Source organism: Xanthomonas sp. DAR 35659 (genome assembly GCF_041242975.1).
Classification (GTDB): domain Bacteria; phylum Pseudomonadota; class Gammaproteobacteria; order Xanthomonadales; family Xanthomonadaceae; genus Xanthomonas_A; species Xanthomonas_A medicagonis.
Genome location: NZ_CP162488.1, coordinates 4,081,715 through 4,194,043 on the forward strand (window position 1 = coordinate 4,081,715; position 112,329 = coordinate 4,194,043).

103 protein-coding genes, 10 tRNA genes, 1 other RNA gene and 1 pseudogene (2 of these 115 only partly in view) are annotated in these 112,329 nt (G+C 66.2%); 40 read left to right on the forward strand and 75 right to left on the reverse strand.

Annotated elements, in window-relative coordinates:
* Positions 1–589: the 5' end (the start) of a glycosyltransferase family 39 protein gene (locus AB3X07_RS17060; protein ID WP_369939872.1), read on the reverse strand. The gene continues 1,259 nt to the left of window position 1, outside the view; only the first 589 of its 1,848 coding nucleotides appear in the window; its start codon is at positions 587–589; its stop codon lies off the left edge, out of view.
* 37 nt (positions 590–626) lie between these two features.
* Here AB3X07_RS17060 and AB3X07_RS17065 point away from each other — a divergent pair, with 37 nt between their 5' ends.
* From AB3X07_RS17065 to AB3X07_RS17080, 4 genes are read left to right on the forward strand one after another with little or no spacing between them, the layout of a single operon-like run.
* Entirely contained in the window at positions 627–1,580 is a 954-nt protein-coding gene (locus AB3X07_RS17065; protein ID WP_369939874.1) for an AAA family ATPase, read from the forward strand.
* A gap of 5 nt (positions 1,581–1,585) precedes the next feature.
* The gene (locus tag AB3X07_RS17070; RefSeq protein ID WP_369939875.1) at positions 1,586–2,542 is read left to right on the forward strand and encodes a DUF58 domain-containing protein; all 957 of its coding nucleotides are present in this window, start codon (positions 1,586–1,588) and stop codon (positions 2,540–2,542) included.
* Positions 2,535–4,484 (forward strand): transglutaminaseTgpA domain-containing protein, encoded by a 1,950-nt coding sequence (locus tag AB3X07_RS17075; protein WP_369939876.1) that lies wholly within the window; start codon positions 2,535–2,537, stop codon positions 4,482–4,484. Before AB3X07_RS17070 ends, AB3X07_RS17075 begins: the two co-directional genes overlap by 8 nt.
* The gene (locus AB3X07_RS17080; protein WP_369939878.1) at positions 4,481–5,008 is read left to right on the forward strand and encodes a Slp family lipoprotein; all 528 of its coding nucleotides are present in this window, start codon (positions 4,481–4,483) and stop codon (positions 5,006–5,008) included. The genes AB3X07_RS17075 and AB3X07_RS17080 overlap by 4 nt, the downstream gene beginning before the upstream one ends.
* Before the next feature lie 104 nt (positions 5,009–5,112).
* Here the strand turns inward: AB3X07_RS17080 and AB3X07_RS17085 are convergent, their stop codons facing one another.
* From AB3X07_RS17085 to dnaX, 4 genes are all read right to left on the reverse strand, one after another.
* Positions 5,113–5,460, reverse strand: a complete 348-nt coding sequence (locus tag AB3X07_RS17085; RefSeq protein WP_369939879.1) for a histidine triad nucleotide-binding protein — start codon at positions 5,458–5,460, stop codon at positions 5,113–5,115.
* A gap of 67 nt (positions 5,461–5,527) precedes the next feature.
* A complete protein-coding gene (gene recR / locus AB3X07_RS17090; protein WP_369939880.1) occupies positions 5,528–6,142 on the reverse strand; it encodes a recombination mediator RecR in 615 nt (204 codons plus the stop codon).
* Between the two features lie 97 nt (positions 6,143–6,239).
* Positions 6,240–6,560 (reverse strand): YbaB/EbfC family nucleoid-associated protein, encoded by a 321-nt coding sequence (locus AB3X07_RS17095; protein ID WP_003479775.1) that lies wholly within the window; start codon positions 6,558–6,560, stop codon positions 6,240–6,242.
* 5 nt (positions 6,561–6,565) lie between these two features.
* Positions 6,566–8,476, reverse strand: coding sequence for a DNA polymerase III subunit gamma/tau (dnaX, locus tag AB3X07_RS17100; RefSeq protein WP_369939882.1), 1,911 nt, complete (start codon positions 8,474–8,476; stop codon positions 6,566–6,568).
* A 256-nt stretch (positions 8,477–8,732) separates the two neighbouring features.
* Between dnaX and AB3X07_RS17105 the strand changes: the two genes are divergently transcribed.
* From AB3X07_RS17105 to AB3X07_RS17120, 4 genes are all read left to right on the forward strand, one after another.
* Positions 8,733–8,825: transfer RNA gene (locus AB3X07_RS17105), tRNA-Ser, on the forward strand.
* A gap of 85 nt (positions 8,826–8,910) precedes the next feature.
* Positions 8,911–10,443 (forward strand): DUF6538 domain-containing protein, encoded by a 1,533-nt coding sequence (locus AB3X07_RS17110; RefSeq protein ID WP_369939883.1) that lies wholly within the window; start codon positions 8,911–8,913, stop codon positions 10,441–10,443.
* A gap of 2 nt (positions 10,444–10,445) precedes the next feature.
* The gene (locus AB3X07_RS17115; protein WP_369944796.1) at positions 10,446–11,207 is read left to right on the forward strand and encodes an NYN domain-containing protein; all 762 of its coding nucleotides are present in this window, start codon (positions 10,446–10,448) and stop codon (positions 11,205–11,207) included.
* Positions 11,208–11,974: 767 nt separating this feature from the next.
* Positions 11,975–13,129 (forward strand): hypothetical protein, encoded by a 1,155-nt coding sequence (locus AB3X07_RS17120; RefSeq protein ID WP_369939885.1) that lies wholly within the window; start codon positions 11,975–11,977, stop codon positions 13,127–13,129.
* A gap of 108 nt (positions 13,130–13,237) precedes the next feature.
* On the opposite strand, the gene AB3X07_RS17125 is transcribed toward AB3X07_RS17120, so the two are convergent.
* Positions 13,238–14,767: a MobA/MobL family protein gene (locus tag AB3X07_RS17125; RefSeq protein WP_369939887.1), complete on the reverse strand. Its 1,530-nt coding sequence runs from the start codon at positions 14,765–14,767 to the stop codon at positions 13,238–13,240.
* 278 nt (positions 14,768–15,045) lie between these two features.
* Between AB3X07_RS17125 and AB3X07_RS17130 the strand changes: the two are divergent.
* Positions 15,046–15,330: pseudogene (locus AB3X07_RS17130) on the forward strand (hypothetical protein).
* A 17-nt stretch (positions 15,331–15,347) separates the two neighbouring features.
* On the opposite strand, the gene AB3X07_RS17135 reads toward AB3X07_RS17130, so the two are convergent.
* From AB3X07_RS17135 to AB3X07_RS17175, 9 genes are all read right to left on the reverse strand, one after another.
* Positions 15,348–16,478, reverse strand: a complete 1,131-nt coding sequence (locus tag AB3X07_RS17135) for a ParB N-terminal domain-containing protein (protein WP_369939889.1) — start codon at positions 16,476–16,478, stop codon at positions 15,348–15,350.
* A 14-nt stretch (positions 16,479–16,492) separates the two neighbouring features.
* Positions 16,493–17,746 (reverse strand): DGQHR domain-containing protein, encoded by a 1,254-nt coding sequence (locus AB3X07_RS17140; RefSeq protein ID WP_369939890.1) that lies wholly within the window; start codon positions 17,744–17,746, stop codon positions 16,493–16,495.
* Positions 17,743–18,252 (reverse strand): hypothetical protein, encoded by a 510-nt coding sequence (locus tag AB3X07_RS17145; protein ID WP_184411623.1) that lies wholly within the window; start codon positions 18,250–18,252, stop codon positions 17,743–17,745. Before AB3X07_RS17145 ends, AB3X07_RS17140 begins: the two co-directional genes overlap by 4 nt.
* Before the next feature lie 96 nt (positions 18,253–18,348).
* Positions 18,349–20,922, reverse strand: coding sequence for an XVIPCD domain-containing protein (locus tag AB3X07_RS17150; protein ID WP_369939892.1), 2,574 nt, complete (start codon positions 20,920–20,922; stop codon positions 18,349–18,351).
* A gap of 33 nt (positions 20,923–20,955) precedes the next feature.
* Positions 20,956–21,615, reverse strand: a complete 660-nt coding sequence (locus tag AB3X07_RS17155; protein ID WP_369939893.1) for a DUF1629 domain-containing protein — start codon at positions 21,613–21,615, stop codon at positions 20,956–20,958.
* A 117-nt stretch (positions 21,616–21,732) separates the two neighbouring features.
* Positions 21,733–22,416, reverse strand: a complete 684-nt coding sequence (locus AB3X07_RS17160; protein WP_369939894.1) for a thermonuclease family protein — start codon at positions 22,414–22,416, stop codon at positions 21,733–21,735.
* A gap of 107 nt (positions 22,417–22,523) precedes the next feature.
* Positions 22,524–22,724, reverse strand: coding sequence for a hypothetical protein (locus tag AB3X07_RS17165; protein ID WP_369939896.1), 201 nt, complete (start codon positions 22,722–22,724; stop codon positions 22,524–22,526).
* 406 nt (positions 22,725–23,130) lie between these two features.
* Entirely contained in the window at positions 23,131–24,081 is a 951-nt protein-coding gene (locus AB3X07_RS17170) for a hypothetical protein (protein WP_369939897.1), read from the reverse strand.
* Positions 24,082–24,310: 229 nt separating this feature from the next.
* Positions 24,311–24,793: a JAB domain-containing protein gene (locus AB3X07_RS17175; protein WP_369939898.1), complete on the reverse strand. Its 483-nt coding sequence runs from the start codon at positions 24,791–24,793 to the stop codon at positions 24,311–24,313.
* Positions 24,794–25,144: 351 nt separating this feature from the next.
* Between AB3X07_RS17175 and AB3X07_RS17180 the strand changes: the two genes are divergently transcribed.
* The 3 genes from AB3X07_RS17180 (at position 25,145) to AB3X07_RS17190 (ending at position 28,069) form a co-directional block, all read left to right on the forward strand.
* On the forward strand, positions 25,145–25,672 hold the full coding sequence (locus tag AB3X07_RS17180; RefSeq protein WP_369939899.1) for a GNAT family N-acetyltransferase: 528 nt from the start codon (positions 25,145–25,147) through the stop codon (positions 25,670–25,672).
* 387 nt (positions 25,673–26,059) lie between these two features.
* Complete coding sequence (locus AB3X07_RS17185) at positions 26,060–27,451, forward strand: site-specific integrase (RefSeq protein ID WP_184411862.1); 1,392 nt, start codon at positions 26,060–26,062, stop codon at positions 27,449–27,451.
* A 132-nt stretch (positions 27,452–27,583) separates the two neighbouring features.
* Complete coding sequence (locus AB3X07_RS17190; protein WP_184411628.1) at positions 27,584–28,069, forward strand: hypothetical protein; 486 nt, start codon at positions 27,584–27,586, stop codon at positions 28,067–28,069.
* A 182-nt stretch (positions 28,070–28,251) separates the two neighbouring features.
* Here AB3X07_RS17190 and AB3X07_RS17195 read toward each other — a convergent pair whose 3' ends face one another.
* The 5 genes from AB3X07_RS17195 to AB3X07_RS17215 all read right to left on the reverse strand — a co-directional run bounded on the left by AB3X07_RS17195 (position 28,252) and on the right by AB3X07_RS17215 (position 33,615).
* The gene (locus tag AB3X07_RS17195) at positions 28,252–29,781 is read right to left on the reverse strand and encodes a DndE family protein (RefSeq protein WP_369939901.1); all 1,530 of its coding nucleotides are present in this window, start codon (positions 29,779–29,781) and stop codon (positions 28,252–28,254) included.
* 1 nt (position 29,782) lies between these two features.
* Positions 29,783–31,861, reverse strand: a complete 2,079-nt coding sequence (dndD, locus tag AB3X07_RS17200) for a DNA sulfur modification protein DndD (RefSeq protein ID WP_184411630.1) — start codon at positions 31,859–31,861, stop codon at positions 29,783–29,785.
* Entirely contained in the window at positions 31,851–32,066 is a 216-nt protein-coding gene (locus AB3X07_RS17205) for a DNA modification system-associated small protein (RefSeq protein ID WP_082346685.1), read from the reverse strand. The genes dndD and AB3X07_RS17205 overlap by 11 nt, the downstream gene beginning before the upstream one ends.
* A gap of 20 nt (positions 32,067–32,086) precedes the next feature.
* Positions 32,087–33,217, reverse strand: coding sequence for a DNA phosphorothioation system sulfurtransferase DndC (gene dndC / locus AB3X07_RS17210; protein WP_369939902.1), 1,131 nt, complete (start codon positions 33,215–33,217; stop codon positions 32,087–32,089).
* A 101-nt stretch (positions 33,218–33,318) separates the two neighbouring features.
* Positions 33,319–33,615: a helix-turn-helix domain-containing protein gene (locus AB3X07_RS17215; RefSeq protein WP_184411863.1), complete on the reverse strand. Its 297-nt coding sequence runs from the start codon at positions 33,613–33,615 to the stop codon at positions 33,319–33,321.
* A gap of 129 nt (positions 33,616–33,744) precedes the next feature.
* Between AB3X07_RS17215 and AB3X07_RS17220 the strand changes: the two genes are divergently transcribed.
* The 3 genes from AB3X07_RS17220 to AB3X07_RS17230 are packed head-to-tail and all read left to right on the forward strand — an operon-like array spanning position 33,745 to position 35,249.
* Entirely contained in the window at positions 33,745–34,509 is a 765-nt protein-coding gene (locus tag AB3X07_RS17220; protein ID WP_369939903.1) for a hypothetical protein, read from the forward strand.
* Positions 34,510–34,557: 48 nt separating this feature from the next.
* On the forward strand, positions 34,558–34,872 hold the full coding sequence (locus AB3X07_RS17225; protein WP_369939904.1) for a hypothetical protein: 315 nt from the start codon (positions 34,558–34,560) through the stop codon (positions 34,870–34,872).
* Positions 34,869–35,249: a hypothetical protein gene (locus AB3X07_RS17230; RefSeq protein ID WP_369939906.1), complete on the forward strand. Its 381-nt coding sequence runs from the start codon at positions 34,869–34,871 to the stop codon at positions 35,247–35,249. Before AB3X07_RS17225 ends, AB3X07_RS17230 begins: the two co-directional genes overlap by 4 nt.
* 64 nt (positions 35,250–35,313) lie before the next feature.
* Here the strand turns inward: AB3X07_RS17230 and AB3X07_RS17235 are convergent, their stop codons facing one another.
* Entirely contained in the window at positions 35,314–35,985 is a 672-nt protein-coding gene (locus AB3X07_RS17235) for a hypothetical protein (protein WP_369939907.1), read from the reverse strand.
* Positions 35,986–36,669: 684 nt separating this feature from the next.
* Here AB3X07_RS17235 and AB3X07_RS17240 point away from each other — a divergent pair.
* Entirely contained in the window at positions 36,670–37,410 is a 741-nt protein-coding gene (locus AB3X07_RS17240; RefSeq protein WP_369939908.1) for a DNA/RNA non-specific endonuclease, read from the forward strand.
* A 115-nt stretch (positions 37,411–37,525) separates the two neighbouring features.
* Here AB3X07_RS17240 and AB3X07_RS17245 read toward each other — a convergent pair whose 3' ends face one another.
* The 4 genes from AB3X07_RS17245 to AB3X07_RS17260 all read right to left on the reverse strand — a co-directional run bounded on the left by AB3X07_RS17245 (position 37,526) and on the right by AB3X07_RS17260 (position 40,598).
* The gene (locus tag AB3X07_RS17245; protein WP_369939909.1) at positions 37,526–37,858 is read right to left on the reverse strand and encodes a hypothetical protein; all 333 of its coding nucleotides are present in this window, start codon (positions 37,856–37,858) and stop codon (positions 37,526–37,528) included.
* Positions 37,859–38,285: 427 nt separating this feature from the next.
* On the reverse strand, positions 38,286–38,942 hold the full coding sequence (locus tag AB3X07_RS17250; RefSeq protein WP_369939910.1) for a hypothetical protein: 657 nt from the start codon (positions 38,940–38,942) through the stop codon (positions 38,286–38,288).
* Between the two features lie 189 nt (positions 38,943–39,131).
* Entirely contained in the window at positions 39,132–39,536 is a 405-nt protein-coding gene (locus tag AB3X07_RS17255) for an H-NS histone family protein (protein WP_369939911.1), read from the reverse strand.
* Positions 39,537–39,665: 129 nt separating this feature from the next.
* On the reverse strand, positions 39,666–40,598 hold the full coding sequence (locus AB3X07_RS17260; protein WP_369939913.1) for a hypothetical protein: 933 nt from the start codon (positions 40,596–40,598) through the stop codon (positions 39,666–39,668).
* 1,156 nt (positions 40,599–41,754) lie between these two features.
* Between AB3X07_RS17260 and ffs the strand changes: the two genes are divergently transcribed.
* Positions 41,755–41,851, forward strand: an RNA gene (gene ffs, locus AB3X07_RS17265) — signal recognition particle sRNA small type.
* Positions 41,852–41,970: 119 nt separating this feature from the next.
* On the opposite strand, the gene AB3X07_RS17270 is transcribed toward ffs, so the two are convergent.
* The 7 genes from AB3X07_RS17270 to AB3X07_RS17300 are packed head-to-tail and all read right to left on the reverse strand — an operon-like array spanning position 41,971 to position 46,100.
* A complete protein-coding gene (locus tag AB3X07_RS17270) occupies positions 41,971–42,399 on the reverse strand; it encodes a molybdenum cofactor biosynthesis protein MoaE (RefSeq protein ID WP_369939914.1) in 429 nt (142 codons plus the stop codon).
* Between the two features lie 3 nt (positions 42,400–42,402).
* Entirely contained in the window at positions 42,403–42,648 is a 246-nt protein-coding gene (locus tag AB3X07_RS17275) for a MoaD/ThiS family protein (RefSeq protein WP_369939915.1), read from the reverse strand.
* A complete protein-coding gene (gene moaC / locus AB3X07_RS17280) occupies positions 42,645–43,160 on the reverse strand; it encodes a cyclic pyranopterin monophosphate synthase MoaC (RefSeq protein ID WP_369939916.1) in 516 nt (171 codons plus the stop codon). Before moaC ends, AB3X07_RS17275 begins: the two co-directional genes overlap by 4 nt.
* Before the next feature lie 28 nt (positions 43,161–43,188).
* Positions 43,189–43,566 carry a DUF4440 domain-containing protein gene (locus AB3X07_RS17285; protein WP_369939918.1) on the reverse strand — a complete coding sequence of 126 codons (378 nt, stop codon included), beginning with the start codon at positions 43,564–43,566 and terminating at the stop codon, positions 43,189–43,191.
* A 4-nt stretch (positions 43,567–43,570) separates the two neighbouring features.
* Entirely contained in the window at positions 43,571–44,599 is a 1,029-nt protein-coding gene (gene moaA, locus AB3X07_RS17290; protein WP_369939919.1) for a GTP 3',8-cyclase MoaA, read from the reverse strand.
* Positions 44,596–45,351: an MBL fold metallo-hydrolase gene (locus AB3X07_RS17295; RefSeq protein ID WP_369939921.1), complete on the reverse strand. Its 756-nt coding sequence runs from the start codon at positions 45,349–45,351 to the stop codon at positions 44,596–44,598. The genes moaA and AB3X07_RS17295 overlap by 4 nt, the downstream gene beginning before the upstream one ends.
* Positions 45,351–46,100, reverse strand: a complete 750-nt coding sequence (locus AB3X07_RS17300) for a 3-deoxy-D-manno-octulosonic acid kinase (RefSeq protein WP_369939923.1) — start codon at positions 46,098–46,100, stop codon at positions 45,351–45,353. The genes AB3X07_RS17295 and AB3X07_RS17300 overlap by 1 nt, the downstream gene beginning before the upstream one ends.
* Positions 46,101–46,120: 20 nt before the next feature.
* On the opposite strand from AB3X07_RS17300, the gene AB3X07_RS17305 reads away from it, so the two are divergent.
* The gene (locus AB3X07_RS17305; protein WP_369939924.1) at positions 46,121–47,170 is read left to right on the forward strand and encodes a glycosyltransferase family 9 protein; all 1,050 of its coding nucleotides are present in this window, start codon (positions 46,121–46,123) and stop codon (positions 47,168–47,170) included.
* A 194-nt stretch (positions 47,171–47,364) separates the two neighbouring features.
* Positions 47,365–47,622 (forward strand): DUF2798 domain-containing protein, encoded by a 258-nt coding sequence (locus AB3X07_RS17310; RefSeq protein ID WP_369939925.1) that lies wholly within the window; start codon positions 47,365–47,367, stop codon positions 47,620–47,622.
* A 48-nt stretch (positions 47,623–47,670) separates the two neighbouring features.
* On the opposite strand, the gene AB3X07_RS17315 is transcribed toward AB3X07_RS17310, so the two are convergent.
* Together AB3X07_RS17315 and AB3X07_RS17320 are read right to left on the reverse strand one after the other, a co-directional pair.
* Entirely contained in the window at positions 47,671–48,075 is a 405-nt protein-coding gene (locus tag AB3X07_RS17315; protein WP_369939926.1) for a DUF6165 family protein, read from the reverse strand.
* Positions 48,076–48,192: 117 nt separating this feature from the next.
* Positions 48,193–48,283 (reverse strand) — tRNA-Ser (locus AB3X07_RS17320).
* Positions 48,284–48,478: 195 nt separating this feature from the next.
* On the opposite strand from AB3X07_RS17320, the gene AB3X07_RS17325 reads away from it, so the two are divergent.
* Positions 48,479–49,183, forward strand: a complete 705-nt coding sequence (locus AB3X07_RS17325; RefSeq protein WP_145701570.1) for a PP2C family protein-serine/threonine phosphatase — start codon at positions 48,479–48,481, stop codon at positions 49,181–49,183.
* A gap of 137 nt (positions 49,184–49,320) precedes the next feature.
* Here AB3X07_RS17325 and dnaQ read toward each other — a convergent pair whose 3' ends face one another.
* From dnaQ to AB3X07_RS17340, 3 genes are read right to left on the reverse strand one after another with little or no spacing between them, the layout of a single operon-like run.
* Positions 49,321–50,058, reverse strand: coding sequence for a DNA polymerase III subunit epsilon (dnaQ, locus tag AB3X07_RS17330; protein ID WP_369939928.1), 738 nt, complete (start codon positions 50,056–50,058; stop codon positions 49,321–49,323).
* A gap of 32 nt (positions 50,059–50,090) precedes the next feature.
* Entirely contained in the window at positions 50,091–50,549 is a 459-nt protein-coding gene (rnhA, locus tag AB3X07_RS17335; protein ID WP_369939929.1) for a ribonuclease HI, read from the reverse strand.
* A 12-nt stretch (positions 50,550–50,561) separates the two neighbouring features.
* Positions 50,562–51,221, reverse strand: coding sequence for a methyltransferase domain-containing protein (locus AB3X07_RS17340; protein WP_369939930.1), 660 nt, complete (start codon positions 51,219–51,221; stop codon positions 50,562–50,564).
* A 12-nt stretch (positions 51,222–51,233) separates the two neighbouring features.
* On the opposite strand from AB3X07_RS17340, the gene gloB reads away from it, so the two are divergent.
* The gene (gloB, locus tag AB3X07_RS17345) at positions 51,234–52,001 is read left to right on the forward strand and encodes a hydroxyacylglutathione hydrolase (RefSeq protein ID WP_369939932.1); all 768 of its coding nucleotides are present in this window, start codon (positions 51,234–51,236) and stop codon (positions 51,999–52,001) included.
* Complete coding sequence (locus AB3X07_RS17350; RefSeq protein WP_369939933.1) at positions 51,998–53,212, forward strand: lytic transglycosylase domain-containing protein; 1,215 nt, start codon at positions 51,998–52,000, stop codon at positions 53,210–53,212. Before gloB ends, AB3X07_RS17350 begins: the two co-directional genes overlap by 4 nt.
* Positions 53,213–54,125: 913 nt before the next feature.
* On the opposite strand, the gene AB3X07_RS17355 is transcribed toward AB3X07_RS17350, so the two are convergent.
* From AB3X07_RS17355 to AB3X07_RS17420, 14 genes are all read right to left on the reverse strand, one after another.
* Positions 54,126–56,117: a peptidylprolyl isomerase gene (locus AB3X07_RS17355; protein ID WP_369939934.1), complete on the reverse strand. Its 1,992-nt coding sequence runs from the start codon at positions 56,115–56,117 to the stop codon at positions 54,126–54,128.
* Positions 56,118–56,307: 190 nt separating this feature from the next.
* Positions 56,308–56,384: transfer RNA gene (locus tag AB3X07_RS17360), tRNA-Asp, on the reverse strand.
* A gap of 109 nt (positions 56,385–56,493) precedes the next feature.
* Positions 56,494–56,570, reverse strand: a tRNA-Asp gene (locus AB3X07_RS17365).
* A gap of 27 nt (positions 56,571–56,597) precedes the next feature.
* Positions 56,598–56,672: transfer RNA gene (locus AB3X07_RS17370), tRNA-Val, on the reverse strand.
* 11 nt (positions 56,673–56,683) lie between these two features.
* Positions 56,684–56,956 carry an HU family DNA-binding protein gene (locus AB3X07_RS17375; RefSeq protein WP_009607753.1) on the reverse strand — a complete coding sequence of 91 codons (273 nt, stop codon included), beginning with the start codon at positions 56,954–56,956 and terminating at the stop codon, positions 56,684–56,686.
* 227 nt (positions 56,957–57,183) lie between these two features.
* Positions 57,184–59,661 (reverse strand): endopeptidase La, encoded by a 2,478-nt coding sequence (lon, locus tag AB3X07_RS17380; RefSeq protein ID WP_369939936.1) that lies wholly within the window; start codon positions 59,659–59,661, stop codon positions 57,184–57,186.
* Positions 59,662–59,837: 176 nt separating this feature from the next.
* A complete protein-coding gene (clpX, locus tag AB3X07_RS17385; protein WP_369939937.1) occupies positions 59,838–61,124 on the reverse strand; it encodes an ATP-dependent Clp protease ATP-binding subunit ClpX in 1,287 nt (428 codons plus the stop codon).
* 128 nt (positions 61,125–61,252) lie between these two features.
* On the reverse strand, positions 61,253–61,879 hold the full coding sequence (gene clpP, locus AB3X07_RS17390; RefSeq protein WP_369939938.1) for an ATP-dependent Clp endopeptidase proteolytic subunit ClpP: 627 nt from the start codon (positions 61,877–61,879) through the stop codon (positions 61,253–61,255).
* Positions 61,880–62,014: 135 nt separating this feature from the next.
* Entirely contained in the window at positions 62,015–63,310 is a 1,296-nt protein-coding gene (gene tig / locus AB3X07_RS17395) for a trigger factor (protein WP_369939940.1), read from the reverse strand.
* 213 nt (positions 63,311–63,523) lie between these two features.
* Positions 63,524–63,608 (reverse strand) — tRNA-Leu (locus AB3X07_RS17400).
* 89 nt (positions 63,609–63,697) lie between these two features.
* Positions 63,698–63,773, reverse strand: a tRNA-Lys gene (locus AB3X07_RS17405).
* Positions 63,774–63,849: 76 nt separating this feature from the next.
* Positions 63,850–63,926 (reverse strand) — tRNA-His (locus AB3X07_RS17410).
* A 36-nt stretch (positions 63,927–63,962) separates the two neighbouring features.
* A tRNA-Arg gene (locus AB3X07_RS17415) sits at positions 63,963–64,039 on the reverse strand.
* A 44-nt stretch (positions 64,040–64,083) separates the two neighbouring features.
* Positions 64,084–64,160, reverse strand: a tRNA-Pro gene (locus tag AB3X07_RS17420).
* 157 nt (positions 64,161–64,317) lie between these two features.
* Between AB3X07_RS17420 and AB3X07_RS17425 the strand changes: the two genes are divergently transcribed.
* Positions 64,318–65,091, forward strand: coding sequence for a Bax inhibitor-1/YccA family membrane protein (locus AB3X07_RS17425; RefSeq protein ID WP_369944797.1), 774 nt, complete (start codon positions 64,318–64,320; stop codon positions 65,089–65,091).
* 138 nt (positions 65,092–65,229) lie between these two features.
* On the opposite strand, the gene AB3X07_RS17430 is transcribed toward AB3X07_RS17425, so the two are convergent.
* From AB3X07_RS17430 to grxC, 3 genes are all read right to left on the reverse strand, one after another.
* Positions 65,230–66,237 (reverse strand): isocitrate dehydrogenase, encoded by a 1,008-nt coding sequence (locus AB3X07_RS17430; RefSeq protein ID WP_184411663.1) that lies wholly within the window; start codon positions 66,235–66,237, stop codon positions 65,230–65,232.
* A gap of 179 nt (positions 66,238–66,416) precedes the next feature.
* Complete coding sequence (locus AB3X07_RS17435) at positions 66,417–66,824, reverse strand: carboxymuconolactone decarboxylase family protein (protein ID WP_369939941.1); 408 nt, start codon at positions 66,822–66,824, stop codon at positions 66,417–66,419.
* Positions 66,821–67,132, reverse strand: coding sequence for a glutaredoxin 3 (gene grxC, locus AB3X07_RS17440; protein ID WP_369939942.1), 312 nt, complete (start codon positions 67,130–67,132; stop codon positions 66,821–66,823). Before grxC ends, AB3X07_RS17435 begins: the two co-directional genes overlap by 4 nt.
* Positions 67,133–67,282: 150 nt before the next feature.
* On the opposite strand from grxC, the gene AB3X07_RS17445 reads away from it, so the two are divergent.
* From AB3X07_RS17445 to lpxH, 8 genes are all read left to right on the forward strand, one after another.
* Complete coding sequence (locus AB3X07_RS17445) at positions 67,283–68,932, forward strand: M48 family metalloprotease (RefSeq protein ID WP_369939944.1); 1,650 nt, start codon at positions 67,283–67,285, stop codon at positions 68,930–68,932.
* An 84-nt stretch (positions 68,933–69,016) separates the two neighbouring features.
* Positions 69,017–69,706, forward strand: a complete 690-nt coding sequence (gene phoB / locus AB3X07_RS17450; protein ID WP_369939946.1) for a phosphate regulon transcriptional regulator PhoB — start codon at positions 69,017–69,019, stop codon at positions 69,704–69,706.
* Positions 69,707–69,769: 63 nt separating this feature from the next.
* A complete protein-coding gene (gene phoR, locus AB3X07_RS17455) occupies positions 69,770–71,095 on the forward strand; it encodes a phosphate regulon sensor histidine kinase PhoR (protein ID WP_369939948.1) in 1,326 nt (441 codons plus the stop codon).
* 11 nt (positions 71,096–71,106) lie between these two features.
* Entirely contained in the window at positions 71,107–73,203 is a 2,097-nt protein-coding gene (gene ppk1, locus AB3X07_RS17460) for a polyphosphate kinase 1 (protein ID WP_369939950.1), read from the forward strand.
* Positions 73,204–73,261: 58 nt separating this feature from the next.
* Positions 73,262–74,785 carry an exopolyphosphatase gene (ppx, locus tag AB3X07_RS17465; RefSeq protein WP_369939952.1) on the forward strand — a complete coding sequence of 508 codons (1,524 nt, stop codon included), beginning with the start codon at positions 73,262–73,264 and terminating at the stop codon, positions 74,783–74,785.
* Between the two features lie 213 nt (positions 74,786–74,998).
* Positions 74,999–76,132, forward strand: coding sequence for a glycosyltransferase family 4 protein (locus AB3X07_RS17470; RefSeq protein ID WP_369939954.1), 1,134 nt, complete (start codon positions 74,999–75,001; stop codon positions 76,130–76,132).
* The gene (locus tag AB3X07_RS17475) at positions 76,116–76,640 is read left to right on the forward strand and encodes a phosphatase PAP2 family protein (protein ID WP_369939956.1); all 525 of its coding nucleotides are present in this window, start codon (positions 76,116–76,118) and stop codon (positions 76,638–76,640) included. Before AB3X07_RS17470 ends, AB3X07_RS17475 begins: the two co-directional genes overlap by 17 nt.
* 250 nt (positions 76,641–76,890) lie before the next feature.
* Positions 76,891–77,628 carry a UDP-2,3-diacylglucosamine diphosphatase gene (lpxH, locus tag AB3X07_RS17480; RefSeq protein WP_369939958.1) on the forward strand — a complete coding sequence of 246 codons (738 nt, stop codon included), beginning with the start codon at positions 76,891–76,893 and terminating at the stop codon, positions 77,626–77,628.
* A 114-nt stretch (positions 77,629–77,742) separates the two neighbouring features.
* Here the strand turns inward: lpxH and AB3X07_RS17485 are convergent, their stop codons facing one another.
* The 9 genes from AB3X07_RS17485 to AB3X07_RS17525 form a co-directional block, all read right to left on the reverse strand.
* Positions 77,743–78,201 carry a hypothetical protein gene (locus AB3X07_RS17485; RefSeq protein WP_369939959.1) on the reverse strand — a complete coding sequence of 153 codons (459 nt, stop codon included), beginning with the start codon at positions 78,199–78,201 and terminating at the stop codon, positions 77,743–77,745.
* A gap of 139 nt (positions 78,202–78,340) precedes the next feature.
* Entirely contained in the window at positions 78,341–79,585 is a 1,245-nt protein-coding gene (locus AB3X07_RS17490) for a zinc-dependent metalloprotease (protein WP_369939961.1), read from the reverse strand.
* A 306-nt stretch (positions 79,586–79,891) separates the two neighbouring features.
* A complete protein-coding gene (locus AB3X07_RS17495; RefSeq protein WP_369939963.1) occupies positions 79,892–80,716 on the reverse strand; it encodes a ferritin-like domain-containing protein in 825 nt (274 codons plus the stop codon).
* Between the two features lie 22 nt (positions 80,717–80,738).
* Entirely contained in the window at positions 80,739–82,205 is a 1,467-nt protein-coding gene (purF, locus tag AB3X07_RS17500; RefSeq protein ID WP_369939964.1) for an amidophosphoribosyltransferase, read from the reverse strand.
* A 28-nt stretch (positions 82,206–82,233) separates the two neighbouring features.
* The gene (locus AB3X07_RS17505; RefSeq protein ID WP_369939966.1) at positions 82,234–82,989 is read right to left on the reverse strand and encodes a CvpA family protein; all 756 of its coding nucleotides are present in this window, start codon (positions 82,987–82,989) and stop codon (positions 82,234–82,236) included.
* 96 nt (positions 82,990–83,085) lie between these two features.
* The gene (locus AB3X07_RS17510; protein WP_369939967.1) at positions 83,086–84,135 is read right to left on the reverse strand and encodes an SPOR domain-containing protein; all 1,050 of its coding nucleotides are present in this window, start codon (positions 84,133–84,135) and stop codon (positions 83,086–83,088) included.
* A gap of 69 nt (positions 84,136–84,204) precedes the next feature.
* Entirely contained in the window at positions 84,205–85,467 is a 1,263-nt protein-coding gene (folC, locus tag AB3X07_RS17515) for a bifunctional tetrahydrofolate synthase/dihydrofolate synthase (protein ID WP_369939968.1), read from the reverse strand.
* Between the two features lie 382 nt (positions 85,468–85,849).
* Entirely contained in the window at positions 85,850–86,494 is a 645-nt protein-coding gene (locus tag AB3X07_RS17520) for a histidine phosphatase family protein (protein ID WP_369939969.1), read from the reverse strand.
* Between the two features lie 180 nt (positions 86,495–86,674).
* A complete protein-coding gene (locus AB3X07_RS17525; RefSeq protein ID WP_369939971.1) occupies positions 86,675–88,828 on the reverse strand; it encodes a S46 family peptidase in 2,154 nt (717 codons plus the stop codon).
* Positions 88,829–88,990: 162 nt separating this feature from the next.
* On the opposite strand from AB3X07_RS17525, the gene tdh reads away from it, so the two are divergent.
* Positions 88,991–90,022, forward strand: a complete 1,032-nt coding sequence (gene tdh / locus AB3X07_RS17530; RefSeq protein ID WP_369939972.1) for an L-threonine 3-dehydrogenase — start codon at positions 88,991–88,993, stop codon at positions 90,020–90,022.
* Between the two features lie 139 nt (positions 90,023–90,161).
* Here the strand turns inward: tdh and AB3X07_RS17535 are convergent, their stop codons facing one another.
* From AB3X07_RS17535 to AB3X07_RS17560, 6 genes are all read right to left on the reverse strand, one after another.
* Complete coding sequence (locus AB3X07_RS17535) at positions 90,162–90,539, reverse strand: VOC family protein (protein ID WP_369939973.1); 378 nt, start codon at positions 90,537–90,539, stop codon at positions 90,162–90,164.
* Positions 90,540–90,701: 162 nt separating this feature from the next.
* Complete coding sequence (locus AB3X07_RS17540; RefSeq protein WP_369939974.1) at positions 90,702–91,409, reverse strand: TorF family putative porin; 708 nt, start codon at positions 91,407–91,409, stop codon at positions 90,702–90,704.
* A gap of 254 nt (positions 91,410–91,663) precedes the next feature.
* Positions 91,664–92,710: a sulfate/molybdate ABC transporter ATP-binding protein gene (locus tag AB3X07_RS17545; protein ID WP_369939976.1), complete on the reverse strand. Its 1,047-nt coding sequence runs from the start codon at positions 92,708–92,710 to the stop codon at positions 91,664–91,666.
* A 7-nt stretch (positions 92,711–92,717) separates the two neighbouring features.
* Positions 92,718–93,677 (reverse strand): sulfate ABC transporter permease subunit CysW, encoded by a 960-nt coding sequence (gene cysW, locus AB3X07_RS17550; RefSeq protein WP_369939977.1) that lies wholly within the window; start codon positions 93,675–93,677, stop codon positions 92,718–92,720.
* Between the two features lies 1 nt (position 93,678).
* Entirely contained in the window at positions 93,679–94,539 is an 861-nt protein-coding gene (cysT, locus tag AB3X07_RS17555; protein WP_369939978.1) for a sulfate ABC transporter permease subunit CysT, read from the reverse strand.
* A gap of 4 nt (positions 94,540–94,543) precedes the next feature.
* Positions 94,544–95,566 (reverse strand): sulfate ABC transporter substrate-binding protein, encoded by a 1,023-nt coding sequence (locus tag AB3X07_RS17560; RefSeq protein WP_369939979.1) that lies wholly within the window; start codon positions 95,564–95,566, stop codon positions 94,544–94,546.
* 197 nt (positions 95,567–95,763) lie between these two features.
* Between AB3X07_RS17560 and kbl the strand changes: the two genes are divergently transcribed.
* Complete coding sequence (gene kbl / locus AB3X07_RS17565) at positions 95,764–96,966, forward strand: glycine C-acetyltransferase (protein WP_369939980.1); 1,203 nt, start codon at positions 95,764–95,766, stop codon at positions 96,964–96,966.
* Positions 96,967–96,968: 2 nt separating this feature from the next.
* Positions 96,969–97,361: an HNH endonuclease gene (locus AB3X07_RS17570; protein ID WP_369939981.1), complete on the forward strand. Its 393-nt coding sequence runs from the start codon at positions 96,969–96,971 to the stop codon at positions 97,359–97,361.
* Here AB3X07_RS17570 and AB3X07_RS17575 read toward each other — a convergent pair.
* From AB3X07_RS17575 to AB3X07_RS17595, 5 genes are all read right to left on the reverse strand, one after another.
* Positions 97,312–98,244 (reverse strand): pseudouridine synthase, encoded by a 933-nt coding sequence (locus AB3X07_RS17575; protein WP_369939982.1) that lies wholly within the window; start codon positions 98,242–98,244, stop codon positions 97,312–97,314. The genes AB3X07_RS17570 and AB3X07_RS17575 overlap by 50 nt on opposite strands.
* On the reverse strand, positions 98,165–98,662 hold the full coding sequence (locus AB3X07_RS17580; protein ID WP_369939984.1) for a hypothetical protein: 498 nt from the start codon (positions 98,660–98,662) through the stop codon (positions 98,165–98,167). The genes AB3X07_RS17575 and AB3X07_RS17580 overlap by 80 nt, the downstream gene beginning before the upstream one ends.
* A gap of 167 nt (positions 98,663–98,829) precedes the next feature.
* Positions 98,830–99,753, reverse strand: a complete 924-nt coding sequence (locus AB3X07_RS17585) for an IS110 family transposase (protein ID WP_369939985.1) — start codon at positions 99,751–99,753, stop codon at positions 98,830–98,832.
* A 511-nt stretch (positions 99,754–100,264) separates the two neighbouring features.
* Positions 100,265–101,359 carry an OmpA family protein gene (locus AB3X07_RS17590; RefSeq protein ID WP_369939986.1) on the reverse strand — a complete coding sequence of 365 codons (1,095 nt, stop codon included), beginning with the start codon at positions 101,357–101,359 and terminating at the stop codon, positions 100,265–100,267.
* A gap of 280 nt (positions 101,360–101,639) precedes the next feature.
* Positions 101,640–102,542 carry a LysR family transcriptional regulator gene (locus AB3X07_RS17595; RefSeq protein WP_369939987.1) on the reverse strand — a complete coding sequence of 301 codons (903 nt, stop codon included), beginning with the start codon at positions 102,540–102,542 and terminating at the stop codon, positions 101,640–101,642.
* A gap of 97 nt (positions 102,543–102,639) precedes the next feature.
* Here AB3X07_RS17595 and AB3X07_RS17600 point away from each other — a divergent pair, with 97 nt between their 5' ends.
* Genes AB3X07_RS17600 through AB3X07_RS17615 form a run of 4 tightly spaced genes read left to right on the forward strand, consistent with a single transcriptional unit; the run spans position 102,640 to position 107,281 of the window.
* Positions 102,640–103,872 carry an MFS transporter gene (locus tag AB3X07_RS17600; RefSeq protein WP_369939988.1) on the forward strand — a complete coding sequence of 411 codons (1,233 nt, stop codon included), beginning with the start codon at positions 102,640–102,642 and terminating at the stop codon, positions 103,870–103,872.
* Complete coding sequence (locus tag AB3X07_RS17605; protein WP_369939989.1) at positions 103,869–105,143, forward strand: SGNH/GDSL hydrolase family protein; 1,275 nt, start codon at positions 103,869–103,871, stop codon at positions 105,141–105,143. Before AB3X07_RS17600 ends, AB3X07_RS17605 begins: the two co-directional genes overlap by 4 nt.
* 33 nt (positions 105,144–105,176) lie before the next feature.
* The gene (locus tag AB3X07_RS17610) at positions 105,177–106,211 is read left to right on the forward strand and encodes an aldo/keto reductase (RefSeq protein WP_369939990.1); all 1,035 of its coding nucleotides are present in this window, start codon (positions 105,177–105,179) and stop codon (positions 106,209–106,211) included.
* A gap of 44 nt (positions 106,212–106,255) precedes the next feature.
* Entirely contained in the window at positions 106,256–107,281 is a 1,026-nt protein-coding gene (locus tag AB3X07_RS17615) for a zinc-binding alcohol dehydrogenase family protein (protein WP_369939992.1), read from the forward strand.
* Positions 107,282–107,477: 196 nt separating this feature from the next.
* Here AB3X07_RS17615 and AB3X07_RS17620 read toward each other — a convergent pair whose 3' ends face one another.
* Entirely contained in the window at positions 107,478–108,533 is a 1,056-nt protein-coding gene (locus AB3X07_RS17620; protein ID WP_369939993.1) for a hypothetical protein, read from the reverse strand.
* Between the two features lie 246 nt (positions 108,534–108,779).
* Between AB3X07_RS17620 and AB3X07_RS17625 the strand changes: the two genes are divergently transcribed.
* Complete coding sequence (locus AB3X07_RS17625) at positions 108,780–110,828, forward strand: FAD-dependent oxidoreductase (RefSeq protein ID WP_369939994.1); 2,049 nt, start codon at positions 108,780–108,782, stop codon at positions 110,826–110,828.
* A gap of 215 nt (positions 110,829–111,043) precedes the next feature.
* On the forward strand, positions 111,044–112,329 hold the 5' portion of the coding sequence (locus AB3X07_RS17630; protein WP_369939996.1) for an MFS transporter. The gene runs 37 nt beyond the window's last position; only the first 1,286 of its 1,323 coding nucleotides appear in the window; its start codon is at positions 111,044–111,046; its stop codon lies beyond the right edge, outside the window.

A 112,329-nucleotide genomic window follows, 5' to 3' on the forward strand; every position in this document is an offset into this window, starting at 1 on the left:
CGACCCACACCTGCGGATCGCGCAGCATGCGCCGGCCCTGCGGGATCAGCAGCAGGGCGATCGCACCGACCCCGATCACCCCGGCGAAGCGGTAGTGGCTCAGCGCGCCCAGGGCCAGGCCCAACGCCAGTTCCACCGCGCTCATCGCCTCGACCTGGCGCAACAGCCGCGCGCTGGCGTCCATGCACAAGATGGTCGCCAGCGCCATCGGCACGTCCGGCAGCGCGAGGATGCCGAGCGTGCCCGACAGCGGCATCAGCAGGGTCAGGCTGCCGGCGCGCCAGCCGGCGACCGCGCCGAACCAGCGCGTGGCGATGCGCGCGATCAGCCACGGCATCGCCGCCGACAACAGCAGGAACGGCGCGCGCAGCGCCAGCAGATGGTCGCCGCCGAGCGCCACGCCCAGCCGCGCCAGCCAGGCGGTCAGCCCGGGCAGGTCCGAATAGGCGGCGGCCAGGTGCTGGCCTTCCTGCCAATAGAACGCCTCGTCGACGAACAACGGCAGACGTGCGGCCACCAGCAGCTTGGCCGCGGTGACCAGCGTCCACAGCACCAGGAAGGTACTGCGTGCACGTTGTTCGCCTTGCATTGCCTTTAGACTCCCCTAAACCCGTTGCGAGAATGCGATGCCTACTCCGCCCCGCTTGCCGGAAATGCTAACCGATACGCTGCGCGAGGCGCTCGCGCAGGCCCAGCACCAGGTCAATGCGCTGGTATTGGGCAAGCCGCAACAGGTGCGCATGGCGTTTGTCGCGCTGTTGTCCGGTGGACATCTGCTGATCGAGGATCTGCCGGGATTGGGCAAGACCACGCTGGCGCATGCGCTGGCGGCGAGCCTGGGCCTGGGCTTCCAGCGCGTGCAGTTCACCTCCGACCTGCTGCCGGCCGACGTGCTCGGCGTGTCGGTGTACGACGCGCAGTCGCGCCAGTTCCAGTTCCATCCCGGCCCGGTCTTCACCCACGTGCTGCTCGCCGACGAGATCAACCGCGCGCCGCCGCGCACGCAGAGCGCGCTGCTGGAAGCGATGGCCGAGCAACAGGTGACGCTGGACGGCACCACCCATGCGCTGCCGTCGCCGTTCTTCGTCATCGCCACGCAGAACCCGGTGGACCTGTCCGGCACCTTCCCGCTACCGGACTCGCAATTGGATCGGTTCCTGTTGCGGCTGGCGCTGGGCTATCCCGGCGCCGACGCCGAACGCGCGCTGCTCAGCGGCAGCGATCGGCGCGACCTGATCGCGCAGGCGCGGCCGCAGCTCGGCGATGCCGACATGGCCACGCTGCGGCAAGCGGTGGAGCGCATCCATGCCAGCGAGGCGCTGGTAGGCTACGTGCAGGCCCTGCTCGCGCGCAGCCGCCAGCATCCGGGCGTGCGCGTGGGCCTGTCGCCGCGCGCCGGCATCGCGCTGCTGCGCGCGGCCAAGGCGCATGCGCTGCTGCTCGGCCGCGGACATGCGCTACCCGAGGACGTGCAGGCGCTGTTCGTGGCGGTGGCCGAGCACCGGCTGGTGGCCGAACAGGAATCGGCGTCCGGGCAGGCACTGGCCAAGGCGATCCTGCACAGCGTGGCGGTGGACTGAGGCCGGTGCGCGCGCGGCTGCGCGAGGGGCGGCAGGCGCTGGCACGGCTGGCGCGACCGCGCGATCCGGAAACCCTGCCGGTGCGCCTGGACCGGCGCCGGATCTACATCCTGCCGACCCCGTTCGGCGGCTTCCTGGCGCTGCTGCTCGGCGCGATGCTGCTGGGCGCGCTGAACTACAACAACAATCCCGCGCTGCTGCTGGCGATGCTGCTGGGCGCGGCCGCCATCGCCAGCGCGATCATGGCCCACCTGCAACTGTCCGGGCTGCGCCTGGAGGCCTTGTCGGCCGAACCGGTACCGGCCGGCACGCCGCTGCGCTTGCGCCTGGCGCTGGGCGCCGACGACGCGCGCCCACGCCGCGGCCTGCGCGTGGCGCATGGCGACCACCACACCTGGCTGGACCTGCGCGGCGACGGCCTCGGCGAAGCCGACCTGGAGGTGCCGACCGAACGTCGCGGTTGGCTCGATCTGTCCCGCGTCCGCATCTCCACCACGCAACCGCTGGGCCTGCTGCGCGCCTGGGCCTGGATCTGGCCGGACACGCCGCTGCTGGTCTACCCGCAACCGGAAAGCGACGGCCCGCCGCTGCCGGCCGGCGACGGCGCTCCCACCCAGACCCGCCTGCACGCGCTGGGCGAGGAACTGCACCAGTTGCGTCCGTACCGCGCCGGCGATGCGCCGCGCGCGATCGCCTGGAAGCACTCGGCACGGCGCGACAGTCTGTTGGTACGCGAATACGAACGCCCGATCGGCGTGGACGTGGTGCTGGACTGGCGCACCCTGCCGAGCCTGCCCTACGAGCGCCGCATCGCGCGGCTGGCGCGCTGGGTCAATGCGGCCGAACGCGACGGCCGCCGCTATCGCCTGCTGCTGCCCGGGCAGCCGCCGCTGGGGCCGGGCCGCGGCCCGCAGCACCGTCATCTGTGCCTGCGCGCACTGGCCTTGCTGCCGCATGGCTGAGCCGCGCTCGCCCGCGCTGAGCACCGCCAGCCGTCGCTGGGCACTCGCCGCCGGCCTGCTGGCGCTGCTGCCGCTGCTGCTGCAGTTGCCCGACGCGCTGGCGCTGCTGTTCGCCGCGACCGCGCTGCTGATCGGCGCCAGTTCGGCGTGGCGGCCGCTGCCGGCGGTATTGCGCCTGCTGCTGGTGGCGGCGATGCTGGCGGCGATCTACTGGCAGGTCGGCATGCGGTTCGGCCGCGACACCGGCTGCGCGATGCTCGCGGCGATGCTGGCGATCAAGCCGTCGGAACTGAAGACCCTGCGCGACGCGCGCAGCCTGCTCGGCTTCGCCCTGTTCGCGCCGTTCGCCGCGTTCCTGCTCGACCAGGGACCGCTGACGATGGCGCTGGCGCTGGCCGCGGTGATCGCCGCGCTGCTGTGCATGCAACGCCTGGCCGACCAGGAAGGGCGCAGCGCGGCGCCACCGCTGCGCTGGCAACTGCGCGGCGTCGGCCACCTGCTGGCGCTCGGCCTGCCGCTGGCGTTGGCCGCGTTCTGGCTGTTCCCGCGATTGGGTTCGCCGCTGTGGGGCGTGCCCGAACGCGCGCTGAGCCGGCCCGGCCTGGCGGACAGCATGTCGCCCGGGCAATGGCTGGACCTGATGGCCGACGACACCCCGGCGCTGCGCGTGCAGTTCTTCGGGCCGGTGCCGGCGCCGGCGCAGCGCTACTGGCGCGGGCCGGTGCTATGGGACTTCGACGGCAGCACCTGGCGCGCGCAGCGCGGCAACGAGGCCCTGCCGGCACCGGCGGTGCAGACCGCTGCCGCCGGCTGGGACTACGAAGTCGAGGTCGAACCCACCGACCGTCGCCAACTGGTCGCGCTGGACCTGCCGCTGCAGGCCCCACCGGGCACCCGCGCTTCGGCCGACTACGTGCTCACCAGCGAGCGCCCGCTCAGCGCGCTGAGCCGCTGGCGCCTGCGCTCGGCACCGCCGCTGCGCTTCGAGACCGAGCTGAGCCCGGCGCAGCGGCAGCGCGCGCTGGCGCTGCCGCCGGGCTACAACCCGCGCAGCGTGGCGCTGGCCCGACAGTGGCGGCAGCAGGCCGGCAACGACGACGCGGCGATCGTGGCCCGCGCGCTGCAATGGATCCGCCGCGACTTCGCCTACACCCTGGAAACGCCGCTGCCGGGCCGCGACGGCGTCGACGAATTCCTGTTCCAGTACAAGGCCGGCTTCTGCCAGCACTTCAGCTCCGCCTTCGTGGTGCTGATGCGCGGCGCGGGGATTCCCGCGCGCGTGGCCACCGGCTATGCCGGCGGCACCCGCAATCCGTTCGGCGGCTACTGGGTGGTGCGGCGCATGGATGCCCACGCCTGGGCCGAGGTGTGGCTGCCGGAGCGCGGCTGGGTGCGCGTGGACCCGACCGCGGCGGTCGCCCCGGAACGCATCTACGACACCCTGGAGGATCGCCTCGGCGCCAGCGCCGGCGCGCAGGGCGGCGGCGTCGACTGGCGACTGCGCGACGTCGGCGACTGGCTGCGCCGCGGCTGGAACGACCTGGTGCTGTCCTTCGATGCCAACCGCCAGCAGCGCCTGTTGAGCGGCATCGGCATCGCCAAGTTGGAGCCGGCGCAACTGGTCGCGTTGTTCGCCGGCTTCGCCGCGCTGGTGCTGGGCTGGATGGCCTGGCTGCTGGCCCGCGGCGAACGCGAGCGCGACCCGTTGCTGCGCGCCTGGCGGCAGTTGGGACGGCGCTACGCGCGGCTCGGCCTGGGCCGCGCGGCGCACGAACCGGCGCTGCAGTGGGCGGCGCGTGTACAGCAGGTGATGGAGGCGACTGCGTTGCTTTCGCTCAGCCAACGTTTCGCCGATTCGCGCTACGCTGGCGCTGATTCGGACAGCGCTTCATTGTTGCGCGACCTGCGCAGGCACCGTCCGCATACCGGAGCATCTCGATGAAGATCCGACTGCTGTTCCCCATGGTGGCCATCCTCGCCCTGGGCGCCTGCGCCACCGCGCCCAAGCCGTTGCAAGGCCAGTTCGCCACCGTCACCCCGCGCGACTCGGTCGCCGGCCAGCAGGTCGGCGCCTCGGTGCGCTGGGGCGGCAAGATCATCCAGACCAAGCCCGGGCAGGGCGCGACCTGCTTCCAGATGCTGGGCCGGCCGTTGAACGCCAGTGGCCGTCCGGACAGCGACTCGGCCGATGCCAGCGACGGCCGCTTCATCGCCTGCCGCTCCGGCTTCTACGACCCGGCGGTGTTCGAACCCGGCCGCGAGGTGACCTTCATCGGCCACGTCTCCGGCTACGAGAGCACCCGCATCGGCGAATACGACTACCGCCTGCCCAAGCTCGACGCCGACGTGGTCTACCTGTGGCCGGTGGTGCGCCAGGTCGAGGTGGTGCCCGCCTACCCGTACGGCCCCTGGGGCCCGTGGGACCCGTGGGGCCCGCGCTGGGGCTGGGGCCGCGGCTGGTGGTAAGCGCGGTTGAATGACGAGCAGAAAAAACGCCGCTGAAAAGCGGCGTTTTTTTGTCGCTGGATGGCGTTGCGTGTCGCCCCTTGCGAAAGCCGCGACGCCCGCGATCAGGGCGTGCCGAAACGGCCCAGCGGCGCACCGGCCAGCAGGTGCAGGTGCAGATGGAACACGGTCTGCCCGGCGTGCTCGCGGCAGTTCATCACCACGCGGTAGCCATCCTGCGCCAGGCCCTGTTCGCGCGCATAGGTCGCCGCGGCCAGCACCAGCCTGCCGACCAGGGTCGCCTGCTCCGGCGCCAGATCGTCGAGGGTGGGGATTTCCACCTGCTTGGGAATGAACAGCACGTGCACTGGCGCCTGCGGCGCGATGTCCTTGAAGCCGAGCACGGCATCGTCCTCGTAGACGATGCTGGCGGGAATTTCGCGACGGATGATCTTGCCGAAGATGGTGTCCATGGGATCGATGCGCAGAGCGGAAGGAAGCCGCCGTTATAGCCGATTCCCGGCAATGCAGGCGCCGTCGCTACTCGCCGGAGGCGGCGCCGGGCGGCACTTCGTTGCGGCTGCCGAAGGCATGCGACAGCGTGCCGCGATCCACGTACTCCAGTTCCCCGCCCAGCGGCAGGCCCTGCGCCAACCGGCTCGGGCGCACCCCGTGCCGGCGCGCCAGCTGCGCCAGGTAGTGCGCGGTGGCCTCGCCCTCGACGGTGGAATTGGTGGCGATGATCAACTCGGCGATCTCGCCCTGCGCCAGCCGCGCGCCCAGCCGATCCAGGCCCAGTTCGCGCGGGCCGACCCCGTCCAACGGCGACAGCCGGCCCTGCAGGATGAAGTACAGCCCGCGGTAGCCGGTGGCGTGCTCGATCGCCAGGCGGTCGGCCGGCGATTCCACCGCGCACAACTGCTGGCGGTCGCGGCTGGCGCTGGCGCAGATCGCGCAGGTCTCGGTCTCGCTGAAATCGCGGCACTGCACGCAGTGGCCGACCTTCTCCACCGCCTCGGCCAGCGCGCCCGCCAGCCGGCGGCCGCCGTCGCGCTCGCGTTCGAGCACGTGATAGGCCATGCGTTGCGCCGACTTCTGGCCCACGCCCGGCAGGACCCGGAAGGCCTCGATCAGTTGTTCGAGCAGAGCAGACATGAATTCGGAATTCGCGAATCGGGATGCGGAGTGAGCAGGTCGAGGCTTCGCTCTTGCCTCGGCGAATCCCCAGTCCCCATTCCCGAATCCCGACCCCTCAGAACGGCAGCTTCATGCCCGGCGGGATCGGCATGCCGGCCGTGGCCGCGCCCATCCGCGACTTGGACTCGGCGTCGATCTTGTTGGAGGCGTCGTTGAAGGCGGCGGCGATCAGATCCTCGGCCATCTCCTGGTCGGAGAGGATGCTTGGATCGATCCGCACCTTGCGGCATTCCTTGGCGCCGGTGAGGGTCACGCTGACCATGCCACCGCCGGCGCTGCCGGTGACTTCCAGCTGGGCCAGCTCTTCCTGCGCGCGCTGCAGGTTTTCCTGCATTTTCTGCGCCTGTTGCATCAATTGGGCGATGTTGCCACGCATACGATCTACTCTTGGTAAGGGCGGATGGAATCGGGAACGACCCGCGCGCCTTGCTGCTGCAGCAGCGCCTGCACCGCCGGGTCGTTCATGAACGCGGCCTCGGCCGCATTCTGGCGCTCGCCGCGTTGCCGGTGCGAGCGCTCGTGCAGGGTCTCGGCATCGACCGCGATGCCGCTTTCGATGACGATCTTCGGTGTGCTGCCCAGCGCCGCGGCCAGGGCCGTGGCCAGTTCGCCGAGCGAGCGCTCGGACTGCAGGTATTCGAAACCCGGCGACAGCGACAGCCGCAGCACGCCTTCGGCATGGCTGACGAAGGCGGAGTTGGCGGCCAGTTGCCGCGAGGGTCCGGTCAGGCCGCAGGTGGCGACCAGTTCCAGCCAGTCCTCGGCCGCATGCAGCACGCGCGGTGCGGCGTAGTCGGGCGGCGTGCGCTCGGCGACGGCCAGCGGCGGCACCATCGCCATTTCCGGCTCGGCCAGGGCAGCAGGCGCCTCGGCATTCGCCATCGACGGCCTGGCTTGCTGCGTGGGCGCTGCTTCTGCGGTATCCCATGGCGGATCGAGCACGGCCGGCGCCGCAACTGGCGCAGGCGCAGGCGCAGGCGCGGGGCGGGACGCAGGAGTAGCCGCCACCGGGGTCGGCGTCGGCGTCGGCGTCGGCGTCGGCGCCATCATCGGGGCAGCGGGCGGCGCGGTGCGCGCAAGCTCCACGGCATCTGGGGCCACGGCCCCGGTCGCCGACGCGGCGGCAGGCGCCGACGCCGCCACCGGCGCGCCGGACGCGCGACCTTCCGCGGTCGCACCCGACGCGGCGCCAGCCGGCAGCGACGCCGCGCCGGCCGGGCGGAACGCCAGCATGCGCAGCACCGCCATCTCGAACCCGGCGCGCGGGCTCGGCGCCAGATACAGGTCGCGACGGCCGTTCAAGGCCATCTGATACCACAGCTGCACGACCTCCGGACGCAGCCGCTCGGCGAACGGCGCCGGGTCCAGGCCATCCACCGCGGCGGCCGCCGCGCCCGGCACCAGTTGCCGCACCTGGATGCGGTGTAGCGCCTCGGCCAGCGCCTCCAGCACCCCGCTCCAGTCCGGCGAGAACTCGGCCAACGTGGCGACCACCTGCAGCAGGCGCTGCCCGTCGCCATCGGCCAGCGCCTCCAGCATCGCCCCGACCTGGGTACGGTCGACCGTGCCCAGCATCGCCCGCACCACCTCGTCGCGCAGCGCGCCGCCGGCGTAGGCGATGGCCTGGTCGAGCAGCGACAGCCCGTCGCGCAGGCTACCGTCGGCCGCCTTGGCCAGCTGCACGATCGCCGAGGCATCGACCTCGATCTGCTCGGCGGCCAGGATCCTGGTCATCTGCCCCTGGATCTGCTCCTCGTCCAGACGCTTGAGGTTGAACTGCAGGCAGCGCGACAGCACCGTCACCGGCAGCTTCTGCGGGTCGGTGGTGGCGAGCAGGAACTTCACGTGCTCCGGCGGCTCTTCCAGCGTCTTCAGCAGCGCGTTGAACGCCGCCTTGGACAGCATATGCACCTCGTCGATCAGGTAGACCTTGAACTTGCCGCGCGAGGGCATGTACTGCGCGTTCTCGATCACCTCGCGCACGTCGTCCACACCGGTGTTGGACGCGGCGTCGATCTCCAGCAGGTCGATGTAGCGGCCGGCGTCGATGTCCAGGCACGCCGGGCACTGTCCGCACGGGTCGGCGCTGGTGCCCTGCTCGCAGTTCAGCGACTTGGCGAAGATGCGCGCGATGGTGGTCTTGCCGACGCCCCGGGTGCCGGTGAACAGGAACGCGTGGTGCACGCGCCCGCTGTCCAGCGCATTGGTGAGCGCGCGGACCACGTGCTCCTGCCCCACCAACTCGGCAAAACGCTTGGGGCGCCACTTGCGGGCGAGAACGAGATAGGACATCAGGCAACCGTCTTCATCTGAACCGCCATTGTGCCATGCCAGGCCAGCGCGATCGTTCAGCCGTCCGCCGTCGGGCCCCGCGAGCGCACCGCCCAACCGCCGCGCGACGCGGGGATGCGAAACCGCGCTCGCGGCCCATCATGAACGACGCCGTGAACGCCAACCGCGGCGCCCGCCGACGGCTCAGCTTGTGGACGACGCCCATGACGGCTAGAATTCCCGCCCTTGTCCGGACCGTATGGCCCGTGCAAGACCCGGAGAGGTGTCCGAGTGGTTGAAGGAGCACGCCTGGAAAGTGTGTAAGCGTCTAAACCGCGCTTCGGGGGTTCGAATCCCCCTCTCTCCGCCAGATTACGCAAACCCCTGAGAAATCAGGGGTTTTTTGTTAGCGTAAAACTGGGCTGCAGACGCGCAAGTCGGGACACACGACGCCCATGCGCATTCCTCACCATCTCGTTCGAGCCCCCTCCGGCCTCTGGTCGTATCGCCAGCGTGTCCCGGTCGATGTGCAACCCATCTTGGGCCGCCAAACCTTCAAACGCACTCTGCACACCTACGACATGCGGGAAGCACGGCTGCGCGCGCTGACCCTGGCCGCCCGGTATGCTCAAGTCTTCCGTGTGTTGAGGGAACGACGCATGCAGACCCGGGACGACGACTTGGATGCGCTACTCGCGCGCCTGACCGGCGCCGAATGCCCGCAGGAACTGACGCTGAAGAGGACACGCTCGGCGGACGGGTCGATCACCGAGCAATGGCAGATCGACACCCCCGAGGACGTCACCCTCTACCAGCAACTCATGACGCTCACGGCTCCCCAACCCAGCGCCTTGGGAGAGCTGATTCATCAGCACGTGCCGCCCCTCCCGACGCCGGGGCGAACGACGAAGCCCGCCATCGAGACGATCACCCTGGGCAAGGCCAGGGATGCTTGGCTGGATAGCATCAAGACCAGCACGCTGCCCAAGACCTGGACCATCAAGCGGACTGCCATCGACCTGCTGACCCGCTTCCTCGGAGAAAAGACCAAGCTGCACACCATCACCCGCTCGGACCTGGCCCGGTGGTATCAGCACATGCGCGACAACAAGGCCTCAACCCCGACCCTGACCAACAAGCAGTCCTACATCGGCGGCAAGGGCGGGTTCTTCGAATGGGCCCAGGCATCCGGTCACTACCCGAAAGGCGACAACCCTGCATCCGGCCATGTCAGCTACTCAACTCGGGAGAAGCGGACCCGGCGCAAGTTCGGCTTCAAAGCCTACGACGCCCATCAGGTCCAGGCGTTGTTTGCCCCGGCCGCCTTCGAGGCCCTGTCCCTGGCCGCCCGGTGGGCTGCGCTTATTGGGCTCTATACAGGGGCCCGCGCCTCGGAGGTCGGCCAACTGCTGACCGCCGACGTATTGGAGGACGGCGGCCTCCCCTGTATCCAGATTTCGGACGAGGGCGAGCATCAGAAGGTGAAGACGGACGTAAGCTTAAGGACCGTGCCGATCCACCCTGACCTACTTGCCCTGGGCTTCCTGGATTGGGTCGAGCAGGCGCGCGCCGAGGGGCAAGAACGCTTGTTCCCAGCGGCCAAAGCCGATGCCAAGAACGGCCAGGGCAACTGGATCTCCAAAGCGTTTAGCCGGCACCTGGCCGAGGTGGGCAAGAACTGGCCCACCGCCAAGCGCGGCTTCCACTCGTTGCGCAAGACCCTGATCCAAGAATTGCAGGGCGCCGGCGTGGTGTCCGAACTCAGGGCTCAGTTGGTCGGCCATGAACTGGATGACGAACACCATGCCACTTACAGCCGCGACTTCACCGCCAAAGAAAAGCTGGAAGGACTGGGGGCTCACTCCCCTGGCCTTCGGACGCTGGACTACGGACTCAACCTTCAAACGCTGCGCCCTTTGGTCAATCCGAACCTGTTGCCCGAAGGCAGCCGTCCCACGAAGCGTCACAAAGCAAGGAGCAACGCGTGAGCATGCACCCGGTCGATACACGGGTCGCCGTCCTTCTGGATTGCGACAACGTTCCACCCGAGGTCGTGGACCACGCTCTCCTCATGGCCGCCCAGTTCGGGCGGATTGTGGTGCGCCGTGGCTATGGCAACCACTCCACGCTGGCCAAGCGCTGGCAGGAGACCTTGGTCCGACAGGCCTTCACTCCATGCCTCCAATACCAATATGCCGCCGGAAAAAACACCGCTGACATGGCATTGGCCTTGGACGCCTTGGAGGCAATGTTCGATCAACGAGCGGACACCTTTTGCCTAGTGACCAGCGACTCTGACTTTGCCTACCTTTGCCGCAAGCTTCGAGAACGAGGAGCCACCGTCTGCATCGTGGGGGAAGAAAAAACACCCGAGGCATTGCGCAATGCCTGCGACCAGTTCTTCGAGTGGAGACCTTCAGACCAGAAACCCGAAATGGAGGAGCAGGTGCCGGTCCTGAAAGAACAATCACAAACAAAGGTTGACCCACAAAAACCGCTACCAAAGCGCCGCCCCCGCTTCCTGGTTGATGCCGTTGCCCTTCTAGCCGACGGCAGCGCGGATGGAAAAGTCGTCGTCAGTGCGCTTGGCAGCTACTTGAAACGAACAGACCCCTCATTCTCACCAAATGCCTATGGACACTCCGGCCTGCTGAGCATGATCAAGACTTACGACCTCCTGACAGCCTCCCAGGCCCCCGGCGGGCATTGGCTGGTCAAGCTGGCACCGCAAACCGAATCGATAGATACGTGACCGTCTTGCCAGCGCAGGTCTCCAAATCCTAGGCATTGAAGGCAACTTCCAGGATCTGTGAACCAGCGCAGACTCGGTGTCTTGCCAATCTTTTGCTTAGTGCTTCGATGTGAAAATCTTTCACACTTAGAGCTTCAGAAATCCTATGCCCGCAAATGTTGAGCTTCGTATCGCCAGCCGTCTATTGCCGACCCTCATAGCCCAGAGCAATACGCGTGATGTCGATGCAAGGGAAATCGACGTGCAGCACGCCATCGATGTGGCCGCGCTAGTCATGCGAAAGTTTGCCAGCTCATCCCAAGGTCAGACGCAGCATGCCTACACGCTCAGGCCCACCAGTCGGCCGCCTTCCTACACGCTCAGGCCCACCAGTCGGCCGCCTTCCCGCGCCTCGACCGTTGACCGCGAGCAACTACCGCCCACGTTCCCCTCAGTGGAGGACTGGCGAGAGTCACGTGGACTCCAGCCTGCAGAACCTCATCTGCCATTGCCAAAGCGATCGAAAGGTCCATCCCTTCGGTGAACTCTCCTCGCGAGAATCTTGCAGCAGCATGATTGGCCTAGTGGCGACATGATCCAATCAAATCACGACGGCGCCCCATCAACCAGTAGAACTACTAGCTTGAGGCCGACAGGGTGCTGCTCAACCGGGCCAGCATCTAGACCTTGAAACTTCAAACGGCTCAACGGGAGAAATTCTCTCGCTACACAGCGCAGCGGCAAGAGGACATCGACATGACACTGCGAGATACCTACAAAGGGAAAACATGGAACTTTTTCTACACAAGAGCAATGAAAAAAGTTTGCTCGACTATTACTATGCCAAGGCCTTCCGAGAAGCGACAGAGTTGTATGTGGTCTCCGCATACCTGACCGAGTGGGACGACACACTAAAACTGTCGCCTAAATGCAAGCGATTCCGTTTCATTGTTGGAAAAGACTTCGGCATCACCCGAAAGGATGCTTGTCGGAAAGTCTTGAAGTGGCTCCCCCCGATGCGAAAGGCCGAGTTCTTGGTCGCCGACGGCATCGGAGGCTTCCATCCAAAGTCGGTCATCTGGAAGGACGTGAACGGGGACGCGTTCATGATCATCGGGTCTTCGAACCTGAGCAAAGCAGCCTTCAACAGCAATGTAGAAGCGAACATCCTCGTATCCATTTCCGCCAGCGAGTTCGATGAGGTCCGAGCATGGATGGACTGGATCGAAGAATTTTCGATCCCCGTATCAGAGGACTGGCTGGAGCTTTACAAGGAAGCAGTGCGGCCGCCCAAAGTCGGCGGCAAGAAGGACAAGGCATCCTCCGGCGAGGAGGCTCCAACCGTAACATTCAAGCTCCCTCGGCCGGCCAGCGCTGCAAAGCTTATTGCGAATCGCCGTAAGCAACTGAAAGCCTATGACAAGCACCGAAAAGGACTCATTGACCTTCTTAGGCGGACTGCGGCTGGCGAAATAACGAACAAGAAATTTTACGAAAAACTACCCAGCCATTGGAGCATGGAGTTGGGCAATCGTCTGCAAGGAAAGGGCTGGGAGCGGCTAGGAATGGCGGCAAACTTTAGGGAAGTAGCAAATGCATTCATTACAATTGAAAAGACCCCCAAGCGAGACCGCGACGATGTCGTCAGGCGCGCAATGGACTACCTTCACAAGCGGGCTAATCCAGCACGCCGAGCCTTCCTGTCGGAAATGCTTTGTCTTCGATTCCCCGAATCTTACCCCGTCCTCAACAAGCCAGTTCATGCTTTTTTACTCAAACATCGGTTGAGCGGCCCTCGTGGATCCAGCGAAGGTGCGAAGTACATAGATCTCGCGAAAAAGCTGAGGATGGCTCTCCGCGCGAATCCAAACTACCTCGCGAAAAACCTCGCCGAGCTTGATCTGCTTATCTGGGCCTCGTCGGATTACAACCCCAAACCATGATTGAAACCCGAGATGACCTGCCCTATAAATCATGCGGTGACTCGCCCAGACACACTTCCCTGCGCAGCCAGCAAGAGAGGCAGCCCCGCGTCAGCGGGGCTCTTCATTTCAATGGACGGTTGGCCGCTTAGGTCTGAAGACTGGCGCAGGGGAGTCCACAGCAACTGACGGCATCGCAAGGCGCTCAAGAACGAACTGTGACGGCATCGGCATCGCTTCCAGCTCGACCGCCTTGCGAAGAATATCCGCATCCACCTCGGCTAGTGCCGCAGCCGACCCACGAAGCCTAGCCTTCTCCAACTCATTGCTCCGCTGCTCCAACACCGACAGGCGGCGCTCCCGCCGCTGGGTCCACTCGGGGCGAGAGTAGTCATTGGTCCCCATGGGATAGTCGGTGTTGAAGCGCTCCCATTCGTGCTGTGCGAGGTGATGCAGGCGTTCGGCCCGCCCCAGCGAGAGCAAGCGCAAGGCGCGCCCGAGGATTGCGGCTTGCAATGCCCGAACCTGAAGAACCGCCTTGGTGATCCATTGCCGCAATGGGACGGTCTCTCCTGCCCGTTCCAGTTCAGCCTGAGCCCATTCCAGGCCGGCACGGATGCGCTCAGTCGACAGGTCCGCCCTGACGCACACAATATCCTGCAAGTCGCGCAGTGCCTGAACAATCCGCTCGGCGAGACTGACTGAGCGCTGCACCTCTGTCGCTTCGTGCTGGCGCCCCAGGACCTGAGGCAGCCGCATCCCGGACACGCCTCGAATCTCCAGGCCAGGAACCAAGCCTCGCACGGAAGGCGTTCGGCCTCCTCGAGCATGACCGTCGGATGCAGGCGTTGGAACCACCCTGCGCTTCCAGCCGGCGTCGAGAGCCAGATGGTCTAAGTTTTCAGCATTGCCTGCCTCGATGGCGTCGTTCTCTGCCACCAACCGGCTGTCCATGCCCTTGCGGGCCATCGCAGTCGCTGCCTTACCTAGATGCTTGGTGGGCTCTCTGGACAGGGCCATGGCCTGGAGTTCGTTCCCGCGGTCGGAGGCTGCCCGAGCCTGCTCCACCAAGCTGCGGTGGTCAATCGTGACCGTCAAGCCAGCGGCTTCAAGGTATGCGTTGGTCGTCTCGGCCACCATTTCCCGGATCCACTGGACTTGTACTTTTCCGAACGCACCGCCGTCCAGCTCCCGCGTTTTCTCGCCAAAGCCATCCAGCCCAATACGCCGAGTGCTCGCCAGCAAGTGGACATGGTGGTTGAGCCCATCCGGCGTTCCCGGGGAGTGGATGCTCGCCTGGATAGCAAACTGGTATCGGTCGACCAAGGCCTCGGCGATGGCAAACGCCAGATGGGCTCGCTGCTCGTCCGAGAGCTCGTGGGGCAACGACAGTTCGAACTCACGAGCTACTGTGGCGTCTTTGCGACGCTCGGCGGCTTCCGCGACAGCCCAGAGCTCATCGGGCACCAAGGCCCAATCCGGGGCATCCGGGGGAGCGAGGCAGAAGGTCTCAACGACCCCGCTCCGGCGGCGGTAGTCGTGTTGTTGTCCGGTGACGACATCGGACAGCAGCAAGCCGCCCCGGTAGGCGGCTGCTGCGACGGCGGATTGACCTTTGCCTCGGCTAAAGGTTTTGATTGAGGTGTGAAAGATGGCCATAAAGACTCCTGTGAAAACAGGTTCTTTATGAACCATCTTTTGCTGTTGGCAAGCCTCGCAGAGGCTTGGGGTTCCAGGGGCGCAGCCCTTGGCGCACGCATCCGCTAGGATGCCTAAGTGCGCCCTTGCTTCTTTCTTTTAAGCCTTGTTTTTCAGATATTTTTTGATCTTGAGGGAGCGCAAATTTCCAAGCATGCGCGAGCTTGACGAGAGCCATTTCTCTGGTTGACTCGTAAGCACCCATAGGAGAAAAGCATGACTGAGCCTACCACCAGAAAATCCAGCGCGCCACCGAGAGACTGGCGCAGTTGCAAGCCAAAGAAGTTCTAGCCAACCAACGTCGCCAAGCGAAGGCATAGGAAACGGCGAAGCGCGAGGAGATGAAACGACGGCAGCGCGTGACGGATATGGTCTTCTTGGCTGGAGTTCATCAGCTGGATGATGCAGAACTGGTAGACGCTTTGCTGATCCATGCCGAACGCCGGCATGCTCATGAGGTCAGAACAGAAGCCAGCATGCGTGGCAGCATCAAGATAGGAGTCCAGACTGATCACCAACGGTGAATGATGCCGAGTTCGGATCAGACGTCATCGGATTCACGCTCCGCAATCACCACCTCAACCATCTTGATGCGCGTCGCGACCACTTTTTCTAAGAGCTGTAACGATTCAAGGAAATCCTCTGGGTCATCGGCCATGGCAGACTGGGGCAGCTCCGCCAATGTGTTCTCGCAAGTGCGCATAGCTAAACGCCAGTCCTGGGACTTCGGTTCCCCAGCACTGGCTGCTAAGCGAGCTTCGCCAATAGGGAGGATGAACGCCTCCATCTGGCTGAGCAGGGTCTTGTGATCGTTTTCGATGAGGAAGGCCACATCTTTCAGCTGTTTAGGGTCATGGACGCGGCGGCGGTTTTGATTCTCCTCGTCCGGAGTAATCCAAGAATAGAATCGCTTCAGATTTTCTGCATTTTCGAAGTTGTTGTCCTGCTCGCTCCAACCCAGCCAACCACGAATCGTCGTGTTGCGATAGGCCTCCTCGAAGAGTGAGAAATAGTCGTTTCGCACCTTTCCGGAAAATTCTTCATCACGGGCCATCTGACTGAGGGCACGATGAGTCCGATAAAGCCTCCCAGCACGGATCGCTGAAAGACCAAAATGCTGCCCGGCCTCAGTCAGTGTCTTGCCATGTGTATCAATTTGGTCAGCCACCAGCTTCGCGCGTTGCGCCGGTTCCCAATCCCTGATGCCACTGATATGCCGAATTCCTTGGAACATCCAAGAGATGTCTTCAGCCTCGTCACCTGCATAGACCAACACCTCTAGGCTATTGGTGCTTTTCAACAAGCCGGCGAGGTCATCCGGCGAGACATTAGCCTCTTGAACTCGTTCATTGGCGATATCAGCACGGAGCTTACACAAGGAACGGAAACGGCGATTGCCCTCCACTACCACATACTTACCAGAAGCATCCTTTAGCTGCCTTACGACGATACGGTCCATAAGCAGAAATCCGTTACGCAGGATGCTGTGATATAGATCCTCGATACCATGTTTATCGATCTCCTGCACCGTGCGCTTTTGGACTCCGGCCTCTCTAATGCGACCATCCTTCACAGGGGCGCGCGCCGATTCCATCCAAAAGCGGGGATTATTCGGATCCAAAAAAATATCATTAATATTGACTTTCTGAGTCTTAAGCTGGTCGGTATACACTGGATATCCTAATCTCAGTTAAGGCCATCGTGGATTTTCAATCTGGGCGGAAGCGCGCGAGGCTTTCCTAATGCCAAATCATACCGCTCCTTCACGCCCGTGGACGGTATGAGCCTTGCCATGTAGCGAAGCAGGTCTTTGACCAGAGGCTTTCCTTTGCTAATGACCGTCTTTTTGTCGGGGTCCCACAAGACATCTCTGTAAGGACGTGCCGCAAGATCCGTTGGAATTTCCTTAAGAACAGAAACTGCTTCGAATAGCGAGCAGTGATGCTTCAATGCATATTCCACGGCAATCTGAGTAAAAGCTTCCAGACCAGCAGGCCTAAATAAAAGGTGTCCCCCATGCGGGCCACGGTGCTTTTGTGTTACCGGGCCCGCTTCCTTCGCCCGGAAAAGCTCTTTGATAGGGGGGAAGGCATCCTGAAGAGAAGTAAAGTAGTCCTCAGCATATTTTGCCATCTCAGCAAGCTTGCTGTCTTTAGGACGATAGAATCGAAGGGCGCGATCTGACTTCTTCCCCTCCTTGAACTTGAATATGAGCCTGAGAATATCGTAGAGATTGGCGATCGTCGTAAGTGCTGATCGATTTGTAACGGGCAGCGATACACTGGAAATCACAGCTATCTTCGGACTCTTGAACCAAGCATGGGCCTCTACTAAACGACGCGTGATGATTGCCATGCTGTCGTCCTCATCGAGGGCAATGATGTCGAGCTTGCCGACAGGACGAGCTGTTTTGTTCAAGGTAGTGAACAAGCGACGCGTTCTCTCTCGATGCGCTTCGTTGTGCGCGACGAAGAGGACGGAAATTCTCTCGACACCAAAGTCGGTGCCCTCAGAGACAGCGCGTTTTACGCCGGCAAGGCGGTGCTGACCATCAACAGCGAAGATCTTTTCTCGGCCGGACAGCGCCAAGTATCCGAAGACATCCCGTTCTTGCGGGTCAATTCGGCCAAGTATTCCGGTTTCTGATTGCTCATGAAAGTTTCCAATCTCTAGCCACTTCGGTCTTTCACCATAAGTCGCAACAACGAGCGAGTTAAAAAAGCGCTGCTCAGTTCTCTCCAGATATTCAGATATATGGGCGGCTCGTGTGCCTTCCAATGATCGCTGAATAAGCCTCGAAAGTGCTTTGTCCTGATGAATTTCTTCAGCGTAGCTTACCCGAGAAGCCAATTCAGAAAGAGGCATTAAGCAGGAGTAGTAAATCCAATCACCAAAGGCCGCCCTTAGAGCTGGAACAAAAAGTTCACCATGACCTATCATGACCAAGCATCCTTAAGTATCGAATTTAGTCCCGCCTTGATATAGAAGTCATTCACAGGCGGCAACACTGCTGCCAATAGCTCATCCTCGATAGCTGTCAAACTGACATTTTTATCAGGGACCGGAACGAAATTGAAAAACAGGTCGCCATCCCACCGTGAAAGCATCCCATAGACCTTTGGCCTCCCATTGCCGCGGCGCAGATTGGCCAAATATTGGCTATATCTCGTCCTCAAGGTCGCATTAGATGTGTCGCCAGTAATTCCTATATACATGATAAATCCATGGCTCGGGAATCCAGACGGTTCATGGGCAAGGGTAAACGCATACAGCCCTCGCTCTTTTGGTATATTTGAACGGTTAGCCTCGGAGAATCGCAGCTTTGACCAAGTCAACGTGATCGGGGAGCGGAAAGTCTTCCAGCGCGCGGTGTCCACGTTGAATTTGCGCTGATAGGCCGCAACACGATCTGTATCAGCGATCAAATCTTTGTATTTACCCTTCAAAGCCCCCTCCTCCTGGAACATTTTTAGCGTGACGAAACACCATTTCACAAAGGTAACGGCATAGACTCATTTGGCAGGGCTTACGATGCCTATTTCTTACAGTGTCATTCGCGGCCCTTGCTCCTGCTGCTGAGTCTGTCGCTGGGTTTGCTCCAGCGCCTGCTGGCGGACCTGATCCTGCTTGATGACCTCCGCCTGCTGCAGACTCTGCTCCGCCGGCTGCTGAGCCGCCTCTCTGCCATCCACCCGAGCGTGGAAGATCGGCAGCTTGTCACCGAACGGCGCGTAGACCGCCAGCACGTTCTCCGCTCCGTCCTTGCCCAGCGCACCCGTCACCCGGTCCACCCGTTTCACCAGCGGATCCTCAACCTGTTGCTTGTAGAGCGCCGCCGTGACGTTGCGGCTTTCCTCTTCGTTCCAGTTACCCGTGCCGCTGACCCAGGAGTGGATCGTCTGGTAGGTCGAGTGGTCTGGATGCGCGGGGTTGTCGGCCAGGATCGGACCGTTTGCGTCCTTCTCCTGCGCCGGTTCGGCCTCAGGCTCTTTGCTGCGGCTCGGCGCGGTCACAGAGACCGTCGCCAACGTCGGCACGTGCGCCACAGCGGGCTGGCCCAACTCGGCCTTCGCTTGGCGCAGCTCCTCGGAGGTGGTCACCGCGACTTGATGGGCCACGCCGTCCTGGCCGACCTTGAAGTGTGCGATCGGACTGTCGTAGCCGTATTGGCCCTGCTCGTTGGGCTTCAACTTCTGAATCGTCGGACCGGCGAGGCCTTCAGCGTCCTTTGTCCGCTGCGTGGCGAGTTCCACTGCCTGCAGATTGTGCTCCTGCGCGTTGAGGTCGACGCCAGCGGCTCGATACCGATGCAGGAGCTCGTTGTGCTCCATCTGCGCCGCCGTGGGCACTGGGCGAGCCTCAATGGCCGCCAGGGTTTCCTGGGCGCGCTCCAGGGACGGCTGGCGCATCTGGTTCGTGAGCTCCAGCTCCGCCGCCAGGTTGCCGGTCGCCACTCCGTCCTTGCCGAGCCACTGCCCGGCCTCGTTGCGCTGGTAGGTCTGACCATCGTGGCCCTGCACCCGGTCTTGCTGGGCACGAGCACTTTCCACCGCCGCCGGCACCGCCACCCCATAGTCCTGCCCTCGCTGGGCAGCGTGACTCTCCAGGTAGGCCTGGGCAATGGCCTCGCGGCCAGTGGCGATGTTGCCCTCGATCCGGGACAGAGCCTCCTGATTCAGGCGCTGCGTCTGCTCTGCGTTCGCGATCTGCGGCTCGTAGACGCCGCGATCATCCGCCCCCGTCACGCCGGTTTTGACCTGGCGCTCCCACTTCTCCGTGTCTGGATTGCGGTGCCAGTTCTGGTTGTCTAACCCAATCCGATCGCCAGGCTGGGCCGGCAAATTGAACGGGTCCTGCGGCGGGGGCGCTTTGCCCAAAGCAAATTCAACAGCCTTGGCATTGGCCATCGCGCCCAGTTCCTGGGATTTCGCGTAGCTGGCCACCACGTCCTGCTCGACCGCCTTGCCCTGCCCTTCTTGCAGCTGGCCTTGGCGCTCCCAGTTGCGGCCGTTGAATTGCCAGTCCACCCCCGCCTTGTCGGTCTGGTGGAAGATGTCTCGGTTTTCTTTCAGGTCCACGGCCTTGTCGAAGGCCTTGCTCATCAAGATCGCATCGCCCACCACCAGCGCCGCAGGCACAAACCCGCTGCTGCTGCCCAGCGCGGCCGAGGTGGCCGCGCCGCCGGCCCAGCCACCCGCGTTGCGAGCAATGGCGTGCTGAACTTCCGACTGCGCCGCCGTGGTGTTGCCCTGCTCCATCAGCGCCGAAGCCGTGCGGGCGGTCATCACCGCATCGGCCCCCGTCGCCAGGAGTCCGCCGGCACGGGTCAGGCCGCGCGCGGACGCCTCGCCCATCAGCAACTGCATGGCAACTTCGCCACGTTGGCCGCGGGGCACGCGAAGATTCTGTGCGGCTTCCTCACCTAGGGTCTGCTCGACCTTGAGGATGCCCTGCTCAGACAAGACCACGCGCCCATCGTGGTGGGCATTGGCGATCGCGAGCGACAACCCGCTGCGCTGAAGTTCGATGTCCCCGCCTCGAATGATGGCGGTGTTGCTGAGCTGAATCTGACTGAGCGTAGTGACGATGCGAGATTCAGAGTTCGTCACACCGGCCCAACCACGATCAACTCCGGTGAGCCCTTTAAGAACACCAAGCTGTTGAGTATGCGCTTGGTGATAGTCTGAGCTGTTTTGCAGAAAGCTCTGAGTTTTCAGGCTGGCCTGAGCAGGGGTAAGACCAAGCGGTGTGTTGGTGTTCAAGTCATTGTTAATCAGGCCAACTGCAAGAGTGTCGCGCAACTGCTCCACACGCTGGGCCACGCGATTCAACGCTTCAGGGTCACCTCGCAAAGCCGCTCGACCATCTCGAGTTGCCTGAATTTCTTCCAATTGCTTAATTACGCCATACTGATAGGCGCCAAGCGGACCACCGCTGTGCGGCGAAATACCTAGAGATTGAGCGAACTTCGGATCGGACGGCAGGAAGATGCGGTTTTCCTGCGCATGAATATCAAACCGACCGGTCTCTTGCAGCTTCGCAAGCAACTTACTGTTTTTAAGCGTTTGTTGCTCGATCTCGTGATGATCTTGAAAAAGCGTCCGATATTTCGACATAAACTAAGCTCTTCCCTGCTCGTATTCGGCGCATCAACGATTCACAACGTCGTAGAACCATAGCCCGTCGGAATTCCCATTGGCGCCAATTCCGGCGGCCTCAACCGCCTCCTTGAATACCCGATCGCAAAATACGCCATCATTGAACGGAAGCTTAAATACATGCGCATTTCCGAGCACGTCACGCCTGAAAGCCAATCGGCTACCGCCTGCAAGGCTGTAATACTTTCCAGCTTCGTAATCGTCGCCGATTTTTATATCAAGCTCCGAGGCTTCCTCATCCAAAGCATCTAACGTGCGAACAACATCGCATAGAAAGACAGTCGGCCCCTTGGAACCATCGGCCAAGCGATAGTCGGTATCAGCAAAAGCAAAGGCATCCGCATCCACAGATTCCATCACATTGCGGAGTCGCTCGGAGACCAGCCAATAGCCACTGAAGCCCCCCTCAAGATCCTGAGGCAACGCTCCTTCCTTTGGGTCGTAGATCAATCGTGGCGTCTCTCTCAACGGAGGAAATCCACCTTCGTCCGGCTGCAAAATAAGCCGGGGCGGCGTCAACAGAGCCTGCTCATTTTCGAAGATCACCCCGTGGCCCTTTCCCCCACGCCTGGCGTCCGGCAGCAACTCGAAAAACTCTCCCTTTTTGGGCTGATTGGTCATCTTGGTTTCCATGCGTTGCACCCCGTCCATAGGCTCACGTCCATCGACTACTGTGACCGGAGTCTAGCGCTATCGTCCGCACCTTGGGCAGACAAATCGGCAAGGGTCGTGACACGCCTACCGCCACCCGTGCTGTGTCCCAGGGACTCAGCGCTTTGCCGGCTCCCACCCTGTCCGCACGGCCTCCTCAGGGCTGCAGAACATCCGCTCGCCGCGGCTCAGGTCGATGCTCGTGCGCTTGTAGTCCCGCTGCCCGGGCACGTGGTAGATCTTCTTGCCCTGACGGGAGATGTTGCCCTTGATGCGGCATCCGCTGCGCATGGGTGGCGTGGCCACCTGGGCCTGGCGGGCTGCCTGATCCCGCTTGCCGCGCCGGTAGTCGGCGGGCAGCTGGAAGGTCCCTTGCCAGAGGTTGCGCCGCTGCTGGCGCGCGCCGACTTCGTCAGCGATGAACGCCGTGGCGTATTGGCGATACGCGACCGCCCAACCGGAGCTCACCATCCAGCGATTGACCGACTGCCCTTGGACGAAGCACTCCGCGACCACCCGCCCATAGCGGTCGGTGTCCTTGGGCTGGCAACGAACGGTCTTGTCCAGCACATAGCCGTCCAGCGCGGCGGCGGACCGCCGGCCACAGGGCCAGGAGCGCCCGTTCTTGGTGTTGCATTGCTGGGCGCTTTCCGGGGCATCAATGCCCCACAAGCGGATGCGTTGCTTGGCCACGGTGAGGGTATCGCCGTCCGTGACGGTCGCGCGACCAACCAGCTCTCCTGCCACGCCAGGAACCGAAGCAAAAACCAAAAGCAGAATCACCCGACCTTTCAACACCATCAAAAATGACTTCCTCTAAGCGCACGCTCGGGTCGCGAGCGCCCGTTCAAACAGGATCCGACACTTTAGCGGAAGTGGCAAAGGCGCGCCGACCAGACGAAAATCTTTCAACCCAGACTTGCATTCCTGGTGTGGTCGCCGTCGGTCCCTTCTACGACAACGAAGGTGCTCACCAGCCAGCCGTATGTATCGCTCAGGGCATCGGCGATACCCTCTTCGCTCTCGCATCCTACCGTGGCTTCACTCGGCAATGCGGGACGCTTGCCGTCTGCTGCCCATACCATCCCGCGCACGTGAAACGCCTTCATTCCTGTTCCATGGACGGCCCACACCTAAAAGATGTTCTTGCGTCAGATCAGCCTTTCGTAATCCTTCTCACTGATCCCGAGGAAAGCGCAGACGCTCCGTCGATCAAGAATCTTCGAGAACTCCCTTACCTGTGCTTTAACCAAGTATCGAGATGGCGCCAATGGGTTCACGAGCAACCCAATAATTAAGCGACCGAGGCTACTTCTATCCAACTTCTGCTGAGCTCTCCAAAGCGCATTTCTCTGGTCTGGAGGAAAGCCTACCCCTAACGTATGGTCAACCATCAAATCGAGTTCAGCACGTCTCAATTTGTCACGATCAGCCCGCGCAGGAATCGGCGCCTGCTCTTCATGAAGCGATATCGCTCGCAGGTCGTATTCCTGGCGGCTCAATCGCCGCCCGTATTCAGGGCCCCCTGCTTCCGGGTCCCCTTGGTCTTGACTCTGGTCCATAGATGTTTTCAACGATATCTGGGTCGGATAGCACCATGCGGTGATCGGAAGAAATGTCAAGTAGAGCTTCATATTCCTGACCCGACAAGATCGCGGAAAGACTTGCTTGGAACTCTTGTGTTAATTGATCAAAATTCCTAACAAACCGGTACCAGCCGCCCTGTCCACTTTCGACGAACTCTCGCTCGATCGCCTCCCGCGAGCTCTCGAATTGCTCGCGAATTTTCATCACCTCATGATACTGCGCAACTGCGAACCGCTTGCCAGTGACGATTGCACGATGCCGAACCAATAGTCTGAAGCTTTCAATCTGGAATTTTGCAGCCCTCTCCGCTTCATAGCTGCTCCACGGCTCCCCAGCTGCCTGCTGACTCGCGCCCCAAATGGCATCAGTATCAAGCACGAGTTCGGGATAAATCTCTCGAGCCAGGCTGACACTTTCATCTATGAAACTGCGCTCAGCAAACGCTCGCGACTGCGAGGAGGTTTGTATGCCTTGGTATAGACATACATCCAAGTCACCAAACACCCCTGCTCGCGTGTAAAGAGGCGCTTTGAACATGCCAAACCCAGCTGACGGGCGACCGAAAAGGCCGTAGATAGAAACCGACAAAAGGTGGCCGCGAACTCCGTTCGCAGTGATAAGTGCTGGCATGAGAATCCGGTTAGCCGATTGGTGGCAGACCCCATTGATAAGGTAGTGAGTGACGCCTGCCCGCTCATCGGGCTCGCCTATTGCATCTGCGCGTTTCGTGCTGCCGTGGGCGGAGCGAACAGTGGTTCCGCCACTTTTTCCTCCCCAACATCCCCAACCGTAGCTCCCGCCTCCACACTCGATGTAGGCATGATCGGCAGCATGAAGCGCCAGCTTTGTTGGATAGCAACAGACGTTCAGCACACCCATACAATCCTCCTTGATTACACCGCTGAGTAGATAGCTGATTTCACCAGATTATCCGAATTTACGCCGCCCCGCCTATCGCGCAGACCGTGGCTACAGCACCTGCACCAGGCTGTTTGTCATCTTCATCCTACCAACAGGTTCCGCGCAAAACACGCTGATCTCTTGCTTCAGGTGGTGCTCCTGACGCTCGCAGTCTAGCCTTGGCAGACCACATAGGTGAAGGGGCGGGCTATGCCCACCCCCTGCTGGCCAGGCTGACGTGCTGCCGGCCGCCGATGACCAGGTGGTCGAGGACCCGGATGTCGAGAAGCGCCAACGCCTGCTTCAGTCGCTCGGTGACTTGGCGGTCGGCTTGGCTGGGCTCCGGGTTCCCGCTTGGGTGGTTGTGGAAGAGGATGACCGCGGCAGCGTTGAGGTCCAAGGCGCGCTTGGCGACGACTCGGTTGTGGACTTCGCAGGCGTCGGTCGTGCCGCTGAAGAGGTGCTCGGTCGCCAGGATGTGGTGCTTGGTGTCGAGGAAGACGACGCCGAAGACTTCGTGAGGCAGGTGGGCGCAGCGGGCGACCAGGTAGCTGCCGGCCTGCTCGGGGCTGTCGATGCGGCCCAGCCGCTGGAGGCGTTGCTCTAGGATGGTGGCGGCGGCGAGCAGGATGCCTTCTTCGTCCATCTGGAGCTGGTATTGGGCCGTGCGGTCCTTGGTGCTGCGCTTCATCGGTTCTTCTCCACCAGCGCGTTGTGCGCCTCGTGGGAACCGGCAGGCGGAGCGCCAGGCTCGACCGCACCCGGGAGTGAGCACCGTTAGGCGCGCAGCGGAGGGCCGGAACAACGTGGAGGAGGCCTGCCCTTGCGGTCGGGACAGCGAAGCTATGGTCCCTTTAAGAGGCCCAGCGTTGGTGGAGATGAAATGCGTTGAAACCCAGCCCAAGTGGCAAATACCGACCTGAGTGGGCAGGAGGACAGCAGGCGTTCTCGGCCAGTGGACTTGATGGGTCAGCGCCCTGAGGATCTGGCCTTTGCGCATTGCCTTTGCGAGGCGCTTGCGTGTCTGAGGCAAACTGGAGGCATGGATACGATTCGAAACTACAGCCCTGAACACTTTGGTGCCTGCCTGGCGCTGTTCGATGGCAACGTGCCGGCGTTCTTCAGCGCTGAGGAACGCCCTGACTTCATGCGATTTCTAACGCACCATGCCGCCGCTTGGCACTACAGAGTCATTGAATGTGCGGGGGAAGTGATTGCATGCGGGGGCTACTCCATCAGCACGGATGGCACGACGGCAAGCCTCTGCTGGGGCATGGTCCATCCGACGCTGCATCGACAAGGACTGGGGACCATGCTGCTCTTGGCTCGGCTGGAAGCGTTGCGCCTGAGACCGGACATCGAGCAAGTCGTGTTGGACACCAGCCAACACACCCAGGCCTTCTACGCTCGCTTTGGCTTCGTTGTGAAGCAAGTAATGCCAGATGGCTACAGTGCTGGCTTGGACCGTTGGGATATGGCACTCGATCTGGAGGCACCGACACAGCGCTGCTCGAGCATCCCGCCGGACGAACGACCATCGGTCCCGCTCCGCACCACAGGCGTTTCGTGAAGCACCAAGTGTCCCCACCCTGTGCATGAGAAATTTCTGAGCCAGCGGCATCACCCTCCCCCTTAGAGCAATAAATCAAACTAACAATAATAGGCTAACATTTAAGATTCATTCATCTTAAAGCCAGGCCCTCAAAGCCATTTAGTTAGCTTATTTACTTTAAACGGTACGCTAATGACCGTGGGAAAATGCGCTCTGCAGAATATCAAACCATTGATTCATATATAACTTTAACCTCCAAGGCGGGCGGGACGACACACCTGGAGAAAGTCGCAAAAAGGGTCTCCCTACTAGCGCCTACAGGCGTTGTAAAAAGTCTCGAAATCCCGTTGACGATTTCAGCCTTTGTCGTATCCCTACTTCCATCTCTCAGATGGAAGCAACGCAGTGACCTCACCCACATCGCAGTATCTCAACTCCTACTTGTCCGACCCCACCGGCACGCTCACACTCACCAACGTTCGCATCGGCCGTGTCCGCATCGGCGAGATGATTGTCGCCGGCCGTGAGGCGGCCATCCACGCCCAGGAAATCATCAACGACGCATGCGAACGAGCCCGCCGTGCCCGCCTGGGTAAGAACGCAACGCGCTACCCAGAGCCGCTCCCCGTCGCTGCTCCTGCCCGATTGTTGTCCGTCGAGATCCGAGACTACTTGGCCGACCGCGAACGCATGGGCTTGGTTCGCGACACTATCGAGGGGACCACCCGCACCCTAAAGCTCCTCCAGATGGCCTGCGGCGACATTCCTGTCTCTCGCATTGATCATGCCCACATCTACCGGCTCTGGGAATTGATGCGGTGGGCGCCACCACTATTCCTTTCCAATCCGGTATATCGCACCTGGACATTTGAGCAAGCCGTGGCGGAAGGCAAACGGCTGCACGTTAGCCCTCCAGCACCCGCGACGCTTGAGAAACATCGAAGATTCCTTGTCACCTTCTTTGGCCGACTGGAAAACGTCAAAGCCATCGTGGGTTCCCCGATGCGGGTGTTTTCCGAGGTCAAGAAGGACCTGGTCGTCGATCCAAACAAAGCAGAGAGGTTGTTCGATGAGGAAGACCTTCAGCGCATCTTCGCTCCTCAAACGTTCATTCCTTGGGCGATGAAAGCACCTCACCGCTGGTGGGTGCCGATGATTGGGCTCTATACCGGCGCACGTATCAACGAAGTCGCTCAGCTCAAGTTGGCGGACGTCGTTCAGGAGAGCGGTGTGTGGTGCATTCGCATCCAAAAGACTGTTGACGCGGACCTTAGCCATAAAGACAGGAATCGAAGCCGCCAAAGCCTAAAAGGCAAAGCAGCGGTTCGAACCTTGCCCATCCCCCAACCGCTGCTGGACGCCGGGTTCCTAGCCTTTGTGGACGACATCCGGGCCTGCGGGCACCCCCGCCTCTTCCCGCACCTCTCTGCCGGAGTGAGGCGCGATACCGGCGAAACCAACACGCGATACAGCCAAGGAGTCCTGAGCCAGTTCAGCGCTTACATGAAAGGCCTAGGCTTTGCGAAAGGGGTGGGCTTCCATGCCTTCAGGCACACCATCGCCACAGAACTTCATCACTTGGGTATGGCCGACGAAGACATTGCCTTGGTCACTGGCCACTCGATTAGCAAGGCCGTGCCAGTGCTGCACGAGGCTTACTTCCACAAGAAGCCGGCCTTTGCCCGGGCAAAGCAAATTACGGTGCTGGAGCAGTATCGGCCCAATGTGACGTTGCCGGTTTACCAAGCGGGACAGTTCAAAGCGACTTTAGCCGATCCACGGAAGTTCTACCCATGAGACCAAGCGGCAATTAAAGGAATGGACGACTGCCACGCCAAGGACGGCATAATCAGGGCCATTGCTTCACGGTTCAGAGGACCGACTTGGCGCACATTCCGCAGACGAGACAGTCACCCAAGAGGGGAAGAAATGGCCTACTGGAGAATGCAGCTTCATCCTAATGAGCCGGCACAGGCCGTGTCCTATGTGGCGAAGGCGCTAGGCCTGGGATTCATCGGTCTGGATTTTGCCGACCCACCTGGAGACTTGACCGACGTTGACCCGTCCGCAATTGAGAAGACGCAACGCGACTACTGGGACTTCGCGCACAAGATGGCCATAGGCGATGTTGTCCTGGTTTCGGCCCACCACTATCCGTTTGCACTCGTAGAGGTCACAGGCCACTACAACTACATCCGTTCACCCGAGGAACTGGAAGTTTGGTTTCGCCACTTTCGGCGCGTTTCCGTGCTTGGCTACTACGCCGACCTAGTGACCAACCCTAAGAATTGGGAAAAGATCACCATGACGGACACGATCTCCATCCTGAATGATCCTAAGTCCAAATCGTTCCAACTAATCAGCTTCTGGCTCGAGCAGCCTACGGCAGCAAAGCAAGGGGTGCCGCGAGGATGAACATCCAGGTTGTGGACGACCCACCGATGGACCTTTTGGATTCCATCGAGCAAGATATCTCGAGAGACCCCAAATCCTCCATTACGACCATACTCACGAAAGCGTCGGTGTTGTCGAAATACACCTTTAACTTTGGCCGATTAAGGATGGGCGCCGGGCTACCCCCACGCCCATCCTAACTGCTACCTCCATGCCAACACTTTCCTTGCTTTCGCGTCTCCGCGTTTTCTTACGAAGGCCTCGCCCGTCTTGAGTGACGTTAAAGATGCCCCGGCGCCCAAAATGCGCTTCACAGACGACTCTCGAGCGTTGGTTACGAAGCAAGCCACCAGCCCCATCTCATCGAGGAAATCGTCATCCACTCCCTCAAAGTCATCCGGTTTTTGAGAGATGAGCATGACCGCTGCCCCCTTCGAGCGCCCCTGTCTGATCAGGTTAGAAAGAGCGGGCAGTTTTGCCTCAAGCGCCCGGTGCGCCTCATCAATCACGCACATTATGCGGAGGGAACGATTTCCCTGGCCGTCGGTTTCGGAGTCCTGCTGAGAGTTGATGAAGCGCTCCAGAGCATCCGTCAGCAGTGCGACAACCGTCACCCTGACAAGCTCTGGTACATTGGCGGGCAATGAGATGATCCAAGACTTTGAGAAGAAGTCCTCCGGCGACATCTTAGGCTCGAATAGCGGCAGACGGCAGAGGTCCACAAGTGTGGCTATTGCACCATCTTCCTTCGCTCCCTCCGACGCATAGATGTTTATCAAACAGTCTCTAACATCGCTCAGAGTGCACGGGCTTCTAGTGCGAACCGCTTGCTCCAATGCATCGTTCAGCCGTCGACGCTGCAGGTCACCAAACTTCGTCTGCTTAAGGTTGCTAAAGCTGTCACGAAGACGCTGGACAGCGTTGATGATGCCTAGCTCGCTCCTATCCTTAAGGGCAAACACATCCAAAGGGATGGGAACCACTGGCGGCGAAAGGACCTGCGCATCGAACGCCCGATCCAATGCGTTATTGCGGTCCGCCATATCTCCCTTGAAATCGAAGGCCAGCAAGGGCACGTTTGTCTGCTCGGCGATAGACCGCAGCACATAAGCCGCCGTGCGCGTCTTGCCGCTGCCTACCCCGCCCATGAAGGCACTATGGGGACTGCCGCCCTGCGCATTCAGAGTCCAGATGACTTCTTCATTGGTTGCCACATCACGGCCAATCTCACCAATGCGCACGGGGACCGGGCCGCGAAATACCTCCGCCACGACCGAAGTGATGTGATTGCGCCGCTTCTCCGTCACTTCCGGCAGAGCGCTCTCAGCTAAGCGACGCCAGAACTCTGAATTATCGCCATCCGATGCATCAAGCTCCTCGGACAGAATCTTCATGCCCCGAGCCCAGTGACGCTGGACCGCGCTTTGCAAATCCTTGATGGTAAGCGCGCTGCCGGCATGCTCGATAAGGAGAGACACCCAGCTGGCCAAGTCAGCACCCGTCCCAAACAGCACGTCTCCCTTGATAACCCGACCCACCTCGCCCTCTGCCTTAGAAGGCTGCGCAGGTATAGCCAGTGACCGAGCGATGGCCAGACGTGCAGGGATGTTGTAAGACCCAAATCCGAGCCGGTCCTTAACGCGCTGAGAGAGCTCATCCGTATCGGCGGTGGAACGAAACGCCGTTCCAGCGATTACCTCCAAGGTCAGGTAGTCATTTGATTCAGTGCTCATGTCAGACTCCCTGCCCGTCAAAATAGCCTTCCTCACACCAGCTGCGAGCCACGCCGCCGTCGACCTTGTTTCGGATGATGTAGAACTTGGCCACCTTGTTTCGAATTGTTGCCAAATACTGCCCCACTACTTCGGTGTCCGTAGAAATCAAGATGACTTGACCTTTGCGACTCGTGATGTGCTTCAGCACATTCAAACGGTGGTTCTCGTCCAGCCGCCCCAGAGGAGTATCGATAACCAACGGAAACGTGCGCTCTGAGACTTCTGCGATCGCGGAAAACAATGCCTGTGTGAAAATTTGCTTCTCGCCTGCCGATAAATCGTATTGGCGCAAATCACGGCCATCTGGCGACTCAAGCTCCACCGCGCCATCTTCGTTGATGGTGACATTCCGCAGATAGTCGGTTCGATGAGCCATGGCGCGGATGCCTCGGGTCATGGCTTCGGCAACAGCGTCCGACTGCAAAGGCCAAGCCTCGTCCACGAGGTTCCCCAGCATTTCTGCTACTTGCTCGGCACGCGCCGCCAACTGAGCAGGTCGCTCTGACTGATCCAAGTGACCGGTCAGACGCCCTAGCTCACGCCGCTTTTGTTCTAGGTCGGCCCCCCGTGACTTCACTATGTTGGTGAGTGAGCCACGCTCTTCGCGCATCAGACCAACTTTGGTGTTCACTTCGTTCAACTGGTCACGCTTCTCTTCGACCTGAGGAGAGGCGCCGTCAGTGGAACGAATAACGGCCGCGACCTCACGAAGCTTCGCCGAGCTGCTTTCCATTGTCTCCAACAGTTCAACGATGCTGGAGGACGACACCTCCTTGGCATCCCTAAGACGGTCAAGCACCCTCTGAAGCATTGGGCCTCGCGCATGCGCATGCCTGAAAGAATCCGCAACGTCGCCCGGCGGTGGAAACCACAGGCGTTCGAGGGCCTTTTCAACAGCGGCGCGAACGCTATCCACCTGCCGCTCCAGAAGTTCTGGCTCGACAGTAGGCAGTTGCTCATTCAAGAACTCCAAAACACTTGCAGTTCTACTGTCTCTTTGGGAGAGAGCGGCTTCCCACTGGTCCAGCCGCGCTTCTTGATCCAAACGGGCTTCAACCCGAGAAAGCAGTAACCCACCGGCAAGTGCAAGCGGGAGATCAGCCTGCGCGGCGGCGGTGAGTTTGTCCTGCGCGGAGTTATAACGCTTCTCGTAGTCGGCCTGCTCGCGCGTGAGGTCTTCCAGCTGCTTACGGGTGCCCGCGCCATAGCCGAGCTCCCTTGTCAGAGCATCCCGAAGGGCCTCACTGTCCCTGATATCACTCTCGATTTTTTGAAGGCGCTCGTCGAAGCCGGCAAGCTCTTCTTCCATAGCATTGACAGCAGCATCTAGTTCGGCGATCGCTTCATTGCTAACCCCTTTAGGAACCTGGCTACGCTTCGTGTTGGCGTAAGCGCGGAGATCCTTCTGCAACTGTTTTAGCCAATTCAGCCCCAACAGTCCTTCTATGCCATCGCGGACTTGGGAACCCATGTCTCTTTCCGCGTATACGGCAGCAGATTCTCCATCGAAGAGGAAGAAGCCGGCCAAGGACGTGGGAATAAAGGTCTTAGATATCCAATCCCGATACCATCCATCCACATCGTGCTCGGTGCGACCAGGCCCGACCACGCGGCGGCCTATACCTTGAAAGATCCTGAGTTGCTCAGCAGACTCGCCCGATTTGAGCTTGCCGTGGTCATTAAAATACCAAGTCCGGTCAATCCAGATTGGCTCACCAACATCGTCAATGAACTTCAGCTCGATATGGCAGGAGTTGCGGCCCTTAGCAAGAGCGTTCCCGAAGAGCGCGCGCTCCATGAACTCTTTGAAAGACTGAGCTCGCCCTTGGTCATCGCTGGCAGTGCCTGCACGGAGAACCAGACGTAAACCGTCGCGACCGAAGAGGCCCAATGCGAGAGCTTCGAAAAGGGATGTTTTGCCAAACCCATTGCGGCCACCGATGACCACAACATTTTTAGTCTTTCCGGGCGCAGGAAACTCGAACGTTGCAGATTCGAATGCCTTCCAGTCACGGAGGCTAATCGACTCAAGATGCATCGTCGGATTCCTCTTCATACGTCGCGCCTAACACTTCGTCAAAAGCTTCATGAAGCCCATGTCGGCGCTGCATCGTGCTCTTGTCGACTACTTCTTCAACCAACCGGCGCAGGTCCTCCACCGGAAGGCGAATTTGGCGGCAGTGCTTACGAATAAGTTTCTTCCCTGCTTCTTGCGCGAACAGCGTTACGACATCACGTGGCATCTTTGCTTTTCCTTGTGCGCTTACTTCGCACCTGCGATCGCTCTTGCGTCATCCACAGAGCGAGTCGCAAACACGCTGGCGTCTTCAGCCCAAATCTCGCGAATTCGGACAATCTCGGCTTCTTCAATGAGTTTATTTTTCATCTCTTTTTGCAGGGCTAGAACCCTGTCCAAGACTTCCTGCCGCGTCTCCAGGGTGAATGGGCCTGGGATGAAAACCCCATCGTTAGTGACCGTCAGCTTGCCATTTCTCCTCCGCGCCAAGCGACGCTCTGGATCGTTACGAATGGAGGCAAGCCAATCCCGAAAGTCAATCAATGGTGTGAATTCCCCATAGCCAGCCTCCACAAACCCCATCAGGCTCTTGTCTTTCTCCACCACCGTGCAGGTCCAGCACCCGAACCGTGAGTTGGAGGTTCCACAGCCGGGGGCGTCATCCTGAGACAAAACAGTAGGGCACTCGGCGGCGCCAGCATCCATGTAAAGCTGAATCAGCGCGCCATGGGTGCCTCCCCATGGCGGCGGAGTGAACGCCAGGTATTCCCATACCTCGTCTGTCGACAGTTCAACAATCGGCCGAAAAACCATGCAGTTGACCAGGTCGTTATGGCGATTCAGCCGCTCTCCATTGTCGTAGCGGGCAACAGACGCAGCACGGGTGGCGCTCTCCGAGCGACGCACGCCCAGCAGAAGAATCACTTGACCGGCCATATCCGCCTGTTTGCGAATGTATCGACTGGTCGGCTGGATCTTCATGCGGTCGGTGCACCAGCGGAACGAGCGATTGGGCGGCGGGTAGCCTCGCCCAATGAGGTTCACCCAGAACGTCGCGTCGTCTTCTGGCCGGGTGGTGACCACTTGAATCGGCAGCCGCCACGCATTGGCGGCATGGTCGATTTCGGACTGCACTGAGGCGATATGGGTGATGACCAGCGGGCTCTCGACCAGCGTGTCATTGGAAACGATGTGGACTTCTCGGGTTCGCTCATGAGGCGCAAGGGACATCAGCACCTCGAACACAAGGTGGGTTACAAGCGTGCTGTCCTTGCCGCCTGAAAAACCAATGATCCAAGGATGTTGATGGTCAGCCAGGTATTCCTCTCGGATGTCCTGACGGATGTGCTGGATCTTCTGCTCAAGGGCAGGGTCCATCTGGGGACGTGGTCGTGCAGTACTCATTGTGGAATTGTCGCATAGACCCAGGAGCGGCGACCCGCCGTGGGTGGGATGGAGAAGCTCGAAACCCTTGCGGGCTATAGATCTTGAGCGATCTTTTTAGCCAAGGCGGCCCGCTGATCAGCGGGTAACCGTGAGAGGGCCAGCACCACGTCCGCCGTCGCCTCGTCTTCTGCGACAAGGTAGGCCATTGGCACCCCTAACACCTCGGCCAGCCGGCCCAGCCCATCCAAGTCGATCCCGCTGACCTCAGTCTCGTAACGGTTGACCCGGCTGCTCGCCAACTTCTTATCAAGCCCCATCAGCACCCCCAACGCTCGCTGGCTGGCGATGCCGCGCAGTTCCCTGGCCTGCTTGAGGCGGGCAGCGAACAAAGAGCGTGGGGAAGCCTTCGGCACGTGAATGAAAGTTGAAAACGGGGTCGAACAGCATGACTTGCTCCTCCTCTGCATGGCAGACTCTTCATGAAATGTAGCACCCTCCAACCACAGACAGGGGATTTCATGAAGACCGCACGGATCGCAGGCGCCGCCCTGCTCGCAACATCGCTGGCCATCACTGCCCACGCCCAGGACGGCTCCGACCCCAAGCCCGGCTTTTTCCGCCAACTCGGCGGCAGCCTGAAGGACGCGGGCAAGCAGATGGTCGGCCTCCAGCCGAACGCAGGCGGCAAGTCCACCGCCCATGTTGGCGGTAGCGGCAGCGGTGCCATCTACACGCCCCTCAGCGGCGCCGGGAAGCTCGCCGGCCTCTTCAAGGGCGACAACCACCAAGCATCAGAGCTCGGGAAGCTGGAGTGGCCGCGGGTCGCGCTCACTTTCACCGAGTGGGGCCAGAAGCTGCCTTGCTGGACGGTGGAAGCACGCATTTGGACCAGCGCCTCTGCCTCGACCACCGAGACCTTCCGGGCTTGCGCAGATGCCCCGCTGACCGACACCGATGACCTGGGCGAGACGGCTGAGCTCAACAACGCGGCGCTATGGAAAGGGAGGGACACCCTGACCGGCATCAGGGTCTTGCCGAGCAAGCCCAACACCGGCGCGCAGCGGTCCACCGGCCCCAATCCGCCTGCCCAGCCCTTCGTCGTCAACGTGAGCCGGCCGGGCGTCGCCGACCGGGCCGTCGACGTCGCCCTGCGCGTGGCCTGGGTCTCAGGGTTCATCCAGACCGCCGATCTGCATCCGGGGGCCAGCGGCCTGCTGACGCCCTTCAAAGACGCCCGGCTCTGGATTGCTGGCTTCAAACCGGACGGCAACCGCGACAAGTAGCAGTTCCCCACCCTCGCCCGCTTTCCCACCCCTCAGCAAAGGAACGACATGAAAAACGCATGGATTGGCCTGGTCGCGTTGACCATGGCCCTGGGCCTCACCGCCTGCAGCGGCAAACCCTCCTCTGACAACGCCAAGGAAGCCTTTGTCCAACTGCTGAAAGACAGCGGCGCCGGCCAAGTCACCGACGTCCAAAACTTCGAACTGACCGGATGCGTGGAAGCGGAAGGCGCCGAGGGCTACCGCTGCGACACGCGCGGCCAAGCCGTGCTCAACATTGAGGGACGGCAGGTGCCTATTCCTGTCAGCAAGAACCTTCGCTATGTGCGGGAATCCGGAACCTGGAGGGCCTACGCCAAATGACGACCCATCCTGATCAGATCGCCCATGCGTCGATGGGCGTGGCCAACCCGCTCCCCGGCGTCGGTGCGCCGCACGCCGCTCCCAAGAAGGTGATGACGCCCCACAACCGGTTTTTCTGGTGGTTCTCGCTGACCCTGCTCTTCCTGGGTCCGTTCGGCTTCCTTGTCGGACCGCTCATGGCCCGGCGCGGTCTGCGTAAAGCAGAGCGGCTCTACCCGGGCGCCGCCTACACGGCTCGGCAGCGCGACCAGGGCTTCAGCTGGGCCCAGTGGTGGGTGATGACCCCGCTGGCTCTGACGATGGGCATGGCGGCCATGGCCTTCCTGAAGTGGTTGCCGATCGCTCTGTTCGTGATGTGGGAACAGTTGGCCCACTAATTCCGATAGAGAATCAGCATCAAAAAAGCCCGGCATAGCCGGGCTTTTTCTGAAACTCCTAGCGTCATTTAATGCTCTTGAAAGAGTCCTCCTCAGGCAACTTGATATTTGCTAGATACGCCTCCCTTTCACTTACCTGACCGGACGTAAGGATGCGCTGCTCGGGGAGAACCCCAAGTTGAGCACACCGTATAGTCGCTTTAATTCCACTTTCTAAGGCTTGAGCTATTTCCTTCCCTATGACAGACAAAGGAACATCATCCCGGTAGCGATATATACCACCATGCCACCGCCCCTCAATCATGGAGAAGCTCAACACATTGCGTTTTCTCTGACTACTTTCAATAAGACTGCCTGCACTGGCGGCCCGATGAAAATAGTAAGAATCAATACGGTAAGGCTCGCTGCGACCATCCATAAACTCAGGCAAAGCAAAGATAATTCCACCCAAATCAGCCATAGTCAATCCAGCTGGCGGATTCACTTTAACCATTACTGCGCCGACACTCTCAGGATAAGGGTCGCCTGGTTTGAATTGCCTCCAGTTAAAAAGAACCTCAACTTCCAATGGCTCCTTTTCTTCCAACTCTAAAAACTGTCCAATCAATGCCTTTACATAAGTTCTAATATTTTCGCTGACCTTTAATCCAGCGCCCTCAATTAGCCCTGTGTATGCCTTCATGAGATCCGGTGGCAACCGGACGCTCAAAGCTCGTTTTGCCGCCTCACTGTCCATCTTCGTGTCCTGCTTAGTGCGCTATGCACACGGTGAATCTAAGCCACATCGTCACACATGTCAACTTGTCATACAAAAATTTTGTGTGACAATTTCCATGCGGCGCGGAGCCTCTCTTCGCTGGACAGAAGAGCCTCGTTAGGGCGGTTGAAAAGCTGGCTGGAGACTGCTGATGGCGCGTGCGAAAGGAGCACCTCCGGGGGCCTGACCGGCCGCTGCTATGGGGCATGAGCAACTAGCCCTGACGGAACCTTCTTGGACCTTCGCACCAGAGTTGATTGCCGATCACTCTGCTCGTGATGTGGGAGCAGTTGGCCCGTTGATTCCGAAAGCGCAGTCGCATCAGAGAAGCCCGGGCAATCCGAGCTTTCTTTTGCTCCATAGCCTGCCCTTGTTGCATCGCTGTGGATGCCGTTTTACAGCGATGACGTCTTGGGACCAGGTCACACCTTGGCCAATCCACGGTTGACCCCGGCGGCGCTCTGTTAGATATCTGTGCTCACCGCGTGCCACTCCGTGGCAAAAGGGGCGCGGTGGTTGTATCCCCCACCACACTGGCCAACCGGGCCAGCTCTCGCTGTCTGCTTCACCTCCGTCAACTTGCGCGTCCTTCAACAGGCAACGGCCCCGTTCCGTGCCCGTGGGGTTCGTGCGTCCCCAAAAAACACATGGAGATGTGCCGCTATGCGATTCCGGATCTTCCTCGCCGTATTCCTGCTCACCACGTTCAGCGCCGCTGCTCAGGCCCAGGTCGTCACGCTCAACAAGGGCGGCTTCATCCTGACCTACGACTGTACCGCCCACACGGCCACGCGCTACGAATACTCGCTCAACGCGGACACCGGCTCCGCGGCTCGCCCATCCGACTTCAACCTCGACACCACTTTGCCGAGCGGCTGCGGCGGCCAGACCTCGACGAAGTCTTATGCCAGCGTGCGCTCGGGATACGACCGTGGCCACCTGGTCACGTCCAACCACATGGACTACAACTCGACCTACATCGTTCGCGCCAACCTGATGTCGAACATCGTGCCGCAAGTGTCGGGCTTCAACCAGGGAATCTGGGTGCAGGCGGAGAACGTCGCCGAGTGCTACCGCGACATCAAGCCAGTGAAGGTCTACGGCGGGGTGGTCTTCGGCGACACATCCAACGATTACTTCCTCTCCAGCCACGGCATTCGCACGCCCGAGTATTTCTGGAAGACCATCATCACGACCGACCCAAGCACGGGCGCCGAGAAGGCCATCAGTTGGATCATTCCCAACCAGACCGGCCTGGGCAGCCTGGACGAATACATCGTCTCGATCGCCGACCTGGAAGAGCTCATAGGCGCCAGCAACGTGGGCATCACGGCGTCGTCCGCGGTGAAGAACATGCTGCCAAGCTCGACGTGGGCGCTGCCGAGCAACTGCGACCTCAGCTAAGCACGCGCCGGTGTCGCAACGCGTTTCCTCGAAAGCCCTAGGTCACCACCTGGGGCTTTCTCTTTGCGGGCAAGGGATAGCTACGAGGAGAGTCCCGCTCTTCGGGGGCATCCACTCAACTGGCCGCGTCGTCCTTGAGCACGGGCAGCGGCTGGCCCGCGGCAGAGCCGATCGGCAGACGGGACTCGGCGCCAGGCGTGACGACGATGACGGTGATGACTTCGTCCTTCAACGAGTTAATCTGGACAAATTTCAACCCCGCTTTCTCGAAGACGTATGCCTTGAACAGCGGCGACAGGCTGACGTTTTCTTTGCCGGCGGGGATGCGCTCGCCCATGCCCTGGATGACGTCGGCCGGGTTCATCACCTGGTCCGCTGCCTTGGCCAGCGGGGACAACCAGGCGGCCACCATGGCTACCCCAACCACTATTCCGGAGAAGGATTTCATCGTTTCGTTCCTTGAGGATGCGCCTCAGTAGACGCTACTTCTGGGCTAAGGGGGCCGCAAGCGCCGTCCAGAGGAGCGGGAAAAACGTCTACAGGATTGGACAAATGCATCCGCGAAGTCGCTAGCCGCGCCCCTCCCCACCTGACCGCTCTCAGGCCCAACCCAGCCGAGCGAAAGCAAAGGCCCCGCATGCGGGGCCCTTGATCGTCGGCGCTTAAGTGGAGGTTCTCGCCCCCGTCCCCCAGCCATGGTGGGTGAAGTGGCCTTGACGATGGAGACAGCTTGCCATGGGAAATGTGGGCTCGTAATCAGTTGAACACGGGCCGCGGCGTCAGAAAACTCCTATATGGCGCCCGTGTGCCATACAGGGTAATCACAGCCGAATCGACACGGGCGCGCTGTAAATCCTAAGTATGGGCTGTCGCTATCAATGCTGAGGTTGATCACTAGGCACTGGGACAACCGGGACAAGCTGGTGTGCTGCGGCCTGCGGCGTGGGCACTGGAGCCTGTGCTGGGGTTAGGGTTGGGGTTGGTATTGGCACTTGCATTGTTAAGTGCTCCGCCACTACCAAGGACGGCGGCTGCGCCGGCGCTGGTTTAAGGGTGGCCGAGGTCGCCACCACCATGCTCAGCATCTTCTCCAGCGCGGCGCCGTCAAGCGATCCATTCATCGCCATCTGGCAGATGTAAAACAACCCAAACGACAAGAATGTTGTGCGTTCGGTAGCGACGACAGACGATGTAGCATCCGACCTGAAGTCACCCGCACCACTGCCACCTAGCTTGCCTTGCCCAGACACATCCGCATAGCCCGCGGCAGCTCCAGAGGTTCCAAGATTGACCAGACGCGTTGGGAGCTGCATACAGACCTGGCCACCCACAACCACTGCGGCAGCCTTATCAGGACTCCAGGTCGTCACAGTGCCGATCGTCTTCTCGTTCCCACCCTCGCGCTGCTTGATGGACTCGCTTTTGAGGGTTGAGCATCCCGCACTCGCCATAGCAACAACAACCACCACTGTGATCGCTTTCATGTTGCCCCCTATCGGCAGCGTCTTGCCACCGCTGACGCCTTTTACCACACATAGATCCTGATACCAATTCGGCTGTCGGCGGCACTGCCACTATTCGAAGAATTCGCAATTGAATCTCAGATTCCATAATCAGGAACGGCACCTGAAACCTAGAAATGCTCCACCACCTACCCAGAACAGAGAACTGGGCCAGCGGAATGAACCAATTTGAGCTTGGTCACATACGGCAAGTGGGCGTCAGCGGGGATACTTCGGGAACTTCTCGTCCGGGTGACTGGCCTTCCATTGGTTATAAGCAGCCGTGCCCTCCCACGCCTTGAACGCCAAGGGAGTGCGTCCGCGACCCGACCAGGTCTCCTGGGTATGGGGCAGCCAATATTTGGGGGCGACCTCCTTCTTGGCCTGAGCAGGGGCAGCCTTGCGGCCACGGGCCGGACTGCTGGCGCCGATGGCGATTGCCAGTTCCGCCTTCTGCTTAGGTGTGAAGTGCTCGCCGTATTGGGACAGCAGGCTCGTGATCTCCGCAAGAGCGGCGGCGGCCTGTTCTTGACGGAGCGCTGCTTCTTGCTCTTCTAGCTTGCGGAGCTCCTCTTCGATCTTGGTCTTGGCGGAAACAATCGAATCCAGGGAGGGGTTTCTCATAAGTGTTTTTTACCTATTGGAGAAAATGGGCTTCAGTTCCCACCCACACAGAAGCCATGTTTGGCATAAACTGTAACGGCGACTTAGGTCGCAGGTGAGAGCACAGCAATCGGATGTAGATAAGGCCTCCTAGCCACGAAAAGCAGAGATCAGCCTTGTAAAAAGCCCTTGCTTCTTTGGCAACTCAGAGAGCTTTAACGAGCTTTGAATATCAAACGCACCCTTACTGAAAACCGACACGGAGGATATGTCACCGCTCCTAATCACCCGAGCAAAAATTGCGGGATCTTCAGCACTATTAGGCTTCTCACTTGCCGCTTCAAATGCCCGCGAATAATCCACAGACTTCAGAACTTGGTTAGCGCTGTCTCTATATCCTGTCCACAATGGAGAAACAGTCACAAAATCAACACTGGGGTTATTAGTAGGAAGATCGATCACATAACCTACTAAAACCTTGCCATCCTTCATGTTAACCATGATGGTCTTTGGCTCGCCGTGAGCCAATCCAGAGAACTCTAATCCGCGGGTTCGCAAAATTGCTAAAATCTCTGGAAGCTCTCCCAGAGGAGTCTTTAGGAACTTAACCAGCCCAATCTCCTTCCAAAAAAAGCGAAGCATTTTCTTAGCTAACGTCAAAGTAAAAAAGAAAACGCCCTTTGGCAGTACAGCCTCTGCGCCTACACTGCTACTCCAGAGAATACGCGTTAAAGGGTCAAGCTCCCTTCGATGATATAACCAGAACCCCGCGACCCTCTCACTAACGAAGGTATTACTGAAAGTAATTAGCAAACCTGCAAATATCAGCGTCCCCAGGGCAGTTCCAATAAAGTCAAAAGGAGCAGCCCTATGAAGAATTTTTGCAAAAGCCAAACCCCAATCTGTCTGCAAGAGCCCATAGCAAGTAATTCTGCTGACTAACAGAAACAAAAACCCATGGGCAGCGGCGGCTAGAAGCAATTGATCCTTAGGCAAGCGCGCGGTCGCGTAGGCTCTCAGCCGACTTTGGGACAAAAAAAGATAACCTGCCAGCAATGGCAGGAGAAGTATATTATAGGGCATGGCAGCTTAGCTGCCAGCCACAATCTTCCCAATTGGCGCCAACGGTACCCGCTTAGCTGATTCAACCTCAGCTTTCAGCGCACTACGTCCTGCGGCTGAGGAAAGAAAGCCCATGAGATCTAATTCAAGATGATTGCCTTGGAACGAGACATAAGAGACTGACTTCTCAGAGAACTCTCGATCCAGAGCGCGCTTCAACAACTCGACCGTAGATTCACTTTTCCTACTCATGGACTTCGCCTCATACGAATCGGCAATGACCCGCCCTTGCCTGTAATCCTAACAGACTTCGGCGGATACGCAAATAACTGATTGCTAAGGCATTTAGCATTAGCGCCAAGCCGCGATGTAAGCGAACATTTGGCCAGCTTCTCTAGAAGCCATCCGTGACAATGACAGTGCACCGCCTGGCTCTCAATGGCGGTCAATTGTTAGTTAGCATCAATCAACTCCAAGTTCGCTCACATCGAGTGCGTTTAAGCCCGCTGACCACCTCGACGCCGAATGACAAGCCTCAGCCAACGCCCGAGGACTGAACTCCGTCTCATACGCATGGGCATGCTCCTGCCGATCGGACAACTCGTGCCCCGTGTATTCCTCTCGCATCTCCCAGTGGACCCCAGCGGCCTTCAGCGCGCCGATGGCCGTGTCTCGGAAGCTGTGGTGCCCCACTCTGCCGCCGCCGCGCGCCTTGATGCCCAGCTTCACCAGGTAGCGTGAGAAGGCGTGCTGGGTCCGACCAGCCGGGCCGTTCTTGGCGTCGAAGCTGAGTTCTGGGAATAGCTTGATCTCTCCGGCGTGAAAGAGTCTGGTAGTTCGACCTTCCCCCTTCCCCTCTAGGCTTGAGAACTGCGCGCCTCGGTGGTGTCCGCGAGATCCGAGCACAGTCCGGCACTACACACTGAAGCCGTGGCGTCCGTCCCCTTTCAGGCTAGCGGTGGGAACACCGGACCCGCTACAATGGCGGTTCACAAGTCAGGCCACATCCCTGGTTTGCGTCCTGTAGGAGAGTCAGGAAGTTGGATCGGGATCAGTCGATCCCCCTCTCTCCGCCAGATTCGAATTGCGCTTCCCTCGTAGAACTTCTTTGCCGTTGGCGAAAGAGTTCAAAGGGTAAAGACCGCGCCACTGGCGCGGTTTCGTCTCTATGGTGGCCCCGTCGGCCCCTCGCGACGCTAGATCGAAAACCCCGCCAGGGCCGGAAGGCAGCAACGGTATCGATCGATGCGGGCGCCGAGGTCAGCCGGCGGGGTTACCACCCCCTCTCAAGCTCTGCCACATCGGCGCATTCATCGTGTGCCGTGCCCAGCGCCGCCCGTGGATGTTCTTGCGCCATGACCCGCCACGACAGGGACAGGGACAGGGACAGGCGCTACGCGTCCGGATGCAGCCACCCGGCATCGCCCTCGCGATAGCGTTCGTGCTTCCAGATCGGCACGCGTGCCTTGACCTCGTCGATCACGTAGCGGCAGGCGTCGAACGCGGCGCCGCGGTGCGCCGCGGCCACGCCCACCCACACCGCCAGGTCGCCGATCGCCAGGTCGCCGACGCGGTGCACGCAGCGCAGGTCGAGGATGTCGAAGCGGGCCAGGGCTTCGTCGGCGATGCGCCGGCCCTCGGCCTCGGCCAGCGCCGCGTAGGCCTCGTAGCGCAGGCCGTCGACCGCGCGGCCGTCGTTGTGGTCGCGCACCCAGCCTTCGAAGCTGGCGTAGGCGCCGGCCTGGGCATGCGCAAGCGGCGCGCGCAGCGCGGCGATGTCGAGGGCGCTATCGGCCAGATGGAAACGGTGCGGCATCTGCATCGCTCAGCCTCCCGACACCGGCGGAATGAACACCACTTCGCTGCCGTCGCGCAGCGCATCGTCCCAGCGCGCGAACGCGCCGTCCACGGCCACGCGCAGGCGTTGCGGCGGCCAGCGCAGGCCGTGCCGCGCATCGAGTTCGGCGTACAGCGCGCGCAGGTCGGCGGCCGCGCTGCGCACCTGCTCGCGTTCGATCCCCGCGGCCTCGCGCAGGCTGGCGAAATACAGCACGGTCACGCTGACGCTCATGCCACGCTCCCGACGTCGCGCTTGCCGCCGCGCTTGCCGAGCAGGCGCACCGGGCCGATGGTCATCGCGTGGGTCAGCGCCTTGCACATGTCGTAGACGGTCAGCGCGGCGACGCTGGCGCCGGTCAGCGCCTCCATCTCCACGCCGGTGCGGTGCACGGTGCGCACCGTGCATGCGATGCGCAGCACCTGCGGCGAGGCCCAGTCGATCGCGAAGCGGCAGCCGTCGATCGGCAGCGGATGGCAGAACGGGATCAGTTCGTGGGTGCGCTTGACCGCCATGGTGCCGGCGATCACCGCGGTGTCGACGATACCGCCCTTGGCGCTGCGCAGCGCGTCGGCGCGCAGTTGCGCGGCCACCGCAGCCGGGAAACGCACCCGCGCCTCGGCGACCGCGGCGCGCGCGGTGGCGGTCTTGTCCGAGACGTCGACCATGGTCGGCAATCCCTGCGGATCCAGATGGGTCAGCCGCTTGTTCGCCGTCACCGCGTACTTGGCTTGGGTTTCGCTCATAGGCTGCGTTGCCGCTCCCACGGCCTGGTCAGAGGTCGCCGGGAATCGGCGTGCCCTGGTGGAACAGCATGCGCCACTCGCCATCGCGGTGGCGCCAAAGCGAACTGCGCCATGCCTGCCGCGGCGGCACGCCCGTGCCATCACTGCGCTCGCTGCGATAGCGCAACTGCGCCAGATCCGGCGCCAGCAAGCAGGCCTGCAGGTCCATGGCGCGATAACGCGTGCCGGCGGCCTCTGCCGGCAGTTCCTGCAGCACGCGCTGCTTGTCGATGCGCCGCCCCGATGCGCCGAACTCGACGAATGCGTCGTCGAGCAGCGCCGCCAGGCGCGCGGCCGACGCGCGTGTCGCCGGCTCCAGCAACGCCAGCTCCAGCGCGACCAACTGGCTCTTCAGCGATTCGTCCACGCGCTCATCCGCCGATCAGGAACATCTCGACGTGCTTGCCGCGCGATGCGCGCGCATCGCCGCGCACTTCGCTGTAGCGATCGCCGCGCCCGCCCCACACTCCGCGCACGCGCTCGGCCAGCACGTCCTCGCCGCCGGCCAGCGCCGGCTTCAGATCGGTGCCGGCGGCCGCAAACAGGCAGGTGTAGAGCTGACCGTCGGCCGAGACCCGGGCGCGGTGGCAATCGCCGCAGAACGGCGCACTGACCGAACTGACGAAACCGATCTCGCCGCCGCCGTCGGCGAAGGCATGCCGCGCGGCGACCTCGCCGGCATAGTGCGGATCCAGCGCGCGCAACGGCCAGCGTGCGGCGATGCGCTCGCGCAATTCGGCCGATGGCACCACGCGCTCGCGGCGCCAGGCGTTGCAGGTGCCCACGTCCATGTATTCGATGAAACGCAGCACATGGCCGCTGCCGCGGAAGTGCGCCAGCAGCGGCAGGACCTGGTCGTCGTTGATGCCGCGCTGGACCACGCAGTTGATCTTGACCGGCAGCCCGGCCGCCGCCGTCGCGTCGATCCCCGCCAGCACCTGCGCGATCTCGCCGCGCTGCCCGCTCATGTGCCGGAACACCGCCGGATCGATCGCGTCCAGGCTCACCGTGACCCGACGCAGCCCGGCCGCGCGCAGCGCCTGCGCATGCCGCGCCAGCAGCGCGCCGTTGGTGGTCATGGCCAGGTCGTCCAAACCAGGGATGCGCGCCAGGCGCCGCACCAGTTCCGGCAGGTCGCGCCGCAACAGCGGCTCGCCGCCGGTCAGGCGCAACTTGGTGACGCCGTTGCGCACGAAGCCGCGCACCAGGGTTTCGATCTGCTCGAACGACAGGCGCGATGCAGCGTCGAAGCCGTAGTCGTCGGGCACCTTGTCGGCCGGCATGCAGTAGCCGCAGCGGAAGTTGCAGGCCTCGATCACCGACAGGCGCAGGTCGCGCAACGGCCGCCCCAGCCCGTCCACCGGCGCGGCCGGCAGCGGCGGGCGCAGCACCGCGCTCATGGCAGGAGCACCTGCGACGGGCGCGGCGCATCCAGCGCCACGCACTCGCCCGGCCGCGCCACGCGGTGGCCGCGCGCGCGCAGGGCCTGGGCATCCTCGGCGCTGGCGTAGTGGTACAGGATCATGCGTTGCCGCAGCTCGGCGGGATACTCCCGCTCCAGGTCGTCCACGCCAGTATGCGACGGGTTGCCGTGAAGACTGCAGTCGTGCGCGACCAATTCGCCGTCGCCGGCATAACGGCTCAGCATTTCCGGGATCGGCCGGGTATCCCCGCTCCACGCCAGCGCGCCCGGCAGGCGCAGCCCGTAGGCGGTCTCCGGCCAGTGGTGGCGCGCCGGGAACACCTCCAGCCGCACCCCGTCGTGCCAGAACGCGTCGCCGACCGCGATCAGCTGGAACGCGTCCCAGAAGTTGGCGCCGCCCTCGGCCAGCACGTTCGGGTAGTCGCCGATGCGCCGGTGCAGCAGCGGCACCACCGGCGCGGGCACGTACAGCCGCACCTTGCCGCGCCGCGCGGAAAAATAGGCGTCCACGAACAAGCGCTCGAACCCGGCCACATGGTCCAGGTGCACATGGGTCACAAACAGCGCCTGCGGCATCGCCCCGTAGTGCGCCTGGTAGGCGCTCAGCCCCTCGCCGCCGCAGTCGATGCTCAGCCACGGCGCGCCGTCGCGCTCGATCGTGGCCATCGGCGAGCCCAGCGCCACCGCCGAGGCATTGCCGACGCCCTGGAAGCGCAGCGCCCAGCGCATCAGTAACCCCGGTTCCAGGCCAGGTCGTAGGCGCGGCGCAGGCGCGCGTAGTCCTTCTCGACCTCGTCGACGCTGCGAGCGCCGCGCAGCTTCAGCAGCGAGCGGTGCAGGCGCTTGAGATTGCGCTCGCGCCAGCGCGTGGCCGGGATGCGCAGCACGCCGCGGTCGAAATCGATCAGCCAGCCGCGGCCGTTGCCGTCGAACAGGATGTTGTGCGCATTGAGATCGGCGTGATCCAGTCCGGCGCGATGGAAGCGCGCGATCAGCCGTCCGGCCTCCTCCCATGGCGCGCCGCGGCCAGCGACATGGGCGCGGTCGGCCAGCGAGCGCACGCCCTCCAGCCGCTCCATCAGGATGGCGGCGCGGTAGCGCAGACCCTGGCGCAGGTAGCAGGCGGCCAGCGGCCGCGGCACCGGCAGCTTGCGCGCGATCAGCGCGCGCATCAGCCGGAACTCGGCGAAGCTGCGGGTGCGGTCGGCGCCGGTCCACAGGTAGCGGTCGCGACTGAGCTTGGCGACCACTCCGCCGCGCCGGTACTGGCGCAGCAGGCAGGCACCGAACGGGGCATCGACGAACCAGGCGCTGCCGCGTCCGCCCGCGTCCACCAGCCGCGCGCGCTCGCCCCAGTGCGCGGCCGAGAACAGCCCCGGCTCGGCTTGCCGCAGCCGTTGGCGGTCGAACAGAATGGCGCCATAGCCGCGGCCCTCGCGGTACGGCGTCAGCGCTTCGGTGGCGTCGAATGCAACCATTCAGCGAGTCTAACAACACCATGGCAGCAACGCTTCCTTCGCTGTGCCTGTTGCGCCTGTCCGCGTTGGGGGACGTGACCCACGTGGTGCCGCTGGTGCGGACCCTGCAACGCGCCTGGCCCGCCGCGCCGCCGCTGCACTGGATCATCGACAAGGCCGGGCACAAGCTGCTCGACGGCCTGCCCGGGGTGGTCTTCCACGACTACGACAAGCGCAGCGGCATGGCCGGCATGCGCGCGCTGCGCCGCGAACTGCCGGCGCAGGGCTTCGATGCCCTGCTGCAGATGCAGGTGGCGCTGCGCGCCAACGTGTTGTCGGCGTTCGTGCGCGCGCGCCGCCGCATCGGCTACGACCGCAGCCGCTCCAAGGACCTGCACGGGCTGTTCGTCAACGAACGCATCCCCGATCGCCCCGGCATCCATGTGCTCGACGCGATCGGCAGCTTCTGCGAACCGCTGGGGCTGCGCCAGACCGAGGTGCGCTGGGACCTGCCGATTCCCGCCGACGCGCAGGCCTGGGCGCAGGCGCAATGGCCCGACGACGGCCGCCCGACGCTGCTGATCTCGCCGTGTTCCAGCCACGTCCGCCGCAACTGGTACGCCGACCGCTACGCCGCGGTCGCCGACCACGCCGCCGCGCAGGGCTGGCGGGTGGTGCTGTGCGGCGGGCGCAGCGACCTGGAGCGCAGCACCGCCGACGCCATCCTCGCGGCCGCGCGCGCGCCGCTGCTGGACCTGGTCGGCCGCGATACGCTCAAGCAGCTGCCGGCGCTGCTGCAACGCGCCGCGCTGGTGATGACCCCCGATTCCGGCCCGATGCACATCGCCAACGCCGTCGGCAGCAAGGTGCTGGGCCTGCACGCGGCCAGCAACCCGCGTCGCAGCGGCCCGTATTCGGACATCCGCTACTGCGTGGACAAGTACGACGCGGCGGCGCGCAAATACCTCGGCAAGCCGGCCGAGCGCCTGAAATGGGGCAGCAAGATCGAGTTCGACGGGGTGATGGCGCTGATCGGGGTGGACGAGGCGATCGCCGCGTTCGAGCGCTACCGCGCCGACCACGGCGGCTGAGCCGCTTGTGCGCGGCCTGCGCGCCGCCTTACCATCGCCGGGCACGTCCTCCACCGTCTGGGTCTGCGGGCGCCGCCGTAAGCGTTTACGTCAAGCAACGCGCCAACCGCGCCGGATTCGTCCGGGGCCGTTTCCCGTCAGCGCCGCGGCGCGCGGGTGGCGCCTTTGCCCGACCGGCTTACGGAGTCCGCACCATGTCTCGTTCCCCTCGTGTGTTCCCGCGCAAGCTGCATCCCCGCCATGCCGGCTGGGTGATGCCGTTGTTGTTGTCGATCCTGATGACCTGCGTGGTGTCGATGATCAGTACCCTGCGCACGGTCGGCCTGGCGCCGGGCGTCGGCGCGCTGTGGCTGGGCGCCTGGGCGTTGTCGTGGCTGATCGCCTTCCCCACCCTGCTGCTGGCGTTGCCGCTGGTGCGCCGGCTGACCGCGCTGCTCGTCGCCCGCGCCTGAGCCGGGCGCACTTCACCGGGAGGCGGCGACGTCTCCCGGTCCTTTGCCTCAGGACGCGCTGCCGCGGTAGTCCTGGTAGGACTTCTCTTCCACGTAGCTGGAGCCCAGCGCGAGGTTGATTTCCTTCTTGATCCGCGCGCGCTCGTCGTTTTCGTAATACACGCTGCGCGCCAACTTGATGAATTCCTCGTCGAAGGCCTGCGCCTGCTCCTTGAGCCGGATCTCGTCCTCGATCACCCACAGGCGCTCGTTCACGGCCTTCAGTTCCAGGCGCAGGCGGGCGACATCGCCGCTGGCGGCCGGGTGCGCCATCCAGGTCTTTTCCAGCGCCGACAGCTCCGCGCGCACGTTGGCCAGCTTGGCCGCATCGCCCATGCGCTCGGACTTGATCTGCAGGATGGCGATCTTGTCGAGCAGTTCGCCGAAGGACACGGGGACGAGGATTTCGGACATGGAAACACCCAGGCGGGAAGTGAGGGAAAGTGTAGCGGGCCGGCCTTAACGCCATGTCGGCGCGGCGCGCGTGGACTGCAAAAACAAAAGACCCCGGACGGGGTCTTCTGCGAAAGCTGGCGGGAAGGGGGGGATTCGAACCCCCGAGGCGCTATAAACGCCTGCCTGATTTCGAGTCAGGTACATTCAACCGCTCTGCCACCTTCCCGGGTGGTCCCCGGCGGACCGGGGGCGTGCATCATACGGTTCCCGCCGCGCGCGGACAAGCGCCGCGTCGCGCGCCGCCCTCTACCCCAGCATGAACCCCGCTTGCCGCGCGCCGCCGGCGACGATTGCCTGATGTCCGCTCGACCGCGATGATGCCGTTTGAATGACAGGACGCCGGGCCAGCCGCGGGCACGCAATGATCGAATTCGGACACCTCACCCACGTCGGCCTGCGCCGCGAACTCAACGAGGACACCTATTACGGCGACAACGAACTGGGCCTGTGGCTGGTCGCCGACGGCATGGGCGGCCATGCCTGCGGCGAAGTGGCCAGTGCGCTGGCGCGCGAGGCCATCGTGCGCGAAGTGCGCGGCGGCACCCCGCTGGCGCAGGCGATCCGCATCGCCGACGAGGAGATCATCCGCGCCTCGCGGCGGCGCAACGACACCTTGCCGATGGGCACCACCGTGGTCGCCGCGCGCGTGCAGGGCAACCGCTTCGAAGTGGCCTGGGTCGGCGACAGCCGCGCCTACCTGTGGCGCGACGGCAAGCTGGCCCAGCTCAGCCAGGACCACAGCTACGTGCAGGAACTGATCGCGCAGGGCGCGCTGACCGCCGAGCAGGCGCGCGCGCATCCGCACCGCAACGTGGTGACCCAGGCGCTGGGCGTCACCGACCCGCTGCACCTCAACGTGGCCACGATGACCGGCGAACTGCGCCCGGGCATGCAGTTGCTGCTGTGCAGCGACGGACTGACCGAGGAAGTGGACGACCCAGGCATCGCCGCCACACTCGGCCACGACGACTGCAGCGCCCAGGAATGCGTGGACACGCTGGTCGCCGCGGCGCTGGACGGCGGCGGCTCGGACAACATCACCGCGATCCTGGTGCGCTGCCACTGAGCCCGGCGGCGACAGCATGGCCGTCGCTGGCCGCTGCGCCGTGCGGCGATCGGCGTCGGGCGCCACGGCAAGTCCCGCGCGGTGCCGTCTTTACTTCTGAATTTCCAGGTAGCGGCCGCGACGCTGCGGCGCAGCCCTCAGCCGGCCACCGCGTCGGCCAGCACCGGCTCGGCCTCGTCCCACAGCGCGCGCCCGGCCTTCTTGCGCAGCTTTTCCAGGCGCGCGTGGTGCGCCTCCAGCTCCGATGCCGTCGGCAGCACCCGCGGCCGCGGCAGCAGCGCGCTCATGTCGAACGCCAGGCGCTGACCATCGGCCGCGCCGGCGCGGTCCTCGGCCAGGGCGAACCCGATCTCCTCCTGCCCGGAGGTCAGCGCGATGTACACGTCGCTGAGGATCTGCGCATCGAGCAGCGCGCCGTGCAGTTGCCGGTGCGAATTGTCCACGCCCAGCCGCTTGCACAGCGCGTCCAGCGAATTGCGCTGGCCGGGGAAGCGCTCGCGCGCGAGCAGCAGCGTATCGATGACCGTGGCCCGGTCGAGGATGCGCCCGTAGGCATCGCCCAGCCGCGACAGTTCGTAGTCGAGAAAGCCCAGGTCGAACGAGGCGTTGTGGATGATCAGCTCGGCGCCGTCGATGAAGGCCAGGAACTCGTCGACGACCTCGTGGAACTCCGGCTTGTCGGCCAGGAACTCCAGGGTCAGCCCGGTCACTTCCTGCGCGCCCGGTTCGAAATCGCAGTCCGGACGCAGGTAACGGTGGAAGTTGCGCCCGCTGGGGCGGCGTTCCAGCAACTCCACCGCGCCGATTTCGACGACGCGGTTGCCCTTCTTCCATTCCAGGCCGGTGGTTTCGGTATCGAGGATGATCTGACGCATGACGCTCGCTGCGGAAGGAATCGGGAAAGGGATCAGGATGTGACCGTCGCGCCGCCGGCGCGGACGCGCAGCGCCTGGTTGCGCGCCAGCACGTCCACCCGCTCGTTGTCCGGATCGCCGTTGTGGCCCTTGACCCAGCGCCAGTCGATCGTGTGCCGCTGCGCGGCGGCATGCAGCCGCTCCCACAGGTCGCGGTTCTTGACCGGATCGCCGCCGGCGGTCTTCCACTGCCGCCGCACCCAGCCCGGCATCCACTCGGTGATGCCCTGGCGCACGTACTGCGAATCGGTGTGCAGCACGATCTGGCAAGGCTCGTTGAGCGTCTCCAGCGCCATGATCGCGGCCATCAGTTCCATGCGGTTGTTGGTGGTGTGCGCCTCGGCGCCGGCCACTTCGCGCTCCAGGCCCTTGTAGCGCAGCAGCGCGGCCCAGCCACCGGGGCCGGGGTTACCGAGGCAGGCGCCATCGGTGTGGATCTCAACAGTCTTCATGGTCGTCCAGGATCAGATGGAGGCAGCCGAGCCGCGCCAGCGGACCGGCGCGCGCAGCGGGATGGGGCCGATGCCGGCGGCGGTGCGCTTCTCCGCCTGCAGCATGCAGACCGCGCGCAACGGCGCGCCGGAGGTCGCCGCCGCATTGCCGGTGCGGGCAGGCCACACCGGGCCGAGATAGCGCAGATGCTCCACGCAGGGCAGCCCGGCCTGCTCCAGCAAGCCGCGCCAGCGTCCCGGCGGCCGCGCCACCAGGCCCTGCCGGCGCCAGCGCAATCGGTACGGGCTCATCGCGTTCAGCGCGAACAGCCAGAGCCGGCCGCCCGGCATCAGCACCCGCTCGCATTCCTCCAGCAACGCCGCGGCGTCGGCACCGAGCACGTGCTGCAGCACGATCGCGTTGACGCTCTCCGACGGCAGCGGCAACGGCAAGGTGCAGACCAGGTCGCCGGCGTAGCCGTGCGCGGTGCGGTGCAGGCGCACGCCACGCCCGGGCAGCTCGCGCGGCAGCGGCGCGAACGGCACCGGCGCCAGCCACAGCCAGGGCTGCGCCGGGCGCCGCAACAGGGCGTCCAGGATCAGCGGCTGCTCGGCCTGGAGCAGTTGCTGCGCCACCGCCGTATCAAACCAGGATGAGACGGCGGCTTGACGGGGGAACGGGGCGGCAGGCATGGTGCCAATTCTATGCGACTGATCGCCCTGCCCGCATTCCAGGATAACTACATCTGGGCGATCGCCGCCGAGGATGGCCGCGCCGTGGTGGTCGACCCCGGCCAGGCCGCACCGGTGTTCGAGGCCGCCGCGCAGGGACTGCACCCGGCCGCCGTGCTGCTGACCCATCACCACGACGACCACATCGGCGGCGTGGCGGCCCTGCGCGAGCGCTGGCCGGACCTGCCGGTGTACGCACCTGACGACGAGCCGCGCATCCCGTTCGCCAGCCGGCGCGTGGGCGATGGCGAGGACGTGCAGGTGCTGCAGTGGCGGTTCCAGACCCTTGCCGTGCCTGGGCATACCCGCTCGCATGTGGCCTACGTCGGCCACGGCCATCTGTTCAGCGGCGATACCCTGTTCAGCCTGGGCTGTGGGCGCATGTTCGAAGGTACGCCCTCCCAGATGTTGGGTTCGCTGCAGAAGCTGGCCGCCCTCCCCGGCGCCACGCTGGTGTGCTGCGGACACGAATACACCCTGGCCAATGCGGCATTCGCCGTCACGGTCGATCCCACCAACGCTGCCTTGCGGCAACGCCATCAGGAAGTCCAGGCCATGCGTCACGCTGCCCGTCCCACTGTTCCCGTCACGCTCGCCAGCGAACTGGCGACCAATCCGTTCCTGCGCACCGCCTCGGCGGCGGTCGAGCAGGCGGTCGCCGCCCGGCTCGGCCGCGGCGCGCGCGACGAAGTGGAGGTATTCGCCGAATTGAGGCGCTGGAAAGACGATTTCCGCGCATGAGGTCGCTGCTGTTGACGGCGGCGCTGACGCTGGTCATCGCGTCGGCGGCCCCGCCCGCGAGCGCGGCCACGCCGGTGGGCGCTGCCCTGGAGCAGACCGTCGCCGGCTTGAACGCCCTGCCGACGGACCCCGCGGCGCTGCCGCCGGCGACCACCCGTAACGGCCACGCCATCCTGGCCAACTTCCGCGACGGCCTGGCCGACGCGCAGTGCGACAGCAGCGCCACCGACGCGCGCTGGAAGCAGCAGTTCTCGCGCGCGCCGGCACGCCTGGCCAACGAGGACGAGGACGTGCTGCCGCTGTTCGGCTACGTGGTGGACGAACTGCGCGCCGCCGACCTGCCCACCGAATTCGCGCTGATCCCCTTCGTCGAGAGCGGCTACCGGCCCGCCGCGCGCAGCAGCAGCGGTCCGGCCGGACTGTGGCAGTTCATCGCCGACACCGCGCGCAACCACGATGTCCCGGTCGAAGGCGGCTACGACGGGCGCCTGTCCGCGGTGGACTCCACTCGCGCCGCGGTGCGCTACCTGAAGACCCTGCACGGCATGTTCGGCGGCGACTGGCGCCTGGCGCTGATGGCCTACAACGCCGGCGAGTACCGCGTGCTGCAATCGATGCGCCGCGCCGGCATGAATGCGCAGAACGCCGAGCCGGCCAAGTTGCCCGGTCTGTCGCCGATCACCTACGCCTACGTCGAGAAACTGCATGCGCTGGCCTGCGTGCTGGAACAGGCGCAGACGCGCGACGAATGGATGGCCTCGCTGGACCGCGAGGTGCCGATCCTGCAGGCACGCACCCTGCCCGCCGGCATGGCCCTGAACGACTGGGCGCAGCAGCAGGCGCTGCAGGGCAACCAGATCGCGCGCCTGAATCCGGCGCTTGGCAGCACCCGCGGCAGCAAGCGCACGCTGCCGGTGCTGGCACCGGTCGGCGCCGGCGGTCGCGCGGCCACTGCCGCCGCCGACGCGCTGGCGGCGACGCAGGCGCAGGCCGAGACGCCCGCCGCCCGCACCGTCGCGAGCGCCGATGCCGCGCCCGCGCCGCGCGCGCGCGCGGCCGCCGCGCGCCGTACCCACACGGTCCGCGATGGCGACACCGCGTGGACCATCGCCAGGCGCTACGGCATCACCGTGCAGACCCTACTGGCGAAGAACGGGCTGTCCGCGCGCAGCGTGCTGCGCCCGGGCATGGTGCTGAGCTACGACGAGTAAGCCGGGGCCTTCGCTTCGGCTGTCGATCGGACCACGCGCGCGCGTGGCGCGTTCGGGCCTGCGCGGTGCGCGTGTGCAGCTCAAAGGCGCTCCTACCTGACGGCGTCACCCTGAGCGGTTGCATGCGCGCTGTCGGCGATGCGTTGATGTGGGGAGCACAGCCTTGGCAACGCGCTACCTGCCAGGGCGAGTTACGAGCCTGACCCTCGGAAAACATGCATCCGGCTTCCGCCGGCGTGGCATGTCAGGACTAAGTGTTGACGGTCGGTACGTCAGGCGACTTAGGCAGCAGCCTCACGTGGCCCAACATCCGATTCCCAGATGACGCGCAACGCAGGCGACGTTCCGCGAACATCGCTGCCGGCGTCCCCGCGACCATGAGGCACCGTCATGCCTGCGAACCCGTCGCGACTTCAGGGCACCTCTAACAATCCGCTTTCGCCACGATCAAGTCAGATGCAGTGGCCCTGTAGGAGCGGCTTCAGCCGCGACAGACATCCGGAGAGAACCTGTCGCGGCTGAAGCCGCTCCTACAGGACACTTTCCGAAGTTGTTGCAGGCGACCTTCAATCGCGAACCCAATCCCCGCTCGGCCTGCCGCCTCAGGGAATTTTCGGAACACACTTCGGCAACGCAGCGCAGCGCTGCGTACCGCGCAGGCAAAGCAGCGGCGAGTCAGCCGCAGAGCGCGGCCGGCATCGAGCACCGCACCACAAATGCGGGTCCGGTAATCGATCTCCCGACTCTCAAGCGGTCTCCTCACCGGACGCGCCTGCCTCGCCCGGCACCCGTCTTCGCAGCGCCACCCCGACAGCCAACGACACACGCCGAGATTTCCCCAGCCCCAGGCCCGGAAACGAACAAGCCCGGCATGGCCGGGCTTGTTCGCATCATCTCGCCGCGTGGAGGACGCTTACAGCTGCGCTTCCTGCACCGTGACCTTGTAGCGCTTGCGCAAGCCATCGACGTAGGCCTTGGCCGCGGCGGCGCCTTCGATCTGGCCCAACTGCTGCTTGAGCATCGTCTGCTGCTCGGCCGGCACCTTGCTCAGGTCGCCCGGGTTGACCTTGTTCACCACGAACAGCGCATACCGCTTGCCGCTGCCCGGCATGCCGTTCGCCGATAGTTCGACCTTGCCCACCGACGACTTGCCCTCGGCCGGCAGCGGCGCGCTGAAGATCGCGCGGTTGGCTTCGGGGCTGGGCATCGGCACGGTGCGCGGCAGCCCCGGCATCGGGTTGAGCTGCAGCTTTTCCGGCCCGGCCAGCGCCTGCAGGGTCTCGCCCTTGCGCAGCTTCTCCAGCAGCGCATCGGCCTTGGCCGCCGCCGCCTTGGCGGTGCGATCGGCATGCACCGCGGCAACCACCTGCTCGCGGACCTTGGCCAGGGGCTGGGTCTGCTCCGGCAGGTGCTGGGTGACGCGAATCATCACGTTGTGGTTCGGTCCGAGGGTGATCGGATCGCTGACCGTGCCGTCCTGCACCAGGGCGTCGGAGAAGGCCGCGCGCAACACCGCCGGCTGCGCGGCGACGCCGCTGGCATCGGCGCGCGAGAATGGCCCCAGGGTCTGCACCGGCAGGCCGACCTCCTTGGCCGCCGACGCCAGCGCGGTCGGGTTCTTGTAGACCAGGTCCACCAGCTTGCCGCTCAGTTCGCTGAAGGCCTTCTCGTTGTCGGCCTGCATCTGCTCGCCGGCGAGCTGGTCGCGGACCTGCTCGAACGACTTGCCCTTGCCGCCCTTGACCTCGCGCAGCTGGATCACGTGATAGCCGAACTCGCTCTTCACCGGGCCGACGATCTCGCCGGGCTTCATCGCGAACAGCGCGTCCTCGAACGGCTTCACCATCACGCCCTTCTCGACCCAGCCCAGATCGCCACCGGCGTTCTTGGAGCCTGGATCCTCGGAATTGGCGCGCGCCAGCGCGGCGAAGTCGGCGCCGGGCTGCTTGGCCTCGGCGGCGAGCTTGGCGGCCTTGGCCTCGGCCGCCTTCTGCGCGGCGGCATCCTTGCCGGCGCTGATCAGGATGTGCGAGGCCAGGCGCTGATCGGGTTCGACGAAGCGCGCCTTCTCGTCCTCGTAGCGCTTGCGCAGCGTCGCCTCGTCGGCCGGCTTGGCCGGCGGCAACTTGGACGCGTCCAGTTCGACGTACTCGATCGACACCCGCTCGGGCAGCTTGAAGTCGGCCTGGTGCGTGTCGTACCACTGCTGCACCTGCGCGTCGCTGACCGGCGTGGTGTCGGCCGGCTGCTCCGGCAGCAACGCCAGGTCCACGTCGCGGGTTTCGCCGAGCATCTTCAGCAGGCGCTCGGTTTCCTGCTGGGTCGCGAAGGCCGATTCCATCAGCGCGGACGGAATCAGCGACTGCTGCATGCCATCGCGCACCAACTGCTCGAACATCGCCGGCGTGCGCGGCGGCATGCCCGACGCCAGCAGCTGACGGTACTGCTCCGGATCGAACTTGCCATTGTTCTGGAACTGGGGAATCGAACCGATGTAGTCGCGCACCGCGGCATCGCTGATCACCACCCCGGCCTGCTCGGACGCCAGCTTCACCACCTGCTCGTCGATCAACTGATCCAGCACCTTGCGCTTGTTGTCGGCACTCTCGAACTCGCGCGGATCGAAGCTCTCGCCCTGCTGCTGCCGCTCCTGCAGACGCTCCTGCTCGAAGCGCGCGCGGAACTGCTCGGTGCTGACCTCGTGGTGGCGCCACAGCAGCGACACCGGCCACCACGACGGGGCCGAGGCCCACCACGACGGCGGCGCCTGCACCTTGGCGACGTTGTTGGCACCGACGCCACCGAGGTAGCTGCTGTCGATGACGAACAGGAACGGAATCATCAACAGGCCGATGATCGCGGTGGCGATCCAGCCCGAGGTCTTTTCGCGGAGTTTCTGCAGCATTGGTTGGGAACCGAGGCCTGTTGGCGAGCCGCGCAGTTTAACCCGCTTCACGCCCCGCCGCGGCATGGCGCGGCGCGGGAGCGGCCCGGCGACGCCCCTTCGGCGGCGATGCGGCACGAACGGCCCGCGTCGCGGATGGCCTCGCGGAAAAAAGAAACCCCCGATCGCTCGGGGGTTTCGCGTACAAAACTGGCGGAGTGGACGGGACTCGAACCCGCGACCTCCGGCGTGACAGGCCAGCATTCTAACCGACTGAACTACCACTCCGCTTTTTGAACGGAGGCAGGCACGTGGCCCGCGATCCCGAGCGATCGGCGCGATGCGCTGAAGGCTTCGAGAAACGAAACCCCTGATTTCTCAGGGGCTTCGGCACAACTGGCGGAGTGGACGGGACTCGAACCCGCGACCTCCGGCGTGACAGGCCAGCATTCTAACCGACTGAACTACCACTCCGCTTTTGAAACTTGTCGCTCGGTGCTCTGGTGGGTGCTGAGGGTTTCGAACCCCCGACCCTCTCCGTGTAAAGGAGACGCTCTACCGCTGAGCTAAGCACCCTAGCGAGTCGATTAGTTTACGGCATCCTTCAGCGCTTTGCCAGCCTTGAAGGTCGGATTCTTGGACGCGGCGATCTTGATCGAGTCGCCGGTCTTCGGGTTGCGGCCGGTGCGCTCGGCACGGTCGCGCACCTGGAAGGTGCCGAAGCCCACGAGGGTCACGCTGTCGCCCTTCTTCAGCGCCTTGGTGACTTCGGACACGAAGGCGTCGACGGCGCGACCGGCTTCGGCCTTGGAAATATCCGCAGCGGCGGCGATAGCGTCGTTCAGTTCGGCTTTATTCATTGCTTGATGACTCCATGTGCGGCAGAAAACCGCGGAATTGAGGATCGGGTGTCGGCTTGGCCTGCCTCGTCTGCGACGAGGCCCCGATTGATTTTTCACTACCAAGCACGCCCGTTCGCGGTGCTCGCAAGTCGTGCATTTATACCAGCGGCCTCCCACCCGCGCAAGCCGAAAAGCCAGCAACGGCGCGGGTTTCGGCCGCTTGGGCGGGTGCGGTTCAGCGCGTTTCAGTGCTTGACGCGCGCGTTCGAGGCTGCTTTGGACTTGGGCTTGCGCCGCACCGGCGTCGGCTCGCCGTCGGCCGTCGCCTTCGGCGTCAACGGCCTCTCCAGCGCCAGATCCAGCACTTCGTCGATCCACTTGACCGGCACGATCTTCAGGTCGCGGGTCACGTTATCGGGAATATCGGCCAGATCCTTGCGGTTCTCCTCCGGGATGATCACGGTGCGGATGCCGCCACGCAGCGCCGCCAGCAATTTCTCCTTGAGTCCGCCGATCGCCGAGACGCGGCCGCGCAAGGTGATCTCGCCGGTCATCGCCACATCGGCCTTGACCGGCACCTTGGTCAGCATCGACACCAGCGAGGTCACCATCGCGATGCCCGCGCTGGGGCCGTCCTTCGGCGTGGCGCCGTCGGGCACGTGCAGGTGCACGTCGTGCTTCTGCAGGAAGTCCACCTCGATGCCGAGCCGCTCGGCGCGCGACCGCACCACCGACAGCGCCGCCGACGCCGATTCCTTCATCACGTCGCCGAGTTGGCCGGTCAGGATCACCGCGCCCTTGCCCGGCACCAGGGTCGATTCGATCTGCAGCAGATCGCCGCCGACCTCGGTCCAGGCCAGGCCGGTGACCAGGCCGATCTCGTTCTGCTCCTCGGCGCGGCCGAAGTCGAAACGGCGCACGCCCAGGTACTTGTCCAGATTCTTCGAACCGACCGCGACCCGCGCCTTGTCCTTGCGCGCCGCCGCGCCCTTCTTCGCCACAGCCTTCTTCGCGGGCAGCGCAGGCTGAGGACCGGCCAACGCGATCTCCTTGACCACCTTGCGGCAGATCTTGGCGACTTCGCGCTCGAGGTTGCGCACGCCGGATTCGCGCGTGTAGTAGCGCACGATGTCGCGGATCGCGTCCTCGGCGATCTCCAGTTCCTCGCCCTTCAGGCCGTTGGCCTTGAGCTGCTTGGGCACCAGGTAGCGCATGGCGATGTTGAGCTTCTCGTCCTCGGTGTAGCCCGGAATGCGAATCACCTCCATGCGGTCCAGCAACGGCCCGGGGATGTTCAGCGAATTGGAGGTCGCCACGAACATCACTTCGGACAGGTCCAGATCCACTTCCAGGTAGTGGTCGTTGAAGGCGTTGTTCTGCTCGGGGTCGAGCACTTCCAGCAGCGCCGAGGACGGATCGCCGCGGAAATCCATCGACATCTTGTCGATCTCGTCGAGCACGAACAGCGGATTCTTGCTGCCGACCTTGTTGAGGTTCTGCACGATGCGTCCCGGCATCGAGCCGACGTAGGTGCGGCGATGCCCGCGGATCTCCGCCTCGTCGCGCACGCCGCCCAGCGACATGCGCACGAACTTGCGGTTGGTGGCCTTGGCGATGGACTGGCCCAGCGAGGTCTTGCCCACGCCCGGCGGCCCGACCAGGCACAGGATCGGGCCCTTCATCTGCTTCACCCGCGACTGCACCGCGAGGTACTCGAGGATGCGGTCCTTGACCTTCTCCAGGCCGTAATGGTCGGCGTCCAGCGTCTCCTGCGCGACCTTGAGCTCCTTGCGCACCTTGCTGCGCTTCTTCCACGGCACGCCCAGCAGCCAGTCCAGGTAGTTGCGCACCACCGCGGCCTCGGCCGACATCGGCGACATCTGCTTGAGCTTGTTGAGTTCGGCCTTGGCCTTGGTCTCCACCGGCTTGGGCATGCCCGCCTCGGCGATCTTGCGCGCCAGTTCCTCCAGCTCGCCCGGCGCGTCGTCGAGGTCGCCCAGTTCCTTCTGGATCGCCTTCATCTGCTCGTTGAGGTAGTACTCGCGCTGGCTTTTCTCCATCTGCGACTTGACCCGGCCGCGGATGCGCTTCTCCAGCTGCTGCACGTCGATCTCGCCGTCGACCAGGCCGACCAGCATCTCCAGGCGCTCACCCACTTCCAGCGTTTCCAGCAGGCGCTGCTTGTCGGCCAGACGCACGCCGATGTGCGCGGCGATGGTGTCGGCCAGGCGCCCGGGCTCGTCGATGCCGGACAGGGTCTGCAGCAGCTCCGGCGGCAGCTTGCGGTTGGTCTTGACGTACTGCTCGAACAGCGACATCAGCGAGCGCGCGATCGCCTCCACCTCGCGCTCCTCGCGCGATTCGGCGGCATCGATCTCGCTGCCCTCGCCCTGCAGCGCGCCATCGCGCTCGACCACCTTGTCGACGCTGACCCGCGACAGGCCCTCGACCAGCACCTTGATGGTGCCGTCGGGCAGCTTCAGCAGTTGCAGCACCTGCGCCAGGGTGCCGACGTTGTACAGGTCCGCCGCCGCCGGATCGTCGGTCTCGGCGGACTTCTGCGCGACCAGCAGGATGCGCTTGTCGGCCTCCATCGCGTGCTCGAGCGCGCGCATGGACTTGTCGCGGCCGACGAACAGCGGGATGACCATGTGCGGGAAGACCACGACGTCGCGCAACGGCAGGACCGGCAGGTCGAGGACTTCGGATTTGGACTGGGCCATGAGGGTTCCGATGTGGGAGGCGGGAATACGGAAAAGGCGGGCACAAAAATGCCGATGGCCCCGTTATGGGGCCATCGGCTGGATGATGCAAGGGCAGCGAAAAAGCCCCTTTTCTTTCAAGCGGTTAGCCAATCCTCACGGTCGCGACGGGAGGCCGCCGCGACCGTGCTCGGGCCTCACTCGGCGGAGGCCACCTTCGGCGCCGGCGGCGGGGTCTGGTAGATCAGGTACGGCTCGGACTTGTGCTCGATCACCGACTCGTCCACCACCACCTTGCTGACGTTTTCCTGCGACGGCAGCTCGTACATCGTGTCCAGCAGCACCGACTCGACGATGGTGCGCAGGCCGCGCGCGCCGGTCTTGCGCTTGAGCGCCTTGCGGGCGATGGCCAGCAGCGCGTCGGGCCGGAACTCCAGCTCCACGCCTTCCATCTCGAACAGCTTCCGGAACTGCTTGGTGATCGCGTTCTTCGGCTCGGTCAGGATCTTGATCAGCGCCGGTTCGTCCAGCTCCTCCAGCGTGGCGACCACCGGCAGGCGGCCGACGAACTCGGGGATCAGGCCGAACTTGATCAGGTCCTCCGGCTCCACTTCCGCCAGGATCTTGCCGACTTCGCGCTTGCGCTCGGAACTCTTCACCTTGGCGCCGAAGCCGATGCCGCCGACGTCGTTGGAGCGCTGCTGGATCACCTTGTCCAGCCCGGCGAACGCGCCGCCGCAGATGAACAGGATGTTCTTGGTGTCCACCTGCAGGAATTCCTGCTGCGGATGCTTGCGCCCGCCCTGCGGCGGCACCGAGGCGACCGTGCCTTCGATCAGCTTCAGCAGCGCCTGCTGCACGCCTTCGCCGGACACGTCGCGGGTGATCGACGGGTTTTCGCTCTTGCGCGAGATCTTGTCGATCTCGTCGATGTAGACGATGCCCTGCTGCGCCTTGTCGACGTCGTAGTCGCACTTCTGCAGCAGCTTCTGGATGATGTTCTCCACGTCCTCGCCGACGTAGCCGGCCTCGGTCAGCGTGGTCGCATCGGCGATGGTGAACGGCACGTTGAGCAGGCGCGCCAGCGTCTCGGCCAGCAACGTCTTGCCCGAACCGGTCGGGCCGACCAGCAGGATATTGGACTTGGCCAGTTCGACTTCGTCGTTCTTCTGGCGGCTCTCGATGCGCTTGTAGTGGTTGTACACGGCCACGGCCAGCGTGCGCTTGGCGCGCAACTGCCCGATCACGTACTGGTCCAGCACCTCGAGGATTTCCTTGGGCTTGGGCAGGCTGCTGCGCGCGGACTGCGCCTTCTCCTCAAGCTCCTCGCGGATGATGTCGTTGCACAACTCGACGCATTCGTCGCAGATGAACACGCTCGGCCCGGCGATCAGCTTACGGACCTCGTGTTGACTCTTGCCGCAGAACGAGCAGTACAAGATCTTGTTGCTGTCGCCGGAACGGCCTTGCCGGTCTTCGCTCATTGCTTCGCTTACCCAGTTACCCCACCCGATGAACGGGGGTTCGATTTCGAGAATAGCACAGGGCCGGGAGGACGCTAGCCCGACCCCGGCCCTGCGGAATACGCTGCGTTTTGCAGTACATGCAAGCCTTATGCCGGCTGGATCGACTCATCCGGACGACGCTCGAGCACCTGGTCGACCAGCCCGTAGGCCTGCGCGTCGGGCGCGCTCTTGAAGTTGTCGCGCTCGGTGTCGCGGGCGATGGTTTCCAGCGACTGGCCGGTGTGCTTGGCCAGGATTTCGTTCAGCCGCGCGCGCAGGGTGAGGATCTCGCGGGCGTGGATGTCGATGTCGGTGGCCTGGCCCTGGAAGCCGCCCAGCGGCTGGTGGATCATCACCCGCGAATTCGGCAGCGCGTAACGCTTGCCGGCCGCGCCCGAGGCCAGCAGCAGCGCGCCCATCGAGGCGGCCTGGCCGACGCAGATGGTGCTCACGTCCGGCTTGATGTACTGCATGGTGTCGTAGATCGCCATGCCCGCGGTGACCACGCCGCCGGGCGAGTTGATGTAGATGCTGATGTCCTTTTCCGGATTGTCCGCTTCCAGGAACAGCATCTGCGCCACGATCACATTGGCCATGTGGTCGTCGATCGGGCCGACCAGGAAGATCAAGCGCTCCTTCAGCAGGCGCGAATAGATGTCGTAGGCACGCTCGCCGCGGCTGGTCTGCTCGACCACCATCGGAACCAGATTCAACGCCTTGGTCACATTGTCCACGCCGGAACTCCTGCTCTGTGTCGTCCCTGCACGGGGGTGTGCAGGGCTTCGCCTCTTGTCGCGCCCCGCGGCTACGGGGCCTGGATCGCGTCTCCACCCCGCATGTCGCCATGCGGGCCGCCGCGAAGCGACGCCTTACTGGCGGATCGCTTCCTGGAACGTCATCGCCTGCTCGGTGTGCTGGGCGCGCTCGGCGATCCAGTCGATCACCTGCTCTTCCATCACACGGCTCTGCAGTCCTCCCATCAATTGGGGATCGTTGCGGTACATCTCAATGACCTGCTCCGGCTCTTCGTAGGTCGAGGCGATCAGGCGCAGCGTCTCCGAGACGCGCTTGGGGTCCAGGCGCAGCTCGTTGCGGCGGGCGACCTCGCCGACCAGCAGGCCGACCAGCACGCGCTTGCGCGCCGCATCCATGAAGCCCTGGTGAGCGTCGTCCGGCACCTGGCCCGGGTCGCGGCCGGAGCGGCGCAGCTGCTCGACCTGCTGCGCCAGCATCGAGCGCGCCTCGTTCTCGACCAGGCGCGGCGGCATTTCCACCGACGCGTAGGCGGCGATCAACTGCTCGCCGACCTCGCGACGCAGGCGGTTCATCAGCGCGCCCTTCAGTTCGCGCTCCAGGTTGATGCGGATGTCCTTGCGGAACTGCTCGGCATCGCCGCTCTTCACGCCGAAGCTCTTGATGAACTCCTTGTCCACCTCCGGCAGCACCGGCGCGGCCACATCGACCGCCTTCACGTGCACCTGGACCTGCTTGCCGGCGAACTGCGGCACGCGCCAGTCGGCCGGGAAGTCGACCGTCAGCGTCTTCTCTTCGTCCTTGGACATCCCGACCAGGCCCTGCTCGATCGCCGGGAACATGACGCCCGAGCCGATCACGCTGCTGCCCTTCTCCACGCCCTCGGCCGGCAGACGCTCGTCGCCGACCTGCGACCAGGTTTCCAGGGTCACCAGGTCGCCGTCCTGCGCGGCGCGCCCGGCGGGCTGCCAGGTACGGCGCTGCAGGCGCAGGTTCTCGATCATCTGCTCGATGTCGGCGTCGGTGACCTCGGCGGTGTGGCGGATCACCTGCAGCGTGGACACGTCGATGTCGCCGAAGTCCGGCACCACTTCGAAGGTCGCCACGAACTGCAGCTCGTTGTCGCCGGCGCGGTCGATGCGCGGATTGCCGGCCAGGCGCAGTTCGTGCTCGCGCACGGCCGAGTCGAAGGTTTCGCGCAGCAGGCCGTCCAGCGCCTCGGCGCGGATCTGCGGCCCGAAGCGCTGCTCGATCACCTTCGGCGGGATCTTGCCCGGACGGAAACCCTTGATCCGCGCGGTGCGCGCGACTTCGCGCAGGCGGCCGCCGATATGGGTTTCCAGACGCTCCTCCGGCAGGGTGAAGGTCAGACGCCGTTCCAGGGTACCGGTGGTTTCGATCGAAGCTTGCATGTGGACTCCTGCCACCGGGAGCCCACGGCTCTCGGCACGATGTAGAAAAATACGGGTTGACGCGGGCACGGGACGGCCGCCGCAGCCGGATAGTTTCGCCTATTCCCGCTGTGCCTGCCAGCGCACCCGGTCGGCCGGCGCTGCTGCAGGCCTGGCGTGGCGTGGGTGCGGACGGGGACTGGGGCGCGGCGGGCCGCGCGAGCGGCGCCAGGATGGTGCGAAAGAGGGGACTCGAACCCCTACGCCTTGCGGCACTGGTACCTAAAACCAGGGCGTCTACCAATTCCGCCACTTTCGCGCTGGGAGCGCCACACGCGCCCGCCCGGCATTGTTGCAGGCCAGCCGGAAAAGAAAAAGGCACCTGCCGAAGCAGATGCCTTTTTGTTTTGGTGGGCCGTCAAGGATTCGAACCTTGGACCTATTGATTAAGAGTCAACTGCTCTACCAACTGAGCTAACGGCCCTGAAACTGAGTCGCACATTCTATGTGCTTTTTTGCTTCGTTGCAACACCCCGCGAAACATCGGGTCACACAATCAATGGGGTGGCTGAGGGGACTCGAACCCCCGACATCTGGAATCACAATCCAGTACTCTAACCAGCTGAGCTACAGCCACCATTGAAACCTTGCATCTCCCGCCCGGCGCCGGTGTTGGCGCGCCCGACAGGAATCGAACCTGTAACCCCCGACTTAGAAGGTCGGTGCTCTATCCGGTTGAGCTACGGGCGCCCGGGCCGGATTGTCGCATTCCTCTCCGCCATTGGGCATCGGATTGGTCGGGGTAGAGGGATTCGAACCCCCGACATCCTGCTCCCAAAGCAGGCGCGCTACCAGACTGCGCTATACCCCGGCGGAACATCCCTCGCGACCGAGGCCGGAAAGGTCGGCTATTGTGGGAAGCTCGCGCTCCGCTGTCAACGGCACATCGCACGACCGATGCCTGCGCTATGCTCGCCACTTGCGGCCGATGATGGCCAATCGTCTTTATTACAGGGAGAAACAGCATGATCCGCAGCGGCAACCCCGCCTTGAAGGAATCCACCTTCCTCGACCTCGGCAGCGGCGCCGTCGTTTCGCGCGACGGCGAGGCGATGACCCTGAACGGCACCGTGCACAAGACCGGCGCGCTGTTGCTGCTGACCTTGCTGACCGCGGTGTTCGCCTGGAGCCAGTCGATCTCGATCGATGGCGCCGGCAACGAAACGATCGCGCCGGGCATCATCGGCTACGTGCTGGGCGGCGCCTTCGGCGGTTTCATCCTGGCGCTGATCACCACCTTCAAGAAGACCTGGGCGCCGATCACCGCGCCGCTGTACGCGCTGGTGGAAGGCTTCTTCCTCGGCTCGATCTCGGCGATGTACGAAGTGCGCTTCAACGGCATCGTGCTGCAGGCGGTGCTGCTGACCTTCGGCACCCTGTTCGCGCTGCTGTTCGCCTACCGCAGCGGGATGATCAAGGCCACCGAGAATTTCAAGCTGGGCGTGGTCGCGGCCACCGGCGGCATCGCCCTGGTGTACCTGGCGACCATCGTGCTCGGGTTCTTCAATATCCAGATCCCCTACATCCACGCCTCCGGCACGGTCGGCATCCTGTTCAGCCTGTTCGTGGTGGTGGTGGCGGCACTGAACCTGGTGCTGGACTTCGACTTCATCGAAAGCGGCGTGGAGCAAGGCGCGCCGAAGTACATGGAGTGGTACGGCGCGTTCGGGCTGATGGTCACGCTGGTGTGGCTGTACATCGAGTTCCTGCGCTTGCTGTCGAAGCTGCAGTCGAGGAACTGAGCCGGGAGTCGGGAATCGGGAGTGGGGAATCGCAAGCGCGGCGCCCCGCGATCGGTGGCTACATGGCTTCCGACAAACTTCCGAGCAAAAGAAAGGGCGCCTGAGGCGCCCTTTCTTTTTTGCGATCTTCCGGCGCGCTCAGAGGCGGCTGGCGATGGCCTTGGCGAAGCCCATGGTGTTGCCGCTGCCGCCCAGGTCCGGGGTCAGCCCGTCCTTGGCTTCCAGCGTGGCGACGATGGCGTTGCGCAGGCGCTCGGCGTTCTGCGGCTGGCCGACGTGGTCCAGCAGCTGCGCCGCGCCCAGCAGCAGCGCGCACGGGTTGGCCTTGCCCTGCCCGGCGATGTCCGGGGCCGAGCCGTGCACCGCTTCGAAGATGGCCGCGTCCACGCCGATGTTGGCGCCCGGCGCAAGGCCCAGGCCGCCGACCAGGCCGGCGCACAGGTCCGACAGGATGTCGCCGAACAGGTTGGTGGTGACGATGACGTCGAACTGCTCCGGGCGCATTACCAGCTGCATGCACGCGTTGTCGACGATCATTTCCTGGAACTCGATCTCCGGGTAGTTGGCCGCCACTTCGCGCGCCACCTTCAGGAACAGGCCCGAGGTCGACTTGATGATGTTGGCCTTGTGCACCGCGGTGACCTTCTTGCGGCCGGTCGCGCGGGCCAGGTCGAAGGCGTAGCGGACGATGCGCTCGGAGCCCTTGCGGGTCACCTTGGCCATCGACACCGCGGTCTCGCCGTCGGCCGACACTTCCTGGCCTTCGCTCAGGTAGGCGCCTTCGGTGTTCTCGCGCACGGTGATCAGGTCCACGCCGGCGCCGAAGCGCGACTTGGTGTTCGGGAACGACTTGGCCGGACGCACGTTGGCGTACAGGTCGAACTGGCGACGCATGGCCACGTTGATCGAGCTGAAGCCCTCGCCCACCGGCGTGGTCAGCGGGCTCTTCAGCGCGATCTTGTTCTTGCGGATCGAGTCCAGGGTGGCGGCCGGCAACAGGTCGCCGTGCTTTTCCAGGGCGACCAGGCCGGCGTCGGCGTATTCGTAGGTCAGCCCGGCGTTCAGCGCGTCGAGCACGAACAGCGTGGCGTCCATGATCTCGGGGCCGATGCCATCGCCACGGATGACCGTGATTGTCTGCGTCATAGGAGTGCGGTTTCCGTACAGAGGGGGAGCGCGCCGACCGGAAGCCCGGGGTGCTGGCGCAAGGAGGTTTCACCGGTAATTATGCCCGAAGCCGGTGAAGGCTCCCAAACCGAGGCGGGCGCAAAACGCGGCACGCCGCCCGCAGGCGGCGTGCATCGGGGCCGACCGGCTGCGCCGGATCAGGCGTGCGCGTGCTCGGCCGGCGCGGCGGCGGCGCCCTCCTCGAGCTTGTCGAGGAAATCCACCGCCCGGCGTAGATGCGGGATCACGATCGAACCGCCCACCACCAGGCCCACCGAGAAGGTCTCGAAGAACTCGTCGCGCTGCACCCCGGCCTCCTTGCACTGGGCCACGTGGTAGCTGATGCAGTCGTCGCAGCGCAGCACCAGCGAGGCGACCAGGCCGAGCAGTTCCTTGGTCTTCACGTCCAGCGCGCCGGCCTGGTAGGTCTGGGTGTCGAGCGCGAAGAAGCGCCGCACCACCTGGTTCGGCTCGGCCAGGATGCGCTGGTTCATGCGCTGGCGGAACTCGGTGAATTCGCGCACCCGGTCCTGCCCGTCGCCGCCGTCGCCGCCGGCAGCGCTCATGCCCGGGCCTCCGGGGCCTGGCCGTCGAGCAGCGGCTCCAGCTTGCCGGCGCGGTGCAGCGCCATCATGTCGTCGTAGCCGCCGACGTGGGTCTCGCCGACGAAGATCTGCGGCACGCTGGTGCGGCGCGCCAGCGCGACCATCTTCTCGCGCTCGGCCGGGTCCAGGTCGATGCGCACCTCGGTCCAGCTGCGGCCCTTGCTCTTGAGGAAGTTCTTGGCCGCCACGCAGTAGGGGCAGATCGCGGTGGAGTACAGGGTGATCGGCGGGCCGCCGGCCTGGCCGCCGTCGGCGGGGTGGGTGTCCATGGGAAACTCCGGGCGCTGTCTGAGGTCCAAACCACTATGGTAGCGGCTGGGTGGATTTTCGAGTCCGCTGCCGCAACACTGCGGATTACCCCGGATTCACCCGTCGTTGCGCCCGCCGCCGCGGCGGTCCGCCTTCTCCTGGAGCCTGCCTTGCGCCCGTTGCCGCTTGCCTTCGCTATCACCCTGGCGACCGCCCTCGCCACCGCGCCGGCGCCGGCGCAGGAGAACAAGCTGCCGGACATCGGCTCCTCGGCCGGCGAACTGCTGACCCCGGCGCGGCAGGCCGAGTACGGCCGGATGATGCTGGCCGAACTGCGCAACTACGACTACGTGCTGGACGACCCGCTGCTCGGCGACTGGCTGCAGACCATGGGCACCCGACTCGGCGCCAACAGCGACCAGCCGCAGCAGACGTTCACCTTCTTCATGCTGCGCGACCGCCAGATCAACGCCTTCGCCACCCTGGGCGGCTATGTCGCGGTCAACGCCGGGCTGGTGCTGACCGCCGAGCGCGAGGACGAGGTGGCGGCGGTGCTGTCGCACGAGATCGCCCACGTCACCCAGCAGCACGTACTGCGCGGGGTGGAGCGGGCGCAGCGCGACCAGGTGCCGATCCTGCTCGGCATGCTCGCCGCGGTGATCGCCGCGCAGCAGGCCGGCGGCCGCTCCAGCGGCGACGCCACCCAGGCGGCGATCGCCAGCGGCCTGGGGCTGATGCAGCAGCGCCAGATCGACTACACCCGCTCCAACGAATCGGAAGCCGACCGCCTGGGCATCCGCACCCTGGCGCGCAGCGGCTACGACGTGGATGCGATGGCCGGCTTCTTCGAGCGCATGTCTCTGGCGATGCGCGGCAACCAGGGCGGCTACAGCACGCCCGACTACCTGATGACCCACCCGGTCACCACCACCCGCATCAGCGAGGCGCGGCAGCGCGCCGAGCAGATGAAGAAGAACACGGTGACCCTGACCACGCGCGTGCCCGGCGGCAGCCTGGAGGAGCGAGTCGATCCCAACGACGTGTCGCTGAGCCAGCCGCTGGGCGCGCCCAGCAATCCGCTGCTGCCCGGCAGCCTGCAGTTGCCGTTCGACACCGGCGCGCGCGGCGGCAGCGGCCAGTTCGACTGGGCCCGCGAGCGCCTGCGGGTCCTCAGCGCCAACACCCCGGCCGACGCGGTGCGCGAGTACGAAGGCCTGCGCCAGGGCAGCAAGCAGGGCCTCAGCGACGCCCAGCGCTATGGCCTGGCGCTGGCCCGGCTGCGCGGCGGTGGCAGCCCACAGGACGCGGCCAAGGCGCTGGAGGAACTGCTGCAGGCGCACCCGGACAGCTGGTGGCTGGGCCTGGCGGTGGCCGAGGCCGAATCGCGCACCGGGCGCGTGCAGCAGGCCAACCAGCGCTTCGACGCGCTGCTCAAGCGCCTGCCCAGCAACCGCGCGGTCGCGCTGACCTACGCCTCGGCACTGAACGAACAAGGCGGCCGCGCCGCCGGCCAGCGCGCGCAGGCGGTGTTGCGGCCGTTGCTGGGCACGGCGGCCGACGATCCGGTGTTCCAGCGCACCTTCGCCCGCGCCTGCGAACTGGCCGGGGACGGCAACCGCGCCGGCGAAGCCTATGCCGAGGCCGCCTACCTGAACGGCCGCCCGGAACAGGCGCTGATCCAGCTGAACAACCTGAAGAAGCGCCAGGACCTGGACTACGTCGCCCGCGCCCGCATCGATGCGCGCATCGCCGCGATCACCCCCACGGTGCTGGAACTGCGCCGCCAGGGCGTACAGGACCCGGACGTGAAACAGCGCTGAAACGCCCTACCGCGGGGCGTCACCGAATCGTAATAAAACCGTAGTCTACTGGCGGCCTCTCCTCCCAGTCCCCACGGTGCCGTCGTGCAGAAACGCATCCTGATCGTCGACGACGAACCCGCCATCCGCGACATGGTGGCGTTCGCCTTGCGCAAGGGCGACTTCGAACCGGTCCATGCCGGCGACGCGCGCGAAGCGCAGACCTCCATCGCCGACCGCGTGCCCGACCTGATCCTGCTGGACTGGATGCTGCCCGGCACCAGCGGCCTGGAACTGGCCCGGCGCTGGCGCAAGGATGCGATGACCCGCGAGGTGCCGATCATCATGCTGACCGCGCGCGGCGAAGAGAACGACCGCGTCGGCGGCCTGGAAGCCGGCGTGGACGATTACGTGGTCAAGCCGTTCTCGGCGCGCGAGCTGCTGGCGCGGATCCGCGCGGTGATGCGCCGCACCCGCGAGGACGACGAGGACGGCAGCGTCTCGGTCGGCAGTCTGCGCATCGACGGCGCCGCGCACCGCGTGTTCGCCGGCGACGCGCCGGTGCCGATCGGCCCCACCGAGTACCGCCTGCTGCACTTCTTCATGACCCATCCCGAGCGCGTCTACAGCCGCGCGCAGTTGCTCGACCACGTCTGGGGCGGCAGCGTCTACGTCGAGGAGCGCACCATCGACGTGCACATCCGCCGCCTGCGCAAGACCCTGGAACCGTTCGCGGTGGAGAACATGGTGCAGACGGTGCGCGGCTCCGGCTATCGCTTCTCCTCGTCCATCTGATTGCCGTCGTTGCCTGCTATAAACGGCGCACGGACAGTTCCATTGCGACAGAGCGCGCCCCCGATGCCCCGCCACATCCGTTCCGCCTGGTTCAAGACCCTCGGCACCCTAGCCGCGCTGTTGCTGCTGGCGGTGCTGATCGGCTGGCTCGGCGGCCACGTGTGGATGGCGCTGACGGTGATGTCGCTGGCGGTGATGGGCTGGCACTACTGGCGCCTGCGCCGCGTGCTGCGCCGGCTGACCGCGCGCCAGCGCTGGGAACCGCCGGCCGGCACCGGGGTGTGGAACGAACTGGACCGCTTGCTGTACCGCAGCCAGGCGGAAATGCGCACGCGCAAGCGGCGCCTGCTGGACATGCTGCGCGCCTACCGCGCCGCCGCCGCCGCGCTGCCCGACGCGGTGGTAGTGGTGGACCGCAACAGCCAGCGCATTCAATGGTTCAACGAGGCCGCCGGCAGCCTGCTCGGCCTGCGCCATCCCGGCGACCTCAACGTGCCGGTGGTCGAACGCCTGCAACCGCTGCCGCTGGCGCACTGGCTGGCCGGCGGGCGCAACGCCGAGCCGATGCTGGACACGCCCTCGCCGATCGACGACCGGCTGCGCCTGCACCTGCGCCTGATCCCCTATTCCGACGACCACTGGCTGCTGGTCGCGCGCGACGTCAGCAAGCTGCTGCAACTGGAGCAGGTGCGGCGCGACTTCGTCGCCAACGTCTCGCATGAACTGCGCACCCCGCTCACCGTGGTGCACGGCTACCTGGACATGCTCGATCCGGAGGATTTCCCGGATTCGGGGCCGATGATCGCCGAGATGCGCAAGCAGTCGCAGCGCATGACGCAATTGGTCGAGGACCTGCTGACCCTGTCGCGCCTGGAATCGCAGGAGCACGCCAACGAGGAAAGCATCGCGATGGCGCCGATGCTGGCCACGCTGCGCCGCGAGGCCGAAGCGCACAGCCAGGGCCGGCACCGCATCGAGGTCCACGACGAGGCCGACCTGGACCTGGTCGGCTCCAACAAGGAACTGCACAGCGCGTTCTCCAACCTGGTCACCAACGCGGTGCGCTACACCGCCGCCGGCGGCACGGTCAGTATCCGCTTCGCCCGCGAAGGCGACGGCGCGGTGCTGTCGGTGCGCGACAGCGGCTACGGCATTCCCGCGCACCACCTGCCGCGCATCACCGAGCGCTTCTACCGCGTCTCCAGCAGCCGCTCGCGCGAGAGCGGCGGCACCGGCCTGGGGCTGTCGATCGTCAAGCACGTGCTGGGCCTGCACCAGGCGCGGCTGGAGATCGAGAGCGAAGTCGGCAAGGGCAGCACGTTCTCCTGCCACTTCGGCGCCGGGCGCGTGCATCCGCGGCGCGCCCATGCCACCCTGACCTCCGCCTAACGAGTATCGCCATGCCCCGCGCCGCCGCCCTGCCGCCCACGCCGCCACCGGACGTTCCCAGCGACCCGCTGCGCGACCCGACGCTGTACCTCAACCGCGAACTGTCGCAACTGGACTTCAATTTCCGCGTGCTGGCGCAGGCGCAGGACCCCAGCGTGCCGCTGCTGGAACGGCTGCGTTTCTTGTGCATCTCCTGCACCAACCTCGACGAATTCTTCGAGATCCGCGCCGCCACCGTGCGCCATGCGCTCGAATTCGGCCTGCCGCCGGCGCCGGACGGGCTCAGTTCGAGCGCGATCCTCAACTCGATCCACGACCGCGCCGCGCAACTGGTCGACCAGCAATACCGCTGCTGGAACGAGGTGCTGCGCCCGGCGCTGAAGGATGCCGGCATCGGCGTGCTCGGCCGGCATTCCTGGAACGCGCGGCAGAAGCGCTGGCTGCGTGCCTACTTCCGCAACGAGATCATGCCGGTGCTGTCCCCGCTAGGCCTGGACCCGGCGCATCCGTTCCCGAAGATCCTCAACAAGTCGCTGAACATCGTGGTGGTGCTCAAGGGCACCGACGCGTTCGGTCGCGTCGGTCACCTGGCGATCGTGCGCGCGCCGCGCTCGCTGCCGCGCATCATCCAGTTGCCGGAAAGCCTGTCCGACGGCGGTCAGGGCTTCGTGTTCCTGTCCTCGGTGCTGTCCACCTTCGTCGACGAACTGTTCCCGGGCATGGAAGTGACCGGCTCCTACCAGTTCCGGGTGACGCGCAATTCCGAGCTGGTGGTGGACGAGGAGGAAGTGGAGAACCTGGCGCTGGCGCTGCGCGACGAACTGGTCAACCGCGGCTACCGGCCGGCGGTGCGGCTGGAGATCGCCGAGGATTGTCCCAAGTCGATCGTGCGCACCCTGCTGCAGAACTTCGCGCTGCCGGAGAACGCGGTCTACCGCATCGACGGCCCGGTCAACCTGAGCCGGGTCAACCAGGTCTACGATCTGGTGCAGCGCCCGGAACTGAAGTATCCGGCGATGAACCCGCGCACGCTGCGCGACAGCGAGGGCATCTTCGAGATCGCCGCCGCCGGCGACGTGCTGCTGCACCATCCGTTCGACGCGTTCACCGCGGTGCTGGACCTGATCAAGCAAGCCGCGGTCGACCCGCAGGTGCTGGCGATCAAGCAGACCCTGTACCGCACCGGCAAGGACTCGGGCATCGTCGACGCGCTGGTGCTGGCCGCGCGCAACGGCAAGGACGTGACCGTGGTGGTCGAACTGCGCGCGCGCTTCGACGAGGAGGCCAACCTGGGCCTGGCCGATCGCCTGCAGGAAGCCGGCGTGCAGGTGGTGTACGGCGTGGTCGGCTACAAGACCCACGCCAAGATGCTGCTGATCGTGCGCCGCGAGGGCCGCAAGCTGCGCCGCTACGTGCACCTGGGCACCGGCAACTACCACAGCGGCACCGCGCGCGCCTACACCGACCTGAGCCTGATCACCGCCGATGCGGACATCTGCAACGACGTGCACCTGCTGTTCCAGCAGTTGTCCGGGCTGGCGCCGAAGATCCGCCTCAAGCGCCTGCTGCAATCGCCGTTCACCCTGCATGCGGGCGTGCTGCACCGGATCGAGCGCGAGACCAAGCTGGCCCTGGCCGGGCGCCCGGGCCGCATCATCGCCAAGATGAACGCGCTCAACGAGCCGCAGGTGATCCGCGCCCTGTACGCGGCCTCGCAGGCCGGGGTGCAGATCGACCTGATCGTGCGCGGCGCGTGCACGCTGCGGCCCGGCGTGGCGGGCGTCTCCGACAACATCCGGGTGCGCTCGATCGTCGGCCGCTTCCTCGAACACAGCCGCGTGTACTGGTTCGGCAACGACGGCGCGCCGGAACTGTACTGCGCCAGCGCCGACTGGCTGGAACGCAACCTGCTGCGGCGGGTGGAAACCTGCTTCCCGATCCTCGACCCGAAGCTGATCCAGCGCATCCATCGCGAAGTGCTGAAGAACTATCTGGACGACAACCTCAACGCATGGGAACTGGACGCCAGCGGCGACTACCGCAAGCTGGCGCCAGGCCAGGACCAGCCGCCGCACTCGGCGCAGCTGACGCTGCTCGACGGACTCTGAACCCCCCACCCGCGCGCCGATGGACGGCAGCCGCCGTGCATCGGCTACCATTCCGCCCATGCCTCCCATCTCCCCGTACACGCCGTTGCGCGATGGCGACCTGTTGGCCGCCGTCGACCTGGGTTCCAACAGTTTCCACATGGTGGTGGCGCGGTATCAGCTCGGGCAGTTGCGGGTGGTGGACCGCCTGCGCGAGACCGTGCGCATGGCCGACGGCCTGGACAACAAGGGCGGGCTCTCGTCGGAGGCGCGGCAGCGCGCGCTGGAATGCCTGGCGCGCTTCGGCCAGCGCATCCGCGACGTGCCCTCGCTGCGGGTGCGCGCGCTCGCCACCAACACCGTGCGCCAGCTGCGCTCGCCGCAGGCGTTCCTGATCCCCGGCGAGACCGCGCTCGGGCATCCGATCGAAGTGGTCAGCGGCCGCGAGGAAGCGCGCCTGATCTACCTGGGCGTGGCGCATGCGCAGCCGCCCAAGCCGGACCAGCGCCGGTTGGTGATCGACATCGGCGGCGGCTCCACCGAGTTCATCATCGGCCGCGGCTTCCAGACCCTGGAACGCGAGAGCCTGCAGGCCGGCTGCATCGCCAGCACGCGGCGCTTCTTTCCCGGCGGCAAGCTGTCGAAGAAGAAGTGGAAGGACGCGCTGACCGAGATCGCCGCCGAGTTCCAGCAGTTCGCCGGGCTGTACCGGGCGCTGGGCTGGCACGAGGCGCTGGGGTCGTCGGGCACGCACAAGGCGATCGGCGAGATCTGCGCGGCGATGAAGCTGACCAAGGGCGCGATCACCGCCGAGGCGCTGCCGCAACTGCGCGATCGCCTGCTGCTGGCCAAGCGCATCGAGGACATCGACCTGCCCGGCCTGTCCGCCGACCGCCGGCCGATCATCGCCGGCGGCGTGCTGGTGCTGGAAGCCGCGTTCCAGGCCCTGGGCCTGCAGCGCCTGATGGTGAGCAAGGCGGCCATGCGCGAAGGCATCCTCTACGACATGCTCGGCCGCGGCGGCGAGAACGATCCGCGCGAAACCGCGATCGCCGCGTTGACCCAGCGCTACGGCATCGACGAAACGCAGGCCGCGCGCGTGGAAGGCACCGCGATGGCGCTGTTCGAACAGGTCGCCACGGCCTGGGCGCTGGATGCCGACGACGGGCGCATGCTCAGTTGGGCCGCGCGCCTGCACGAGCTGGGCCAGGTCATCGCGCACAGCCAGTACCACGTGCACGGCGCCTACGTGCTCGAGCACTCCGACATCGCCGGTTTCTCGCGGCAGGAACAGCAGGTGCTGGCGACGCTGGTGCGCACCCATCGCCGCAACGTGCCCAAGACCGCGTTCGACGCCCTGCCCGACCGCCTGCTGCTCGGCGCCAAGCGCAAGGCCGCGCTGCTGCGGCTGGCGGTGCTGCTGCATCGCGCGCACGAATCCGAGCCGATCCCCTCGCTGGAACTGAAGGCCGACGGCGACCATCTGCACCTGATCCTGTCGCAGCCGTGGATCGAAGCGCGGCCGCTGCAGCGCGCCGACCTGATCGGCGAGATCGAGGGCATGGCGGGGTTGGGGATCCAGTTCCGCCCATTTGTGGCTTGAAAGCTGGGAATGGGGAGAGGGGAATCGGGATTGGGGGATCGCTTGCGCTGAGGCGGTACGGGTAAGGCCTCGTATTGCCTGCGGCGGCGGGCGCGTCATGGGTCCAGATTCAAGCGCGGATGAATGCCCGACCGGGGCGTCATCGTTCCTACATGCGCTGGACATGTTCGCTTCACCGCGGCGCGCGAAGCTTTGGCAAACCGGAGCCACTGCATGCGCTACGCGATCGTCACCGAGACGTACCCCCCGGAGGTCAACGGCGTCGCGCTGACCGTGCAGGGGCTGGAACAGGGACTGCGCGCACGCGGCCACCAGGTCGATGTGGTGCGGCCACGCCAGGGCGGCGATCGCGACGACGACGATGCGCGCCTGGTGCGCGGCGCGGCGTTGCCGCGCTATCCCGGCCTGAAGTTCGGCCTGCCCGCGCCGCGGCGCCTGGCCCGGCTGTGGCAGGCGGCGCCGCCGGATGCGGTCTACATCGCCACCGAGGGCCCGCTCGGCTGGTCGGCGCTGCGCACCGCGCGGCGCCTGGGCATCCCGATCGCCACCGGCTTCCACACCCGCTTCGACGAATACCTGCCGCAGTACGGCGCCGCCTGGCTGCAATCGACCGCGCTGCGCTGGATGCGGCGCTTCCACAACCAGGCCGACGCGACCCTGGTGCCGACCCGCGAACTGCTCGGCTTCCTCGCCGGGCAGGGCTTCGAGCGGGTGCGCCTGCTGGCGCGCGCGGTGGACAGCCGCCAGTTCGAGCCGCAGCGGCGCGATGCGCGGTTGCGCCGCGAATGGGGCCTGGATGCGGACGGCTGCGCCGCGCTGTACGTCGGCCGCATCGCCTCGGAGAAGAACCTGCCGCTGGCGGTGCGCGCGTTCCGGCAACTGCAGCGGGTGCGGCCGGATGCGCGCTTCGTGTGGGTCGGCGACGGCCCGCTGCGCGAGCGCCTGGCGCAGGAAAACCCCGACTTCATCTTCTGCGGCGTGCAGCGCGGCGACGCGCTGGCGCGCCACTTCGCCAGTGGCGACCTGTTCCTGTTCCCCAGCCGCAGCGAGACCTTCGGCAACGTGACCCTGGAGGCGATGGCCAGCGGCGTGGCCACGGTCGCCTTCGACTACGGCGCGGCGCGCGAATACCTGCGCGACGGCGTCAACGGCGCGGCGGTGGCCGACGATGAGGACTTCGTCGCCGCGGCGGTGCGCCTGGCCGGCGACGATGCGCTGCGCCGGCAACTCGGCGAAGCCGCCTGCGCGGCGATGCAGCAGCTTCGCCCGGAACGGGTGGTGGCCGATTTCGATGCGCTACTGGGCGAACTGGCCTGCGCCAGGAGGACACATGTCGACGCGGCTTGAGATCCTGCACGGGCACGAGGCACGCTGGTGCCGGCTGGCCAACCACTGGTGCCGGCGGCGCTCGGTGCGGCGCTTCTTCGCGCTGGTCAGCCGGCTCGGCGACGGCGTGTTCTGGTACGCGCTGATGACCTTGCTGGTGCTCTGCGACGGCATGGACGGCGTATTCGCCTCCGCGCACATGGCCGCCACCGGCGTGGTCGCGCTGAGCCTGTACAAGGGCCTCAAGCGCTGGACGCGGCGCCCGCGCCCCTACGCGGCCGACCTGCGCATCCGCGCCTGGGTGGCGCCGCTGGACGAGTTCAGCTTCCCGTCCGGGCACACCCTGCACGCGGTCTCGTTCGGCATCGTCGCCCTCGCCTACTACCCGTGGCTGGCGCCGCTGCTGATCCCGTTCATCGCCTGCGTGGCGCTGTCGCGGGTGGTGCTGGGCCTGCACTATCCCAGCGACGTGCTCGCCGCCACCGGCATCGGCGCGTTGCTGGCCGGGGTGTCGTTGTGGGTGGCTTGAAGCCGGGAGTGGGGAATCGGGAATCGGGAATGGAAGTGCGGCGCCTTTTCCATTCCCCATTCCCCATTCCCAGCGCCATTACCCAGCGACGTGCTCGACACCACCGGCATCAGCGCGCTGCTGGCCGGGTGTCGCAGCGGGTGGCGTGAAGCCGGGAATGGAGAACCGGGACTAGGGAATGGAAGGCGCCGGCGCCTTTTTCCATTCCCGATTCCCCATTCCCCATTCCCAGCTCCACTACAATGCGTCAATGACGACATTGTTCATCTCCGACCTGCACCTGGATCCGGCGCGTCCGGCGATCACCGAGCTGTTCCTGGCGTTTCTGCGCGGCGACGCGCGCCAGGCCGAGGCGCTGTACATCCTCGGCGACCTGTTCGAGGCCTGGATCGGCGACGACACGCCGTCCGCGGCCGCCGATGCGGTGGCGCTGGAGCTGCATGCGCTGCATGAGGCCGGCGTGCCGGTGTCCTTCATGCACGGCAACCGCGACTTCCTGCTCGGCGCCGACTACGCGCGCCGCGCCGGCATGCGCCTGCTGCCCGATCCGTGCGTGATCGACCTGTACGGCGAGCCGACTTTGCTGCTGCATGGCGACCTGCTGTGCACCGACGACACCGCCTACCAGGCGTTCCGCGCGCAGACCCGCGACCCGGCGTTCCAGCAGCAGTTCCTTGCGCAGCCGCTGGCCGCGCGCATCGCCTACGCGCAACAGGCGCGCGCCGCCAGCCAGGCGCGCCAGGCGGAGATGAAACAGGGCGATCGCGCGCAATTCGAGACGGTCACCGACGTCGCCCCGGCCGAGGTCGCCGCCAGCTTCGCCCGCTACGGCGTGGCGCGCATGATCCATGGCCACACCCATCGCCCGGCGGTGCACACCCTGGACGTGAACGGCCGCGCCTGCACCCGCATCGTGCTCGGCGACTGGTACGAACAGGGCTCGGTGCTGCGCGTGGATGCGCAGGGCTTCCAACTGCAAAGCCTGTAGCCCGGACGTCTGTAGCGCGCATGCGCGGCGACGCGCACGCGCAATCGCGCGTTCGTCGCAGCGCTACATCTCCCACCATTCCCGTATCGGCGCAGCACGCGGCTCTGTGGAGCGCTAAGACAGGCCGCCGGCGCGTTGCTGTTGCCACTGCGCGTAGTCGACGAAATCGCCATCGACCACGTCGTACCAGCGGATCGCACCGGAACGCTCGACGCGGAAACGGTCGCGGACCGGCTCGGTCTGCGGGTCGCCCGGGCAGCCGTCGCCATGCTTCTCGCGCACCGCGATCTCGATCGCCGCCGGCGCGGGCGCCGCGTCCGCCTCCCCCTCGTCCTCGGCGGCGTAGCGCAGGCATTGCAAGTCGGGATAGGCGTGATCGGCGGCCAGGCGCGCCTGCAGCAGGTCCATCGCGCGGTGTTCGTCGAAGGCCGGTGCCGCCGGCGGAGCGGCCCGCGGCGCATCGGTCCTGGCGGGCGGCGACGGCGTATCCGTCTGCCGGTCCGGCGCGGGCCCGCAGCCCGTGCCCAGCATCGCCAGCAGTAGCGCCGCCGGCAGTCGCATGCATCTGAACATCGTCGATCCCGGGAAGTGGCCCGGCACCGGCCGCGCCGGCGCCGCTTCCCAGCATAGCCGACGCGGGCGCCGCCGCGCCCGCCCCGGTGTTGCACGACGCGTGGCGCCGGCCCGCGACCGGCGCCACGCGTCCGCGGACTCAGCGGAACCCGGCCACCGTCGCCTTGGTGTTGACCAGCACGCGCTGGTTGTCGGCGCTGCTGGCATTGCCCATCGGCACGCCGCCGTAGGAAATGTTCGGGTTGGACCAGTAGTTCAGGCGCGGACAACTGACGGAGCAGTTGTAGGCCATGATCGTGCGCCAGTTGTTGCCGTAGCGGTAGCCGTGGCCGTAGGCGTAGGGCGTGGTGCTGGAATCGGTGGCGATGTCGTGGCGCGCGCTCTGCAGGTGGCCGATCTCGTGGGCGAAGCTGTAGTAGCCGGTGGCGCAGTCCCAGTACACCGCGGCGAACGCGGTGGCCGCGGTCGAACCGATACCCGAGGCCAGGCCGCAGTACGCGCTGTTGTCGATGATCAGCACGCCGACGTCGGCGGCCACGCTGTTGCGCGTGGTGTGGATGCTGTCCATGTAGCCGTCGCTGGTGCCGCGGAAACGCGACAGGTCGGTGTTGAAGTCGCCGGACTCGGTATAGCTGGTGGTCTCGTAGCCGGCCAACTGCATGGTGATGCCGACGTTGCTGTTGGTATAGCCCTGGTTGGACTCGGCCACCGCCAGTTGCACCAGCGACTGCATGTTGCCGCCGTAGCTGTTGACCGCCTTGTTGGTCGCCACCACCAGCACGCGGATGGTCGCGGGCGAGCCGGACGAGGCGCCGGCGGCCGTGACCCGGTCGTCGGCCACCGCCTGCGGCATGCGGATGGTCGGCAGCAGCGCGTATTCGGCCGGATGCTCGGCCGGCATGCGGCTCTCGTCGACCTGGACCAGCACGTGGCCGCCGCCGGCGATGGGACGCAGATGGTACAGCGTGCCGTTGTTGCGGATGCTGCCGGTGATGGTGTCGCCGCTGCGCACCAGGATCGCCGAGTTCAGCGGATCCAGGCCGGAACGCGCGCGCGCCTTGGCCGCGGCGGCATTGCCGAGATTGCCGTACCAGATGCTGTTGCCGCCTTCCAACCGCTCGGTCTTCAGTTGCGTGGCGGTGACGCGCTGGCCCAGCAGGTCCAGCTCCAGTTGCGCCTGCGCGGCATCCACCGCGGCGGCGTCCACGCCCACGCGCTGCACGGCGCCGGTGGCGGGATTGGCCAGCACGCGGCTCAAGACGGGTTCGCCGGGAATGGCCTTGGAAATGTATTGGGCGCTCTGGAACAGGGGTTTTCCGGCCGCGGCGGCGGAACCGGCGAGACACAGGCCAAGCATCGCGGTAAGGCAGCAGATCGACTTCATGTCGTACTCCCATGGGTGGTGAGAAGAGACGCAGCGTCGTCCCTCGCACAGAAGGCGCCTGCACGGCGCGCGAGGGAGTTCGATTAGCCGCCCGCCCGGCGACCAGCGCAAGCGACAAATGCGCGGCGTCGCCACTCAGAGATGGGCATTCCAGAAGCGGCCGTGACCGTCGTCACCACGGGCCCGCGCTGCGTGTTGCGGATCGGCGCGATGGACGCCGTTGCCTGGCTTGGCAGAACGCCACGGCCCGCAATGACCACGGGCGACATGATGAGACGACGACGCTAGGGAACCGCGCCCAGCGCCTCAGCCGGCCTGCTGCTGCAGCGCCAGCAGTTCGTCCTCGTCGAAGCCGGCCAGCAAGCGCGCCTGCAGGTTGAACGGGCCGTGCAGATAGCCGCCGGCGTATTCGCGCAGCAACGCGGCGAAACGCGCGCGCGGCTCGATGCCGGCGCGCTCGCAATACCAGCGGTACCAGCGCGAGCCGGCGGCGACATGCGCCACTTCCTCGCGCAGGATCAGTTCCAGGATGTCGGCGGTGGCGTCGTCGCCGAGCGCGCGCAGTTTGACGATCATGCCCGGGGTCACGTCCAGCCCGCGCGCTTCCAGCACCCGCGGCACCAGCGCCATGCGCGCCAGGCCGTCGTGCGCGGTCTTCTCGCACATCTCCCACAGGCCGTTGTGCGCGTCGAAATCGCCGTAGTCGTGGCCCAGCGCGCGCAGCCGGTCGCGCAGCAGCACGAAATGGCGCGCTTCGTCGGCGGCCACCGCCACCCAGTCGGCATAGAACGCGTCGGGCAGGCCGCGGAAACGATAGACCGCATCCCAGGCCAGGTCGATGGCGTTGAGTTCGATGTGGGCGATGGCGTGGAGGAAGGCCGCGCGGCCCTCGGCGCTGCCCAGGCCGCGCCGCGGCAGCGCGCGCGGATGCACCAGCAACGGCCGCGGCGGACGTCCCGGCATGCGGATCGGCTCGGGTTCGCCAGCCCCGGCCGGCACGCGCAACGCGCCGGCGACAAATGCGGCGGCGTAGCGCTGGGTCAGCGCGACCTTGTCCTCGGGCGCGCTGGCGACCAGGCAGCGCTGCGCGGCGTGCAGCAGGTCCCCGCCGACACCGACGTCTGCGTCCATCCGTGCGCCCCGCAGCGCCGCGTCAGGCGCGGCGCTTCTTCTTCGCTTCGTCCGAGCGCAGTTGCATGATGCGCTCGAAGTAGCCGGGCTCGATGCCGGTGGTGTACTCGCCGTTGAAGCACGAGGAATCGAACGCCTTCAGTTCCGGATTGCCTTCGCGCACCGCGGTCTCCAGGTCTTCCAGGTCCTGGTAGATCAGCCAGTCGCAGCCGAGGAATTCCTGGACCTCCTGCTCGGTGCGGCCATGCGCGACCAGTTCGTCGGCGGCCGGCATGTCGATGCCGTAGATGTTCGGGTAGCGCACCGGCGGCGCGGCGCTGGCCAGGTACACCTTGCGCGCGCCGGCCTCGCGCGCCATCTGCACGATCTGGCGGCTGGTGGTGCCGCGCACGATCGAGTCGTCGACCAGCAGCACCACCCGGTTGCGGAATTCCAGGTGGATCGGATTGAGCTTGCGGCGCACCGACTTCACCCGCTCGCCCTGCCCCGGCATGATGAAGGTGCGGCCGACGTAGCGGTTCTTGACGAAGCCCTCGCGGTACTTCACCCCGAGCACGTTGGACATCTCCAGCGCGGCGTCGCGCGAGGTGTCCGGGATCGGGATGATGGTGTCGATGTCGTGGTCCGGGCGCAGGCGCAGGATCTTCTCGCCCAGCTTCATGCCCATGCGCATGCGCGCCTTGTGCACCGAGACGTTGTCGATCATCGAGTCCGGGCGCGCGAAGTACACGTACTCGAAGATGCACGGGGTGTGGTCGGTCGGCGAGGCGCAGACCTCGGAGAACAGTTCGCCGCGGCCGGTGATGACCAGCGCCTCGCCGGGGCGCACGTCGCGCACGCGGGTGAAGCCGAGGATGTCCAGCGCCGAGGACTCGGAGGCGACGATGTACTCGTCGCCCTCCACGCTTTCGCGCTTGCCCAGCACCAGCGGGCGGATGCCGTGCGGGTCGCGGAACGCGACCAGGCCCAGGCCCAGCACCACGCTGACCACCGCGTAGCCGCCCTTGCAGCGGCGGTGCACGCCGGCCACCGCGCGGATCGCCGCCTCCGGGGTCAGCATGCGCTGCGCGTCCAGCTCGTAGGCGAACACGTTCAGCAGCACTTCGCTGTCCGAATCGGTGTTGATGTTGCGCCGGTCCGCCTCGAACACCTGCTGGCGCAGCGCCTCGGTGTTGATCAGGTTGCCGTTGTGCGCCAGCGCGATGCCGTAGGGCGAGTTGACGTAGAACGGCTGCGCCTCGTCCATGCCCTCCGAGCCGGCGGTGGGGTAGCGGCAGTGGGCGATGCCGACGCGGCCTTCCAGCACGCCCATGCGCTTTTCGTCGAACACGTCGCGGACCAGGCCGTTGGCCTTCTGCACGCGCAGGCGGGTGCCGTCGGCGGTGGCGATGCCCGCCGCGTCCTGCCCGCGATGCTGCAGCACGGCCAGGCCGTCATACAGTTGCGCCGCGACATTCTGGTTGCCGACGATTCCGACGATGCCACACATGTGAACGCTCTCCGCGGCGCGGACGCCGCTATTGGGAAGGTGGCCGTGCCTGGCCGTTGGGTTCGACCCGTGCCGGGTCGTTCGCTGCCGGCCGCGCCTGCGCCGGGTCGATGTTCGCAGGCAGCACCTGCGCCGGATCGCCGCCGGGCTGCGCGGATTTGGCGCCGGGACGTCCCAGCGCCTTGGACATGACCTCCTGCAGGCCGCTGGCCGACAGGGCCTTGTCCAGGGCGGCATTATCGCCTGCCGCGGGCAAGTTGCCCAAATCCATGTTGTTCATCTGCGGCAGGTGCGTCATGTCCAGCTGCGGCATCTGCGGCATGCGCCAGTCCGGCAACTGCGCGCGCATCCAGTGCACGCCGGGGCTGAGCACCGGCAGCACCACCGACTGGCGCCAGGCCGGCTCGCGGGTCAGCGGGGTGAAGCTCATCAGCAGCACCAGCACCGCCGCGAAGAAACCGCCGCGCAGCGTGCCCAGGCCGAAGCCCAGCGCGCGGTCGGTGGCCGACAGCGCGGTGGCGCGCACCGCGGTGCGGATCACCATGCCGGTGATGCCGACCACCGCCATCGTCACCACGAAGGTCAGCGCATAGCCGCCCAGGTAGTAGCTCATGCTCGGACGCGCGCCGTCGGCCAGCCAGCGCCCGGCGTCGCCGCCGAACTGGAAGGTGGCCCAGCCGGCCAGCAGCCACGACAGGGTGCCGACCACGATGCCGACGAAGCCGCGCAGCGCGCCCAGCAAGGCCGAGACCAGGATCACCACCAGCAACACCATGTCGATCATGCGCGCCTCCCGCGGCCGCGCCGCGTCATGGCGGCATCGGCCCGCCGCGATTCCCGTCCCTGGTACATGCTTGCGACTCCGTGGGCCGGGGCCCGGTCAAGGGTGTGGACGTACCATACCGCTGATGCCGACCTTGGCGGCGACCTGCGCACGCAACTGCTCGGCCTCGGCGCGATTGGCGACCGGCCCGATCCGGACCCGGTTCAAGGCGCCCTTGTCGGTGCGCACCTGCTCGACGAACGCGCTGAAGCCGGCGGCGCGGGCCTTGTCGCGCAAGGCGTTGGCATCCTCGGCCCTGGCGAAGGCGCCCAACTGCACGGCGAAGCCGGTGCCGGCCGCGGCCGGGATCGCCGGCACGCTGGGCGCGGGCTTGGCCGCGGCCACCGGGGCCGGCGTGGCGGCCGGCTTGGCGGGTTCGGGCTTCGCCGGTTCCGGCTTCGGCGTCGCCGCAACCGCCGGCTTGGCCGCCGCCGGTGCCGGCTTGGCCGGCTCCGGCGGCAGGGTTTCGGTCTTGGCCGGGGTCGCGGCCGGCGCCGCGGCGGCCACCGCGGACGGGTTCGGCGCGTCCAGCGTCACCACCTGGGCATTGACGTCGTTGCGCACCTTCACCGCCTGCAGGCGCACCGATTCGGCCTGGGCGCGGTCGGCATAGGGCCCGATGCGCACGCGCCAAGCCTGGCGCCCGCCGATCGTGGCCGCCTCGCGGAAGCCCGGCAACTGCGCCTGCTTGAGCCGCGCGATCACCGCATCGGCATCGGCGGCGGTGGCATAGGCGCCGAAATTGACCGCGTAGTTGCCCGCGGCCACGGTCGGCGGCAACGGCTGCGCGGCGCTGGCGGCGCCATTGGCGGCGGCCGGCGCCGGCGTGGCCAGGTCGGCGGCATCGGGGTTGTCCTGCACCGGTGCCGGCGCGGCCGGCGCGCTGGCCATGCCCACGGCGCCGCCGCTGGGCGCGTCGCCAGGGGTCACCAGCGGCAGCTCGCGGGTCTGGAACTGGCCGTCGGCCGGCGCATCCGGAGCCTTCAGCGGGACATTGGCGACGCCGCTGTCGGGCGCGGGGCCCTTGACCAGCATCGGCAGGAAGATCACGGCGAGCGCCACCAGGACAAGGGCGCCAATCAGTCGCTGTTTCAGGACGGTATCCACGGAAAGCTTAGGGGGGCGGCATGGCGGAGTGCCGCCGCGATTATAAGGTCGGGCCGGCGGCGGGCGGGGTCAGCCGGCTGAATGCAGCCAGTGCAGCGCCTCGGCCGCGGTGTGGAACGAACCGAACACCAGCACCCGGTCGCCCGGCCGCGCCTGCGCCAATGCCTGCTGCAGCGCCCGCGCCACGTCGTCGGCGCGCGTCGCCGCGGCCACCTCGGTGCCGGCCAGGCGCGCCTGCAACTGCGCGGCGCTCTGCCCGCGCGCGCCGGACAGCCCGGCCAGATGCCAGGCCTGGACCTGCCCGGCCAGCGCCTGCACCACGCCGGCGGCGTCCTTGTCGGCCAGCGCGGCGAACACCGCACGGGTCTGGCCGGCGCAAGGCTGCGCCCGCAGCGCGGCCGCCAGCTCGCGCGCGGCCTGTGGGTTGTGGCCGACGTCGACCAGCACCTCCACCCCGTCGCGCGCGAACGGCTGCAGGCGCCCGCGCAGTCGCGCCGCGGCGATGCCCTCGGCGTAGGCGGTGCGCGGCAGGCCATTGCGCAGCGCGCGCAGCGCGGCGATGGCGGCCGCGGCGTTGGCGCGCTGCACCGGCGCGCGCAGGTGCGGCATCGGCAGTTCCAGTTCGGTGCCGACGTCGCGCCAGCGCCAGTGCTGGTCGTCGATCGGCTCGTGGAAGAAGTCGCTGCCGGCGCGGATCGCGTTGGCGCCGATCGCATAGGCGCGGCGCAGCACGCTCGACGGCGGATCGATCTCGCCCAGCACCAGCGGCTTCCATGGCCGCGCGATGCCGGCCTTCTCCGCGCCGATCGCCTCGCGGTCGGCGCCCAGCCAGTCGGTATGGTCGAGGTCGACGGTGGTGATCACCGCGACGTCGGCATCGACCAGGTTGACCGCGTCCAGGCGCCCGCCCAGGCCCACTTCCAGCACCGCCAGGTCCAGCCCGGCCTGCTCGAACAGCCACAGCGCGGCCAGCGTGCCGTACTCGAAATAGGTCAGCGGGGTGTCGCCGCGCGCGGCGTCCACCGCCTCGAAGCCGGCCACCAGTTGCGCGTCGCCGGCCTCCTCGCCGCCGATGCGCACGCGCTCGTTGTAGCGCAGCAGGTGCGGCGAGGTGTAGCTGCCCACCGCCCAGCCGCCGGCGCGCGCGATCGCCTCGACGAAGGCCACGGTCGAGCCCTTGCCGTTGGTGCCGCCGACCGTGATCACCTTCTTCGCCGGCCGGGTCAAGCCCATGCGCTCGGCCACCGCGCGCACGCGCTCCAGGCCCATCGCGATGTCCTGCGGGTGCTGCTGCTCGATGTAGGCGAGCCATTCGGGGAGCGACTTTTTCATCTGCGTATCTTCAGCCTTTCGATGAGGCATCGCTGGATCGCTCCATCGCCTCGTAAAAGCAACAGCTTTCGCGCTGACGCGCGAGTCACTTTTCTTTGCTTGTGCAAAGAAAAGTAACCAAAAGAAAGCACACCCGGGCGCCGCGCCCTCCGCGCTTCGCGCTCCGGGTGCGCACGTGGCCTGGGCATTTTTCGAAGGCACATCCATGTGCCTGCGAAAAACGGCGCGCATCGTGCGCGCCGCCCCTTCGGGGTATTCGCCCAGACCACGTGCCGCGGCTCACGGGACCCGAAAGCGAAAGCAACAGCAACAGCAACAGCAACAACAACAGCATGCGCTCGGCCGGGATTCGGGGCCACCACAACAAACGCGACTTCGCGAATTACAGAGCCCGATGCTTGGCTTCCCCAAAGAAAGGCGTGTGATGCGCGCAATCGTTCAGCCGCACCACTTCCAGATGTTCCACATCCGCACCTTCGAGCAGATTGAGCGTGGTCGGCGCCTGGCGGAAGCTCCACAGCTTGGCGATCGGCAGGCCCAGCACCCGGCACAGGATCACCCGGTTGACCGCATCGTGCGCCACCACCAGCAAGGTGTCGTGCTCGCCCAGCCCTTCCGCCGCGCGGGTCAGGCCGCGCCAGGAACGGTCCAGCACCTGGCGCAGCGATTCGCCGCCCGGCATCAGCACCGTGTCCGGCTCCTCGCGCCAGGCGCGCAGCCGCGCCGGATCCTTCTCGTTGATCTCGCTGGCCAGCAAACCCTCCCATTCGCCATGGGCGATTTCCTGCAGGTCCGGATCGGTCAGCAGCATCGCCTCGCGCTCGGCGCCCAGCGCATAACGGGCGGTGCTCTGCGCGCGCGACAGCGGCGAGGCCACCGCGCGGGTCAGCGGCACCTCGCGCAGGCGCGCGCCGAGCGCCTGCGCCTGCGCCTCGCCGACCGGCGACAACGGGATATCGATCTGGCCCTGGTAACGGCCTTCGGCGTTCCAGGGGGTTTCGCCGTGGCGGGCGAGCAGGATGCGCATGCTGCGGAATTCCGTTGGGGAGGGAGGCCCCGTCTCGCGAACGAAAACGGAGCGGCATGATACCCGCTCCGTTGCCGGAAACCCTCCAACCGCATCCCGCTCCGCCGCCGTGACACGGCCGCGGCGGCCACGGGCGAACGCAACGTGGCGGCCGCGCGCGCGGGCCGCCACGGCCTGCGTTCACTGCTTCAGGTTCAACTCCTTCAACAAGCGCGGTGCCGGCATCACTTCCTGCATGATCCAGTGCAGGTAGCGCGAGTCGACCGCGATCATCCGGGTCATCGCCGGGTCGAACACCCAGTTGGAGCTGACCGATTCCCAGTTGCCGTCGAACGCCAGGCCGACCAGCTTGCCCTGCGCATCCATGACCGGCGAGCCGGAATTGCCGCCGGTGATGTCCAGGTCGGACAGGAAGTTGACCGGCACCGTGCCCAGCCGCTTGTCCTCCAGCCCGCCGTAGCGCTTGGCCTTGGCCGCGTCCAGCAATGCCTTGGGCGAATCGAACGGATCGGCGCCGGTGTCCTTGGCGACCACGCCTTCCAGCGTGGTGAACGGGGTGTATTCCACGCCGTCCTTCGGCGCGTAGCCCTTGACGTTGCCGAAGGTGATGCGCAGCGAGGAATTGGCGTCTGGATAGACGAACTCGCCCTGGCTCTTCTTGTAGTCGGCCAGCGCCTGCAGGTAGCGCGGGCGCGCCAGCAGCTCCTCGCCTTCGCGGCGCTTCTCCTCGCGCTCGATCTGCAGCAGCGCCGGCATCAGCGCCACCGCGTAGCGAAGCGCCGGATCGTCGCTGGCCTCGAACGCGGCGCGGTCGGCACGCAGCCACTTCAGGCGCTCCTCGGTGCTGCCCAGCCTGGTGCCGGCCAGACGAGCGGCGGCGGCCTGCGCATCGGCGCCGGCCAGCCACTGGTCCAGCGCCGGCAGGCGCTGCGCGGCGGGCAGCTTCAGGTACTGGTCGAACCAGTAGCGCTGCAACTGGCTGTCCATCGCGGCGACGTAGCGGCGCTCCATCTGCTTCTGCGCGCCCTCGATCTCCGGCAGGTCGCGCTCCTGGTAGCCGGGTTCGCGCTCGGCGTCGGGCTTGGCGCGCTCGATCGCCAGCCGGTACAGCGACAGCGCGCTGCTTAGCACGCCGGTGCGGCGCATCTGCCGCAGGATCAGGTCGCGGTCACGGGTGGCCCTGGCCTGCGCGTCCAGCGCCAGCAGTCGCGCATGCGCCTGCAGCGCCGCCTTGCCCTCGCCGCCCTGGCGCTTGAGCCAAGCCAGCACCGCGCGCTCCTCGGCCTGCTTCTGCGCCGCCGCGTCGATGCGCTTGAAGCCCTGCAGCTGGCCTTCGTAGTTCTTGGCGACGTTGTTCCAGCTGGCCATGGTCGCCGCGTACTTCACCTGGATGTCCGGATCCTGCTTGCCGGCCTGCTCGACCAGCGCGATCAGGTCGCGGTACTGGCGGCCGGCGGTCGGATAGGCCCAGTTGGCGGTGGCGTCGAACTCGGAGGCCAGCGCGTAGCGGTTGGTGCGGCCCGGGTAGCCGGCCACCATCACGAAATCGCCGGCGCCCAGCGGCTGGTCGGCGAACTTCAGAAAGTGCCTGGGCTGGTACGGCACGTTGTCCTTGGCATAGGCGGCCGGCTTGCCGTCCTTGCCGACGTAGGCGCGGTAGAACGCGAAATCGCCGGTATGGCGCGGCCACATCCAGTTGTCGACATCGCCGCCGAACTTGCCGATGCCCGACGGCGGCGCATAGGCCAGGCGCACGTCACGGATCTCCAGGGTGCGGAACAGGCGGTAGGTGTTGCCGCCGGAGAAGCTGTACAGCTCGCAGCGGTAACCGGCTTCGGACTCGCAGGCCGCGACCTGCGCCTTGTCGAAGTCCTCCAGCGCCTGCGTGCGCTTGAGCGCATCGTTGCCGGCGGCGGCCATCGCCGCCTTGGCCTGCGCGGTGACGTCGGTGATGCGGTCGAGCACGTAGATGCGCGCGTTCGGGCCGGCGCTCAGTTCGGCGCCCTGGCTGGCGGCGCTGAAGCCGTCGCGGATCAGGTTCTTCTGCGGGGTCGAGTTAAGCTGGATCGCGCCGTACGCGCAGTGGTGGTTGGTCACCACCAGCCCCTGCGGCGAGACGAAGCTGGCGGTGCAGCCGCCCAGCGAGACCACCGCCCCCATCGGGTCGCCGGTCAGGTCGGCAAGCTGCTGCGGCGACAGCTTCAGCCCGGCCTGCTGCAGCGGGCCGGCGATGTCCGGCAATTGCTGCGGGACCCACATGCCTTCGCCGGCATGGGCGGATTGGGCACAGGCCAGGGTGGCGACAACGGCGACAGCCAGCAGATTCGAGCGCATCGAATGGATTCCTTCGCGACCAACGTTAGACGGACGTTAGATTGTAACGACTGTAACCGTTGCCGCGACCGTGACCATCGGCACCCCCGCACGCGCCGCAACATGGCCGCGCGCGGCGGCGGCTTATACTTCGCGCCCTCTCAACCCGAGTCTTGCACCGCCATGGCGCAAACAATGAAGGCGCTGGTCAAGCGCGACGCAGCCAAGGGCATCTGGCTGGAACAGGTGCCGGTGCCGGTGCCCGGCCCCAACGAGGTGCTGATCAAGCTGGAGAAGACCGCGATCTGCGGCACCGACCTGCATATCTACCTGTGGGACGACTGGAGCCAGCGCACCATCAAGCCCGGCCTGACCATCGGCCACGAGTTCGTCGGCCGCATCGCCCAGCTCGGCTCGGCGGTCACCGGCTACGAAGTCGGCCAGCGCGTGTCGGCCGAAGGCCACATCGTCTGCGGCCACTGCCGCAACTGCCGCGGCGGGCGTCCGCACCTGTGCCCGAACACGGTCGGCATCGGCGTCAACGTCAACGGCGCCTTCGCCGAGTACATGGTGATGCCGGCCTCCAACCTGTGGCCGATCCCCGACCAGATCCCCTCCGAGCTGGCCGCGTTCTTCGATCCCTACGGCAACGCCGCGCACTGCGCGCTGGAGTTCGACGTGATCGGCGAGGACGTGCTGATCACCGGCGCCGGCCCGATCGGCATCATCGCCGCGGGCATCTGCAAGCACATCGGCGCGCGCAACGTGGTGGTCACCGACGTCAACGACTTCCGCCTGAAGCTGGCCGCGGACATGGGCGCCACGCGCGTGGTCAACGTCGCCAACACCTCGCTCAAGGACGTGATGGCCGACCTGCACATGGAAGGCTTCGACGTGGGCCTGGAGATGAGCGGCAACCCGCGCGCCTTCAACGACATGCTCGACTGCATGTACCACGGCGGCAAGATCGCCATGCTCGGCATCATGCCGCGCGGCGCCGGCTGCGACTGGGACAAGATCATCTTCAAGGGCCTGACCGTGCAGGGCATCTACGGCCGCAAGATGTACGAGACCTGGTACAAGATGACCCAGTTGGTGCTGTCCGGCTTCCCGCTGGGCAAGGTGCTGACCCACCAGCTGACCATCGACGAATTCCAGAAGGGCTTCGATCTGATGGAGGAAGGCAAGGCCGGCAAGGTGGTGCTGAGCTGGTGATGCAGCGGCGGCTACCCCGGCGCGACAGCGTGCCGGGGAACGACCGCGGCCTTTCGCCCGTCGCAACGCCCGGTGGGTGACCTGAGGGCCGCGCAGGTGGATCTGCAGTGCGGTTTCACGCCGCCGCGTCCTGCTCGCATCAGGCGCTGCAGGGCTGCTCGATGATGAAGATGTTCCCGCCGGGATCCTTCAACGTCATGCTGCGTCCCGCGGGGTACTCGAACAGCGCGGTTTTCGTCAGCAGCTCCGCGCCTGTCGCGAATTCGACGTCCTTCAGCCGGTGGAACAACGGCGCGATGTCGGCCACGGCGATGGTGAACAACGGGCGCGACGCAGGCGTGGCCGGCTCTCCCTTGAGGAGCAGCAAGCCGACGGATGGATCCTCCTTCGCGACCACCAGATACGTGTCCATGCCGTAATCGGCCGAAACCGTAAAAAGAGCCAGCTCCGACACGTAGAACCGGACGGACAGTGCGGTATCCGCGCAATGCAGGTGCAGGAAAACGGACAGCTTCATCGTCAACACCCTTCCTCCCGCCTCGCCTCTGGACCATCCTCGCGCCACCGGGAACGCGCTTCAACCCGTCTGGCATGATCCCCGCCCCGCCACCTGCCCGATCCAGAAACGACGAAGGGCGCCGCGCGGCGCCCTTCGTCGTCGACAGCAGCGGCGATGCGATCAGAACGCGATCGTCGCCGAGACCGCGACGCGGTGATCGGCGACCTTCTTGCTGAAGTTCTCCGTGCCCTTGTCGTCGGTGTCGTAGTAACCCACGCTCAGCGCCAGCGGTCCGATCATCTTGCCCACGCTGACGCTGTAGTCGGTGTAGTCCTGGTACGCGGTCAGCGCGCTTTCGTAGGTGGTGCGGCCGATGTGCGCGCCGATGCTGAAATCGTGCGGCAGCGACCAGTTCCCGTCCAGCGCGTAGTAGAAGCTGTCCCGATCCAGGCCGTACACGTCGTCGGTGTAGGCCACCGTCAGCGAGTAGGTCTTGAGGAACTTGGTCTTGGTGATCAGCTCGTTGTAGTTCGACGCGCCGGCGCCCGGGTAGCCGTAGCGGTTGATCATCACGTCGAAGTTCCAGTTCTCGGAGAAATCGACGTTGTAGCCGATGAAGCCGTCCACTTCCCAATCCGGGTCGCCGGCGCCGAAATCGACGTTGGAGCCCCACGTACCGACGTACAGGCCGAACGGGGCGGTATAGGTCAGGCCGGCCTGGAACGCGGGCCCTTCGTTGGTCTGCGAAATGCCGCGGAACACGTAGTCGCTGACCACGCCGTAAGAGCCGGTGATCGGCGAAGCAGGCGCCTCGTCCTGGGCCAAGGCACTCAGCGGGGCGGCGGCCAGCGCCGCGGCCAGGGCGACACCTAGCTTGATCTTGTTCACCAATCGTTCTCCTGCGGTTGAGGGGGAGCCAGCGAGATCCCCGCGCCGGCTTCACACTTCTTTAACCGCTTTTTTCTTGCAGTGCAACACTTTCAAGACAAACCAAGTCATTCCAGGCCCGGCAATGGCGGCTGCACGGTCACGGATTGTCTACGCCAGGCACCTACGCCCGACGCGGGTTTGCGCACCGCCAGTTCCTGGGCGGAACCCGATCGGACAAACGCACCAGCGCAACGAACGCCCGATCGGCCGCCTCAACCGGTTTGCTGCGCGAACACGCCGAAACGGCGCGCGCTCAACTGCAGCGTCTGTCCCGGCACATAGCGCGCCGCGTCCTCGCCCGCCGGCACGTCCACTTCCACCTCGTCCTGGCCATGCGCCAGTTGCGCGCGCAGCCGCAGGCGCGCGCCGCTGCGCTGCGCCGACAGCACCGTCGCCGCCCAGCCGCTGTCGCCGGGCGCCAGGTCTTCCGGACGCACGTACAGGTCGACCGGGCCGCTGGACAGCGGCGTCTCCGGCGCCGGCAGCGCCAGGCCGGCGACCTGCAACTGGCCATCGTGCACGCGCGCGGGAAGCCGGTTGACCGCGCCGACGAAGCCGTACACGAACGGCGATACCGGGCGGTCGTAGACGTCGGCAGGACTGCCGAGCTGCTCGATGCGCCCACGGTTGAGGATCGCCACCCGGTCGGCCAGTTCCAGCGCCTCTTCCTGGTCGTGGGTGACGAACACCGTGGTCAGCCCGGTGCGGTCGTGCAGTTCGCGCAGCCAGCGCCGCAGGTCGCGCCGCACCTGCGCGTCGAGCGCGCCGAACGGTTCGTCCAGCAGCAGCACGCGCGGTTCGATCGCCAGCGCGCGCGCCAGCGCCACGCGCTGGCGCTGGCCGCCGGACAGCTGCGTCGGATAGCGCGATTCCAGCCCGTCGAGTTGCACCAGCGCGAGCAACTCCGTGACCCGCGCGCGGATCGCCGATTCCGCTAGGCGCGCGGCGCCACGGCGCACGCGCAGCCCGAAGGCGATGTTGTCGCGCACGCTCATGTGCCGGAACAGCGCGTAATGCTGGAACACGAAACCGACCCGGCGCGACTGCACCGGCACACCGGTCGCGTCCTCGCCGTCGATCAGCACGCGCCCGGCATCGGCATGCTCCAGCCCGGCGATCACCCGCAGCAGGGTGGTCTTGCCCGAGCCGGACGGCCCCAGCAGCGCCAGCAGTTCGCCCTGGCGGATGTCCAGGCTGACGTCGTCGAGCGCGACGAAATCGTCGAAGCGCTTGCCCAGGTGCTGTACGCGGATGGTCATCGCAACCTCAGTGTCGGTGATTGGCGGCCAGCGATTCGCCGTGGCGCCATTCCAGGTAGGACTTCAGCGCCAGGGTCAGCAGCGCGGTCAGCGCCAGCAGGCTGGCGCAGGCGAACGCGGCGCTGTAGGCGTATTCGTTGTAGAGGATCTCCACATGCAGCGGCAGCGTGTTGGTGCGCCCGCGGATGTGCCCGGACACCACCGACACCGCGCCGAACTCGCCCATCGCGCGCGCACTGCACAGCAGCACGCCGTACAGCAGGCCCCAGCGGATGTTGGGCAGGGTCACCCGCCAGAACATCTGCCAGCCGCTGGCGCCCAGGCTCAGCGCCGCCAGTTCCTCGTCGCTGCCCTGCTGCTCCATCAACGGCATCAGTTCGCGGGCGATGAACGGGAAGGTGACGAAGGTGGTCGCCAGCACGATGCCGGGCAGCGCGAACACGATCCGCGGCAATTGCAGCAGCACCTCGCCGAACACCGGCAGGTGCAGGCGCACGCCGTCGTCGATCAACGGCCAGGCCCAGCCGCTGCGGCCGAAGATCAGGATGAAGACCAGGCCGGCCACCACCGGCGACACCGAGAACGGCAGGTCGATCAGGCTCACCAGCAGGCGCTTGCCGGGGAAACGGTGCTTGCTCACCACCCAGGCCGCGGCCACGCCGAACACCAGGTTCAGCGGCACCACGATCGCGGTCACCAGCAGGGTCAGGCGGATCGCGGCCAGCGCGTCCGGATCGGATACCGCGCGCCAGAACACGCCCAGGCCGCCGCGCACCGCCTCCACGAACACCAGCAACAGCGGCAGGAACAGAAACGACAGCAGGAACCCCAGCGCACCGAGGATCATCAGCGCCTGCACCCACCAGGCCTCGGTGGTGACCGACGCGGCGCGACGGCGGACGGGCGGCGATGCACTCAACGCGTGCTCCGGAAGCGGGACGGCGAACGTGGACACGGTATCGCTCATCTCACTGCGCCGCCAGACCGCGCCGCGCGAACCGCGCCTGCACGCCGTTGACCACCAGCAGCATCAGCAGGGACAGCAGCAGCATCGCCGCGGCGATCGCGGTGGCGCCGGCGTAGTCGAACTCCTCCAGGCGGATGGTGATCAGCAGCGGCGCGATCTCGGTCGCGTTGGGCAGGTTGCCGGCGATGAAGATCACCGAGCCGTACTCGCCGACGCCGCGCGCGAAGGCCAGCGCGAAGCCGGTCAGCACCGCCGGCCACAGCCCCGGCAGCACCACCCTGCGGATGGTCTGCCAGCGGCCGGCGCCGAGCGTGGCGGCGGCCTCCTCCACTTCGCGCTCGGCCTCGGCCAGCACCGGCTGCACGATCCGCACCACGAACGGCAGGCCGACGAACACCAGCGCCACCACGATGCCGAGCTGGGTATAGGCGACCTTCACCCCGAGCAGCTCCAGCCAGCGCCCGACCCAGCCGTTGCCGCCGTACAGCGCGGTCAGCGCGATGCCGGCCACCGCGGTGGGCAGCGCGAACGGCAGGTCGATCATCGCGTCGAACAGGCGCTTGCCGGGGAAACGGTAGCGCACGAACACCCAGGCCACCCAGGTGCCCATCACCGCGTTGAACGCGGCGGCCACGAACGCGGTGCCGAAGCTGACCCGCAGCGCCGACAGCACCCGCGGCTCGCTCCACACCTGCCACACGCCCTGCCAGCCCAGCCCGCTGGCCTTCAGCGCCACGCCGAGCAGCGGAATGAGCACCACCAGGCCCAGCCACGCAAGCGTGATCCCCAGGCTCAGCCCGAAGCCGGGGATCACCCTGCGCCGCGCACGGGGGCGCGCGACAGCGGCGGCATTCACGCCCATCGCGTCACTTGCTCGCCTGGATCTGGTCGAACAGGCCGCCATCGTTGAAGTGCTCGGCCTGGGCCTTGGCCCAGGAGCCGAACGCCTGGTCGATGGTCACCAGTTGCACCTTCGGCAGCCGCGCGAGGTCGGCGCGATCGGCGTACTCGGGATGGCGCGGCCGGTAGTAATGCTTGGCCGCGATCTTCTGGCCCTCCGGCGAATACAGGTACTTCAGGTATTCCTCGGCGACGGCGCGGGTGCCGTGCTTGTCCACATTCTTGTCGACCACGGCCACCGACGGCTCGGCCAGGATCGACAGCTTCGGCACCACGATCTCGAACTTGTCCTTGCCCAGTTCCTCCTGGGCCAGGAACGCCTCGTTCTCCCAGGCCAGCAGCACGTCGCCGATGCCGCGCTGGACGAAGGTGGTGGTGGCGCCGCGCGCGCCGGTGTCCAGCACCGGCACGTTGCGGAACAGCGCGCGCATGTAGGTGAGGATGCGCGCGCGGTCGCCCTTGAAGATATGGTCGGCGTAGGCCCAGGCGGCCAGGTAGTTCCAGCGCGCGCCGCCGGAGGTCTTCGGGTTCGGGGTGATCACCGACACGCCGTTGCGCAGCAGGTCCGGCCAGTCCTTGATCCCCTTCGGATTGCCCTTGCGCACCAGGAACACGATGGTGGAGGTGTACGGCGCGCTGTTGTCGGGCAGGCGCTTGGCCCAGCCCGGATCGATCAGCTTGCCCTTCTCGGCGATCGCGTCCACATCGTAGGCCAGCGCCAGCGTCACCACGTCGGCCTCGACGCCGTCGATCACCGAGCGCGCCTGCTTGCCGGAGCCGCCGTGCGACGTTTCCACGCTGACCTTGTCGCCGCCATGGGTCTGTTCCCAATGCTTGGCGAAGGCGGCGTTGTAGTCGCGATACAGCTCGCGGGTGGGATCGTAGGACACGTTGAGCAACTGCACGTCGCGCGCCACCGCGGTGCCGGCAAGCGCGCACAGCGCGAGCGCGAGCAGCGGGACGAGGCGGCGCGGCGGGGAGCTGGGCATGGACGAATCTCCGGAGGGTGGTCGGGGCGCGGGCGATCCGGCCCCGTGACGCGGGACCAGGACGTCATGCTGCGCAGCGGCATCGGGCCGGTGAAATGACTTCGCCGCCGATCCTTATGCCATTTGCGCATGACGCCCGCCGACCTTCGCACACCCCGCGTTAAAATCATCGCCTTCCTCCGCCGCGCGTGCCCGTCATGACCGACTCCCGCCTCACCCAGCACTACGCCGACGAACTGGACGCGATCCGCGCGCAGGGCCTGTTCAAGTCCGAGCGCGTCATCGTCGGCCCGCAGTCGGCCGAGATCGCCCTGGCCGACGGCCGCACCATGCTGAATTTCTGCGCCAACAACTATCTCGGCCTGGCCGACCATCCGGAGCTGATCCAGGCTGCCAAGCAGGCGCTGGACAGCCACGGCTTCGGCATGGCCTCGGTGCGCTTCATCTGCGGCACCCAGGACCTGCACAAGCAACTGGAGGCGCAGATCGCCGCCTTCTTCGGCACCGAGGACACCATCCTCTACGCCGCCTGCTTCGACGCCAACGGCGGCCTGTTCGAGCCGCTGCTGGGCGAGCAGGACGCGATCATCTCCGACGCCCTCAACCACGCCTCGATCATCGACGGCGTGCGCCTGTGCAAGGCCAAGCGTTTCCGCTACGCCAACTGCGACATGGCCGACCTGGAAGCGCAGTTGCAGGCCGCCGACGCGGCCGGCTGCAGGACCAAGCTGATCACCAGCGACGGCGTGTTCTCGATGGACGGCTTCATCGCCCCGCTGGACGAGATCACCGCGCTGGCGAGGAAGTACAACGCGCTGGTGCACATCGACGAATGCCATGCCACCGGCTTCCTCGGCGCCACTGGGCGCGGCTCGGCCGAGGTCAAGGGCGTGCTCGACCAGATCGACATCTTCACCGGCACCCTGGGCAAGGCGATGGGCGGCGCGCTGGGCGGCTTCACCACCGGCAAGCGCGAGGTGATCGAACTGCTGCGCCAGCGCTCGCGGCCCTATCTGTTCTCCAACTCGCTGCCGCCGCACGTGGTCGCCGCCGGGATCAAGGCGTTCGCGATGCTGGACGCCGCCGACGACCTGCGCGCGCAACTGGCCGAGAACACCGCCTACTTCCGCGCGCGGATGGGCGCGGCCGGCTTCGACATCAAGCCCGGCACCCACCCGATCTGCCCGGTGATGCTGTACGACGCGCCGCTGGCGCAGCGCTTCGCCGAGCGGCTGCTGGAGGAAGGCATCTACGCGATCGGCTTCTTCTTCCCGGTGGTGCCCAAGGGCCAGGCGCGGATCCGCACCCAGATCAGCGCCGCGCACACGCGCGAACACCTGGATCGCGCGATCGACGCCTTCGTGCGCATCGGCCGCGAGTTGAACGTGATTCCCGCCTGACAGTGCGCGCGGTCCTGCGCCAACGGCTGTTGCTGGCGGCGCGGACCGATGCGCAGGCGCAGGCGCTGGACGGTGGGTGGGAGACGCGCTGCCTGCACTGCCGGCGGCGCCTGCGGCTGCGCGCCGATGGCGAACCGCTGGGCCATTGCTCGCTCGAGCACGTGGTGCCGCAGGCCTGGTTCGGGCGTCGCGCCGCGGCGGTGCTGTGCGCGCAGGTCGGCGACGACCCCAACGACGCGCGCAACCTGGCCCTAGCCTGCGCCGGCTGCAATCACGCCAAGGGCCGCCACCACGATGCGCGCGGCCCGCAGGACGCGCGTGCCCGCGAGGTCGTCGCCGCCCTGCTCAGCGCGCGGCTGGCGCGCTGGCGTACGCCGCCGGCGCCAGTGCCGTGACTTCGGCGGCGCTGAGTTCGCGCCAGGCGCCCTTGCCCAGTTCGCCCAACGCCAGTTCGCCGATCGCCACGCGCACCAGACGCAGCACGTCCAGGCCCAAGGCGGCGAGCAGGCGCCGGATCTGCCGGTTACGGCCTTCGTCCAGCACCACTTCCAGCCACGCGTGCCTGTCGCCCTGGCGCAGCAGCCGCACCCGCTTGGCCCGCAACACCTCGCCATCGACGACGACGCCCTCGCCCATCCGCGCCAGCAGGTCCGCCTCCGGCAGCGCATCGACCTGCACGTGATAGGTCTTGTCCGGGCCGCTGGCCGGACCGGTGACCCGCGCCGCCCACTGCGGATCGTTGCTGAACAGCAACAGGCCCTCGCTGGCCTTGTCCAGGCGTCCGACCGGCGCCAGCCAGGGCAGCCCCGCTCCATCGAAGCACCGGTACACGGTGTCACGGCCGCGTTCGTCCTGGGCGGTGGTGACCAGGCCACGGGGCTTGTTGAGCATCACGTAGAGGCGCGCGGTATCGGCCAGCGGCGCCCCGTCCAGCGCCAGCCGATGGCGGCCGCGCACGATCGGGAACTCGGGATCGGTGACGGTGCGGCCGTCGACCGCGACGCGGCCGGCGGCGATCCAGCGCGCGGCTTCGCTGCGCGAGCACAGGCCGAGCTTGGACAAGGTGCGCGCCAGGCCATGGCGAGGCGCGCCGGCGACCGCCGGCGCAGTGCGGGGCGCACCGGGGCGGCGGGGACGCGAAGGAGGTTTCACCGCGCGCGCATCGGAGACAGGCGCGGTCGGCGACCGCGCGCCGCGCTTACTGCTTGTCGGCCGGCTTGGCCGCGTCAGGCGCCGCCGCCGGCACCGCCGCGGGAGCCGGGCGCGCCTTGACCACACGCACGCCGCGCGCCTTCATCCACGCGTCGAATTCCTCGGCGGTCATGCGCTTGCCGTTCTGGCTCATGTCGAAACGCCAGGGGGTGTTGTCGAACGCGGTGGTCGGCTTGTAGGCGGCCGGATCGTTCGGCTTCACCGCGCCGCCGGGCGTGGCATTGGCCAGGCTCTGGCAGCCTTCGGCCCGCAGCCGCAGCAGCACCCGGTCCAACGACTGATCGCTGCTGTAGGACTGCGCCAGCACGCCGCTGGGCATGCCCAGCTGCACGTTGCGCGTGGACAGCTCGGAAGCGACCGGCGCACCGACCGTGGCCGGCAACGCCAGCGGCTTGGGCAGGATGTCGCCGGAGCAATCCGGTGCGGCATGGGCGGCAGGAATCAGGGCCAGACCCAGCAGGCCGGCCGTAACGATACGCAGCATCGGTTTTTTTCCATTCAGGCGAGACGACGCCGCGAGTGTAGGCAGGGCCACGCGCAGTTTCAACCAATACCGGCACTGCACGCGCTAAATAATTGGGGAGGCTGAAAAAGTTCAGCTTGGGGAGGGCTTGCGGCGTCGCCAGCGCCAGCGCCTGTAGGAGTCAACTGTCATGCAGCAGCGATGACCGGGGGCGCGTAGGAGGTCTGATCGCGTGCGATGGCATTGAGCCAGCGCAGGAACTTGTGCATGCAGGCGACGATGGCGACCTTGGACGGCTTGCCTGCTGCCTTCAGGCGTGCATAGGTGTTGGCTAAGGGGGAGCCGGCGCGGATGGAGGCCCAGGTGGCCATGTACAGGACCCGTCGCACGTCGGCGCGTCCGCCGGTGATGCGGCGTTGGCCTTTCCAGCCACCGCTGTCGCGATTGAACGGGGCCAGCCCGACCAGGGCGGCGAGCTTGCGCGGCGGCAGCGTTCCCAGTTCCGGCAGCCGTGCGGCCAGGGTGGCGCGCAGGATCGCTCCGACCCCAGGGACCTTGGGCAGGGTCGAACATGTTCTGGCCTGTTGCTCGACCTGCCGGTCCAGCGCCCGGATCTGTTGATTCATCAGGGCGATGACCCGCTCGCACTGGTGGCGCACGTCGGGACTGGTGATGTGATCCAGGCGGCGCCGATGGGCATCGCGCTGGCCGACCACGGTGGTGCGCAGGTCGAGCAGTTCGCGTAGCTGCTGCAGGTGCTCTGGCAGCACGGTCGTAGGCGTGGTCGGGATGTGCTCAGCCGCGATGGCCAGCAGCCGCGCGTCCAGGGCGTCGGTCTTGGCATGCAGGCCTAGGGCGTTGGCCAACGCACGCGGGCGCTTGGCAGACATGCGCACCGCCGGCAGGTCGGCCTGGCGCAGAGCCCGCAGCACCGCCGTCTCATAGCCGCCGCTGGCTTCCAGCACGATCCGTTCGCAGGCCAGCGTGGACAGGCGCTGGACCAGTTCATGCCGCCCTTGCGGCGTGTTGGGCTGGGTCCAGGCCACGTGGTCCGGCAGAACATGAATGACCAGTTCGGCCTTGGCAACATCGATCCCGACAAAGCGCCGCATAGACGTTCTCCGCAGTAGACTCAAGGACGAGAGCGCTCCTGCCAATGCCCACGCTTGTGGAGTTCGAGTTCGTGGCTCGGGCAACTGTTCGGGCTTGTCAGGCAGGAGAAACGGAGTGCGGCGGCACTGACTCCTACTCGTGCTCGTTTGGCACTGCGGCTAAACGGCCTGCCGCACTCCGCTCTCACCTATAACGATAGAGCCTAATAAGACACAAGCGGCTTCAGTCGCGACGGGCCTTGCCGAGAGCGTCTGTCGCGGCTGAAGCCGCTCCTACAGGAGTCGGGATGATTCGCCATTGACGCCGATTCCCCCAGCCTGCTCTCCGAACTCTCGCCATGCTTGGCGACCATGGGGAGCAGCTTCAGCCGCGAGGCGTTGACGGTGAAGCGTCGCGGCTGAAGCCGCTCCTACAGGAGAGCGCGAGGCGTGCGCTCGTGAATGTCTTCCGTGCGCGCAAAAACAAAGCCCGGCGCGAGGCCGGGCTTTGCTTGAAGCATGAAGCGTCCGATTAGTTCTGGACGTTCAGCTCGGTACGGCGGTTCTTCGCACGGCCTTCCGGGTTGTCCGAACCATCCGGATTGGTGTTCGGGGCGATCGGGCGGCTCTCGCCGTAGCCGACCGGACCGATCAGACGCGAAGCGTCCACACCGTTCTTGGTCAGGTAGTCGTACACCGCGGTGGCGCGACGCTCGGACAGCTTCTGGTTGTAGGCGTCGGTACCCTTCGAGTCGGTGTGACCGGCGACCTCGACCTTCAGGTCGGGGTAACGCTTCAGGATCTCGGTGGCCTCGCTCAGGATCGCGATCGCGTCCGGACGCAGGGTCGACTTGTTGAAGTCGAAGTTCACGCCCTTCAGGTCGATCGAGACCGGCACCGGGCAACCGTCCGGACCGATGGTCTGGCCGGGCTGCGAAGCCGGGCACTTGTCGTCGCAGTTGTTGACGCCGTCGCCGTCGTCATCCATGTCCGCGCAGCTCGGGGCGGCGGTCGGCGCCGGAGGGGCAACCGGAGCGGCCGGCGGCGGGCCCAGCGGGATCACGACGCCGACCGAGGCCAGCACGTCGCCGAACCAGTTCTCGGACGGAGCGGCAACGCTCTTGTCGTCGAAGTCAGCGCGGTAGGCCACTTCGGCACGCACGGCAACGCGCTTGTCGAAGGTGGTCTGCAGACCGACGCCGGCCTTGGCGGCGAAGTTGCCGTCCTTGCGCTGGCCCGGGGACACGGCGGCGCCGGTGTCGAACTCTTCTTCCGAGCGCTGGTAGCCCAGGCCGAACAGCAGGTACGGGTTCCAGCCGCGGCCTTCCTGGATGAAGTGGCGACGCAGGTCGAACGAGATGCCGTACTGGCTCCAGTTCAGGTCCTGGTTGGCGTCGAAGTTCGGGTTCTGATAGTTCAGTTCACCGTCGATCGACCAGTTCGGGCTGACGAACTTGCCCAGGCCCAGGGTGACGAACGGGGCGTCGTTGGTCAGACGGTCGTTGTCCTGGAAGTTGAAGCCGGCCGAACCGGTCAGGTACCAACGGTCGTCGAATTCCTGTGCGGACGCTGCCTGGGCGACGGCCAGACCGCCCAGCAACGCGGCGGTGAGAATTTTCTTGTTCATTAATACAACTCCTTGTTTCGGGGAGATAGAAACCGGTAGAGGCATGGTTCAGTACAGATGTCTCGTCACATCCAGACGGCCGTTTCCGCACGCCATCGCCGCGCACATTATGCTCGGCAAGGTGAAGACGGCGTTAACAGGCGCGTAACATGTGAAAGCCACAGCCAGTCCCGCAACGGTCGCGGATACACCGTATACAGCTTCATGAAATCATGCAACGCGGCGCTCTGGCAGCTGTCTGCCCCCGTAGACAGTACGCCACCGTGCTGTCCGGCCCGGTTCATCCGGGGCGCCGCCAAGGCGGCGGGTCGGCCAGTTCGGCCTGCATGAAGTCGACGAAGGCCCGCACCCGCGGCGGCACCAGCCGGCGCTGCGGCATCACCGCGTAGATGCCGGTCTCGGCCAGCGGGTAGTCGGCCAGCACCTGGCGCAGCCGCCCCTGGCGCAGGTCCTCGGCCACATGCCATTCCGAATGCAGGGCGATGCCCTGGCCGTTGACCGCGGCATCGCGCAGTACTTCGCCGAAGTTGGTCTCCAGCGGCCCGGCCACGCGGACGGCGATCTCGCCGTCGGGTCCCTGCAGCCGCCAGGTGTCCTGCCGGCCGTCGCTGCCGGTCAGCAACAGGCAGGCGTGCGCGGCCAGGTCGGCCGGCGTGGCCGGGGTGCCGTGACAGCGCAGGTACTCGGGCGAGGCGCAGAGCACGCGCCGATTGCCGGCCAGGCGCCGCGCGACCAGGCTGGAATCGCGCAGCGTGCCGATGCGGATCGCCAGATCGAAGCCTTCGCGGACCAGGTCCACGACGTTGTCGCTCAGGTGCACGCTCAGCCGCACCTGCGGGTGCAGCGCCATGAAGCGCGGCAGCAGCGGGGACACGTACAGGCGTCCGAACGCCGCGGACAGGGTCACCCGCAAGGTACCGGCGGCGGCGACGCCGGCCTGGCGCAGGCCGCCGGCCAGCGACTCCAGATCCTCGACCAGCGGGCGTCCCTGCTCGGCCAGTTGCAGGCCTTCCGGAGTTGGATGCAGGCGCCGCGTGGTCCGGTGCAACAGGCGCACGCCGAGCGCGCGCTCCAGCCGCTGACTGGCCACCGCCACCGACAGATCCAGGCTGCGCGCGGCGGCGCTGATCGAACCGAGATCGAGCACGCGCAGGAACAGGGCGATATCGCCGATCCGGTCCATTTGATGGATTTCATTGAAAGTCACTCAATATAGCGCCAGTTCCTGCTGATAAAACGCGGACCTAGGCTGTGCGTCGTCCTGCCATCCGGATCCCGCCATGTCCCTGCCCCCTCCCGTTGCATCCGCGCCAGCGCGGCCGCCGCTCGCGCTGTTCGCGCTGACCGCCGGCGCCTTCGGCATCGGCACCACCGAATTCGTGATCATGGGCCTGCTGCTGCAGGTCGCCGCCGACCTGCGGGTCAGCGTCCCCGCCGCGGGGTTGCTGATCTCCGGCTATGCGCTGGGCGTGTTCGTCGGCGCGCCGCTGCTGACCGTGGCCAGCCGGCGCTGGCCGCGCAAGCGGGTGCTGGTGGCGCTGATGCTGGTGTTCACCGCCGGCAACCTGGCCTGCGCGCTGGCGCCGAGCTACGCGGCACTGATGGCGGCGCGGGTGGTCACCTCGCTGGCGCACGGCACCTTCTTCGGCGTCGGCGCGGTGGTCGCCACCGGCCTGGTGCCGCCGCAGCGCAAGGCCTCGGCGATCGCCACCATGTTCACCGGCCTCACCGTCGCCACCCTGCTCGGGGTGCCGGCCGGCGCCTGGATGGGCCTGCATTACGGCTGGCGCGCCACGTTCTGGGCAGTGGCGGCGATCGGCGTACTAGCCACCGCGGTGATCGCCGCGCTGGTGCCGGCCGATCGCGACACCACGCCGGCACCGCCGTTGCGCGAGGAACTGCGTGCGGTCGGTCGCGCCCCGGTGCTGCTGGGGCTGGCGACGACGGTGCTCGGCTTTGCCGGCTTGTTCACCGTGTACACCTACGTGCAGCCGCTGCTGACCCGGGTCACCGGCATCGCCGACAGTGCGGTGTCGCCGCTGCTGCTGGTGTTCGGCGTGGGCATGATCGTCGGCAATGTGCTTGGCGGACGCCTGGCCGACCGCCGGCCACGACAAGCCTTGCCGCTGAGCCTGGGAGCGCTGGCGCTGGTGCTGACGGCGCTGACCTTCGCCTTGCCGTCGGTGCCGGCGATGACCCTGGGCATCTGCCTGCTGGGCGTGGCCGCGTTCGCGACGGTGGCGCCGCTGCAGATGTGGGTGCTGGGCAAGGCCGGCGAGACCGGCCGGCATCTGGCGTCGAGCCTGAACATCGGCGCGTTCAACCTGGGCAATGCGCTGGGGGCCTGGCTCGGCGGCCTGGTGCTCGGCCATGGCGGCAACCTGACGCAACTGCCCTGGGCGGCGGCGCTGGTCACCGCGAGCGGCCTGGCGGTGGCGCTGCTGGCGCTGCGCCTGGCGCCGGCGCCGGCATCGCCCCCGGCGACGGCCTGCGTCACGGGCGGTGCGGCATGAGCCGGCCTTCGCGCCAGGCTGTGCTGGCGGCGACCTTGCTGGGCGCGCTCGCGGTACCCGCCGGCGCCGCCGAACAGGACTGGATCGCGACCTGGCAGGCCAGTCCGCAGCCGCTGTGGGCGGCGGACTTCCCGTTCCCGACCCACACCCCGTTCAACCTGTGGCGGCAGACCGTGCGCCAGGTGGCGCGGATCAGCCTGGGCGGCGGCACGGTGCGCGTGGAGCTGAGCAATGCCTACGGCACGGCGCCGCTGCAGATCGGCGCCGCGTCGCTGGCGCTGGCCGGCGACGGCGCCGCGACCGTTCCCGGCACCGAGCGCCCCCTGCGCTTCGGCGGACAGCGCACGGCGACCATTCCACCGGGCGCGCCACTGCTCAGCGACCCGGTCGCGCTGGACGTGCCGGACCTGGCGCGGCTCAGCGTCAGCCTGTACCTGCCGCAGCCGACCGCGCCGTCCACCTTCCATTGGGAAGGCCTGGGCAGCACCTGGCTGGCGCCGGGCGAGCGCACCGCGGACGCAACGCTGGGCGACGCCAGCGCGCTGCCGGTGCGGCTGTTCGTCAGCGGCATCCAGGTGCGTCGCACCGATGCCGCCGGCGCGGTGGTGGCGCTGGGCGACTCGATCACCGATGGCGCCGCGTCCACCCCGGGCGCCGACCAGCGCTGGCCCGACCACCTGGCCACGCGGCTGGCGCCGCAGCGCGTGGCGGTGCTCAACGCCGGCATCTCCGGTGGCCGCGTGTTGCGCGACCGCATTGGCCGCAATGCGCTGGCGCGGCTGGATCGCGACGTGCTGGCGCAGCCGGGGGTGCGCACCCTGGTGCTGCTGATCGGCATCAACGACATCAGTTGGCATGCCACGCCGTTCGCACCGGACGACGCGCCGGTGTCCGCGCAGGAGCTGATCGCCGGCTATCGCCAGTTGCTGCAGCGCGGGCAGGCGCGCGGCCTGCGCGTGATCGGCGCCACGCTGACGCCGTTCGAAGGCGCATTGCCGGACACGCCGATCCACGGCTACTACAGCGCGGACAAGGAGCGGGTGCGGCAGCAGGTCAATGCCTGGCTACGAAACGGCAACGGCTTCGATGCGATCATCGATTTCGACGCCCTGCTCCGCGACCCCGCGCACCCCACCCGCATGCTGCCCGCCTTCGATTCCGGCGATCACCTGCACCCCGGCGACGCCGGCTATGCCGCCATGGCCGACGCCGCCGCGCGCATGCTCGGCGCTACCGCCGACGCGCCGCCCAGCGCCGTGCTGGCGCGCTGATCGCCCCCAATTTCCCCCGCAAAGGAGTTCACCATGGAATACCGTCATCTCGGCGCCTCCGGCTTCAAGGTCCCCGTGCTCAGCTTCGGCACCGGCACCTTCGCCGGTTCGAACGACTTTTTCGCCGCCTGGGGCAATTCGGACGTGGACCAGGCGCGGCGCCTGATCGACATCTGCCTGGAGGCCGGGGTCACCCTGTTCGACAGCGCCGACATCTATTCCGGCGGCGCCGCCGAATCGGTGCTGGGCGCGGCGATCAAGGGCCGCCGCGACCAGGTGCTGATCTCGACCAAGGCCACCTTCCGCTTCGACCCGAACGATCCGAACAGCGTCGGTTCCTCGCGTTTCCACCTGGTGCGCGCGGTCGAGGCCGCGCTGCAGCGGCTGGGCACCGACTACATCGACCTGTTCCAGTTGCACGGCTTCGACGCGAAGACGCCGGTGGAGGAAACCCTGTCCACGCTCGACGACCTGGTCCGCGCCGGCAAGATCCGCTACCTGGGCGTGTCCAACTTCTCCGGCTGGCACCTGATGAAGTCGCTGGCGGTGGCCGACCGCTACGGCTGGTCGCGCTACGTCGCGCACCAGGCCTATTACTCGCTGCTCGGCCGCGACTACGAAGAGGAACTGATGCCGCTGGGCCTGGACCAGGGCGTGGGCGCGGTGGTGTGGAGCCCGCTGGGCTGGGGCCGCCTGACCGGCAGGATCCGCCGCGGCCAGCCGCTGCCGGAGGGCAGCCGCCTGCGCAACCAGCAGGTCACCGAGGCCGGTCCGCCGGTGGAGGACGAGCGCCTGTACCGGGTGATCGACGCGCTCGAGGCGGTCGCCGCCGAGACCGGCAAGAGCGTGCCGCAGATCGCGCTGAACTGGCTGCTGCAGCGGCCGACGGTGAGCAGCGTCATCATCGGCGCGCGCAACGAGGAGCAGTTGCGGCAGAACCTGGGCGCGGTCGGCTGGACTCTCGACCCGGCACACGTCCAGCGCCTGGACGAGGCGAGCACTGTGGTGCCGACCTATCCGTACTGGCACCAGCGCGGCTTCGCCGAACGCAATCCGCGTCCGGTGTGAGCCCGGCGCTGCGCCTTCCTCCTTCCCCCATTCCCGGAGCCATCATGAAAGCCGTCGCCCTCACGCATTACCTGCCGATCGACGATCCGCAGTCGCTGCTCGACCTGGACCTGCCGCAGCCGCCCGCGCCCGGCGGCTTCGACCTGCTGGTGCGGGTCGAGGCGGTGTCGGTCAATCCGGTGGACACCAAGGTGCGCGCGCCCAAGCCGCAGGTGGAAGCGCAGCCGAAGGTGCTGGGCTACGACGCGGCCGGCGTGGTCGAGGCGGTCGGTGCCGACGTCGCGGGCTTCGCGCCCGGCGACGAGGTCTACTACGCCGGCGACATCACCCGCGCCGGCAGCAACGCGCAGTATCAACTGGTCGATGCGCGCATCGTCGCGCGCAAGCCGGCCACGCTGGACTTCGCCCAGGCAGCGGCGCTTCCGCTGACCACGCTGACCGCGTGGGAACTGCTGTTCCAGCGCATGCCGTTCGACTTCGACGACGAACGCAATCGCGGTCGCCGCCTGCTGATCATCGGCGGCGCCGGCGGCGTCGGCTCGATCGCGATCCAGTTGGCGCGGCACGCCGGCTTCGAGGTCATCGCCACCGCCTCGCGCGCGGAGAGCCGCGACTGGTGCCTGCAATTGGGCGCGCAGCACGTGATCGACCATCGCCAGCCGCTGGCGCCGCAATTGCAGGCGCTGGGCATCGCGCAGGTGGACGCGGCCTTGAACCTGGCCGACACCGACCGCTACTGGGATGCGCTGGGCGAACTGGTCGCGCCGCAGGGCCACGTCGGCCTGATCGTGGAGCCGGCCGGCGCGCTGCGCATCGGCGATCCCTACAAGGCCAAGTGCATCGGCATCCATTGGGAAATGATGTTCGCGCGGGCGCGCTTCAAGACCGCCGACATGATCGAGCAGCACCGGATCCTGGCGCGCGCGGCCAGCCTGGTGGACGCAGGCGAGCTGCGCACCACGCTGACCGACACACTGTCGCCGATCAGCGCCAGCACGCTGCGCGAAGCGCATCGCCGGCTGGAATCGGGCAGCACCATCGGCAAGCTGGCGCTGGTCGGCTGGGGCTGAACGCGGGCGCCGGGCGGTGGCGGCGCGATGCCGCGATCGGCCGTCGCCGCGGGACCACGCTGGCGACGCGGCCTGCCGCCACGCGCACCGCGGCGGCAGGCCAGGTCCGATTGCGACTGCCGCGCGTGCGTCGCGACCAAGCGCATGCACTGCCGCTTGCAGGCGCGGCCGCAACCAGCGGCCGCGCCCTGCGCGCTCACTCGACCGACACCGTGCCCGAACGCGGATAGACGCGATAGACGCGGTTGTTGGTGTTGGAGCGGATGCGGATCTCGTCGCCGGCCACACCGTCGAGATTGGCGTAGCCGAGCAGCGTCCACGACGCGCCGAAGCTGCCGGCGCCGTTGATCGTCTGCAAGGTGCCGCTGGCCGGGCGCAGGATCAGCAGGTTGCCGCTGCCGCCGCCCTGCGCCATCGCCACGTCGTTGCCGGCCGCGCCATCGAGATCGCGCACGCCGTTGTCCAGGGTCGCGTACTGGCTGCCGATCCAGTAGCTGTTCAACGCGCCCGTCTTCAGCGAATAGACCTTCACCTCGCTGGGCAGCGCCAGCAGCAGTTCGGCGCCGGCCACGCCGTTCATGTCGCTGGCGCAATTGGCGATGTCGGCGCAGACCTTCCAGTTGGTGCCATTGGTGATCCAGGTCGTGCGCAGCCCGCCGTTGCGGCCGTAGACCACCAGGTTGCTGCCGGCTTCCAGCGGGATCTCGTTGCCGGGCAAGCCGTCCATGTCCGCGATCGCGCCGGCCACCACCCGCGAGGCGGTGCCGATGAAGTGGTCGGTGATGCCGCCGGTGCGCGGCGTGACGATCCGCAACAGGGTCGGCGTGGTGATCGCGATCTCGCTGCCGGCCACCGCGTCCACGTCGGTGAACGCGCCGATGTCCCAGGCGCCGGTGCCGATATAGAGGCCGGCCGTGGTGCGCGCGTAGTGCTTGACGATGGTCAGTTGGTTGCCCTGCTTGAGCACCACCTCCGCGCCGGGCGCGCCGTCCACGTCGGTGACCGCGGCCAGCGTCCAAGGCGTGTTGGTCAGCGGGTAGCGGGTGGCGGCGCTGCCGCTGACCACATTGATTTCGCTGTAGCCGTTGCAGACCGCTTCCAGGGTACCGTTGCCGTCGAGGTCGGCGGTCTGCAGCAAGTCGCCGTAGTACGCGGTCGCGGTCGTGCACGACTGGGCGAAGGCCAGGGAAGGGATGGCTGCGGCGGCGGCCACGCACAGCGCGACGCCCAGTGCTTGGATCGAATGGCGCATGGAGAACTCCGTTTGGGTGGTTGGAGGGTCCGGGCCGGGCGCAGGCGCCCTGCCCGCGCACGATGACGAAGCACGGTCGACGCCCCCTTCCCGCCCCGCTGGACAAAACCCGCTTCTGGGATCGCCGTCGAGCTGCGGGGCGCGCGCGCCCGCACCCGCCAGCGCCCCCGGCCCAGGCGCCCCCTCTTGCCGTGGCCCGGGTTTCGCGGCACCCTGCGCGCTTCCGTACGCCAGCGTATCCAAGCCATGTCGCCCGCCTCCGGCCAGCCCGATCCGACCGCCACCGCCTATCCGCACCTGTTCGCCCCGCTCGACCTGGGCTTCACCCAGTTGCGCAACCGGGTGCTGATGGGCTCGATGCACACCGGCCTGGAGGACCGCGCGCGCGATTTCCCCAAGCTGGCCGCGTATTTCGCCGAGCGCGCCGCCGGCGGCGTCGGGCTGATCGTCACCGGCGGCTTCGCGCCGAACGTGGTCGGCTGGCTGAAGCCGTTCGGCGGCAAGCTGTCGTGGCCGTGGGAAGTGCGCCCGCACCGCCAAGTGACCCGCGCGGTGCACGCCCACGGCGCCAAGATCTGCCTGCAGCTGCTGCATGCCGGGCGCTACGCCTACCACCCGCTGTCGGTGGCGCCCTCGAAGCTGAAGGCGCCGATCAACCCGTTCACACCGCGCGCCTTGTCCGCACGCGGGGTCGAGCGTCAGATCGGCGCCTACGCGCGCGCCGCACGGCTGGCGCGCGAGGCCGGCTACGACGGCGTGGAAGTGATGGGCTCGGAAGGCTATCTGATCAACGAGTTCGTGGCCCCGCGCAGCAATCGCCGCGACGATGCCTGGGGCGGCGACGCAACCAAGCGCATGCGCTTCGCGGTGGAGATCGTGCGCCAGATCCGCGAAGCCTGCGGGCCCGATTTCATCATCGTCTACCGGCTGTCGCTGGTGGACCTGGTCGAGGACGGCAGCGACTGGCAGGAGATCGTGGCGCAGGCGCAGGCGATCGAAGCCGCCGGCGCGACCCTGATCAACTCCGGCATCGGCTGGCACGAAGCGCGCGTGCCGACCATCGCCACCTCGGTGCCGCGCGCCGCGTTCGCCGGCGTCACCGCCAAGCTCAAGCCGCACGTGCGGCTGCCGCTGATCGCCACCAACCGCATCAACATGCCCGACGTGGCCGAGCGCATCCTCGCCGGCGGCGGCGCCGACATGGTGTCGCTGGCGCGGCCGCTGCTGGCCGATCCGCAGTGGCCGAACAAGGCGCGGCGCGGCCAGGCGCAGGCGATCAACACCTGCATCGCCTGCAACCAGGCGTGCCTGGACCACGTGTTCGAGAACAAGACCGCCAGTTGCCTGGTCAATCCGCGCGCGGCGGCGGAGACCGAACTGAATTACCTGCCCACCACCGCGCCCAAGCGCATCGCCGTGGTCGGCGCCGGACCCGCCGGACTGGCCTGCGCCACGGTCGCCGCCGAACGCGGCCACCGCGTGACCCTGTTCGACAGCGCCGCGGAGATCGGCGGCCAGTTCAACGTGGCCAAGCGCATTCCCGGCAAGGAGGAATTCCACGAGACGCTGCGCTACTTCCGCCACCAGTTGGACGCCACCGGCGTGGAGGTGCGGCTGCAGACCACCGCCGATGCGGCGCTGCTGTCCGAGTTCGACGACGTGGTGCTGGCGACGGGCATCGTGCCGCGCAAGGTGGACTTCCCCGGTGCCGACCATCCGCATGTGGTCAGCTATCTCGACGTCCTGCAGGGCCGGGTGCAGGCGGCGGACACGGTCGCGATCATCGGCGCCGGCGGCATCGGCTTCGACGTCGGCGAGTTCCTGGTCCATGCCGGTGAATCCACCGCGCTGGACCCGGCGCGCTGGATGGCCGAATGGGGCGTGGATCCGCAATTCGAGGCGCGCGGCGCGTTGCGCAAGCCGCAACCGGAAGCGCCGGCGCGCAAGGTGTGGCTGCTGCAGCGCAGCCCCGGCCGACCGGGCGCGCGCCTGGGCAAGACCACCGGCTGGATCCACCGCGCGACCCTAAAAGCGAAGGGTGTGACCATGCTCGGCGGCGTCGAGTACCTGGGCATGGACGATGCCGGCCTGCGCATCCGCGTGGACGGCGCCGAACAACTGTTGCCGGTGGGCACCGTGGTGGTCTGCGCCGGCCAGGAACCGCGCCGCGACCTGCACGACACACTGCAGGCCAGCGGCCGCAGCGTGCACCTGATCGGCGGCGCGGACGTGGCCGCGGAGCTGGACGCCAAGCGCGCGATCGCACAGGGGAGCCGCCTGGCGGCGCAACTCTAGGGCGTGTGCCGATCACCGGGCATGTCGCGCTATGCGTGCGCGTGCCCGCGGCAAGGAAAAGGCCAGGACATGGATGCCTGTCCACACGCGGGGGGGGGGGGAGCGGCAGCGATCGCACGCAACCGCTCCCTTTCGGGTTGAGCCCGCCCGACCCCGACGTGGTCTGGTCGGGCGGACGCGCTGCTGTCGCATCGCCCGGTTATAAGGCTATTCGCATGCCGCATCCTCCGCCCCTGCCCGCCCTGCCTCGCCTGCCGCCCGCGGCCCTGGCGGCCTATGCCGGGGCGCATTTCGGCAAGAGCCTGCTGTGGTATGCCGGCGAACTGCTGCTGATCTATTCGTTGACCGAACATGCCGGGCTCGGCGCGACCGCGGCCGGGCTGGTACTGGCACTGGGCCTGCTGCTCAACGCCGCGATCGGCCTCGGCGCCGGTTGGGGGCTGCGCCGGCGCCTGCGCGAGGTAGGCGGCGCCGGGCGCCTGCAATGGCACGGCCTGGCCGCGGCGGCGCTGGCGCTGTTGCTGGTGTTCGCCGCACCGTTGCTGCCGGCACCGCTGCGGCTAGGCTACGTGCTGGTGGCGAGCCTGTTGTTCCGGCTGGCCTATGCCACCTGCGATGTGGCGCAAAACACCTTGCTGAGCCTGGCGCAGTGGCCCTGGCGCGGCCACGACGGCGCCAGCGCGCTGCGCCTGGCCGGCAGCGGCGCCGCGACGCTGCTGGTCAGCGGCGTGGTCGGCGCGGTGCTCGCGCGCGGTGCCGACGGCGGCCGCCTGGCGCTGCAGGCCGGCGCCGCGCTGGCGGCGGTGGCGATGCTGTGCGCCTGGCGGCTACGGCAGGCACTGCGGCGACCCGCCCCGGGAGTTCCCGGCGACGGCATCGCGACCGACACCGGCCTCGCGCCCTCGTGGCGCGCGATTCCCTGGCAACCGCTGGCGCTGATCGCGGCGATCTCGCTGACCCTGCCTGCCTTCACCAAGCTCGCCCCGTACGTGGCCGCCTATGGGCTGCTGTCGCCCGGCTGGGGCAGCGCGGTGCTGATCGCCTACGCGCTCGGCACGGTGCTGGTCCAACCCCTGGCCGCGCGTTGGGGCCGGCGGTGCACGCCGGCGCAGCGCCTGGGCTGGCTGGGCGTGGCCCTGCTGCTGAGCGCGCCGCTGTTCGCGCTGACGCTGCCCGCGCAGCCGCTGCTGAGCCTGGTCGCCGCCGCCTGCATCGGCGCGATCGGCGGCAGCGGCGGACAACTGGTGTGGGCCTGGCATGCACGCCGCACCGCCACCCGCGCGCTCGCCCAGCGCGCGCTGTGCTTCGCCGCGCTGACCGCCGCCGCGCAGGTCGCGCTGGCCACGGGGGTGGTGCTGATCGGCCTGCTGCTGGATGCGCTGGCGTATCGCGACGGGGATTGCACGCTGCTGTGCTGGGCGATGGCGGCGGGTCCGCTCCTGTGCGGAGCGCTGTGCCTGCTGCTGGCGCTGCTCACCGCACGCCGCCGCGCGCTCCCGAT

What these genes read in the sequence shown, in the direction of transcription:
- AB3X07_RS17065 (WP_369939874.1), top strand. Translation starts at nt 627, where the DNA reads ATGCCTACTCCGCCCCGCTTGCCGGAAATGCTAACCGATACGCTGCGC.
- AB3X07_RS17075 (WP_369939876.1), top strand. Translation starts at nt 2,535, where the DNA reads ATGGCTGAGCCGCGCTCGCCCGCGCTGAGCACCGCCAGCCGTCGCTGG.
- AB3X07_RS17080 (WP_369939878.1), top strand. Translation starts at nt 4,481, where the DNA reads ATGAAGATCCGACTGCTGTTCCCCATGGTGGCCATCCTCGCCCTGGGC.
- AB3X07_RS17085 (WP_369939879.1), bottom strand. Translation starts at nt 5,460, where the DNA reads ATGGACACCATCTTCGGCAAGATCATCCGTCGCGAAATTCCCGCCAGC.
- recR (WP_369939880.1), bottom strand. Translation starts at nt 6,142, where the DNA reads ATGTCTGCTCTGCTCGAACAACTGATCGAGGCCTTCCGGGTCCTGCCG.
- AB3X07_RS17095 (WP_003479775.1), bottom strand. Translation starts at nt 6,560, where the DNA reads ATGCGTGGCAACATCGCCCAATTGATGCAACAGGCGCAGAAAATGCAG.
- dnaX (WP_369939882.1), bottom strand. Translation starts at nt 8,476, where the DNA reads ATGTCCTATCTCGTTCTCGCCCGCAAGTGGCGCCCCAAGCGTTTTGCC.
- AB3X07_RS17110 (WP_369939883.1), top strand. Translation starts at nt 8,911, where the DNA reads ATGCGCATTCCTCACCATCTCGTTCGAGCCCCCTCCGGCCTCTGGTCG.
- AB3X07_RS17115 (WP_369944796.1), top strand. Translation starts at nt 10,446, where the DNA reads ATGCACCCGGTCGATACACGGGTCGCCGTCCTTCTGGATTGCGACAAC.
- AB3X07_RS17120 (WP_369939885.1), top strand. Translation starts at nt 11,975, where the DNA reads ATGGAACTTTTTCTACACAAGAGCAATGAAAAAAGTTTGCTCGACTAT.
- AB3X07_RS17125 (WP_369939887.1), bottom strand. Translation starts at nt 14,767, where the DNA reads ATGGCCATCTTTCACACCTCAATCAAAACCTTTAGCCGAGGCAAAGGT.
- AB3X07_RS17140 (WP_369939890.1), bottom strand. Translation starts at nt 17,746, where the DNA reads ATGATAGGTCATGGTGAACTTTTTGTTCCAGCTCTAAGGGCGGCCTTT.
- AB3X07_RS17150 (WP_369939892.1), bottom strand. Translation starts at nt 20,922, where the DNA reads ATGTCGAAATATCGGACGCTTTTTCAAGATCATCACGAGATCGAGCAA.
- AB3X07_RS17155 (WP_369939893.1), bottom strand. Translation starts at nt 21,615, where the DNA reads ATGGACGGGGTGCAACGCATGGAAACCAAGATGACCAATCAGCCCAAA.
- AB3X07_RS17160 (WP_369939894.1), bottom strand. Translation starts at nt 22,416, where the DNA reads ATGGTGTTGAAAGGTCGGGTGATTCTGCTTTTGGTTTTTGCTTCGGTT.
- AB3X07_RS17165 (WP_369939896.1), bottom strand. Translation starts at nt 22,724, where the DNA reads ATGAAGGCGTTTCACGTGCGCGGGATGGTATGGGCAGCAGACGGCAAG.
- AB3X07_RS17170 (WP_369939897.1), bottom strand. Translation starts at nt 24,081, where the DNA reads ATGGGTGTGCTGAACGTCTGTTGCTATCCAACAAAGCTGGCGCTTCAT.
- AB3X07_RS17175 (WP_369939898.1), bottom strand. Translation starts at nt 24,793, where the DNA reads ATGAAGCGCAGCACCAAGGACCGCACGGCCCAATACCAGCTCCAGATG.
- AB3X07_RS17180 (WP_369939899.1), top strand. Translation starts at nt 25,145, where the DNA reads ATGGATACGATTCGAAACTACAGCCCTGAACACTTTGGTGCCTGCCTG.
- AB3X07_RS17190 (WP_184411628.1), top strand. Translation starts at nt 27,584, where the DNA reads ATGGCCTACTGGAGAATGCAGCTTCATCCTAATGAGCCGGCACAGGCC.
- AB3X07_RS17195 (WP_369939901.1), bottom strand. Translation starts at nt 29,781, where the DNA reads ATGAGCACTGAATCAAATGACTACCTGACCTTGGAGGTAATCGCTGGA.
- dndD (WP_184411630.1), bottom strand. Translation starts at nt 31,861, where the DNA reads ATGCATCTTGAGTCGATTAGCCTCCGTGACTGGAAGGCATTCGAATCT.
- AB3X07_RS17205 (WP_082346685.1), bottom strand. Translation starts at nt 32,066, where the DNA reads ATGCCACGTGATGTCGTAACGCTGTTCGCGCAAGAAGCAGGGAAGAAA.
- dndC (WP_369939902.1), bottom strand. Translation starts at nt 33,217, where the DNA reads ATGGACCCTGCCCTTGAGCAGAAGATCCAGCACATCCGTCAGGACATC.
- AB3X07_RS17220 (WP_369939903.1), top strand. Translation starts at nt 33,745, where the DNA reads ATGAAGACCGCACGGATCGCAGGCGCCGCCCTGCTCGCAACATCGCTG.
- AB3X07_RS17225 (WP_369939904.1), top strand. Translation starts at nt 34,558, where the DNA reads ATGAAAAACGCATGGATTGGCCTGGTCGCGTTGACCATGGCCCTGGGC.
- AB3X07_RS17230 (WP_369939906.1), top strand. Translation starts at nt 34,869, where the DNA reads ATGACGACCCATCCTGATCAGATCGCCCATGCGTCGATGGGCGTGGCC.
- AB3X07_RS17235 (WP_369939907.1), bottom strand. Translation starts at nt 35,985, where the DNA reads ATGGACAGTGAGGCGGCAAAACGAGCTTTGAGCGTCCGGTTGCCACCG.
- AB3X07_RS17240 (WP_369939908.1), top strand. Translation starts at nt 36,670, where the DNA reads ATGCGATTCCGGATCTTCCTCGCCGTATTCCTGCTCACCACGTTCAGC.
- AB3X07_RS17245 (WP_369939909.1), bottom strand. Translation starts at nt 37,858, where the DNA reads ATGAAATCCTTCTCCGGAATAGTGGTTGGGGTAGCCATGGTGGCCGCC.
- AB3X07_RS17255 (WP_369939911.1), bottom strand. Translation starts at nt 39,536, where the DNA reads ATGAGAAACCCCTCCCTGGATTCGATTGTTTCCGCCAAGACCAAGATC.
- AB3X07_RS17260 (WP_369939913.1), bottom strand. Translation starts at nt 40,598, where the DNA reads ATGCCCTATAATATACTTCTCCTGCCATTGCTGGCAGGTTATCTTTTT.
- AB3X07_RS17270 (WP_369939914.1), bottom strand. Translation starts at nt 42,399, where the DNA reads ATGCAGATGCCGCACCGTTTCCATCTGGCCGATAGCGCCCTCGACATC.
- AB3X07_RS17275 (WP_369939915.1), bottom strand. Translation starts at nt 42,648, where the DNA reads ATGAGCGTCAGCGTGACCGTGCTGTATTTCGCCAGCCTGCGCGAGGCC.
- moaC (WP_369939916.1), bottom strand. Translation starts at nt 43,160, where the DNA reads ATGAGCGAAACCCAAGCCAAGTACGCGGTGACGGCGAACAAGCGGCTG.
- moaA (WP_369939919.1), bottom strand. Translation starts at nt 44,599, where the DNA reads ATGAGCGCGGTGCTGCGCCCGCCGCTGCCGGCCGCGCCGGTGGACGGG.
- AB3X07_RS17295 (WP_369939921.1), bottom strand. Translation starts at nt 45,351, where the DNA reads ATGCGCTGGGCGCTGCGCTTCCAGGGCGTCGGCAATGCCTCGGCGGTG.
- AB3X07_RS17300 (WP_369939923.1), bottom strand. Translation starts at nt 46,100, where the DNA reads ATGGTTGCATTCGACGCCACCGAAGCGCTGACGCCGTACCGCGAGGGC.
- AB3X07_RS17305 (WP_369939924.1), top strand. Translation starts at nt 46,121, where the DNA reads ATGGCAGCAACGCTTCCTTCGCTGTGCCTGTTGCGCCTGTCCGCGTTG.
- AB3X07_RS17310 (WP_369939925.1), top strand. Translation starts at nt 47,365, where the DNA reads ATGTCTCGTTCCCCTCGTGTGTTCCCGCGCAAGCTGCATCCCCGCCAT.
- AB3X07_RS17315 (WP_369939926.1), bottom strand. Translation starts at nt 48,075, where the DNA reads ATGTCCGAAATCCTCGTCCCCGTGTCCTTCGGCGAACTGCTCGACAAG.
- AB3X07_RS17325 (WP_145701570.1), top strand. Translation starts at nt 48,479, where the DNA reads ATGATCGAATTCGGACACCTCACCCACGTCGGCCTGCGCCGCGAACTC.
- dnaQ (WP_369939928.1), bottom strand. Translation starts at nt 50,058, where the DNA reads ATGCGTCAGATCATCCTCGATACCGAAACCACCGGCCTGGAATGGAAG.
- rnhA (WP_369939929.1), bottom strand. Translation starts at nt 50,549, where the DNA reads ATGAAGACTGTTGAGATCCACACCGATGGCGCCTGCCTCGGTAACCCC.
- AB3X07_RS17340 (WP_369939930.1), bottom strand. Translation starts at nt 51,221, where the DNA reads ATGCCTGCCGCCCCGTTCCCCCGTCAAGCCGCCGTCTCATCCTGGTTT.
- gloB (WP_369939932.1), top strand. Translation starts at nt 51,234, where the DNA reads ATGCGACTGATCGCCCTGCCCGCATTCCAGGATAACTACATCTGGGCG.
- AB3X07_RS17350 (WP_369939933.1), top strand. Translation starts at nt 51,998, where the DNA reads ATGAGGTCGCTGCTGTTGACGGCGGCGCTGACGCTGGTCATCGCGTCG.
- AB3X07_RS17355 (WP_369939934.1), bottom strand. Translation starts at nt 56,117, where the DNA reads ATGCTGCAGAAACTCCGCGAAAAGACCTCGGGCTGGATCGCCACCGCG.
- AB3X07_RS17375 (WP_009607753.1), bottom strand. Translation starts at nt 56,956, where the DNA reads ATGAATAAAGCCGAACTGAACGACGCTATCGCCGCCGCTGCGGATATT.
- lon (WP_369939936.1), bottom strand. Translation starts at nt 59,661, where the DNA reads ATGGCCCAGTCCAAATCCGAAGTCCTCGACCTGCCGGTCCTGCCGTTG.
- clpX (WP_369939937.1), bottom strand. Translation starts at nt 61,124, where the DNA reads ATGAGCGAAGACCGGCAAGGCCGTTCCGGCGACAGCAACAAGATCTTG.
- tig (WP_369939940.1), bottom strand. Translation starts at nt 63,310, where the DNA reads ATGCAAGCTTCGATCGAAACCACCGGTACCCTGGAACGGCGTCTGACC.
- AB3X07_RS17430 (WP_184411663.1), bottom strand. Translation starts at nt 66,237, where the DNA reads ATGACGCAGACAATCACGGTCATCCGTGGCGATGGCATCGGCCCCGAG.
- AB3X07_RS17435 (WP_369939941.1), bottom strand. Translation starts at nt 66,824, where the DNA reads ATGAGCGCTGCCGGCGGCGACGGCGGCGACGGGCAGGACCGGGTGCGC.
- grxC (WP_369939942.1), bottom strand. Translation starts at nt 67,132, where the DNA reads ATGGACACCCACCCCGCCGACGGCGGCCAGGCCGGCGGCCCGCCGATC.
- phoR (WP_369939948.1), top strand. Translation starts at nt 69,770, where the DNA reads ATGCCCCGCCACATCCGTTCCGCCTGGTTCAAGACCCTCGGCACCCTA.
- ppk1 (WP_369939950.1), top strand. Translation starts at nt 71,107, where the DNA reads ATGCCCCGCGCCGCCGCCCTGCCGCCCACGCCGCCACCGGACGTTCCC.
- ppx (WP_369939952.1), top strand. Translation starts at nt 73,262, where the DNA reads ATGCCTCCCATCTCCCCGTACACGCCGTTGCGCGATGGCGACCTGTTG.
- AB3X07_RS17470 (WP_369939954.1), top strand. Translation starts at nt 74,999, where the DNA reads ATGCGCTACGCGATCGTCACCGAGACGTACCCCCCGGAGGTCAACGGC.
- AB3X07_RS17475 (WP_369939956.1), top strand. Translation starts at nt 76,116, where the DNA reads ATGTCGACGCGGCTTGAGATCCTGCACGGGCACGAGGCACGCTGGTGC.
- lpxH (WP_369939958.1), top strand. Translation starts at nt 76,891, where the DNA reads ATGACGACATTGTTCATCTCCGACCTGCACCTGGATCCGGCGCGTCCG.
- AB3X07_RS17485 (WP_369939959.1), bottom strand. Translation starts at nt 78,201, where the DNA reads ATGTTCAGATGCATGCGACTGCCGGCGGCGCTACTGCTGGCGATGCTG.
- AB3X07_RS17490 (WP_369939961.1), bottom strand. Translation starts at nt 79,585, where the DNA reads ATGAAGTCGATCTGCTGCCTTACCGCGATGCTTGGCCTGTGTCTCGCC.
- AB3X07_RS17495 (WP_369939963.1), bottom strand. Translation starts at nt 80,716, where the DNA reads ATGGACGCAGACGTCGGTGTCGGCGGGGACCTGCTGCACGCCGCGCAG.
- purF (WP_369939964.1), bottom strand. Translation starts at nt 82,205, where the DNA reads ATGTGTGGCATCGTCGGAATCGTCGGCAACCAGAATGTCGCGGCGCAA.
- AB3X07_RS17505 (WP_369939966.1), bottom strand. Translation starts at nt 82,989, where the DNA reads ATGATCGACATGGTGTTGCTGGTGGTGATCCTGGTCTCGGCCTTGCTG.
- folC (WP_369939968.1), bottom strand. Translation starts at nt 85,467, where the DNA reads ATGAAAAAGTCGCTCCCCGAATGGCTCGCCTACATCGAGCAGCAGCAC.
- AB3X07_RS17520 (WP_369939969.1), bottom strand. Translation starts at nt 86,494, where the DNA reads ATGCGCATCCTGCTCGCCCGCCACGGCGAAACCCCCTGGAACGCCGAA.
- AB3X07_RS17525 (WP_369939971.1), bottom strand. Translation starts at nt 88,828, where the DNA reads ATGCGCTCGAATCTGCTGGCTGTCGCCGTTGTCGCCACCCTGGCCTGT.
- tdh (WP_369939972.1), top strand. Translation starts at nt 88,991, where the DNA reads ATGGCGCAAACAATGAAGGCGCTGGTCAAGCGCGACGCAGCCAAGGGC.
- AB3X07_RS17535 (WP_369939973.1), bottom strand. Translation starts at nt 90,539, where the DNA reads ATGAAGCTGTCCGTTTTCCTGCACCTGCATTGCGCGGATACCGCACTG.
- AB3X07_RS17545 (WP_369939976.1), bottom strand. Translation starts at nt 92,710, where the DNA reads ATGACCATCCGCGTACAGCACCTGGGCAAGCGCTTCGACGATTTCGTC.
- cysW (WP_369939977.1), bottom strand. Translation starts at nt 93,677, where the DNA reads ATGAGCGATACCGTGTCCACGTTCGCCGTCCCGCTTCCGGAGCACGCG.
- cysT (WP_369939978.1), bottom strand. Translation starts at nt 94,539, where the DNA reads ATGGGCGTGAATGCCGCCGCTGTCGCGCGCCCCCGTGCGCGGCGCAGG.
- AB3X07_RS17560 (WP_369939979.1), bottom strand. Translation starts at nt 95,566, where the DNA reads ATGCCCAGCTCCCCGCCGCGCCGCCTCGTCCCGCTGCTCGCGCTCGCG.
- kbl (WP_369939980.1), top strand. Translation starts at nt 95,764, where the DNA reads ATGACCGACTCCCGCCTCACCCAGCACTACGCCGACGAACTGGACGCG.
- AB3X07_RS17580 (WP_369939984.1), bottom strand. Translation starts at nt 98,662, where the DNA reads ATGCTGCGTATCGTTACGGCCGGCCTGCTGGGTCTGGCCCTGATTCCT.
- AB3X07_RS17585 (WP_369939985.1), bottom strand. Translation starts at nt 99,753, where the DNA reads ATGCGGCGCTTTGTCGGGATCGATGTTGCCAAGGCCGAACTGGTCATT.
- AB3X07_RS17590 (WP_369939986.1), bottom strand. Translation starts at nt 101,359, where the DNA reads ATGAACAAGAAAATTCTCACCGCCGCGTTGCTGGGCGGTCTGGCCGTC.
- AB3X07_RS17595 (WP_369939987.1), bottom strand. Translation starts at nt 102,542, where the DNA reads ATGGACCGGATCGGCGATATCGCCCTGTTCCTGCGCGTGCTCGATCTC.
- AB3X07_RS17600 (WP_369939988.1), top strand. Translation starts at nt 102,640, where the DNA reads ATGTCCCTGCCCCCTCCCGTTGCATCCGCGCCAGCGCGGCCGCCGCTC.
- AB3X07_RS17605 (WP_369939989.1), top strand. Translation starts at nt 103,869, where the DNA reads ATGAGCCGGCCTTCGCGCCAGGCTGTGCTGGCGGCGACCTTGCTGGGC.
- AB3X07_RS17610 (WP_369939990.1), top strand. Translation starts at nt 105,177, where the DNA reads ATGGAATACCGTCATCTCGGCGCCTCCGGCTTCAAGGTCCCCGTGCTC.
- AB3X07_RS17615 (WP_369939992.1), top strand. Translation starts at nt 106,256, where the DNA reads ATGAAAGCCGTCGCCCTCACGCATTACCTGCCGATCGACGATCCGCAG.
- AB3X07_RS17620 (WP_369939993.1), bottom strand. Translation starts at nt 108,533, where the DNA reads ATGCGCCATTCGATCCAAGCACTGGGCGTCGCGCTGTGCGTGGCCGCC.
- AB3X07_RS17625 (WP_369939994.1), top strand. Translation starts at nt 108,780, where the DNA reads ATGTCGCCCGCCTCCGGCCAGCCCGATCCGACCGCCACCGCCTATCCG.